Origin of the sequence: Mesorhizobium comanense, assembly GCF_005503535.1 — a bacterium.
GTDB lineage: Bacteria > Pseudomonadota > Alphaproteobacteria > Rhizobiales > Rhizobiaceae > Mesorhizobium > Mesorhizobium comanense.
Window position 1 is genome coordinate 1 of the sequence record NZ_SCNN01000003.1, and the last position, 110006, is coordinate 110006.

Below are 110006 nucleotides of genomic sequence, written 5' to 3' on the forward strand. Positions count from 1 at the left end.
GTCACAAACGGCAAAAAGCCAATGGTGGCCATCGCTGCCGTCATGCGAAAGATCGTCGTCACCCTAAACGCTAGGCTCAGAGACGCCACCATTCCTCAGAGTTGATGACGAAGGATGGGTCGCGCTCCAAACACAAAACCCGGCGCGAGGCCGGGCTTTTCAGAAATCCTTTTGGGGTGGGCGCTCTCGGACAGCCATTTCCTGTTCGGTCATCCGGCGATGACGGCGCTTGCAGCCGCCCTATGCGCCCGGTTGCTCCGCCGCCGACAGCTATTTTCCAACAAACCCGGATTCCTTGGAAGGATTTAACTCTACAAGAACGATAGAATTAGCGGACTATCATGAAGCAATCCGGTTTCTCTGTTTCATGGAGCCCTTAATGTCCACCATTTCACGCCGCATTCTCCTCTTGTCGTCGGCTGCCCTTGCCGGCGCCGCCTTCCTCAGCCCGGCCCTGGCCGAAGACCTCAAGATCACCATCGGCTACCAGACGGTGGTCGAGCCCTCCAAGGTGCCGCAGGCCGATGGCGCCTATGAGAAGGCGACCAAGGCCGCCATCGACTGGCGCAAATTCGATTCCGGCGCCGATGTCATCGCCGCCGTCGCGTCCGGCTCGGTCGATATCGGCTATGTCGGGTCGAGCCCGCTGGCCGCGGCGGCAAGCCGTGAACTGCCGATCCAGACCATTTTCGTCGTCGGCCTCATCGGGCCGTCCGAGGCGCTGGTTGCCCGCAACGGCGCCGGCATCGAGAAAGTCGCCGACCTTGCCGGCAAGAAGGTCGCCGTGCCTTTCGTCTCGACCACGCATTACAGCCTTCTCGCCGCGCTCAAGCACGAGAATGTCGATCCGAAGTCGGTTGAGATTCTCAATCTCAGGCCACCGGAAATCGCCGCCGCCTTCGCCCGCGGCGATATCGACGCGGCTTACGTCTGGGATCCGGCGCTCGGCCAGATCAAAACATCAGGCAAGGTGGTGCTGGACTCCTCGCAGGTCGCGGCCTGGGGCGCGCCCACCTTCGACGCCTGGATCGTGCGCACCGACTTCGCCGAGAAGAACCCGGAAGCCGTGCGCGACTTCGTCAAGGTCACCGGCGCCGCCTATGCCGAGTATCTCGCCAAGCCGGAGGCCTGGTCCGTGTCCTCGTCGGAGGCCCAGAAGATCGCGAAGCTCACCGGCGCCAAGGTCGAAGAGGTTCCCGAGCTGCTGAAAGGCTATGTCTTCCCGACCTTGGAAGAGCAGGCCTCCGACAAATTCCTCGGCGGCGGCACGGTCAAGGCGGTCGCGGCGGCATCCGCCTTCCTCAAGGAACAGGGCAAGGTAGACGCCGTGCTGCCAGACTACTCGAAATACGTGACATCGAAATACGTCACCGAGGCGCTGGCCTCGAACTGAGCGCCTGACGCCACCTGAACGCGCGCGGATCTCCTTCCCTGACGCCGCGCGTGCTGCCTGCCCTGGAACCGCTGACGAGGAGCCGTTCCGGGGCAGTCGGATTTCCCCAGATCCGCGAGGACCCATGCCGCATCTCGTGCTCGACAAGGTCTCGATCCATTATGACGGCCAGCCCGCGCCGGCCGTCGAGCGCGTCTCGATCGACGTCGCCAAGGGCGACTTCGTCGTGCTGGTCGGCCGCTCCGGCTGCGGCAAGACCTCGCTGCTCAACGTTGCCGCCGGCCTCGTCACGCCGTCGCGCGGCCAGGCCTCGATCAACGGGCGGGGGATCACCGGACCGGGCTCGGACCGGGCGGTGGTGTTCCAGAACGACGCCCTGTTCCCGTGGCTGACGGCCCGCGAGAATGTCGCCTTCGCCCTTCGCTTGCGCGGGGTCAGGCCGGCCGAGCGGGCGCGGCGCGCCGATGAACTGCTGGCGCTGGTCAAGCTCGGCGATGCCGGCGACAAGCACATCTGGGAACTGTCCGGCGGCATGCGCCAGCGCGTTGGCCTCGCCCGCGCGCTCGCCGCCGAGCCGCAGTTCCTGTTGCTCGACGAGCCGCTTGGCGCACTCGACGCGCTGACGCGCGAGCGCATGCAGACGACGCTGCTCGATCTCTGGACGGCAAGCCATGTCGGCGTGCTGATGGTGACCCACGGCATCGAGGAGGCGCTGGTGCTCGCCACTCGCATCGTCGTGCTGGCGCCTGGCCCGGGGCGTGTGGTGCGCGGCTTCGAGCCGGGCTTCTCCCGGCGCTATGCCGCCGGCGAGCCCGTTCGCTCGATCAAGAGCGATCCGGCCTTCGCCGCGGCGCGCGGCGAACTGACCGACGCCATTTTCGAGGGAGAAGCGGCATGACCATTTCCTCCTACAGCGAGCGGCCCGCCGCCCGGACGGAAACGGCCGACGGATTGTCGGTGCCGTGGTCGCGCCCGAGCGCCAGGCGCAAGGGCGTCTCGGCCCGCATGGTCAGCGCCGTCACCATCCTCCTGTTGCTGGCGGCATGGGCATTGTCGGCCCGCCTGCAACTGGTATCGCCGGTCTTCCTCCCCTCGCCGGTCGCGGTGTGGAACAAGTTCATTGTCGTCATCAAGGACGGCTTCGTCGACGCGACGCTGCTCCAGCATGTCGTCGCCAGCCTGGGCCGGGTGTTCGCGGCCTTGGTCGCCGCCATTCTCGTCGGGGTGCCGGTGGGTCTTGCCATCGGCATCAGCACCGTCGGGCGCGGCATCTTCGATCCGCTGCTCGAATTCCTGCGGCCGATCCCGCCGCTGGCCTACCTGCCGCTGGTCATCATCTGGTTCGGCATCGGCGAACCGTCGAAGATACTGGTGATCGCCATCGCCATGCTGGCGCCGGTCGCGCTCTCGACCGCGTCCGGCGTGCGCGGCGTCTCGCGTGAGCGTGTAAACGCCGCGCGCTCGCTCGGCGCGACGCGGGCTCAAGTGGTCCGCCACGTCGTCCTGCCCAGCGCGCTGCCCTCGATCCTGACCGGCCTGCGCATCGCGCTCGGCGCCGGCTGGTCGACGCTGGTCGCGGCCGAACTGGTCGCGGCGACGCGCGGGCTTGGCTTCATGATCCAGTCGGCCGCCCAGTTCCTGGTCACCGACGTGGTGATCATGGGCATACTGGTGATCGCGGCCATCGCCTTCGTGCTCGAATTCGCCATCCGCAGGATCGAGCGTGCGCTCGTGCCCTGGGCCGGGCGGGAGTAACCGGACAAGGAGAACGATGATGACCCATTCCACCGCCGTGCTGTTCGTCAATCTCGGCAACTGGGTCGGCAACTGGCTGCTTGGGCTCGCGTCCGACAATGAAGAGACAGGCAAGGACGATGCGCGGTCGCCGGCGCCGGTCCGTTTCCAGGCCGGCCGCGAGCGCCTGCCGCCCCGCGACGAAAGTTTCTACTGGGCCTGGCAGTACTGGTCGCATTGAGGGCGTGATTGGGCCTGCCTCCCGAGCCTGCCGTCATTCGTCTGCCGCGCCAGCATATTTTGCTTGGTTGGCCCGATTTACCGCAGCGAAGGGTTTGCCCAGGTGGTTCCCCCACTCCGTCTCGGCTTCGCCGAGCCACCTCTCCCCCCTCCGGAGGGAGAGGAAGGGTGCCTCCCGCGAAAAAGCCTGGTGCCTTTCCTCTCCCCCGTCGATCGGGGGAGAGGTGTCGAGCGAAGCTCGACGGAGTGGGGGTCGACGCCTCACCCTACCCGGCCGATTGGTCCGAAGGCTCACCCGCGCGAACGGTTCGCCCATACCAGCCCGGCCAGGCCGACCAGCATGGTGACCAGGCCGATATGGAGCCATTGCGACTGGCCGGTCATGAAGCTGCCGCCGACCACGCCGACCCCTTGCAACGCCCACAATGCGCCGATGGCCAGGACGATCAGGGCCAGCAGATTTTTCATCAGTCTCATTGACGCGCCTCGCTTTTGAAGTCGATCGCATGCTGCGCCGCGATCCCGGCGAAAGAGCCAAAGGATGTGGCTCGGTTACATCGGATTCTACTTGGATATTAATCCGGTATCTTGTCAAAGCGATCTCGGATATCGGCCGGAAGATCATCGGGAATTGATCATTTTCAGCCGGAAAATCCCTGACAGACTGTTACCCGGTGACTCCAAACGTGTGATCTTGCCTCGGAACGGACAGATGCTTGCCGCATTTCCTGCCTTATTCGCCACCAAACGGCGGGGCCTGTCTGAAAACGGAGCCACCCCTTAAAGATGAAGAACCTGAAACAGACCGCGCTTGTCGCGGTAACGATCGCTGCTGGCCTGATGGTTGGCGCTTCCGCCACCTCGGCAAACGCTGCCGCCGCGCAATGCGGTCGTGCTTCCTGGTATGCGCTGCATTCCAAGACCGCATCCGGCGAGCGCATGAACCCCTCGGCGATGACCGCTGCCCACCGCACGCTGCCTTTCGGCACCAAGCTGCGGGTCACCAACAAGAACAATGGCCGCAGCGTCGTCGTGCGCATCAACGATCGTGGTCCCTTCATCAAGGGTCGCGTGCTCGACCTCTCCAAGGGCGCCGCAGGCCAGCTCGGCTTCATCGGCTCCGGCCAGACCTCCGTCTGTATGGCGCGCATCTGATCTGATCGTCTCTCGGCCATGATCCCTTGCGGATCGCTTTTCGGATCATGGTCGGGCGTGTGGCGCGAAGTCCGTACACATTTCCTACACATTTCGGCACTGCACATTGAGCCGGCTCCGCCGTTCCAGCCGGATTTGCAGGCCTTTGGACGAAAGAACCATTGGTCACGCAAGGTGACGTATTGCATCGCAGCAATTAGTTGTTAACTTCGCCGCGAGACATTAAAGGCTCGGCGCTGCTCGTCGTCCCTTCGGTCGAGGCAGCAGCGGGGTTGTCGATGCTCTACCAGCTCTACGAACTGAACCAGGCTGCCCTGCAGCCGGCCCGGCTTGTCGCCGACGCGGTTCGACTATTCTATTCCAATCCGCTCAACCCGATCTCGCACACGCCCTGGGGCCGCTCGGTCGCGGCCACCGCCGAGCTGTTCGAGCGCACCACGCGCCGCTACGGCAAGCCGGCCTTCGGCCTCGCCAAGACCGTCGTCGACTGGAAAAGCGTCGAGGTCGCCGAGAAGACCGTGTGGTCGAAGCCGTTCTGCAATCTCGTCCGCTTCGAGCGCGCCGTGCCTGCCGGGCGCAAGGCCGATCCCAAGCTTCTGATCGTGGCGCCGATGTCTGGTCATTATGCGACGCTGCTGCGCGGCACGGTGGAAGCCATGCTTCCCTATGCCGACGTCCACATCACCGATTGGGTCGATGCCCGCATGGTGCCGCTGGCCGAGGGCAGCTTCGACCTCGACGACTATATCGATTACGTCATCGACATGCTGCGCACACTGGGGCCCGACACCCATGTCATGGCCGTGTGCCAGCCTTCCGTGCCGGTGCTGGCGGCGGTGGCGCTGATGGAGAGCAGGGGCGATCCCTTCGTTCCTTCGACGATGACGCTGATGGGCGGCCCGATCGATACCCGCCGCAACCCGACCGCGGTCAACCTGCTGGCCGAGGAGAAGGGCATCGACTGGTTCCGCGACAATGTCGTGATGCGCGCGCCCTGGCCGGTGCCGGGCTTCGGCCGCGAGGTCTATCCGGGCTTCCTGCAGCTCTCCGGCTTCATGAGCATGAACCTCGACCGCCACATCATCGCCCACAAGGACTTCTTCATGAACCTTGTGAAGCATGACGGCGACAATGCCGAGAAGCACCGCGACTTCTACGACGAGTATCTGGCCGTCATGGACCTGACGGCGGAGTTCTACCTGCAGACCGTCGACACCGTCTTCGTGCGCCATGCCTTGCCCAAGGGCGAGATGACGCATCGCGGCACCAGGATCGACCCGTCCGCCATCCGCAACGTCGCCTTGTTCACGGTCGAGGGCGAGAACGACGACATTTCCGGTATCGGCCAGACCAGGGCCGCGCAGGATCTGTGCGTCAATATCCCGGCCGACAAGAAGGCCCACTACATGCAGCCGGCGGTCGGCCATTACGGCGTCTTCAATGGCTCGCGCTTCCGCTCCGAGATCGTGCCGCGTATCGTCGACTTCATCACCAGCTATGGCCGCCAGAACCGCGTCGCCGTGAAGCCGAAACTGGTGCGCGCCGCCAGGCGGTAGCCAGATCCCGGCCGGATTGGCGGAGGAAGCCGCCAGCCCCGGCTCTGTTGCGCCGGGGACGCTACGCCTCGCCCGCGGGTAACCATGCCGCAAATCAGACCGTCGTTGTAATTGACACGGGCTGTAGATCACCCTTAACGTTTCGTTAACAACAGGGTGAGCGGGGACAATGAATTCCTCAACAATGGCGAGAAGGCTGCGTCTTTGCGTGGCTGCTGCCTGTCTGGCGGCGACGGGCGGCTGGGTGGCGCCGGCAATGGCCGCCGGCGCGATGGCGACCGGAGGCCCGACCTCGCAGCCGATCGGACACTATGATTTCTGCAAGCTCCACCCCGGGGAATGCTCGATCCGTCCGGGCAATCTGGCGCCGGCCAGGATGACCAGCGGGCTGATGCGCAAGCTTTCCAGCGTCACTGCCAGGGTCAACGCGGCCGTCAAGCCGATGAGCGACATGGATATCTACGGCAAGGACGAGGTCTGGGCCTATCCCGACAGGGGTGTCGGCGACTGCGAGGACTACGTTCTGGAGAAGCGCCGCCGGCTGTCCCATATGGGCATATCGCTGTCCGACCTGCTCATCACCGTGGTGCGCAAGCCCGACGGCGAAGGCCACTCCGTGCTGACGGTGCGCACCGACAAGGGCGACTACGTGCTCGACAATCTCAACGACAAGGTCAAGGCCTGGGACCAGACCGGCTACCGCTTCCTGAAGCGGCAGGCGATCGACAACACCGGCCGCTGGGTCTCGATCCGGGGCGGCCAGCAGGTGCTGGTCGGATCGGTGCAGTAGGCGGCGAGTGCGCTCGCGGTCCCGCGACGTGCTTTCAGCAAATAGCAGAGGCTAGCGCCGCCCCTCATTGCCCTGCCGGGCATTTCTCCCGGTATAGGGACGGGGAGAAAGACGCCGTCATCGCCGTTTTCGCAATCGTCAAGGTCATGAAACAAGCGCGGCTGCGCGGCTGTTCCCCTCTCCCCGTCACTGTACGGGGAGAAGGTGCCGGCAGGCGGATGAGGGGCAGCGCTGACATGGGCCGCCGCGCACCTCGCACCATCCCTCCGAAAAATTTCCGCGTCTCTCCGTGAACCATTTCCGTCTGCCCGGCGACACACAGCCGTGAACGACGAAACCCAACCATGGAGACTTCAAATGACTGCTTTCCTGCGCAACACCTTCCTCGCCGCCGTCGCCGTATCGGCCTTCGCCGGATCGGCCCTGGCCGACCAGACCGTCAGCTGCTCCCACACCAATCTCAACGACCTGTGGGCCGGCCGCTGTTGCGGCACCGCCGGCGCATCGGACTGCCTGGGCGGCGGCAACGGCGGCCGTGGCGATCACAACGACAATGGCGGCCGCGGCTCGAATGGCGGCAGCACCAATGGCGGAGCCGGCAAGCCCTGACCTTGCCGCGGTCAGCCCGCGATTTCGTGAAACAAGGAACCTGGCCTGATCTGACGCGACCCGTCAGGTCAGGCCCGCCTGCCGAGAGCCGCCCGCACCGACGTGGTGATGGCCCGAAGTGCGGCCTCGTCCAGCTTCTCGATGTTCTCGGCCAGAAGGTTGGCGAGTTCGGTGGCGGCCGGCGAAAGCCCCGACGTGTCGAGCCTGACGCGCGGATGCGACGCCTCTGCCAGTCGCGCCAGTTCCTCGGCATCGTCCCAGATGATGTTGAAATAGCCGATGATCTTCTGGATCAGCGTCCAGGTCGGCGCGCCGCGCCGGCCATGCTCGAGCGCCGACAGATAGGCGGCACTGACGCCGATGGCCGCCGCCATGTCCTTCTGGCTGACGCCGCGCTCGGCGCGCAGCGCCCGCAGCCTCTCGCCGAACGGGGTCATGCCCCTGTCCTCCGCGCCCTCATGCGCGCACCCGCCGCAGCCTGACATAGAGCGCGCCCGAACCGCCATGGTTGCGGGCGGCGTGGTCGTGGCTGGAAACAAGCGGCCGGAAGGCGGGCGTCGCCAGCCAGGCCGGCACCGCGCGCCGCAGCACGCCGTCGCCGCCGGAGGAAGAACCCTTGCCGGTGATGATCAGCACATAGCGGATGCCGCCGGCATGCGCCCGGTGCAGGAACGAGAACAGCAGCGAATAGGCCTCGTCCTGCGTCATGCCGTGCAGGTCGACGCGGCCCTCGATCGGCAGCCGGCCCTTCGACAGTTTGTCCAGCGTCGGTTCGTCGAGACGCTGCGTGACATGCTGCGCCTTCGGTTTTGCCGCACCCGTCGCATTGGCGATGGGCTGGGCCGGCTGCGCCGTCGCCGGCCTGGCGTCGACGGCCAGGTCGGGAATGTCCACGGACATCCTGCCCTTGAGCGGCTTGGCGGTGCGCGCCACCAGGTTCCACAGTACCCGGTCGTCCTCGCTCAACCTGTCCGGGCGCTTGCTCATCATGCGCCTCCGGCGAGCGTGCGCGGCACCAGCGCGTAGAACTCGGCCGCATTGCGCACCACGCCGGCGATCTCGCCGGCGGCATCGCCGGAGCCGGCGAACAGGTCGCCCCGCGCCGGCCCCGTGATGGCCGAGCCGGTGTCCTGCGCGATCATCAGCCGTCGGAACGGCTTTCCGTCGAAGGCGGTCAGCGTCGGCGCGTCGATATGGAAGGGCGTGCCGAATGTGTGCAGCAGCCGGTCGACCGCCATCGAGCGACCCGGCGTCAGCGGCACCTTGGCGGCGGCGATCGGGCCGAGGCTGGCCTGCGCCACCTCAGCCTCGCGGAAGAAGATGTAGGAGCGGTTCTGCCACAGGATCTCGTCGACGCGCTCCGGATGCGCCTTGAACCAGGCGCGGATCGACTGCATCGTCACCGCGGCGAGCGGGATTTCGCCTGCTTCACTCAGCACCTTGCCCGGTCCGGTGAAGCGCTGGCCCGATTTGGCGGCGTAGGTGACGCGGCAAAGCCGGCCGTCGGTCATGACGAGCCGCGCCGCGCCCTGCACATGGATGAAGAAGGCGTCGACCTTGTCGGCCAGCCAGGCGATCTCGAGGCCCTTACCGGCCAAAGCGCCGCGCTCGATCGCGCCGCGGTCGAAATATTCGGCGAGCCCGTCGCGCGTCCGGCGCGCGAAGGCGAGATAGGCGTCCATGCCCGCGGGCCGGTTCGCATCGTCGACATCGACGAGATCGGCGGGCCGCGACAGAAGCGGCACGGTGAAACGCGCCGTGCGCACCGGCGAGGCCTCGACCTGCGGTTCGTAGAAGCCGGTGACGAGGCCCGTGCCGGTCTCGGAGCGCACCAGCATCGGCGCGAAATGCCGTTCGAAGAAGGCCCGTGCCTGTGCTCCATCTTGCGGCGGCGCTTCACGCGCCTGCGCATAGGCGTCGGCGAAGGCGCCGAAGGCGACGCCGAGCGCGCCGCTGCGATAAGGCTTGGTCAGGATGTGGAAGGCCGAGCGACGGAACGCCTCGAAGGCGGGCAGATGGTCGTCGCCGGCCCAGCCGGGCAGATCGGCGAAGGTCTTCGCCGCCAGCAGCGGCGAGAGCGACACTCCGGCATCCCCGCTGCTATGCATGTCGTTATCCCGGAACCGTTGCCCGCTTCCGGGCGACATGCATCGACCTCAGTCTTCTTCTTCGGTGGCGACGAGCTTCCAGTTCGGATCGCGCGAGCGCGTGTCGCGGGCGAAGGTCCAGACATCCTTGACCTCGGCCACTGTTTCGGGGTCGCCGTCGATGACCGTCCCGGCCTTGTCGCGCGTCGCCGAGATCAGCTCGCTGATGATGCGCAGCGTGACATGGGCCTCGCCATTCTTCATCTCGGCCGAGACGATGTCGGCCTTGTCGATGCCGACGAAGGAGGACTGGATCTTTTCCGACTTGGCCTCGCGTTCGCCGATCGCGGCGACGAAGCCGTCATAGACCTCGCGCGACAACAGGTTCTTCAGCGTCTTGCGGTCGCCGTCGGCGTAGGCCATGACGATCATCTCGTAGGCCATCTTGGCGCCGTCGACGAAACCCTTCGGCTCGAAGGACGCATCGCTGTCCTTGATCGCGCGCAGCCCCTTGTTGAGGTCGGTGTCGGGCGCGGCGAAGGCGTCGATCGCCGCATAGGTGTCCGCCGCCGGCTCTCCCGGCAGCCGCTTGCGCGGCAGGGAAACGACATTCTCGGCCTTCTGGGCGGCGTCCTTGTCGGCCGTACGCGACGCGGAATAGGGGTCGAAAGGCGGCCTTTCGCTACCGGTCCGACGGCCCAGCACATTGCGCAGTTGGAAAAAGATCACCACCGCCGCGATCAGGAAGAAAATCGTGCCGAAGTCGAAGAATCCCATATCTTCCGCCAATCAATCCCTGCCTCTTGGCCGGACCGCCAGGCCGGAGGCCCACGGTCGCATAGCGTTCAACATTCAAAGCATATAGAACGCAAGGCGCAATCATTCAAATCAAAGGCAGGCATACCTATCTAACAGGCCCAGTGCCAGCGGCGATTGGTCGCCGCCGGGCAAAACATCGAACCGATCGGTCCAGATTTGCGCATTTCGCTGCTTCCCTTCTTTCTCCTCGCGCTTCCGCTGCTGGAAATCGCCGGTTTCGTCATCGTCGGCCGCGAGGTCGGCGCGCTGGCGACGGTCGGCCTGGTGCTGGCCTCCAGCATCGCCGGCGTGCTTCTGCTCCGCTACCAGGGTTTCGGCGTCATGGCCCGCATCCGCGCCGAGATGGCCGCCGGCCATAACCCCAGCCGCCACCTGGCGCACGGCGCCATGATCGTGGTGGCCGCGATCCTGCTGATCATCCCCGGCTTCATCACCGACATTATCGGCCTGCTGCTGTTTGTGCCGCCGGTGCGCGACTTTGCCTGGAGCCGGTTCAAGGGCCGCATCGTGGTGGCCACCAATTTCTCGGCCGGCGGCTTTCGCGGCCGCGGCCGCGACAAGGTCATCGACCTCGAAGACGGCGACTATTCGCGCGAGGACGATTTCAAGCGCGGGCCGGACCACAATTCGCCCTGGCGGCGCCTGAAGGACGACTAGGTCGCGCTTCCGGCCTGCTTCCGAGCTTTGGCGCAGTCCCAGCCGGGCTCCTTTCCTCTCCCTCCGGAGGGGGGAGAGGTGGCTCGGCGAAGCCGAGACGGAGTGGGGGAATTGCCTGGCAACCGCCGCGAACGGATATTGAAAAGCGACTAAGACGCAGGCCTTGCTTCGCCTTACGGTCAACGGGTTCGACCCCCACTCCGTCGAGCTTCGCTCGACACCTCTCCCCCGATCGACGGGGGGAGAGGAAGGGCGCTCTTCCGCAACGGCTATGGAGGACGGGCAGCCAGGTGAGGGGCAGCGCTGACTTTGGCGATTGACCCCACCCACAAAAGGTCGGCGCCGTCGCCTCGGATCACAAGGCGGCAAACCTTGTCTTGTCATGTCGGCCATGCTAGCCAACCCCCGATTTCAATTCGGTCAGCAAAGCTGCCCAGGGGAAAAGGAAAAGGCTCATGGCCAGCAATGACGACGCGCCGACCGGCGCGGCCAACGGAAACGGCAACGCGGGCGCGCAGCCGTCGCTCAACGTTCTGGCCCAGTATGTGAAGGACCTGTCCTTCGAAAGCCCCGGCGCGCCGAACTCGCTGCGCGGCCGCGACAAGGCCCCCGGCATCGCCATCAACGTCAACGTCAACGCCAACCCGCTTTCCGACAAGCAGTTCGACGTCAACCTGACGCTGAACGCCAAGGCCTCCTTCGACCAGGAAGTGCTGTTCAACGTCGAGCTGGTCTATGGCGGCGTCTTCGCCATTTCGGGCTTCCCGCAGGAGCACATGCTGCCGATCCTGTTCATCGAATGCCCGCGCCTGCTGTTCCCCTTCGCGCGCCAGATCATCGCCGAGGCCACCCGCAATGGCGGCTTCCCGCCGCTGATGCTCGACCCGATCGACTTCGCGCAGATGTTCCAGCAGAAGATCGCCGAGGACCAGGCCGCCGCGTCGAAGGTCCAGGTCAGCTGATTTCAGCCTGAACGGATTGCTTGAAAAACCCGGCCTTGCGCCGGGTTTTTTGTTGCCGCGGCGCACTGTCCTCGGCAAGGGCTGGCGGGACAGCACCCCTCTCTGGCCTGCCGGCCATCTCCCCCGCAAGGGGGGAGATTGGATGTCACGCCGGGTTTCGCCAATCGCCGATGATGAGACGCTGTCCGCGAAGCTGCCGATCTCCGCCCTTGCGGGGGAGATGCCCGGCAGGGCAGAGGGGGGTGTGACGGAGCTCGGCGTGGACAGAGCTCTTCTGGACCGCCCGCTCGTGAGCGGCACCCTACGGAACACCGCACAACTCCTGCGGATTCCAGAACACTTCCCAGTGTAACCCAGCCCTATCATCGCCGCCTCAGGCAATGGCTCCCCGGCGGTCGCGGCCGCCCTCGCGTAGGCGATCCGCCGGGGCGCGCCTGCTTCCGTGCGTGCCGGCTTCCCGCGCTTCGGGCGGCGCGCGCCAACAAACAGGGGAACGACGATGAAATTCATGCTGACCGACAGGAAACTGCATCCGCGCGCCAGGCCATTGGCCGACGATTTCAGGAAGGGCGGCGTCAGCCGCCGCGAATACCTGGCGCTCATGGCCGGCCTCGGCGTCAGCGCCGCCGGCGCCTTGGCGCTGGGCGGGCTCGCCGCGCCGCCCGCCCGCGCCGCCGAGCCGAAGAAGGGCGGCACGCTGCGCGTCGCCATGAACGTCAAGGGTTTCAAGGACCCGCGCACCTTCGACGGCGTCGAGATGTCCAACGTCGCGCGCCACTGCAATGAATATCTGGTGCGCTGGAACACGGATTTCTCCTTCGAGCCCTGGCTCCTGGAAAAGTGGGAGATGAGCGACGACGCCAAAACGCTCACGCTGCATGTGCGCAAGGGCATCACCTGGTCGAATGGCGACACCTTCAACGCCGAGGACGTCGTCCACAACCTCACCCGCTGGTGCGAGGCCGGCGTCGCCGGCAATTCGGTCGCCGCGCGCATGGGCGCGCTGGTCAATGCCGACACCAAGAAGGTGGTCGACGGCGGCATCGAGAAGGTCGACGACCACACCATCAAGCTCAATTTGCCGAAACCCGACATCTCGCTGATCGCCGGCATGGCCGATTATCCCGCGCTCGTCATGCACCGCTCCTATGATGGCGGCGGCGACCCGATGAAGGCACTCGCCATCACCACGGGCCCCTGTGAACTGGTGAAATGGGACGCCGAGACGGGCGCGGAGGTGAAGCGCAAGGACAAGCCCTGGTGGAAGGGCGAGTTCTGGCTCGATGGCATCCAGTGGATCGACTACGGCTCCGACCCCAACGCCATGCTGTCGGCCTTCGAATCCGGCGAGATCGACACCGACCACGAAACCACGGCCGACGCCGTCTCGCAGACCGAGAAGATGGGGTTGAAGAATTCCGAGATCGCCACCGGCTCCACCATCGTCGCCCGCTTCAATGTCGGCAACGCGCCCTATGACGACGTCAAGGTGCGCCGCGCCGCCCAGCTTGCCGTCGACAATTCCGCGGTGCTGAAGCTCGGCCTCGACGGCCGCGGCAAACCCGCCGACAACCATCATGTCGGCCCCATGCACCCCGAATATGCCGATATCGGCCCGGCCAGGCGCGACGTCGAGGCGGCGAAGACGCTGCTGAAGGAAGCCGGCAAATCAGACCACGAGTACGAGCTGATCTCGGTCGACATCGAATGGCAGAAAAGCACGGCCGATGCGATTGCCGCGCAGATCCGCGAGGCCGGCCTCAAGATCAAGCGCACCGTGCTGCCCGCCGCCACCTTCTGGAACGACTGGAGCAAGTTCCCCTACTCCTGCACCGAATGGCTCGGCCGCCCGCTTGGCGTCCAGGTGCTGGCGCTCGCCTACAAGTCCGGCGCCGCGTGGAACGAAAGCGCCTATGCCAACAAGGAGTTCGACGAGCTGCTCGACAAGGCGCTCGCCATGCCCGACGCCAAGGCCCGCAAGGAGATCATGGCCGGCATCGAGAAGAATCTGCGCGATTCCGGCATCATCATCCAGCCCTACTGGCGCTCCGTCTACCGGACGTATCGCAAGGGGGTGGAGGGATGCGAACAGCACCAGGCGCTGGAGCAGCATTTCGAGAAGGTCTGGATCGAGGGGTGAGGCGCCGACGCTTCTTGCCTTCTCCCCTTGTGGGAGAAGGTGGATTGCCGCGAAGCGGCAAGACGGATGAGGGGTGCGCCACGGAGTGGGGCGTTGGTATCCAAGGCTGAGATTTTCCGACGGTTGACCGCAGCGCCAGGCTGGAACACCCCTCATCCGTCTCGGCGCTGACGCGCCGATCCACCTTCTCCCGCAAGGGGAGAAGGAAGAGGCGTCAGCGCCCGCCCCTACCGCCCCAACTTAACCCCAGGCGCCAGCCGCCGGATCGCCGCCATCATCTCGGCTTCCGAAATATCCAGCGACGACATCTCCATATGCACGGTGTGCCCGCCGCCCGGCAGCATCAGGCCCACCGCATTGGCGCTGGAATATTTGATCGCCTCCGGCAGCGGCCCGGTCAGCTCGAAATTCACCAGCGTCGGCCCGCCATGGTTGCCATGCACCAGCCCGGCGCTGCGCACCGTCTCCCACGGCACCAGCACATCACCGGCGCGCTTGTCGCGAAATCCCTTGGCATCCAGCGTGACCTGAACCCCGCTGTCGAACCCGCTGCCCGCCTTGTACAGCCCCCAGCCAAGGCAGCCGAGGGCGAAGAGGATGAGCAGAAACACCGGCCCGCGCGTCATGTCGGACGAAATCGCGCGAAACGCCAGAACGCCGGCAACCGCCGCGCCGATGAACGGCGCGATGATTTGAAATGTGTTGCTGGAGGCGCTGTTGCGGATCTCGACGGGGGCGGACATGGCTGGAGTGAAGCGCAACGACACCAAACTGTCGAGAGCAGCCGGCGAACCGCGTCCTTCCCTTCCCCCCTTGTGGGGGAAGGTGGCCTCGCGAAGCGAGGTCGGATGAGGGGTGCTCCAGCTTGGCGCCACGTCAGCCACAAGCAGATTCACTACGCCTTACTCCGCTGGAACACCCCTCAACCGTCTCGGCGCTGACGCGCCGATCCACCTTCTCCCACAAGGGGAGAAGGTCAGCAGCGTCCAAGCCTTGGACGCCCGCTAGCTCTCGACCGCTTCTTGCGAGGAGGCCCGCTCCCGGCAGAAATACAGGATCGCCAGCATCACCACGGCGACCAGAATGCTGTAGTAGATCGATATGCGCGCGTAGGCCTCGGCCTTTTCCAGGGGAAACTCGCGACCGGCCGCGTTCGCGCGGGCCATCATCGAGGCGATCAGCGCATCATGCGAAAACAACTGATTTATCGCGGCCAGCGGCACGCTCGATGCCGCCATCACGGCGTTGTAGAGTTTTGCCCTGGGCTCGAACCGCAGCAGCATCGCGCCGCACCAGCAGCAAAGACAGCCGTAAAGCGTAACCGCCGCAATTTTCAGCGGCGTCTGCTCCACCATGAACAGGAAAGGCATGCCGTGGTCGGGAACGGTCTGGTTGAGAAGCGTCAACAGACCGGAAATGAGGCTCACCGTGCCCAACACAAGGTTCGGCCACTGACGCTGGCCTGCAGGCTTCTCGTCAAGCGCGTAGGCCAGCAGCCATTCGCCCAAGGAAGCGTTGGTCAGCCGAGCCACGGTGAGTAGAAGCGTCACGACCAACGCGCAGCCCGCCCCGGACAGCGGCTGGCCGAGAACCATCTCGGCGACGCCGAGCCGGTTGGCCAGTGCAACGGCCACGCCGATCCAGGCGGCATCGATGCAAAGGCTGAAGAATGCCACGACATATTTGCGCAATTTGAAATCCCCCAAAGGAGCTAAATGTATTGCGCTTGTCAGTTGCTCATCAATCGCATTTCAGCAGCGTCCAGATCCAGCCGTTGAAGGTCAGCACCAGGAACGGATAGCCGGCCGCCGGCAGGGGCGAGGATGTGGGCAGAAGCGGCGCGCCCCAGAGGATCATCAAGGACGAGACGACGAAGAGCGCGGCGGCGACGAAGGCGGTGAGCCGCATCCACAGCGCGAAGGTGGCTTGCGCGCTGACCATGACGAGCCCCGCCGCCCATAGCGCGATGCTGTCACCATAGGAAGGCACGCCGGCCGGCAAGCCCGCCGCATTGCCGGCCAGAAGCAGCGCCTCGCCGGCAAGGAAGGTGAGGAAGCCCGCTGCGACGCAGTCATTGCCCAGCCGCTGGTATTTCATGGTGAACAGCGCGGTGGCAACACGAGCGTCGCGCCGTCAATCGTCCAAAAAGGGTTTCACGGAGCGAGGCGCTGGCGACGAATGTGCCGGCGAGGCCGAAGGCGCCATCGTGTGCCACCGACGATGGGGCGACGCCTTTGGCTCGGTAGGTGTGGGACTCGCCGCGCAGAAATTTTCTGCTGCGAGCGCTCTCACGGCGGCGCAATTTTGCGTTGGCTAGATTGGCTCCTCCAACTCGTGAGTCGCGAACTCGATGTTCGCCATATTGCCAGTGCTCTTTCTTAAAAACTCCCCAATCTGTATATTTCGATTCGAGTAATACTCATGATAACCCGTAGCAATCATATTATCTATGTCATCAATTTGAGCGCGGAGAAGATTTGTTAAATCGTTCCATTTGCAGTAATCTAACGTTTCTTTCGCCGACATCCTGTTTATCGCTGCGACATGCGCTCTTGGAACCAAGACGGCGTTCAATAGACTCCTATAGTAATCGATGAACTGGTTTTCATCTATACCGAAGTCCATGACAGAAGGTACCTCTTGACGGGCGTATACGAAAGCCACCTCTAACTCATCGACCATAAAATCATCAATAGCCATCGCGCCAGATTTCAGTATACCCGCAGCAAGGATACAAGATACACCGGCCCAAAGAGCTTTTGCATTTCGCTTGTTCGCCGCGTATAGATCAACGTGCGCAATGTCTCGGAATAACCTTTCCTGCTCTCCAGATTTTAACGCTCGGTAGTGCGACACCAGCCTAGTATTGGATGCGACATCAAACGACCTGTCGAAGGTAGATTGCCAAAACCAATTCCCAATCTCGGACTCAGACGGTTGCATAAGACCATCCATATCAAGAGCTGTTAGCAATGCTATTGATGCCTGATAAGGAACGAACTCCTCCTTTACGGCCGCGCATCTTGATTGAAGAAACTCGATCGCATTATTCGCCGATTGGCCGGCCTTCGCCCACGAATTGTGAACTGCTGACCGCTCAAGCGCGAGCACCGACGACTTTCGAATATCAGCGTTTTCACGAAGAGCAATGGCCTGCAAAAGAGGCATCCCATCATCACCCAGAAAGGCGCTAACCTTTGGATATTGTTCGCGTAACTCTATCCAACGATCTCTTAGATTCCAGTCTGGCCTGAAGGTCTTCGCAACCATCAGATCAAACGCGCTTAGTTTCAAACCCGTGCGATTAACTCGCTCAAAAATGCGCGCAATAGCCTCGGGCTCCAGCGAGCTTTCCAAAATCACCGCGGGAAACTCATACTCATGAACTGCACTGAGATTTCGCGTGTAAAATTCGGTCAATCTCTTCTTGATGTCGGCGCGCAAGACCAGCGGGGAATACTCAACGACCTCGTCTCGCCACTCAAAAAAATCTGAAGCTGTCTTCAGCACGGAAATGGGCAGGATGTGCTCCTTGGCCTGGCTCTCAATAGTCGAGAGCCGCTTCTTTTCCCAAGTGTTTCGAGAAAAGGAAACGATCCTATCATCAAGCTCATTTCGCTCGTCGAGCGTCCAATCAACGGCGTATAATACATCGCCCTTTTCAAAGAAGGCGTGGTAGAGGGACGTAAGCCGCTGCTGGCCGTCTAAAATGGCGTAAGATGGCTCCAGAGCGACGTCTGGACCGCCCTCCAGCGAGCGAAGATGAAATATCTCTTTTCGCGCATCGAGCAGCAAAAGGCTACCTGCCGGCCATCCTGAGAATACTGTGACCAGAAGCTCCTTTACGTCCGATTCAGACCAGTCGAAGTCGCGTTGGAAGTCCGGAATCGCGATTTCTCCGGCATTGATCGCATCCATCAAACGACGAATATGCATCATCTGCACATTTGAGCCAGACTGACGCATCACTGCACCTCATTCTCAAAATGAGTTCCGCTGACAAGGCAGGTATCAAACTGCTCTAAGAACCAATTGCTCGGGTATGATTGCATGTTTCCTGAAAAAATAGTGTAGAAGCTTTTTTCTTTAGGAATGTGTCCAACTGCAGTATTCAGGACCACCACGATAGTCCCGTCAATAATGCAAATCATGTACTTTGGGATCTCGTCGAGGTACTTTATCGAAACTTTTGATCCGGCCTTTAACTCATTCTTCTTTCGGGAAATGTTCCACTTTGCTTCTATGTCAGTAGCTGCCTGAGTAATGGACTTTCGTAACAATTCCACGTCTCGAGCAACGGCCAGAGAAAGCTGATTGATATAATCCTTATCAGGGTCGGGTATTAGAATTTCAATATTGACTATCTTACTCTTACCTGCTTGAGCTATTATATGCCAGTTGTCTGAGATCCAATTTTCAGGGTCAAGCATCATGAGCCGATAGCTTCCCTTCTCTGTCAACAACTCCTTCCAAGAGAGATCCGCATTTGGGCCAACATCTATGACTTGATTTGCGGAGATAGAGCTCTCGATGCCGACGAGCTTTAGCAACTCCCTCTGAAGTTGGCGGCGTAATATCAGATCGAATACAATGGAAATGATTCCAATTGAAATTACTGCGGACGCCAGGGCAGCCCCGATCGGCAACCAAAATGGATCAAAATATCGAACAGAGATATAGTTGAGAGCAAATCCTAAAAGCGTAGCAATTGTTGCTGAAACAAGCGTCTTTAAATTTGATGCTTCTCGAGCCAAATCTAAACCGTTGTGTTTAGAATTCCCCATTGTCCCCGCCCACAAAACCAGTGACCCACGTCACCATGAACACAGTGTAATCATGTGTTGACTGTGACCTCAATGGCTAAGCTGTAGATCTGGTCGAGCGCCCCCTCAATCCCCCATCTTCAGCGCCTGGATAAACGCCTCCTGCGGGATATCCACCTTGCCGAACTGCCGCATCCGCTTCTTGCCTTCTTTCTGCTTGTCCAGCAGCTTGCGCTTGCGCGAGACGTCGCCGCCGTAGCACTTGGCCGTCACGTCCTTGCGGAGCGCCGAGATGGTTTCGCGGGCGATCACCTTGCCGCCGATGGCGGCCTGGATCGGGATCTTGAAGAGGTGGTGCGGGATCAGTTCCTTGAGCTTCTCGCACATCTGGCGGCCGCGCTTTTCCGCCGCCGTGCGGTGGACCAGCATGGAGAGCGCATCGACCGGCTCTTCATTGACCAGGATCGACATCTTCACCAGATCGCCCTCGCGGTAGTCGGTGAGGTGATAGTCGAAGGAGGCGTAGCCCTTGGAGATCGACTTCAGCCGGTCATAGAAGTCGAAGACGACTTCGTTGAGCGGCAGATCGTAGGTCAGCATGGCGCGTTTGCCGACATAGGAGAGGTCGGCCTGGATGCCGCGCCGGTCCTGGCAGAGCTTCAGGATGCCGCCGAGATAGTCGTCGGGCGTCAGGATCGTGGCGCGGATCCATGGCTCCTCGATGGCTGATATCTTCACCACGTCGGGCATGTCGGCCGGGTTGTGCAGTTCCTTCACCGAGCCGTCATTGAGCAGCAGCCGGTAGACGACGGAAGGTGCTGTGGCGATCAGGTCGAGGTTGAATTCGCGCTCCAGCCGCTCCTGGATGATTTCCAGATGCAGCAGGCCGAGGAAGCCGCAGCGATAGCCGAAGCCGAGCGCGGCGGATGTTTCCATCTCATAAGAGAAAGAAGCGTCGTTGAGGCGCAGCTTGCCGACGGCGGCGCGCAGATCCTCGAAATCGGCGGCATCGACCGGGAACAGGCCGCAGAACACGACAGGCTGCGCCGGCTTGAAGCCGGGCAGCGCCGTTTGCGTCGGGCGCTTGTCCTCGGTGATGGTGTCGCCGACGCGGGTGTCGGCCACTTCCTTGATCGAGCCGGTGAAGAAGCCGAACTCGCCGGGGCCGAGCTCGTCGACATTGATACGGGCAGGCGTGAACACGCCGGTGCGCTCGACCAGGTACTTGGCGCCGGTGCCCATCATGCGGATGGTCTGGCCCTTCTTCAGCACGCCGTCGATGATGCGCACCAGCACGATGACGCCGAGATAGGCATCGTACCAGCTGTCGACCAGCATCGCCTTCAGGGGCGCGGTCGCGTCGCCCTCGCGCGGCGGCGGCAGCTGGTTGACGATGGCCTCCAGCACGTCGGGAATGCCAAGGCCCGTCTTGGCCGAGATCAGCACGGCGTTGGAAGCGTCGATGCCGATCACCTCCTCGACCTGCTCGCGGATGCGCTCGGGCTCGGCGGCCGGCAGGTCGACCTTGTTCAGCACCACGACGATCTCGTGGTTGTTGTCGATGGCCTGGTAGACATTGGCCAGCGTCTGCGCCTCGACGCCTTGCGAGGCGTCGACCACCAGCAGCGAGCCCTCGCAGGCGGCGAGCGAACGCGAGACCTCGTAGCCGAAGTCGACATGTCCGGGCGTGTCGATCAGGTTGAGGATATAGTCCTCGCCATTGTTGGCGCGGTACTTCAGCCGCACCGTCTGCGCCTTGATGGTGATGCCGCGCTCGCGCTCGATGTCCATCGAGTCCAGCACCTGCTCCTTCATGTCGCGCGCCTCGAGCCCGCCGGTCAGCTGGATCAGGCGGTCGGCGAGCGTGGATTTGCCATGGTCGATATGGGCGACGATGGAAAAATTGCGGATGTGGTCGAGCGGCGTGGTCATGTCGCGCGCTTTAGCAGGGGCGGCCTGTTGCGGCAAGGCTTGGCGCCCAAGGGCCGCCTTGGCGATCACAAAGCGGTGAGAAGGGGCGAAAAGCCCGAAATACCGCGCCAGGGCGCAAGAATGCTTAAACTTTGAGCAATCACGTTAGACCTTGGTTTGCCGGCTGCGTGCTATCTGCGCAGTCGCTAATGTTTCCTGGGGGTAAAAAATGCTGAGAGTTGCACGCGGGTTTGCCCGTTCGCGCAGCGGCTCGATGATGCCGCTGTTCTTCCTGAGCCTGGTTCCGCTGATCACGGTGGTCGGCTTCTCGGTCGATTATACCAATGCGGTCGAGACGCGCTCCAACATGCAGGAGGCGCTGGACGCCGCCACGCTGGCGATCACCACGCTGCCGACCACGACGACGACGGTCGCGCGCCAGCAGGCGCTGCAGGACAATTTCGTCGCCAACAACGGCCAGGGCACCGCGACGCTGGTGAGCTTCTCCATCGCCGCCGACGGCACCTCCACCGCGCAGACCTCGGCGAGCTTCGCCATGCCGACCAATTTCATGCAGATCGCCCGCGTCAGCACCGTGCCGGTCGCCGTCAATTCGGGCGTCACCAAGGCGCCGGCCCTGGTGCAGGCCACCTTCAAGATCGACCAGGCCTCGGGCTGGTGGAACAAGACCATCTATCTCTACGGCACGCCGTTCACCACCTCCACGCCGCAGAAGCTGATGGAGATCGACTATGTCTATAACGGCTACGGCGATCCCAAGGGCTATGGCACCACCACAGCCTACACGGTCAGCGGCACCAGGCTGACGCAGGTGCAGCAGCAGGTGTGCTCGACCAGCACGGTGAGCAGCTTCGCCAACGCGCCGGCCGGATCGATCCAGCAGACCAGCGGCAACAGGAAATACCTGACCACCTGCGTCACCACGCCCGCCAACGGCACCGGCGCCGTCATCGACGTCAGCCAGATGGGCGGCCTGGCGCTGGAGATGGACGTTCCCTCGGGTTCGCCAACCGTCCTGAGGACCGACAATACGGCGACGTCGGACCGGCTATACTACGGACAATCCGTCTCGAGCGCCACCGAAGTCCCTGCCAACCAGCTCGTCGACATCTTCTCCATCGTGCCTTGCGGCCAGACCAGCTGGCAGGCCTGGGAAGACGGCGGCTCGCCCACCCCCGGCACCGCCGCCAACGCCGACTTCTCCTATTACGTCAGCGGCAAATGCGACTTCGACCAGCGTCCCTCGCTGACGGCGCTGACGCAGTGAAACAGCCGATCTCCCCCCTTGTGGGGGAGATGGCCGGCAGGCCAGAGGGGGGCGCTGTCCCGCCGGCTTTGCCGAAGTTCACCACAACAGCCCCTCATTGCTGGCTTGTTTTTCGCCGCCATCAAGGACGATGCGTGTCGAGAAGCATCTAGGAAGGCGCTTTATGGCGCCCCCCTCTGTCCTGCCGGACATCTCCCCCACTTGGGGGGAGATCGGACGTCAAGGCGACCTTCGCCAATCTCCGGCGTAGCAAGACGACCAGCCTCCAATCACAAACCGGTGAGCGCTGTAACGAAGCCCGTCGCGGCGGCGAAGTGGGGACATGACCGGCGCATCGCTGCGCCGTCCCTCACGGAGCAAGCCGATGCCGAGAGCCAGCAGATTCATCGCATTGTCGAGCCTGGGTGCCCTTGCGCTCGCCGCATCGCTCGGTGCGGCAGCCGCCCGGCCGCTTACCGTGGTCGAGCTGTTCACCAGCCAGGGCTGCTCGTCCTGCCCGCCGGCCAATGCCAATCTGATCAAGGTCAAGGACCAGCCCGGCGTGCTGGCGCTGTCCTTCAACGTCACCTACTGGGATTATCTCGGCTGGAAGGACACGTTCGGAAAGCCCGAATTCACCCAGCGCCAGGTCAGCTACGAGCCGCCGCTCGGCCATGACGGGCCGTTCACGCCGCAGGTGGTGGTCAATGGCCATGCCGATGTGGTCGGCGCCGCGCCTGGCGAGATCGAGCACCTGATCGCGGCGACGGCCAAGGCTACTGGCCCGTCGCTGTCGCTCGACGTGGGCAAGGTTTCGGTCGGCGCCGGCAGCGCGCCCGGCGGCAAGGCCGATGTCTGGCTGGTCCGCTATGCCAGGGGCGTCGTCCAGGTGCCGGTGGCGCGTGGCGAAAACACCGGCCGCACCTTGCCGCACGCCAATGTCGTGCATGCGCTGCAAAGGCTCGGCAGCTGGAACGGCGACGCCGCGGTCTACGCCTTGCCCGCCGCGTCCGGCGGCCTCAGCACCGCCATCCTCGTCCAGTCACCGGGCGGCGGCCCGATCCTCGCCGCGGCGACCGACTGATTTTTCTCTCTTCGCGCGGGGTCGCATGCAGCGGCAACGCATCACCCGGCCCGCTACCGCGCGCCAAACCCAAGGAGACTCTCATGACCAGATATCTGACCCTGCCGGCGCTCGCCTTCGGGCTTTCGGCCGCCATATTCGTCGCCGGCGCCCGCGCCGACGACACGGCCAATGCCATGAAGCCCGCCAACGCGATGGCGACCGACGCCATGAAGCCCGCGACGGATGCGATGAAGCCGGCGGATGCCATGAAGCCCGCGACCGACGCCATGAAGCCGGCGGATCCGATGGCCACCAATGCCATGAAGCCGGCAACGGACGCGATGAAACCGGCCAATTAGGTCTTCTGCGCCCAGCCCGTCCGCAATGGCCGCCCTCGGCGCTGCCCCTCACCTGCCTGCCGGCATCCTCTCCCCGTATGGTGACGGGGAGAGGGGTGCTCTCGCCGCTGGTTTCGCCAATCCTCGGCGTTGCAGGAAGAGCGCCGGCGTTGCAGCCAGCCCCTCTCGCCCCGGGGAGAGATGTCCGGCAGGACAGTGAGGGGCAGCGCCAACGGGAAGATTTCTGCCGGAGATGGAGAGCGATGCCTTCGCAAGAAAACCATGCTCAATGCCAAAACCTGGCCACGCGAATGTGAGGCGGCGGCGCAACTCCCGCGTCGCGCCGCCGTAACTGATCCAATAGACTGACCCCCGATTGCTGATCAAAGGGGCAAGCCACGAGGAGTGCAACCATGACCGATACCAGCATTGCCAGGCGTTCGACCGGCTTCATCAGGGGCGCGCTCGCCGCATTGGCCCTTGCCGCCGCCGGCGCCGCCTTCTGGATGACGCCGGCCGTTTCGGCCGAGGACGCGGTAAAGATCCCGCCGCCGGCGGTGGACGAAAAGGCGGCCGGCGGCAGCGAGAAGGCGATTTTCGCCGGCGGCTGCTTCTGGGGCGTGCAGGGCGTGTTCCAGCACGTCAAGGGCGTCACCAGGGCCGTTTCCGGCTATACCGGCGGCGCCAAGGACGATGCCGTCTACGAGACCGTCGGCACCGGCCGCACCGGCCACGCCGAATCCGTCGAGATCACCTATGATCCGTCGAAAGTGACCTACGGCCAGCTGCTGCAGGTGTATTTCTCGGTCGCCCACAATCCGACCCAGCTGAACTATCAGGGGCCGGACTCCGGCACCCAGTACCGTTCGACGGTCTTCGCCGAGAACGACGCCCAGAAGAAGATCGCGCAGGACTACATCGCCCAGCTCGACAAGGCCAAGCTGTTCGGCGCGCCGATCGTCACCACGATCGAGACCGGCAAGACCTTCTACCCGGCCGAGAACTATCATCAGGACTTCCTGACGCTGAACCCGACCTATCCCTACATCGTCTACAACGACCTGCCCAAGGTGGCGAACCTGAAGCAGCTGTTCCCGGCGCTGTACAGCGACAAGCCGGTGCTGGTACTGTCGGCGAGCAACTGATCAAGGGTTATCTCCCCCCTCAAGGGGGAGATGTCGCCAAAGGCGACAGAGGGGGTCGGTTCGACCGGACGCGATCCCCTTCAGCGGATGAAGGTCGGCGCTCCACGCGCGGCGACCCCTCTGGCCTGCCGGCCATCTCCCCCTCGAGGGGCGAGATCGCAGCACCGATGTCACTTGTAGAAATACGGGTCGAGGACGCGCACCTCGGTGATCTTGTCGACCGGCAGCGAATTCTTTTGCGCCGTGCTGCGGATCGCCTCGGGCGAGGGCGCGTCATAGATGCAGAAAGTCTGCTTCTTGTCGGGCGACACGAAGGACTGCACCCAGGTGACGCCTTTTTCGGCATTGCGCATGATGACGCCGCCGAGCGCGTCGGCGCCGGCATCGTTCATGGGAATGTGGAGGCCGTCCGGAAAAGTGCGTTCGACGAGATAACGGGGCATGGAGGATTTCCTTCTTTGCGTTGCGTCACGCTCTGTGCGAGCGCCGCCGCAATGGAAACCACGCCGGCCGGGACGCCGCATCGGAACCATTCCCCATATTTCCCGGCTTGTTTCCCCATATTGGCGCCGGAGCCACACTGCGGATACCGAAGCCGCCTAGGCTGACAGATGAACCGGGGGCTGGGCGGGTGGCGCACCGGATCATATCGGCCGGACAGTTCGGGCGGATGGGATGCTTCTGGAACGGCGGACGCAGCTGGAACAGCTGGACGGTCTCCTGGCGCAGGCCGCGCGCGGCCAAGGCCATGTCGCGGCGTTGCTCGGCGAGGCGGGCTCGGGCAAGACCGCGCTTGTCGAGGCCTTCATCGGCGCCGCCGGCGGGGGCGCGCGCGTGTTGCGCAGCGCCTGCGAGGATCTGTCGATCCCTGATCCGCTCGGGCCGCTCTACGACCTGGCAAGGGGCGCGCAGTGGCCGATGCCGCGCGCGCCCGAAGCGCGCCAGGGTCAGCGGCTGCCGCTGTTTTCCGACGCACTCGACGTCTTCGATGCGCGCGCGGGCGCGACGCTGCTGGTGATCGAGGACCTGCACTGGGCCGACGACGCGACGCTCGACTTCGTCCGCTTCCTCGGCCGGCGCATCGCCAACACCCATATCCTGCTGCTGCTGAGCGCCCGCACCGACGGCTCCGAAGGGCAGATGCGCGTGCGCCGGGCGCTCGGCGAAATCCCCTCGGCCAGTGTTGCCCGCATCGATGTGCCGCTGTTGAGCGAAACGGCGGTGCTGTCGCTCGCCCGCGCCGTGGGCCGCGATGGCGACGCCATCTACCGGGCGAGCGCCGGCAACGCCTTCTTCGTCGCCGAACTGCTCAGTGCTGAAGACGAAACCGCGCTGCCGGCCAGTGTGCGCGATGCCGTGGTCGCGCGGGCCGAACGGCTGTCGCCCGGCGCCCGCGCGATGCTCGACGCCGTCTCGGTGTTCCCAAGGCGCGCCGACGCCTGGGCCCTGACCGGGCTGTGCGGCATCGCCGCCGCCGGCCAGCTCGCGGAATGCGTCTCGAACGGGCTGCTCGACGATCTCGGCGATGCCTACGCCTTCCGCCACGAGATCGCGCGGCGCGCCATCGAGGAGATGCTGACCAGCAGCCACAGGCGGGAATTCAACCAGCGCGCGCTGTCGGCGCTCATCGAACGGGGCGACGTCGCCACGGCGCGGCTGGTGCACCACGCCGTCGAAGCGCACAACTGGCAAGCGGTGCGCGCGTTCGCGCCGGTCGCGGCGCGCGAGGCCTCCCGGGTCGGCGCCCATCGCGACGCCGCCGGCTATTGCGAGGTCGCGCTGCGCCGGGCCGACACCTTGCCGGTCGAGGAGCGGGCCGGGCTTTACGAACAATATGCGTTCGAATGCCACCTGATTGGCCGCGTCGAGGAGGCCATCGGCGCGCAGGAGCAGGCGCGCCTTCTCCATCATGCCATGGGAGACGTGCTGAAGGAGGGCGACAGCCTCAGGTGCCTGTCGCGCTTTTCCTATCTGATGGGCGACCGCCAGGCCGCCGACCTCTATGGCGCGCGGGCGGTGACGCTGCTCGAAACCGTCCCCGCCGGGCCCGAACTGGCCATGGCCTATTCCAATCTGTCGCAACTGGCGATGCTGGCGGAAAGGCTGGACGAGACCCTGGCGCTGGGCGCCAAGGCCATCAGGCTGGCCGAAGGGCTGGACCGGCAGGACATCGTCTGCCATGCGCTCAACAATGTCGGTGCCGCCGAGCAATCGCTCGACCTGGAAGGCGGCCGGACGCACCTGGCCCGCAGCCTGGAGATCGCGCTCGCGTGCAATTTTCAGGAGCACGCCGCGCGCGCCTTCACCAACAGTGCCTGCGGCGGCATGAACCGGCTGGATTATCGCCTGGCCCAGTCCTTCCTCGACCGCGGCATCGATTATTGCATCGAAAACGACCTGGCGACCTGGCGCGACTACATGCGCGGCGTGCGCGCGCAACTGCTGGTGCGGCACGGCCAATGGGAGGAGGCCGCGGCCGAGGCGGTCGAGGTTCTCGCCGGCAATCAGGCGACCGCGCTCGTGCGCTATCCGGCGCTGGTGGCGCTGTCGCGGCTGCGGGTGCGCCGCGGCGACCCGTCGGCCGAGCCGCTTCTGGCCGAGATGAAGCGTTTCCTTGAAAGGGGGACCGAACTGCAACGGCTGCTGCCCTATGCGGCGGTGATCGCCGAACAGGCCTGGCTCGGCGAAGCCGACAGGAACGAGGCGCTGCGGCTGATCGGTCTTGTCGAAGGCCTTTCGCCGACGCGGGCGGCCTTCGCCGAACTGGCCGGCTGGCGCCATCTGCTGTCGCCGGGCGCCGACCCCGGCGATACGTCGGGCATGGCCGACCCCTACCGGCTGCTGCTTGCCGGTGACTGGCGTGGCGCGGCGGCCGCCTGGGCGGATCTCGATTCGCCCTATGAACGCGCGCTGGCGCTCGCCCGGGGCGACGAGGCGGCGCAGCGCGAGGCGCTCGAAGTGCTCGAGGCGCTCGGCGCCCGGCCGGTCGCCAGCCATGTGCGCGACATCATGCGGCGAAACGGCGTCATCCGCATCGCGCGCGGCCCGCGCAGCACGACGCGCGCCAACAGTGCCGGCCTGACCCGGCGCCAGATGGAAGTGCTGCAGCTGATCGAGCGCGGCCTGTCCAACAAGCGCATCGCCGAGCACCTGGCCATTTCGCCCAAGACCGTCGACCATCACGTCTCGGCGGTGCTGGGCAAGCTCGACGCCGTTTCGCGCGGCGAGGCCACGGCGGCCGCGCGCGACAGCGGGCTGCTTTGAACTGGCCGCGGCCGGTCAATCGTAGGTGAGATCCGTCGCCTTGCCGCCGAACACGCGGTAGGCATAGAAGGAATAGAAGATGATGATCGGCAGCACCACCACCGTGCCGGCCAGGATGATGGCCAGGCTTTCGGTCGCCGATGCCGCCTGCCAGATCGTCAGCTTGTCGGGCACCACGAACGGATAGAACGACCAGGCGAGACCGGCGAAGCCGAGCACGAAAATGCCGGCCAGCGTCAGGAACGGCGTCAGTGCATGGCTGTCGTCGGGCCTGGGCAGATGGAAGGTTTGCCGCCACAGCCACAGGAACAAAAGCGCCGACAGCACCGGCAGCGGCGAGAGGTACAGCATCTCGGGCCAGACGAACCATTTGTCGAAGATGCGCGGGCTGGCGAAGGGCGTCGCCAGCGACACGGCGGCCATGCCGAGCGCGGTGAGCACCAGCGCGGTGCGCAGCCAGCGCACCGCCTTCTTCTGCAACTCGCCCTCGGTCTTGTAGATCACCCAGGCCGCGCCCATCGCTGCATAGGCCGCCGCCAGGCAGAGCGCGACCAGCGCGCCGAACGCCATGCCGCCGAGGCCGACATCGAGGCCGAGCACATAGACGCCCAGCATGTAGCCCTGCGCCAGCGACGCGATCAGCGAGCCGAGGAAGAAGATGCGGTTCCAGCGATGCTTCTTGCCCGCCGGCACCTTGGCGCGGAAATCGAAGGCGACGCCGCGCAGGATCAGCCCGACCAGCAGCACGAAGACCGGCAGGTAGAGCGCGGTGAGGATGACCCCGTGCGCCATCGGAAAGGCGACGAGCAGCAGCCCGACCGCCAGCACCAGCCAGGTCTCGTTGGCGTCCCAGAACGGGCCGATCGCCGCGATCATGGTGTCCTGCTCGGCGTCTTCGGCGGCCGCGAACAGGATGCCGATGCCGAGATCGAACCCGTCGAGGACGACATAGATCAGGATGGCCAGCCCCATCAGGCCGGCGAAGATGAGGGGGAGCGCGGTTGGCCAGTCGAAGGTCATCTTTCTTCCCCTGTTCGCCGGAGCCATTCTGGTCGCGATGTGCTCGGGTGGCATTCCATCGATGAGGCATTTGCCTCGGGCCTGCTGTCGAAGTCGGCGCTGGCGGTTGTCATTTCACGCCCCAGCCGCCGGCTGCGACATGGCTGTCTTCATGACCCCCGGCAGCGGCGAGGAATCGCCGTCCTTCGCCGCCTTCAGCGCCAGATGCACCAGCACGCCGAGATAGGCGATCAGCAAAAGCACGTAGAGGATGAGGTAGATGGCGAGCGTCAGCGCGACATGGCTGCCGGCCACCGGACCGACGGCGTCGGCGGTCTTCAGCACGCCGGTCACCAGCCAGGGCTGGCGGCCGATCTCGGTCGTGTACCAGCCGGCCAGCGTCGCCAGCCAGCCCGACAGCGCCATCGGCACCATCAGCATGGCGAGCGGCCTCGGCAACGCGTTGCGGCGCTTGAGGAAGAAGGCCGCCGACCACGAAACCGCCAGCATCAGCAGGCCGGTGCCGACCATGATGCGGAAACCCCAGAACACCGGGAAGACAGGCGGGTGGTTGCCGGGATAGTCGTTCAGTCCCGGCACGACGCCGCTCGCCGAATGGCGCAGGATGAGGCTGGCGCCGTCGGGAATGGCGATCTCGAACCTGTTTTCCTTGGCCGTCTCGTCGGGCAGCGCGAACAGCACCAGCGGCACGTTGGGCCCGGTGTTCCAGTTCGCCTCCATCGCCGCCACCTTCTGCGGCTGGTGTTCCAGCGTGTTCAGCCCGTGCTGGTCGCCGGCAAAGATCTGCACCGGAATGAGGATCGCTGCGGTGAAGACGCCGGTGCGTAGTGCTTTCCACATCGATTCCGACCGATCGCCGGCGAGATAACGCAGCGCCGACAGGCCCGCGATCAGGAAGGACACGGTGAGGCCGGAGGCCAGCAGCATGTGGACGAGGCGGTAGGGCATGGACGGGTTGAAGACGATAGCCCACCAGTCGACGGCATGCGCGACGCCGTCGCGCATCTCGAATCCGTCTGGCGTCTGCATCCAGGAATTGAGCGCGATGATCCAGAACGCCGACAGCGTGGTGCCGCCCGCCACCAGCACCGTCGCCAGCGTGTGGACGCGGTTGGAGACGCGGCGGAAACCGAACAGCATGATGCCGAGGAAGGCAGCCTCGAGGAAGAAGGCGGTCAGCACTTCATAGGCCAGCAACGGCCCGGCGATGTTGCCGACCTTTTCCATGTAGCCCGGCCAGTTGGTGCCGAACTGGAAGCTCATGGTGACGCCCGAGACAACGCCCATGGCAAAGGACAGCGCGAAGACCTTCACCCAGGTGAAGTAGGCGCGCATCCAGGCGGAATCGTTGGTCGCGTTGTAGCGCAGCTTGAAGAACAGCAGCACCCAGCCAAGTGCGATGGTGATGGTTGGAAACAGGATATGAAACGAGATATTCGCGCCGAACTGGATGCGAGACAATATCAGCGTGTCCATGGCGGGCTCCGGCTGCTGCCAATACTGCTGAACGATAGGCCCGAAGCCGGTTGAGGTCAAAGCGGCGTCCTGCCGCGAGGCCGAACGCCACAGGACAATTTTACCGCTGCATGCCGGGTTTAGGCGCTGGTCTCCGGCACATCGCCGAGCGCATCCGCGAACTTGCGCATCAGGCGCACCAGCTCCTCGATGTCGTGCGCCTCCCAGGTCTCGAAAATGGCGCGGCCGATTTTCTCGCGCGCTGCATCGACCAGGTCGGTCATCGCCTTGCCCTTCGGGCTGATCACGGCCTCGCGCACGCGGCGGTCGGCGGCGCTCGCCTCGCGTCGCACCAGGCCCAGGCTCTCCAGCTTGGCAACCTGACGGCTCACGGTCGTGTAGTCGCGCCCGACGCGGTCGGCCATCTCGACGACGCCGATCGGCCCGAAGCGCTCGATGCCGACGAGCAGGGGGAACAATGCCCGGTCGAGCGGAATGCCAGCCGCCTTGATCAGCAGCTCGTCGCGCTGTGGCCTGTTCATCTGCCCGACAATATCCAGAACGGCCGCGTGTATCTGGCGCAGTTGGTCCGAGATATGTGTAGTTTGCATATTTTTTGTTGACGGCATGCCGGGACTCCTTATATGTGCATTATACACATAGTCTGGAAACCGGAAAGGCAAACCAGCATGAAAGCAGCAATTGTCCCGGAGGCGGGCAGAACGCCCGTCTATGGCGATGTCCCCGAGCCGGCGGTCGGGCCGGGCGAGCAGCTCGTCCATGTCAGCGCGGCGGCGGTCAGCCATGTCGTGAAGAGCCGCGCCTCGGGCACGCACTACAGCTCGTCAGGCCGATTTCCGTTCGTCGTCGGGGTCGATGGCGTGGGCCGGCTTGAAAACGGCAGGCGGGTCTATTTCGTCGCGCCCGGAGGCAGCATGGCGGAGCGGGCGGCCGTGCCGTCGGCCTATTGCCTGCCATTACCAGATGAGCTGGATGACGTGACCGCGGCGGCGATCGCCAATCCAGGCATGTCGTCCTGGGCGGCCTATGTCGAACGGGCAAAACTCAAGGCCGGCGAGACCGTGCTGGTCAATGGCGCCGCCGGCTCGTCAGGTCGGCTTGCCGTGCAGATCGCCAGGCATCTCGGTGCCAGGAAGGTGATCGCGACCGCCCGCAATGTCGACGCGCTCAAAGAGGTCGCTGCGCTCGGCGCGGACATGACGGTGCCGCTTGTCGAGGACCAGGCGGCCCTCGAGGCCAGTTTGAAGAAGGAATTCGCGCAAGGCATCGATGTCGTCATCGACTATCTCTGGGGAAAAAGCGCCGAACGCCTGCTGGTCGCCGCGGCCAAGGCCGGGCCCGAGGCGGTGCCGATCCGCTTCGTCCAGATCGGCTCGATGAGCGGTTCCGACATCATGCTGTCCAGCGCCGTGCTGCGCTCGTCGGCCATCACTCTGATGGGCAGCGGCATCGGCAGCATCCCGATGGAACGCCTCGTCGCCTGCGTCGGCGCGCTGCTTGAGGCGGCGGTCCCGGCCGGATTTAAAATCGCGGCGAAGCCGGTTCCGCTCGCCGATGTCGAACGGGCATGGGCCGAGGACGACAGCGCCAGGCGCACCGTGTTCACGCTAGAGCCGGATGATTTCAGGTCAAGTCGACCTGAAATCTGAATCCGCCTCTAAATCAAAGAGGTAGAGCATGATGTCTGGACAAACTGTACTCATTTGTCCGGACATCATGCTCTACGCTGAGTGCGGATGCAGCCGGCCGCCGCTCGCCGCCCCCTGGCCGGGCGTATCGGTCGGGGCCCGAACGGCTGTCCAGAACTGTCAGCAGCACCGGCGCCTTGCGGTTGCATGAACCGCCATTCGGCCTATATGAGGTGACCTCTTTCAGGCAGCCGTTCAGTCCATGCCCTCCATCCTGTCCATTTCAGGGGTCTCCAAGACCTACGCCACCGGCTTCAAGGCGCTCAAGGAAGTCAATCTCGACATCCAGCGCGGCGAAATCTTCGCGCTGCTGGGGCCTAACGGCGCCGGCAAGACGACGCTGATCTCGATCATCTGCGGCATCGTCAACCGTTCGTCGGGCACCGTCACCGTCGACGGCCACGACATCAACAGGGACTACCGCGCCGCGCGCAGCCTGATCGGCCTGGTGCCGCAGGAACTGACCATCGACGCCTTCGAAACGGTCTGGGCGACCGTCAATTACAGCCGGGGCCTGTTCGGCAAGCCGGCCAACCCGGCCTTCGTCGAGAAGGTGCTGCGCGACCTCTCGCTCTGGGACAAGAAGGACGCCAAGGCGATCACGCTGTCGGGCGGCATGAAGCGCAGGCTGATGATCGCCAAGGCGCTCTCGCACGAGCCGCGCATCCTGTTCCTCGACGAGCCGACCGCGGGTGTCGACGTCGAGCTGCGCCAGGACATGTGGGCCATGGTGCGCCGGCTGCGCGAAGACGGCGTCACCATCATCCTCACCACCCACTATATCGAGGAAGCCGAGGAAATGGCCGACCGCGTCGGCGTCATCAACCGGGGCGAGATCATCCTGGTCGAGGAAAAGGCCGAACTGATGCGCAAGCTCGGCCGCAAGCAGATAAGGATCGAGCTGCGCGCGCCGCTGGCGAGCATCCCCGACGAGCTGGCGCGCTACGCTCTCGAACTGTCGGGCGACGGCACCGAGCTCACCTATACCTACGACAACCAGAGCGACCGGCCCGGCGTCGCCTCCCTGATCCGTGACCTCGAGGCATCGGGCATCCAGTTCCGCGATCTCGACACCAAGAACAGTTCGCTCGAAGAGATCTTCGTCAATCTTCTGAGGCAAGAACCATGAACCTGCGCGCCGTCTGGGCGATCTACCGGGTGGAGATGGCGCGTGCGTTCCGCACCGTGCTGCAGAGCATCATCTCGCCGGTCATCTCGACGTCGCTCTACTTCGTCGTCTTCGGCTCGGCCATCGGCTCGCGCATCACCGAGATCGACGGCATCAGCTATGGCGCCTTCATCGTGCCCGGACTGATCATGCTGTCGCTTTTGACGCAGTCGATCTCCAACGCGTCCTTCGCCATCTATTTCCCGAAATTCGTCGGCTCGATCTACGAGCTCCTGTCGGCGCCGGTGTCCTATCTGGAGATCGTCATCGCCTATGTCGGCGGCGCGGCGACCAAGTCGATCATCCTCGGCCTGATCATCCTGGCCACCGCTTCGCTGTTCGTGCCACTCCACATCGAACACCCGTTCTGGATGCTCGCTTTCCTGATCCTGACGGCGGTGACCTTCAGCCTGTTCGGCTTCATCATCGGCATCTGGGCAAGGAGTTTCGAGCAGCTGCAGCTGGTGCCGCTCCTGATCGTCACCCCGCTGACCTTCCTCGGCGGCAGCTTCTATTCGATCCACATGCTGCCCGGCATCTGGAAGACGATCACCCTGTTCAACCCGGTGGTCTACCTGATCAGCGGCTTCCGCTGGAGCTTCTACGGCAAGGCCGACGTGTCGGTCGCCGTCAGCCTGGGCATGACGCTGGTGTTCCTGGCCACCTGCATCGCCATCGTCGCCTGGATCTTCCGGACGGGATACAGGCTGCGGAACTGACGCTGCGTCGCCAAACCTGGCTATGCATTGGCTTGTGCCGCGCTGGTCGACCCCCACTCCGTCGAGCTTCGCTCGACACCTCTCCCCCGATCGACGGGGGAGAGGAAAGGCGCCAGGCATTTTGCGCTCGACGCTTATCCAGCAAGGCTCCCTTCCTTTCCCTCCGGAGGGGGGAAAGGTGGCGCTGCGAAGCAGCGACGGATTGGGGGAACCACCTGGCAATCAAGCCTTCGGCTGACCGTCACGCCAATCACACAAGATGTGCATGGCGTAGAGGAAGGAGCCAAGAACCTCAAATCGCCTTGATCAGCCGCAGCAGGCCCAGCATCTCGATAAAGGTCCCCTTGCGAAAGGCGATATAGACCGGTTCTTCCTCGCCGTGGAAGCGGCGCTTGAAGGCTGCCTGGCCCTGCACGTTGAACCGGCGGCGGTTGACCCAGGGCGAGGAGTAGGCGCGCTGGAATGTGTTGCGCCAGAAATCGCTTTCGGCAAATCCGCTCGGGATCACGTCGACCAGCGGCGACAGGCCGAGCGTGACCACCGAAACGCCTTCCTCGCGGAAACGGTCCACCGCGTATTTCGTCAGGCCGATCTCCGCATGCGGCGATGCGTCGAGATGCTTGCGCTTGAAGGCGGTGGTGTAGCCTATCACCTTGCCGTCGCGGAACATCGGGTCGAAGTCGAGCAGCGCGATCAGCTCGCCGTCAGGGCCATGCAGCACGAACCGGCGCATGTCGGTGCCGAGCTGGTCGTTGAAGGGGCGGTTGAGGAAGCCCATCTCCCAGCGCTTGACGATGCGGTCGCCGCGCCAGTTTTCCGACAACCGCTTGATCTCGTCGAGGAAAATCGTGCGCCTGTCCTCGTCGAAGGAGAACCCTTTCTTGAGCAGCCAGCGTTCGGAATAGCGCACGGTCTCGTTGCGCTTTCCGGAGAAATCGTGCGCGGGCAGCGCCAGACGCGTGTCGATCCCCAGCCGGTTGACCTTGTAGCCGAGTTCGGCCAGCACGCGCGCCGTCTCTTCGCCGACCTGCACGAACCACGGATCGCCGGCGGCCTCGACGAAACGCCTGATGTAGTCCGGCCGCTCGGCATGAGCCGCCACCGGATCGCCGAGCGCGAAATGGTGCTTCATCTTGGTGCCGAAGGCGATGTAGCCGGCGGCGTCGCCGAAATAGGACAGCTTGCCCTGAACGGCGCTGGAATAGGCAAGCGAGAAGTCGCCATGGCGGCGCACCAGCGCCAGCCGCTCGACATGGGTCAGCGCCAGGCGCTCGACCTTGGGCGAGACACCCTCGAGGATTTTGTCGAAATAGATCCGCAGGGAGGGCATGGTCCGGATTCCGCGTGCATCTGCGGCGCTGCGTATCCATTGGCACGCTTACTCGCCGGGGCGCCTTGATTTCACGCGGGAGGCCCGAAAATCGATTCTGGGCTTCGGACCACCGCGCAACTGAGAAAAGACCCGCCAGCCCCCGGACCTCGAATCAATCACATTGCCGCGACCTATTATCGCCGATGCCGCGCATATGCCATATAGGGGTCGATGGTTTCGGACAGAAGCGGGGCAGCCGCTCCCTGTCGTTGTTTTGGCCGCATTTGCGCGATTTAAGCTGTCCGGCACGGCGATGAAGCGCTCCGGATTGAACCACGGCCAGGCGCGAGCCCTCGAAAACCGGCGCCGCTCCGCGCTATGAGGCTGCGTGCGATCAAACGGTTACGGCGCGCCGCGATGGTCGAATGGGATTTGAGAGTGAATGGCTGATACGACAATCCAACCGATGGCGGACCAGGCGGTGGCGGTCGAGCCGGCGATCGTCATCGGCGCCGGCGCCGCCGGACTGGCCGTGGCGCGGGCCTTGATGAAGGCCGGCGTACCGGTGGCGATCCTCGAAAAGGAGAGCCGGCTGGCCGAGCCCTGGCACCGCCGGCACCAGCAGTTGCATCTCAACACCCATCGCGACCTCTCGGCGCTGCCCGGCCTTGCCTATCCCCGGGACACACCGGCCTTTCCGCACCGCAACGTCGTCATCCGCCACATGAACGATTTCAGGGAGACCAACCGGCTGCCGGTCGAGTTCGGCGTTGCCGTCGAGACCATCGTCTTCAGGGGCGATCACTGGGCGGTGCGGACCAGCGCCGGCTCACGCCTGGCGCGCCATGTCATTGTCGCCACCGGCCGCGACAAGGAGCCCTTCGTGCCGCGCTGGAAGGGCATGCAGGCCTTTCCCGGCCAGATCATCCATTCGGCCGATTTCGGCGAGGCCGCGGCCTATGCCGGCAGGAAGGTGCTGGTCGTCGGCGCGGGCAATTCCGGCTTCGACGCTCTCAACCATCTGGCCGCGGTGGATACGGCGGCTCTCTGGCTGTCGGCGCGCAGCGGCCCCGCGATTCTGCCCAAGCGCATAGGCAAGATCGCGGTGCATCGGCTCTCTCCGCTCATGGCGCGCCTGCCGCTGCGCGTCGCGGATGCGGCGATCGCGATGACGCAACGCCTGGTTTTCGGCGACCTGACCAGGTTCGGCATGCCGCCGGCACCGGCCGGAGGCGCCAGCCGCCTGACCTCGGACTACACCGCGATCGCCGCCGACGACGGCGCCGTCGCGGCCATCAAATCCGGCAGGATCGGGATTGTTCCGGCCATACGGGAATTCACCCGCGACGGTGCGGTCCTTGCCGACGGCCGCCTGATCGGTCCCGATATCGTCATCGCCGCGACCGGCTACCGAACCGGGCTGGAGCACATGGTCGGCAATCTCGGCGTCCTCGACGAAAAGGGCGTCCCGCTCTTCAATGGCGGCGAGGGCGACCCGAAACTGCCCGGCCTCTGGTTCACCGGCATGCGGCCGAGCATCCGCGGTTGCTTCGCCAATGCCGGCATCCTGGCCAGTGCGATCGCCAGGCGTATTGCCGGGTCTTCCAGCCTGTCGGGACCATCAGGCTGACTTCGGCGTAAATGCCGGCGATCCTGGAAGCCAGCAGGCTTGACTATTTGCTGCCATGTTATATAACATGTTATGGTTTAAGCCTGATGGACTGGATATGGAAGACATCCTGCGATCCCTTGGTCACCTGTGCCTCGGCAGCCGCCTGAAGCGGCTTGGCGAGCAGTTGCAGGCTGACACGCAGCGCCTGCTCGATGGCCTGGAAACACGTGTCCTGTCGAGCCAGTACCCCCTGCTGGCCGCGCTCGACAGGCTGGGCCCCTTGCCGGTCGGTGAACTGGCGCAATCCCTCGGAGTCAGCCAACCGGGCGTCACGCGAAGCGTGTCGTTGCTGGGCGATCTTGGCCTTGTCGAGGTGAACCCGTCGCAGGACGACCAGCGCCGCCGGCTGGTCTCGCTGACCGGGAGCGGCCGGCAGCTGGTCGATGCCGCCAGCCGCGAGGTCTGGCCCCGCATCGAGAACGCCGTCGCGGAGCTGTGCTCCGGCCTTTCGGGACCGTTGCTCGGGCAGTTGGCCGCCATCGAGGACCGCCTGGCGCAGGCCCCGCTCGATCGCCGTGTCGAAAGGGGCGCCGTTCAATGAAGCATGTGCTCGACCGTCCCGTGTGGAGCGCGCTGGACACGCGGCACAGGGCTCTGGCGCGGGGCGGCGATCATGCCAGGCGCTATCCCGCCTCGATCGTCCCGTTCGCCTCCACCGCCGAGGACGACGCCGAAAGCCTGCGGGCGCTCGCCGAACTGGTCGCGCCGGGCGAAAGCGTGATCATGGCGCAGGCGGACACCATCGTCCTGCCGGCCGGCCTCACGGCGAGCTCGACCGCCGCCGCCGTCCAGATGATCGCCGAGGCGCCATTGCCGGTCGTATCGGACGGGCGCGTGGAACGCCTGACGCAGGATGATGCGGAAGCCATGCTGGCGCTCGCCCTGCTCACCAGGCCCGGCCCCTTTTCTCTCAAGGCGCAGAGCCTCGGCGACTTCTGGGGTGTGAAGATTGACGGCAGGCTGGCGGCGATGGCCGGTGAGCGCATGAAGCAGCCCGGCTACAGCGAGCTCAGTGGCGTGTGCTCGCATCCCGACTTCCGCGGGGCCGGTCTCGGTCGGCTTCTGTCGGTGTTCGTCGCCAACCGGATCTTCGAGCGCGGCGATATTCCCTACCTGCACGCCTATGCCGCGAACTCAACCGCGATCGGGCTGTACGAATCCATCGGATTCAGGCTGAGAAGCAGGATGAACATCGCCGTCGTTCAGCGAGGTTCATAGGCGGATCGCATTACGCCGACTTCGGCTCCAGCCGCCTGAAGCCGACGGCTTCCATCAGCATGTCCTCGTCGACCATGCCGGCATTGTGGAGCGCCAGAAGCGTCAGTGCGATCTCGCGCGCCTCGGCCGATTCCGGATGGGCCTCGCGCCGGCGGCAGGCCTCGTCGAACACGCGCTGCAAGGTGGCCACTTCGGCGGGCTTCAGCAGCCCACGGTCATAGATGGACTTCGGCATGGCGTTCTCCTGAAGGAGAAATTTAGGGCGCTATCCTGAATTGCCAATCTTTCCCGAGGCTTGAGTGGTTTCGAACGGAAGGCGGGGGTTCGGTTGGCCAAACCCCCGCCTTATCGTGACCATGCGTTGGCGTCAGACCGCGATCTTGCCGCCGCCCTGCCTGGTGATCGCCACTACCGCCGGCCGCACCGGCATGTCGGGCTTGAAATCGGGCCAGCGGGTCGACGGATCCTCGTAATAGGAAGGCCGGCCGAAACCGTCCCAGTCCTCGCCGCCATCACCCGGATGCTGGACGGCGACGAAGGCGGTCTGGTCGTCGGGCGCGAACAGCGGGCCGCACATCTCGGCGCCGATCGGCACGCGGAAGAACAGCTTTGACGTCGCCCGCGCCGCGCCTTCGGTGTCGACGGCCCACAGGCCGTCCGTGCGGCCGGTGGCCTTCGGGCCCTGGCCGTCGGTCGCGACCCACAGCCGGCCGGCCGAATCGACCGCGCAATTGTCGGGCATGCCGAACCAGCCATTGGCGGTCGTCGCGGTCGAGAAGGTGGCGCCGACATCGGCAACCGACGGGTCGCCGCATTTCAGCAGCACTTCCCACTTGCCCTTGGTGGCGGTGAAGTCGCCATCGTTCTCGGCGATCTCGATGATGTGGCCGAAGGCATTGTTGGCGCGCGGATTGGCGGCGTCGACCTGGTCGGCCTTGCGCTTGGAATTGTTGGTCAGCATCACATAGACCTTGCCGTTGACGCCGTTGGGCTGGATGTCCTCGGGGCGGTCCATCTTGGTGGCGCCGAGCAGGTCGGCGGCGCGGCGCGTCTCGATCAGCACGTCGGCCTGGTCGGCAAAGCCGTTTTCGGCCGTCAGCGGACCCTGGCCGAAGACGATCGGCAGCCATTCGACCGTGCCGTCCTCGGCGAATTTGGCGACATGAAGCGTGCCGTCGTCGAGCAGGTCCTTGTTGGCGGCGTGGTCGTTGGCGTTGAACGTGCCCTTGGTGACGAATTTGTAGACATAGTCGAAGCGCTCGTCGTCGCCGAGGTAGAAGACGACGCGGCCGTCCTTGGCGACGATCGATTCGGCGCCTTCATGCTTGAAGCGGCCCATGGCGGTGCGCTTCCTCGGCACCGAGTTCGGATCATTGACGTCGACCTCGACGATCCAGCCGAAACGGTTGGGCTCGTTCGGTTCCTTGGCCAGGTTGAAGCGGTCGTAATGCGCGCCCCATTCATAGGCGCCTTCCGGGATGCCGAGCCGCTTGTAGTTGGCGGCCTCCTTGTGGCCCTCCGGCAGTTCGCCCGAGAAGTAACCGTGGATGTTCTCCTCGGCCATGACATAGGTGCCCCAGGGCGTGACGCCGCCGGCGCAGTTGTTGACCGTGCCGAAGACCTTCGTGCCCGACGGATCGGCGTTGGTCTTGACGCGGTCATGGCCGGCGACCGGGCCCGACAGCGCCATTTCGGTGTTGGAGGTGATGCGGCGGTTCAGCTTGCCGTCGCGCACGACCTGCCATTTGCCGCCATCCTTGCGGATCTCGACGATGGTGCCGCCATGCGCGGACATCTCGACATCGACCTGCTCCTTGCTGAGCGGCGCGACTTCCGCCGCCTTCTTGCCGTCCTTCTCGACGATCTTGACGATGCCGGGGAACATCAGGTGCGGGTTGGTGTATTCGTGGTTGACGACGAGCAGGCCGTGCTCGGCCGAGCCGTCGATCGGGATATAGCCGACATAGTCGTTGTTGTAGCCGAACTGTTTGGCTTGCGCCTCGGCCGACTGCTTGGTCGGGTCGAATTCCGGCGAATCGGCGAACAGCGGATCGCCCCAGCGCAGCAGCACGTCGGCATCATAGCCCGGCGCGACATGATGCTTGTCGTCGATGCCGGCCTCGAGCTCGTCGAACTTGAAGGCCGAGCCTTCGGCGGCGCGGGCATCGCCGGCGGCGACCAGCGCCAGCGGGCTGACGGTGGCCGCGATCGCCGCGACGGCGAGCGAGCCGGTCAGGAAGCCCCGGCGCGAAAAGCGCGCGGCGATGATCTCGCCCATGGTCCGGTTGTCGGAGGGGTTGATGGCCGGTCCGTCGTTTTCCTCGAGCAGGCTTGTGCGGAATCGGGCGTCGGGGGAGCGGTGTTCGGTCATCGGGGCCTCTGGCTTTGGAGTGGCTGGAGCTTGGGTACCTGTTCGACCCCCTTACGTCAGGCCGATCACATTTTCGTGACATCGTAGCCGAACATGGCTCGCCGCGTGGCGTTGTTCACATGCCCATTGGGACTTTGGTCCAGTCTTCCGCCCGCAAAAGTCCTGGGCGATAAACGCAACGGTCGGAGGTCGCTTCCGGCCACAGCGTCTTTCGGCGATGCTGGTTGCACTGCAACGTTGAGGGTGGGCGCGCCGGCTCAATCGACGGAGATCAGCATGCACGGATCGATCACGACCCGCTGCCGCCGGCTGGCGCTCGGATCGGCGGTCGCCCTGGCGCTGGCCATCGCTCCCTATCGGATCGCCCTGCACGGTTTCGCCCCCGGGATCGACGCCGCCGGTGCCCATGCCGCCAAGGGCGGCAACGGCGGCGGCAACAACGGGAACGGAAATGGCAATGGCGGCGGCAATGGAAGCAACGGAAACGGCGGTGGCGGCAACGGCGGCAACGGAAATGATGGCAGCAGCGGCAACGGAAATGGCGGCAGCGATGGCGGCAATAACGGCGGTGGCAATTCGGGAGGCGGCAATTCCGGAGCGGGTGGCAGTGATGACGGCGGCACCGGATCCGGCAAGGACAAGGGCAACAGTCACGTCAACGCCAACACCGGCGACCGGGTTGAAGTGGACGGCAGCAAGATCACGGTTCAGCACCCGGACGGCATGACGGAGAAGATCGAGAGCGGTCGGTTCCGGATGCTGGACGCGCTCGGCCGCACGATCATCGACCGCCGGGCCACGCCGGCCGATATACGCCGTCTCAAGGCCTTGTGAGGCCGGTCCGCAGGCAACGACCGGCTTCACACGTCACCTCCGCCGCCCCCCGGCGGAGGTGACACCCATTTTTTCGCACGGAGCGGGTGCAAGCCAGACAGTGGCTGTCAGCGGTCCCAGTCGCGGTCGCGGAGTTCGCGCATCATGAGAGCGGCTTCGGTGCGATTTCGCACATTGAGTTTCGACAGCACCCCGGTCATATGGTGCTTGACCGTCTTTTCCTGCAGCGCCAGGCGCAGGGCCACTTCCTTGTTGCTGAGCCCCTCGGCCACCAGCCGCAGGATTTCCTTCTGCCTTCCGGTGAGTTGCCGCAGCCTGTCGGCCGCGGCGTCGGCGGGCCGCGCGGACTGGAGGTCGGACAAAAGCCGCGCCGACAGCGTCGGCGAAAGGTAACTCTCGCCGGCCGCCACGTCGCGCAGTATATCGGCGAGCGTGCGCGAGCCGACGCCCTTGAGGACATAGCCGCGCACGCCTGCATTCAGCGCCCCGGTCACATCGGCATTGGCCTCGGAGACCGTCAGCATGACGATCTTCTGGGCGGGATAGCTGGCAAGGATGGCTGCGACCGCGGCGAGCCCCCCGCCCGGCATGGAAATGTCGAGCAGCAATATGTCGGGCTGCGCGGCTGCCGCGATGCGTTCGGCGTCCTGCGCGGTCGCGCCTTCGCCCACCACCTCGAAGCCGCCGATCTCGGACAGGCTGCGCGTCACGCCTTCGCGAAACAGCGGGTGATCATCGACAATGGCGATGCGGATGGCGCCGGTCATGCTTGCTCCTCGACGGACAGGCTGATCACCAGTCGGGTGCCTTGCGCTCCGGTCAAGGTCTCGAACTGGCCGCCAATGCTTTCGACCCGTTCCCTGAGGCCGGCGAGGCCCAGCCCTTCGGCCCTTGCCGGATCGAAGCCCGGGCCGCCATCCGACACTTCGACGAAAAGCCTGCCGCTGCGCATGCCGGCGCGCACCGCCTGATCCTGGCCGCGTCCGTGGCGGTAGGCATTGTTCAGGCCCTCCTGCACGAAACGGTAGATGCTGATCTTTTCGGAGGGGCCGAGTTCGGGCAGATGTTCGGGCAGCGTCAGCGTCACCGAGGTTCGCGTACGATGCTCGTGCTCCTCGACGGCCAGCCGCAAGATGTCGGTCGCGGCTGCCGTCTCTATCTGCGGCAGCACCAGGCCGGTGCAGATGCCGCGTATCTCGCGCATCGCGTCCTGCAGCGTCTTGCGGATCATCTCCACTTCGGCGGGGCGGCTTTCGCCGTCGCCGGAAAAGACCGGACTGTCCAGGCGCAGCGCCGCGAGCGCCACCAGCTGGGCCGGGCCGTCATGAAGGTCGGCGCCGATCCGGCGCAGATATCGCTCGTTGAGCGCGGTGGCGCGGCGCGACGCCCGCTGCACACGGTGCCGCAGCGCGCTGTTTTGCGTCACCAGGCCCTGCAGTTCCGACACCTGCCGGCGCAGCGCCCCGCGCTGGTCGTCGATCGTGCGGCTGCCGCGCAGCACGATGCCCGACAGAAGCAGAAACGCCGTCAGCGTGGTGCCGGCCACGATCAGCCAGCTCGACTGCAGGGTGGAAGCCAGCGTTGCCTTGAAATCGTCGGCCACCTCGTAGAATTCGGTCACGGCCACCACCTCGCCTGACCACGGTTCGCGCACCGGATTGTAGATTTCAAGCAAGGGCACGCCGATGGCCTTCTCCTTGCTCTCATCGCCGTCGAACGTATCGAACTGGGCCACGACGCTGCCTTTGAACGCCGCTTGCAGATTGTCGCTCAGCGCGAAGCGGCGGCCGGTCAGGCTGGCGTCCTTGGCGTAGAGCACGGTGCCGTCGCGACGCCAGAGCCTGAACGATACCAGGCGTTTGCCAAGCGCGCCCTGGCCGAGCGTCTCGTCGAGCGCCTGTTTGGCGGACGCGCTCAGCTGCTCGCTCTTGCGCAGGTCGGGCAGCAGCGGGGCGATCACGCTGTCGACATAGAGGGCGGTCGTGGCGGCCGAATTGCGGATGACGCCGTCGCGGATCTGCATCGTCACCCACGACCCGACCACCAGCATGACGGCGAGCAGGCAAAAGCCGCCCGCGACGAGGAATTGCAGGGCAAGGGAAAGCTCGCTCCAGCGCCGCACCAAGTTCTGAAGAACACGAATCATGGGCCCCTGACCACCCTTTGTCGACCGGCTGGGCGGTATCGGCACATTGAGCTTCGGTCCGCCGGTTGCCAAGACCTCCCTTAGAACGACGTCGCTTGACGTCTCGCCGCGCTTCGGAAACAAGGTCCGCTGCCATATGCGGCGCCAGCCGCTTCGAGGGGGAGGGAAATTTGAGTTTTTCGGGATTGCTGCAGCTCGGCTTTTCGACCGTCATCTTCCTTCTGGCGGCGACCGCCGCCAAGCAATGGGGGCTGGCGCCGAGCCTGGGCAAGATCCTTCTGACGCTGGCGCTCTATTCGCTGGGCAATCTGATCATGCTGCGGCTGATCCGAGAATTCGGCATGTCGGTATCGTTCAGCCTCTCGGCGGTCATCCAGCTCGTCTCCGTCAATGTCGTGGCCCTGGTGTTCTTCGGCGAGCGCGTCAACGCGCTACAGGCGACCGGCATCGTGCTGGCGATCGCCGCCGTGGCGCTGATCACGCTCGGGCCCTATCTGCAGGGACGATGACAAGAGATGAAGATACCGGTCCTATGAAAGGCACTGCCGAGACCCTGCTCAACCGGATCGAGTTCCCGGTCCTGCTGGCCGGTCTGATCATTGCCGGCGGCCTGTGGGGTTTTGTCGAGCTGATGGAGAGGGCGCGCGAGACCCTGCCGCATGGATTCGACACCGAGATCCTGCTCGCCTTCCGCCAGGCGGGCCAGCCCGGCATTCCCATCGGTCCGCCCTGGCTCGAAGGCGCGGTGCGCGACATCACCAGCCTCGGCAGCGCCAGCGTGCTGGTGCTGATCACGACGGCGGCGATCCTGTATCTCCTGCTGATCCGCAGGCCCGGCACCGCGCTGCTCGTCTTCGTCGCCGTGGCCGGTGGCCAGGTCCTGTCGAGCCTGCTGAAATTCGGCATCGACCGGCCCCGGCCGGAGCTCGTTTCGCATCTGGTCAACGAGACATCGCTCTCCTTCCCGAGCGGTCACGCCATGCTGTCGGCGGTGACCTATCTCACGCTCGGTTCGCTCGCCGCTCGCTTCCTGCATGGCCGGGCGACGAAGATCTATGTCCTGTCACTTGCCGTGCTGGTCACGGTGCTGGTCGGCGTCAGCCGCATCTATCTCGGCGTCCACTGGCCATCCGACGTGCTGGCGGGCTGGTGCGCGGGCTTCGCCTGGGCGATGCTGTGCTGGCTGGCCGCAAGGGGCCTGCAGCGGCGCAAGATGGTCGGGGAAGGCGAATGATCTCATATGTTTCGTACATGCAGAATGATGCTTGAAACATCATGATAAAAGCATTAAACATTAATCCCGCAGGCTCAGACTTGGGTTTCGCCCGATGATCACTGCCGCGCAGATGCGCGCCGCGCGGGCGTTGGCCGGTATCGACCAGAAGACGCTCGCCGAGCGTGCCGGTGTTTCGCTCCCGACCATCCAGCGCATGGAGGCGAGCGACGGCGTGGTCAGGGGCGTGGTCGATACGCTGATGAAGGTCATCCAGGCTCTCGACGACGCCGGGGTGGAACTGATCGGCGAGAACCAGGCCAGCGAGCGTGGCGGCAGGGGCGTGCGCCTCAAGCCCGCCGTGCCGCCGGATCCCAGGACTGAGCCGGCATAAGTCGCGACGGCGACCGCCGACAGCCTTGCCGACGATCCCGCCGCCTTCGAAGGTGCGGGTGGCAGTCCATGGATCAAGCGCGTCAGGCAACGTACAGACCGGCCCATAAGCCGGCCCACCATCCGGCGAAGCCGACATTTTCCGAACTGTTCACCCCCAAGCTGGTGACGGTGCTGCGCGAGGGTTACACCCCGGCGCATTTCAAGGCCGATGCCATAGCTGGCCTCACCGTCGCCATCGTCGCGCTGCCGCTGTCGATGGCCATCGCCATCGCATCCGGCGTTACGCCGGAGCGCGGCCTCTACACCTCGATCGTCGGCGGCTTCATCATCTCGGCGTTCGGCGGCAGCCGCTTCCAGATCGGCGGGCCGGCCGGCGCCTTCATCGTGCTGGTGGCGGCGACGGTCGCGCGCGTCGGTGTCGATGGCCTGCTGCTGGCAACGATGATGGCTGGCTTCTTCCTGCTTGCCATCGGCACTCTCAGGCTCGGCACCTACATCAAGTTCATCCCCTATCCGGTCACGGTCGGCTTCACCGCCGGCATCGCCGTCATCATCTTCTCCGGCCAGATCGTCGAACTGTTCGGTCTGACCTTGCCGGGCAAGGAGCCCGGGCCGTTCGTGCCCAAGCTGGTCGCGCTTGGCGAGGCGGCCGGCACCATCAATCCCGCCGCGACGTTCGTGGCGGGACTGACCATCGCGACCATCGTGCTTCTGAAGCGCTGGCGACCGAAATGGCCGGCCATGCTGATCGCCATCGGCCTCGCCTCGCTCGTCGTGGCGCTTCTCGCGCTGCCGGCGCAAACCATCGGCACGCGCTATGGCGGCATCCCGCGCAGCCTGCAATGGCCGGCATTGCCGCCGCTCAGTCTCGACAGGATGATCGAGGTGCTGCCGGACGCCATCGCCTTCGCGCTGCTCGGCGCCATCGAATCGCTGCTGTCGGCGGTCGTCGCCGACGGCATGACGGGCCGGCGGCACCGGTCCAATTGCGAACTGGTGGCACAGGGTTTCGCCAACATCGCATCCGCCTTGTTCGGCGGCATCTGCGCCACCGGCACCATCGCCCGCACCGCCACCAACGTGCGCGCCGGCGCGCACGGGCCAGTCTCGGGCATGGTCCATTCCGCGATCCTGCTGGTGCTGATGCTGCTGGCCGCGCCGCTCGCCAGCTACATCCCGCTCGCCGCCCTTGCCGGGGTGCTGGCGGTGGTCTGCTGGAACATGTTCGAGAAACAGGCCTTCGCCACCTTGCTGCGCGCCTCGCGCGGCGATGCGCTGGTGCTGATGGCCACCTTCCTGATCGTCGTCTTCCGCGACCTGACGGAAGGCATTGTCGTCGGCTTCGCGCTGGGCGCCATCCTGTTCATCGACCGCATGGCCAAATCCGTCGCGGTCGAGGCCGATCTGGCGCAGGACGACGTCGCCGACGCCGTCGACGGTGGCTACGATTCCAGCCAGGCAAGCGACGCCGACACCGTCGTCTACCGCATTTCGGGCGCCTTCTTCTTCGGCGCGGCGTCGACCGTCGGCAGCGTGCTCGACCGCATCGCCGACCAGCGCCGCAACTTCATCCTCGACTGTTCGGCCGTGCCGCTTTTCGATTCGACGGCCGCCAATGTCATCGAAAGCGCGGCCCGCAAGGCCAACCGCGCCGGCGTCCGCTTCGTCATCTCGGGCGCCTCGCCACGGATACGGCGCATGCTGATCAACCACGGCGTCAAGCGGCCGCTCGTGACCTACGCCGCCTCGGTCCGCGACGCGCGGGCGCAACTGGCGCAAAAACAGGCGGCGGACCAGCCCGCTGTCACCGGTTGAGCGCTGCCGGGCCGCTGACGAAGGGGCTTCCCCTGACATAGAACCGCAGCGGCCGGTCGGCATCCTTCGAGATCCCGATCCTGACGCTCTGTGTGATCCTGCCGGCGGCGTGGCCATCGTCCGCCAGCCAGATCGGGCCTTCGCGGCACAGATCCAGCCCGTCGAGCGATCGGTCGATCCGCAACGCCGCCGCCAACCGTCCCGGCCCGCGCGCCAGGTCGCGCAGGCGCTCGACGCCGCGATTCGATCGCATGATCGCGGTACCGTCGAGCGGCTCCAGTGCCCGGATCAGGACGCCGGTGCCTTGTCCCGCCGCGCCGCTCGAAACATTGAGCATGAAGGAGGTGCCATAGGCGAGATAGATGTAGGCATGCCCCGGCCCGAGGAACAGCGAGCGGTTGCGCGCCGTCATGCCCCTGAAGCCATGCCCGGCGGCGTCGCCCGCGACATAGGCCTCGGTCTCGACGATGCGGCCGCTGACGATGCCCTCCGGCAGTTCGCGCACCACCAGCCTGCCGATGAGGAAGCGGGCAAGCGCCGCCGTATCGTCGGGCAGTTCCGAGCGGGCGAGGGGACGGGGAGGCACGTTCACGAGGGCGGACGCTCACGCCATGCGCTCGGCCCATTGCGCCCGCGACGGTCCGGGCTCGAACGGGTCGGCGAAATACTGGGTCTCGTGGGCCACCTTGCCATCGCGGAACTCCATGATGCTGACCGTGAAGGACGGGCGCCCGTCATAGGCCAGGATATATTCCGTCACCCAGAGGGCGCCGGCGCCGGTAATGCAGCGCACCGTGAAGCGCTTGCGGTTCGGTTGCGCGGCGCGCGACGACTGGATGTTGCGGCGTCCGCGGATGCGCTCGCCCGATTGCGGATAGTCGAGCACCGCGTCTTCAGCATAGATTTGGTGCTCCGCGTCGAAATCGCCGGCCTCGGAGGCGGCCCAGTGGCGATCGAGGGCCGCCCGGATCTCGTGGTCGTCCATGTCGAAGCTCCCTCGTCGTCGGTGCCGAGCTGTTGCACCGTACGCTAAGGTGGAGTGGGCGTTCCAGTGCAGTAGCCTTTCAGCCTTATGAGGGACGCTGCAATCGATCGCCGCCCCATTACCTAAATTTGTGGGCAAAGTGATCGTTGGCGTTGGCGGCGGCGGGTGGGTACAAGATTTTCTGGCGAAAGGGCGCATTGCGCTGATTCACAAAGATACGATTCGCAATACCTCCGGCCACTCTCATTTCTGAAAGACCTTGCTCTTGCCCCTCCTTGTCGCTGCCTCATTATTCGTTGGCGCCTGGATAAGCCTGGTCCTGCATGAGTCTTCTCATGCTCTCGCCGGACATCTGGCAAAATTGCAAATAAGAGAAATTCGTCTCGGCTTGGGACCAACACTCCACACCCGCTTGCTGAGAATGAAGGTACATGTAGGGGCTGTCCCGCTAGGAGGCTGGACAAGAACTTTTCCTCAATTATCCGTTTCGAAGCCCGCTAATCTGTTTTTGTGGCCGCAGGTCCGATTATGGACATTGTTTGGCTGGGTGTTCTGAGCGGCGCAATGCCCATCTATCGCGGCACAGAATTTGTAGACACCATCTTGGCGCCGGCCGCTATAGTTAAGATGATGTTCGTCATCGGCAACTTTCTTCCGCTTCGTGCCAAGGTCTACGGCCAGCGCCTGCCCAACGATATGCTGGCCTTGTGGAAAATTGCCCGGGGTCGCGATCCGTCCGAGGAGCTCCGGCAACTCTATCTCAACCGCTTGCGGCCGTATATGAGTGCGGACGATCCGCCGTGGCACCCCACGGGTCAGTCGGATCGTGTCGCTTTCTTTGTGTTCAAACCTGATCTGACGAACGAGGACATTCCAGCGCTCGAAGATGAGCTGACCCATACGGCGTCCGCAAGCGAGCGACTTCTCCTCATTGACGCCGCCGCCACGAGAATCCTCGCTCAACCCACCCAGCCGGGCTCTCGTCTCGATGCTTTACTCGACCGCTTGACGGAAAGTGCCGTGGCCATGTCACCGGAACTCCCTACGCTGAAAGGCACACGCGGCGCGGCGCTCGCACGATTGGGGCGCCATGAGGAGGCGCTGAATGTTCTTGCGCAGGCCGATGACTCCAACGACTTCAATCGCTGCTTGAATGCAGCCTTCCGGGCATTGGCCCATTCCCACGCCGGTCGAAAAAAACTGGCCGCCACCGAGCTTGAGACATCCATCGCCATCTTGCGATCTCACAACTTGGCGGGCGGGCTCACCCTTGAAATAGTAAGCGCTGTCTGCATCGAAACCGGATACCCCGCTCCCAAAGAGTTCGAGACGCCGGAACCCTCTGCGCAAGACGGCCCATCTCCAACCTAGCTAAGGCGCCAGCAACGAGGCATGGCGACCCTGCAAGACTGCTCGCCCACCACGACCGGCACACCACGCCGGAGGAAGGATCACGGGTTACAAATTCACGTTTGCGTTGGGACGATGCCGTCTCCAACGATCATGCCGACCGGCCTGCACTCGCGCTACGCTAGCGCGCCGGCGAAGCACCAGCCAAAAAGAGCCACGGCTGCTGCCGGCGTAATGGTCAGTAGTTGGCACCGCCGCCGCAATCGCATTCCGCCTCGCTCGCCCGATCGTTCCAGGCGCTGCCGACATAGGAATAGCTTCTGTTGGAACGAAAATGATGGCCGCCACGATCCACATGCTCCCAAAGCGTGATGGTGCAGCCTGGCGCGACCTTGAATGACGACACCTGGTCGTTCCATGACCGATCGTAGATGAAGCGATGAATGCCATCGGATACGCCGACATCGGGCGGATTGATCATTTTCATGTCGTCGCCGCTCCCCAGCGTCCAATGAGAGCCGCCGAAGTCTCGGTTTTGGTAGATCGTGCACGTCCGGCTTGCGGCGTGGGCCGCGCCCGCCGGTATGCCGGCGGCGAGAGCCGCCGCGAGAATGCACAGACTCATCCGTTTCATATTCCCCTCCAGCCCGGTTTCGACAATTCGGAAAATATAAGAAGCGCGACATCAAGCAGATGCGGTCGGCAGGAAGCTCAGCCACGGCATGTCGATCCAGTATAGGATGCATCATGACAAGGAATGCCGTCAGATGACGGTGCCAACCGGCAGGAGCAACTTGCTTGCCAAAGAGATTAGCGCATTTCAAACGAAGCAACAAACGGCAATTTCGAAGCGCAGCTGGCCGGTGATCTTGTTGGCTGCCGCGCCTTGCACGATCATCGGACTGAAGCCGGGCGGTACCAGGTGCCGCGCAAGGTGCCGATTGTGCGGGCGATCATCGTCGCCGCGAAGAAGCCCGAGATAATTGTGCTGCCCAGGATGAAGGTTGGGGCCTGCGCCAGGGTGGGATTCACCCCTGTGGCGATCCCCTTGGCGTAGCGCATGACGATGATGGCGACGATCAGCGCCAGCGGCAACCAGTCGCCCTGCAGCGCCAGCCTGCCGTCGGGAAGCAGCGTGGCCGGCCTCCGCCGCGCCATGGCCGCGCCGGCAAAGGCGCCTGCCGCCGCCCCGCAGGCAGCACCGGCCAGTCCGGCCATGGCGATGCCGGAGACGACGAAATTATGGAAGGCAAGGCCGGTGATGAGCACCGGCAGGACCAGCAGGCGCCAGGGCGAGACGACGCGGTCGCGGGTGCGGCTCCAGCCGACGAAAAGGCCATAGGCGATCAAGGGCCAGACCCACAGCGGCGTGTGCGAAAGGATATCGCCCACGCCGGGCATGTGGGTGCCGGCATCGGCGGTGGTGTCGTCAGCCCGCGCGATGCCGCTCAGCGCCGGCAGCAGGCCGGCGGCAAGAAGGAGCGGGATCGTCTTGCCCGCGAGGGCCGGGCGGATCGTCTGGATGCGGCGGCGAAGAGACATGGCTTGGCTCCGTCTGTGGTTGAAGGCGTTCCGCAAGCGCGCTATCGCTGCGGTTGGCAATACAGATGCGGGGCCGGCGGCGGCGCATCAAACGCATCTTCGGCAAGGGACGAATGGCTACGTGAACGGCGCGCTGTTGCATTCCACGCTTCGCGAAATGCAGGCCTTGCTGTTCTCGCCACGCTTCTGGGGCGCGCTTCTGGCGGTATCGGCGATCCTTGGCCTCACCGGGCCCTTCGGCACGTTGCAGCAGCTCGACGCCTTGCCTCGCTTCGCCTACTGGCTGGCATTGGCCTTCGCCACCTTCACGGCCGGTTATCTCACGATGCGGCTGACGCTCGCCGTCGTGTTCGGCTCCACGGGCTCACGCCCGCTGCGCAGCGTCGTCGCCGGCATCGTCGCGGGAGCGCCGGTTACGGCGATCGTCGTGCTGTTCAATCACCTGCTGTTCGGCGGTCCGTTTCCGTCGGCCGCCGCCTTCGGGGCGCTGTTCGTCAATTGCGGCCTGATCGCGGTCGCTATCTCGTTCCTGGTCGCCATCGGCAGGGGGTCTCCAGGCATGGCCGCGACACCGGTCGAGCCGGCCACCGCTGCTCTGCCGCCTGTCCCCACCGCACAGTCATCACCGCCACCTGAGTCGGCGCGGCCGCCTCTCATCGATCGCCTGCCCCACGCGGCGCGCGGAAAACTGCGCTATCTCTCCATGCAGGATCACTATGTCGACGTGCACACCGACAAGGGGTCGGCGCTGGTGCTGATGCGGTTCGCCGATGCGCTGCGCGAGGTCGGCGACACGCCCGGCGTGCAGATCCATCGTTCGCACTGGGTGGCGCTCGACGCGGTCACCGGCAATCGGCGTAAAGAGGGCAAGCTGCTCCTGAAACTCGGCGACGACGTCTGGCTCCCGGTCAGCCGGTCCTATGCCGGCGCGGTGCGCAAGGCCGGCCTCGCCTGATCAGCCGGCCACGGGCACGCCGGCATCGTCACCGGGGCCGGCGAGATCGTCGCGTGCCTTGCGCGCAAGGCGCTTCGTCGAGCGCTTGGGGCTGTCGCCGAACAGTTCGGCGGCCTCGGCAAGACAGGCTTTCCTCAGGCTCTTTTCCGAACGCCTCAGCAGCTTGCCCAGAAGCTTTGTGTCCTCGTGCGGTCCGAGCGGCTCGTCCGCGGCCTCGAGCAATGCGCGCATGACGAACAGATCATGCAGTTCGCCGAGCCGTTCGCCCAGCGCATCGACGGCCTTGCGCCGCGCCTTGATCGGCGTCGGCCAGAGCCGGCCGAGCAGCGACAGGTGCATGCCGTGCGTCTTGGCCGCCTTGCGCAGGTCGTGGAAATCATCGGCCTCGCCGCGCGAGCCGGCCTTGTCGAGCGCCTTCCTGGCGCGGCGCAAGGTGGCGCGGGCGCCGTCCGCCAGCACGTCGGCGGCCTGTTCCGGCTGGTCGGGCAGGGCAAGGCTTTCGATGCGCTTCATGCCGTCCTCGCAGGCCGTCGTCGCCGCGCCGATCGCGGCCTGCAGCCCGGCACCTTCGTGCAGATCGTGCTGGCGCGCGACCAGCCGGTCGCGGACCGCGTCGAGCCCGCCATCGGCGCTGTCCTTGGGAAAAGCCGCCGCGAGCCGGTCGACCGTTTCGATCAGCGCGGTCGCTTCACGCGGGCCTGCAAGCAGCGCCGCCACATTGCGATAACATTGATTTTCGGTGGCGCAGAACGTTTCGTCGCCGGAATGAACCAGTCTCAGCAAGGCACGCGCGCTCTTCAGCCGCTTGCGGCATTTGTGCAGGCCCTGGTCCGGCCGGGTGCGCGCGGCATCCAGGTGCTGCAACGCCTTGCCGATTTCCTCGGCGAGGATACGCCTGACCTCGCCGGTCAGCGGCAGGCGCGGATCGATGCGAAAGCTCATGCGGCGATCTCCGGAATCCCCCCGAGGGCGAGCGACGCGTTGTAGAATTTCTGCTCGCCGGTGACTTCCCGTCCAAGCCAGTCAGGCAGCATGTCGTCCGGAACGTCTTCCGGAGTCTCGAGTTCTGCCACCACAAGTCCCGCCAGCGCGCCGCCAAAGACGTCGACTTCGTAGAGATGGCCGCGATGCCTAACATGATGACGTGTCTTCTCGATGACACGGCCGATGGCGAAATCCAGCATCTCCACGGCCTCGGCCAGCGGGATCGGATATTCGAATTCGTCGCGTTCGCGCGCGCTGCTGCCGAATTTGAGCGTCAGCTTGGCGGAGGCGCCGTCGCTGATGCGGATGCGGACGGTTCGCCCAGGCGCGGCGGCGAGATAGAACTGGAGCATGCGGATATCCGCCTCGACCAGATCCCGCCATGCGGTGCTGGAAACCAGGAACTTGCGCTCGACTTCCTTAGCCATGGCCGCGCACTAAAGCGGTTGCCGCACGCGAAGGCAAGATGACCTCGAACACAAGTTGACTTTAATCAATCGATTGATTAAAGCCTTGATATGATCAAGCCGCCTGATGCCAGAGCCCCTCGCCGCGAGCAGTCGCCAGCCGATCTGACACGCGCCGCGCTGGTGCGGGCGGCGCTGAAACTGTTCGGGCGGCAGGGTTTCGACGGCACCTCAACCCGCGAGATCGCGGCCGAGGCGCAGGCCAATATAGGCTCGATCGCCTATCATTTCGGCGGCAAGGAAGGTCTGCGCGCGGCCGCGGCCGACTACATCGTCGAAACGATCCAGACGGTTGCCGGAGAAGCCTTGGGCGCCGGCCAGGCGCTGGGCAATGGACCGGCCGCGCCAGGTGACGGCGATCCTGAGATCGCCCGCGCGCAGCTCTTCGCCGCGCTGGAGCGGATGGTCGGCTTCATCGTGGCGCAGCCGCAGGCCGGCGAGATCGTGCAGTTCGTGCTGCGCGAGCTGTCGCATCCCACCGCCGCGCTCGACCGCATCTATGACGGCGTCTTCGAGCCGACGCACCGCCGGCTGTGCCGGATCTGGGAGCAGGCGACCGGCGAGCCGGCCGAGAGCGAACGGACCCGGCTCACGATGTTCACGCTGATCGGCCAGGTCATCTATTTCCGCATCGGCCGCGAGGCGGTGATGCGCCGCATGGGCTGGCACGACATCGGCCCCGCCGAGGCCGCCAAGGTGGTGGCGGTAACGACCGACAATCTCAGCGCCATACTGGCCGCCCGAATGGGATCAAAACCCAAAATGGGATCAGAACAATGAGTTTCCTCTGCGCCTTGCCGCTTGCCGCCCAGCTTTTCGGCGCCTGTGCCCCAACGGCTCCGCTCGCCGTCGGCTATGTCGAAGGCGACTATGTGCTCTTGGCGCCGATCGAAGTGGCGCAGGTCGACACGGTCACGGTCAGGCGCGGCGACCGCGTCACCCCGGGCACGACCATAGTGACGCTGGAGAGCGCCGATGCCAGGATCGCCGTGGCGCAGGCGCAGGCGAGCCTCGCCCAGGCGCAGGCGCAACTCGCCGACCTTCAGGTCGGCAAGCGGCCCGAGGAAATCGCCGCTCTGAAGGCGCAGGTCGACATGGCCAAGGCGCAGGCCGACGACGCCAAGCGCAAATACGACCGCGCCGCCGACCTGTTCAAGCGCGGCACCGGCACCCAGGCCGACTACGACACCGCGTCGGCAACACTGGAGACGGCGAATGCCCAGGTCGGACAGGCCGAGGCCAATCTCGCCGTTGGCGGCCTGCCGGCGCGCCCCGAGACGATCAAGGCGGCCGACAACCAGGTCAAGCAGGCGCAAGCCGCGCTGGAGCAGGCTGAGTGGCGGCTGTCCAAGCGCACGCTGGCGGCGCCGTCGCCCGGCCGCGTCAACGACGTCATCCGCAATCCCGGCGACACCGCCGGCCCGACCGCGCCGGTCATTTCCATGCTGCCCGACGGCGCGGTCAAGCTCAGCGTCTATATACCGGAGGCGTCCTTCTCCTCGGTCAAGGTCGGCAGCCTGCTCAGCGTCCGCTGCGACGGCTGCGGCGAGGGCGTGAAGGCACGCGTCAGCTATGTCTCGCCCGATCCCGAATTCACCCCGCCGGTCATCTACTCGCTGGAGAACCGCCAGAAGCTGGTCTATCTCGTCGAGGCGCGGCCGGAGGGCGATGCCGGCCTGCTCCAGCCCGGCCAGATCGTCGACGTCGATCTCGCGGCGTCGAAATGAACGCCATCGACGTCCATGGCCTGGTCAAGCGCTTCGGCGACAAGACCGTCGTCGACCATGTGACGATGTCGGTCGCCGAAGGCGAGATCGTCGGCTTCCTCGGCCCCAACGGCTCGGGCAAGACCACCACCATCCGCATCATGTGCGGCCTGCTGACGCCGGATGAGGGCGAAGGCACGGTGCTCGGCTTCGACATCCGCAAGGACAGTCTGCGGATCAAGCGCGAAGTCGGCTACATGACGCAGAAATTCTCGTTCTACGAGGATCTGACCATCGGCGAGAACCTTCAGTTCGTCGCGCGCCTCTACCGCCTCAAGCCGGTCGAGGAATATGTCGCGCGCACCCTGGAGGAGCTTGGGCTCACCTCGCGCCGAGACCAGCTGGCCGGCACGTTGTCGGGCGGCTGGAAGCAGCGGCTGGCGCTCGCCGCCTGCATCATGCACAAGCCGAAGCTGCTGCTGCTCGACGAGCCGACCGCCGGCGTCGACCCGAAGGCGCGGCGCGAATTCTGGGACGAGATCCACCGGCTGGCCAGCGGCGGGCTGACCGTGCTGGTCTCCACACACTACATGGACGAGGCCGAGCGCTGCCACCGCATCAGCTACATCTCCTACGGCAAGATGCTGGCCACCGGCACCGTGGCCGAGGTGGTGAAAAATGCCGGGCTGACGACGTTCGTGGTGCAGGGCCCGAGACTGGCCAAGGTGGCGGAAGAACTGGAGGGTCGCGCCGGCGTCGATCAGGTGGCGCCGTTCGGCGCCACGCTGCATGTCGTCGGTTCCGACAGGAAGAAACTCGAAGCCGCGCTCGCCGATGTCGAGAAGACGCATGAGGGCGTGACGGTGACGCCGGGCGAAACCAGCCTCGAGGACGTCTTCATCCAGTTCATGTCCGGCTCGAAGGACAACATGGCATGAACAGCGTCTTTTCCTTCGCCAGGCTCGGCGCGCTTCTCATCAAGGAGTTCATCCAGATGCGGCGCGACCGCATCACCTTCGCCATGATGCTGGGTGTGCCGCTGCTGCAGCTGGTTCTGTTCGGCTTTGCCATCAACAACGATCCCAAGGGCCTGCCGACCGCGCTGGTGGCGATGAGCAACGACCAGTACACGCGCGCCATGGTTTCGGCGCTGCAGGTGACCGGCTACTATCGTTTCGATTATGTGGCGGCGAGCGCCGAGGAGGCGGAATTCCTGATGGCGCGGGGCGATGTCTCCTTCGTCGTCACCATCCCGGCCGACTTCGCCAAACGTGTCGAGCGCGGCGACAATCCGCAGATCCTGATCGAGGCCGACGCGACCGATCCCTCGGCGGCGAGCGGCGCCATTTCGACGCTGAGCACGGTGGCCAGCCAGGCGCTGTTGCGCGCCCAGGGCATGCAGGCGGCGGCCGCCGAGAATGCCAGGCAACAGCTGCAGGTGGTCGTGCACCAGCGCTACAATCCCGAAGGCATTTCGCAATACAACATCGTGCCGGGCCTGCTCGGCGTCATCCTGCAGATGACCATGGTGATGATGACGGCCATGGCGCTGACCCGCGAGACCGAGCGCGGCACGATGGAAAACCTGCTCGCCATGCCGTCCAGCCCCGCCGAGATCATGCTGGGCAAGGTGCTGCCTTTCCTGGTGGTCGGCGCCGTGCAGGTCGCCGTGGTGCTGGTGGCGGCGAAACTGCTGTTCGACATCCCGTTTGTCGGCAGCCTGACGCTGCTCTTGTCGTCGGTGCTTGTCTTCGTGCTGTCGCTGGTGCTGCTCGGCTACACCATCTCGACCATGGCCCGCTCGCAGATGCAGGCGATGCAGCTGACCTTCTTCTTCTTTCTGCCGTCGCTGCTCCTGTCGGGCTTCATGTTCCCCTATCGCGGCATGCCGGGCTGGGCGCAGGTGCTGGGCGAAATCTTTCCGCTGACGCATTTCCTGCGCATCACCCGCTCGGTCATGCTCAAGGGCGCGGACTTCCATGCCGTCGCCACCGAGATCGGCTGGCTGGTCGTGTTCGTGCTGGTGTTCGCGGGCACTGCTCTCTTGCGGTTCAGGCGCACACTCGACTGATCCGGGCCTGGGCAAGGCCCGCTGAAATGTCATCCTGGCTATCCGCCGGGGCTGTTAGCAGGCAGCTTCTACGGGCAGGGATGGGAGATCGTGCACGTCACCGCGGCGACATCGGAGAGCCTTTCGCGCTTGACCAGCCGCGGTCTCACATAAGTCTTCTTCATACTTGCCTCCAGCTCCGGGGACGCCCATCCCTCATGGCGACGCACTGATCATACAGGAATCCACGGCAATCCGCATCAGGCCGCATCAAGCGTGCCGGAATCAAGAAAACCGTGGAGCGGCCAACCGATCAGGGACAGGGATTGGAGGGGGTGCACAGGATCGCGGTTACCCTGGAAAGCTTTTGGCGCCTGACCAGCAGCGGTCTCTCGTAGGTCTTCTTCATGCTGTCTCCTGTTCAGGCAAGATGATTCCATGCCTGCTATCAGCATATGATTGCCTGCAAGGGCCCGCATATCCCGCGCGGGGGATGATCCGGCGTCACGCGGGCAAAGACACGCGGCCCTACGCCGCCATGATCTCAGCATAGGTGCCGAAGTCGACATTGCCGCCGGAGAGCACAACGGCGACGCATTTGCCGGCCAGGTCTATCTCGCCCGTCGACAGCGCCGCCAGCGCCACGCAGCCGCCGGGCTCGACCACCAGCTTCAGATGGGCCATGGCGTCGCGCATCGCCTGCCGGACGGCATCCTCGGAGACGGCGACGGCGCCGGCGAGATTGCGGCGGTTGATCTCGAAGGTGATTTCTCCGGGCTCGGCGGTCAGGATGGCATCGCAGATCGAATTGTGGCCCGGTTCGTTCGAAACCCGGGCGCCGGCGGCGAGCGACCGGCGGGTGTCGTCGAAATGCTCGGGCTCCACGGCCCACACCGCTGTCCCGGGCGATGCATCCTTGACCGCCACGGAGATGCCGCTGGTCAGGCCACCGCCACCGCAGGGTATGACGACCGCATCCAGCGACACGCCCAGCGTTTTCGCCTGTCTCACCAGTTCCAGCCCGATCGTGCCCTGGCCGGCAATGATGGCGGGGTCGTCGAAAGGCGGCACCAGCGCCATACCCCTGTCCAGGTAGGGGCGAACGATGGCCATGCGGTCGTCGCGAAACCGGTCGAACGGCACCACCTCCGCGCCCATCTTGCGGACATTGGCGATCTTCATGGCCGGCGCGTCCGCCGGCATGGCGATGACCGCCTTGACGCCGAACATCGCGGCGGAAGCGGCGACACCTTGCGCATGATTGCCCGAGGAGAAAGCCACGACGCCGCGGCCGCGCTCCTCGGCGCTCAGCAGCGACAGCTTGTTGTGGGCGCCGCGGAACTTGAAAGAGCCGGTGCGCTGCAGCGTCTCGGGCTTGAACAGGATGCGGCCGCCGAAGCGGCTGTTGAGCTCGGCGGATTCGATCAGCGGGGTTTCGATCGTCAGTCCGGAAAGCCGGGCCGCTGCGGCGTGGACGTCGGCGATGCCGGGAAGGGTGGTCATGGCGGATCCTGTGCAGATTGGCTGCGCCATGGTGCACGCAAAGGGCCGCGCGATGCCAACGAAAAGATGTGACCGATACAAGGTTGGCGATTGTGAGTGAGAGCCAAGTGTCGCTGGAGCAGCCGGTCCTTGGCGATAGCGTGCATGGCGGCTTGGCGTATGTACCGTCTTACGCCGCGCAGGTCGACCCCCACTCCGTCTCGGCTTCGCCGGGACACCTCTCCCCCGATCGACGGGGGAGAGGAAGGCGCCAGGCCTTTTACCGTCTACGCTCTTCCAGAAAAGCTCCCCACCTTTCCCTCCGGAGGGGGGAAAGGTGGCGCTGCGAAGCAGCGACGGATTGGGGGAACCACCTGGCAATCAAGCCTCCGGCGGACCAGTCACGCTCATCACGCAAGATGGGTGCATAGCCGGCAGGCCAGGGAGCTGTCCAGCCAACCCGCAGCCGACCTAGCCAAGCAACGTTCGCTGCCGCTTCGTCCCGCCAAGCTTGCGCCAGTTGTTGAAGCGGTGGGTGGCGGCGGCGAAGGAGATTTTCATCTGCTGGGCGACCGAATAGCGCGACTTCCCCTCGTCGAACATGCGGTAGCAGCACTCCACGCCTTCCTCGGTCAGCTTGCCGTCCGGCGCCTTGTTGTGCGGATTGGCCGGGTCGAATTTCTCGATCTGCTGCTCGACCAGGCCTTTCAGGCGCTGCAGATCCGCCTCGATGCTGGCGATGAGATCGAGGACTGGTTTCGCATCATAGGCATGGGCTGGCTTCTTCGCCGTCATCTGCTCGTTCCTCATTCTGGCTGGCCCAGATATATAGGTGAACATTTGCTGATAATGAAGGGTGGTGCCGGTCCGGGGTTTCAACAATTGTTGACCCGCAGCGCCTGCGCGATTGACCCGCGAGAGCTCAAGCCCTAGTTTAGAACTATTCTAAACTAGGGTGCTTTCCTCATGCTTTCCCGTGTCTTCGGCTTTGGCCGTCGCCCCTTCGATTCGCTCTCCGAACAGGAGATCCTGGCGCTCGCGATTTCCTCGGAGGAGGATGACGGGCGCATCTACCGCGCCTATGCCGACGGGTTGGCGGAAGATTTTCCGCAATCGGCAAAGGTGTTCGAAGCGATGGCCGAAGAGGAAGACGGCCACCGCGACGCGCTGATCGAACTGTTCCGCAAGCGCTTCGGCGAGCGCATCCCCCTGATCCGCCGCGAACATGTGAAGGGCTATTACGAGCGCAAGCCCGACTGGCTGGTGCGGCCGCTGGGCATCGAGGCGGTACGCCGCCAGGCCGAGGCGATGGAACGGCAGGCCTATCTCTTCTATGTCGAGGCGGCCAAGCGCACCACCGATGCCTCGACCCGCAAGCTGCTCGACGATCTGGCCGCGGCCGAGCAGGGCCATCAGAGCTCGGCCCACGAACTCGAACAGAAGCACGTGACGGGCGAGGTGAAGGACGAAGAGGCTACCGCCGAGCAGCGCCAGTTCATCCTCACCTATGTGCAGCCTGGGCTGGCGGGCCTCATGGACGGCTCGGTGTCGACGCTGGCGCCGATCTTCGCCGCCGCCTTCGCCACGCACGACACCTGGCAGACCTTGCTGGTCGGCCTCGCCGCCTCGATCGGCGCCGGCATCTCGATGGGTTTCACCGAGGTCGCGTCGGATGACGGCAAACTGTCGGGGCGCGGCTCGCCGATCAAGCGCGGCCTCACCGTCGGCATCATGACGACGCTGGGCGGCCTCGGCCATGCCCTGCCCTATCTCATCCCGCATTTCTGGACGGCGACCGCCGTTGCCGCCGTGGTCGTGTTCTTCGAACTGTGGGCCATCGCCTTCGTCCAGAACCGCTACATGCAGACGCCCTTCCTGCGCGCGGCCTTCCAGGTCGTGCTGGGCGGCGCGCTGGTCTTCGCGGCGGGCGTGCTGATCGGCAATGCTTGAGAGCGGCTCTTTTCCTTCTCCCCCTGTGGGAGAAGGTGGATCGGCGCGCAGCGCCGAGACGGACGAGGGGTGTTCCAGCGCACTGAGACGCCCGTGTTTCCTGGAGCACCCCTCATCCGTCGCCTTCGGCGACACCTTCTCCCACAGGGGGGAGAAGGAAGAACCGCGCTACCCATTCACCGCCCGGCTGTCGGCCGGCGCCTCGTCCCGGTCCGTCAGCCCGTAATCCCTGACCACATGCGCGATGCGAAGTCGGTAGCCGGCAAATATTCCGCCGCGGCCCGCCTTCTGCGCCTGCCGGTGCTCTTCGGTGTTGCGCCAGGCTTTGACCGCCTCCTCGTCGCGCCAGAACGACAAGGACAGGATGCGGTTGGGGTCGGCGAGGCTCTGAAAGCGTTCGATGGAGATGAAACCGTCGATGCCGTCGAGCAGCGGCCGCAGCCCGGCGGCGATGCCGAGATAGGCATCGCGCCGGCCCTCGGCAGGCTGCACCTCGAAGATGACCGCGATCATGTCTTCACCAGAGGCGCGTGCGGGCCGGATGCCAGTTTCAGGAACATGCGGTCCTCCTTGAGGATGAATCGTTCACGGCGGGCGAGCTCGTAGTTTGCCTTGCCCGCGGGATCGGCGGCAAGCCGTGCGCGATAGGCCTCGTAAGCCGCCAGGCTCTCGATGTTGTAGGCGGCGTAGGCCGTGGTGGCCGAGCCCTCATGCGGCGCGAAATAGCCGATCAGGTCGGCGCCGCAGCGCGGAATGGCCTGGCCCCAATTGCGCGCATACTCCTCGAAGGCCGCCTTGCCGAACGGGTCGATCTCGTAACGGATGAAGCAGGTGATGGTCATTTTCGTCTCCCTGGATTTGCATCGACGGTTCGAGCACGGTCGAAACGTCATGTGTGTGGATGTGCTAGTCCGTTGCATGTCAGGAGCCGTCATGCGGGCTCCTTGAGCTGATCCGAGAATAATGCTTGTCTCGCCAGAATACTTCGATAGGGATCAAACCATGCGTGAAGGACCCGACATTGCCCGCATCGCCAGCCTGGTCGGCGACCCCGCCCGCGCCAACATGCTCTCAGCCCTGATGGGCGGCACCGCGCTGACGGCCAGCGAACTGGCGCTGGAGGCCGGCGTTTCGCTGCCCACCGCCTCCTCGCATCTGTCGAAGCTGATGGAAGGCGGATTGCTGACCCTGGCCAGCCAGGGCCGCCATCGCTACTACGGCCTGGCCGGACCGCAGGTGGCGGGCATGATCGAAGCCATCACCGGCGTGGCCGAAGCCGTCGGCCCCAAGCGCGTGCGGCCTGGCCCACGCGACGCCGCCATGCGTGTGGCGCGCGTCTGCTACGACCATCTCGCCGGCGAACAGGCGGTGGCGATGCTCGACCGGCTGGTCGAGAAGGACATCCTGTTGCGCAACGATAACGAGATCAGGCTCGGGCCGTCGGCGGCCTCGCATTTCGCGGCGATCGGCGTCGATATCGATGCCAGGCCGCGCCGCCCGGTCTGCCGCGCCTGTCTCGACTGGAGCGTGCGTCGCTCGCACCTCGCCGGCACGCTTGGCGCGGCAATTCTGGACAAGATACTGGCCGAGAAATGGGCGAGGCGGGAGAAGGACAGCCGCGCGGTGATTTTCTCGCCGCCGGGAAAGCAGGCGTTCGAGAGGGTGTTTTTGGCTTGATGGTCTGCTGAGACGTCGGCGGGACAGCGCCCCCCTCTGTCCTGCCGGACATCTCCCCCACATGGGGGAGATCGGACGTCACGCCGGCTTTCGCCAATCTCCTACGGTGCAAGGGGTGCGAAGCGCCGACGCTGCCAATCTCCCCACTCGTGGGGGAGATGGCCGGCAGGCCAGAGGGGGGCGCGAAGGATCACTGCGCTGACAAATTGCGCGAACTACCCCCGTTTCAACACCTTCCCCTGCCCGAAAAACCCCTTCCATGGATCGGCTTCCGCCAGTTTCGCCAGCGTCGTCTTGTCGCCGATTGGAAAGGCGTTCGGCGCCAGGCCGGCCTCGATCGCGGCCCAAGTCACCGGCATCGACACGGTGGCGCCCTTCTTGGCGCGCGACGAATAGGGCGCGACCGTGGTCGAGCCTCTGCCGTTGCGCAGATAGTCGACAAAGATTTTCCCCGTGCGCGCCTTCTTCGACAGCGTTGCGGTGTAACGGTCGGGAGAAGCCTGTTCGAGTGCCTTGGCGAAATCATGGGCGAAGGTCTTCACGGCTTCCCAGTCCGCCGAGGGCTTCAGCGGCACCAGTACGTGATACCCTTTGCCGCCCGAGGTCTTGACGAAATTGGGCAGCGACAACTCGTCTAGCTTGCCCCTTATGTCGAGCGCCGCCTCGCGCACCATGTCCACATCGACGCCTTCGTCGGGATCGAGGTCGAAGATGATCTGGTCGGGCTGCTCGAGCTTGTCGATCGTGCAGCCCCAGATATGAATCTCGACCACGCCGTACTGGACGAGCGCCGCGACGCCGTCGAAATCCCGGACGAACAGGATCTCCTCGCCGTCCGTCGGATCCTTCATCCGGGCTATCTTGTCGCTCATGCCGGCCGAGGCATGCTTCTGGAAGAAGCGCGGCCCGCCGACGCCATCTGGCGCCCGCACAAGGCTGAGCGGCCTGTTGACGACGAACTGCTCCATGCGCGGCCATGTCAGCGCGTAATGGTCGAGCAGCCCCTGCTTGGAGATTTTTTCCTCGGGCCACAGCAGCTTGTCGGGATGGGAGAGCTTCACGCTGGTCACGGCGTTGCCGGCGGACTCGCCGCCGGCGGAAGAGGGTTTGGCCTTGGCCGGGCTCTTACCTGACGCTGCCTTGGGCTTTTCCTGCACGACATCCTCCGCCGGCTTGTCCTCGCGCAATCCCTGGAACGAAGCATGGCGTATTATACGGTCGGAGGTCCAGCTGCGGAACTCCACTTCGCCGACCAGCTCCGGCTTGACCCAGACCAGGCCCTTGCCCCTGGGCACAGCCTTGTCGAAGGGCGATCCCTTCGCCTTGAGCGCATCGAGCTTCTTCTTCAGCGCGGTGGCGCCCTTGGCCGAAAAGCCGGTGCCGACACGACCGGCATAGCGCAGCTTGCCACCCTCATGGTAGCCGACCAGCAGCGAGCGCAATCCGCGGCCCGTCTTTTCAGACGGCAGATAGCCGCCGATGACGAACTCCTGCCGCGCCGTGCATTTCGATTTCACCCAGGATGGGCCGCGTCCGCTGCGATAGGGCGCATCGGTGCGCTTGGAGACGACACCCTCCAGACCCATCCGGCAGGCATGCTCCAGCATGACCTTGCCGGGTTCGGAAAAATGATCGCTGAAGCGGACCGCAGGGTTGTCGGCTTGCTTGCCGAGCAGATCCTGCAATGCCTGCTTGCGCTCGACCAGCGCCTCGCCGCGCAGGTCCTGCCCGTCGAGCCGCATCAGGTCGAAGACGTAGTAGAGGAAACGGTCGCTTCTGTTGGCGGACAGGTCCTGCTGCAGCAGCGAGAACGAGGAAACGCCGCTGTCGGCCAGCACGACGATCTCGCCGTCGACGATGGCATCGCGGCATTTCAACCCGGCCAGCTCGGCGGCGATCTCCTTGCCGAACTTCCCGGTCCAGTCGAGGCCGGTGCGGGTCAACAGCCTGATATCGGCGCCCGCGATCTGCGCCTGCATGCGATAGCCGTCGAATTTCACTTCGTGAAGCCAGTCCTTGCCCGGCGGCGCTTCCCGTTCCAGTGTCGCCAGTTGCGGCTCGATGAAGTCGAGTTTCCGGCTTCCAGCCTTCGCCTGGGCGGCGGGCTTGTTGGAATGCCAGACTTGAGGCGTCTCGCCCTTGGCTGCTTTGCCCTCGCCGACCTCTTCGATCGTCAGGCCGGACTTCACCGATTGCGGCGCCTCCTTCAGTATATCCTCGCCCGGGCGCGCGGCGGCATCATCCGACTTGATCAGCAGCCAGTTGTCGCGCTTTTCGCCGGCCCGGGGCTTGAGCCGCACCAGATGCCACAGCCCGTGCAGCTTGTGGCCCTTGAGCTCGAAGCTGATATGGCCCTTCTTCATCGCCTTGGCGGGATCGATCTCGGGCACCCATGTCCCCTCGTCCCAGACGATGACCGAGCCGCCGCCATACTCGCCCTTTGGGATGGTGCCTTCGAAGGAGGCATAGTCGATCGGATGATCCTCGACATGTACGGCGAGCCGCTTTTCATGCGGATCGAGGCTGGGACCGCGCGTTACCGCCCAGCTCCACAGCACGCCATCATGCTCGAGGCGGAAATCGTAGTGCAGTCTTGTCGCCGCATGTTTCTGGATGACGAAGATGCCGCCGGCTTTCGTGCCGCGAACAACCTTGCCGGCCGGCTCCGACGTCTTCTTGAAGTCGCGCTTGGCGTTGTATTGTTCCAGGGCGGCCATTTGTTTCTCGCTCTCAGGCCGATTTGCGCTTGGGCGCTTTCGGCTTGGCGCGCTTGGCCGCCGGCTTGGCTTTCGTGGGAGCTTTTGCCGAGCCGGCATCCGACGACAGGCTCTTCTTCAGCGCGTCGAACAGGTTGACCACATTGGAAGGCTTGGGCGCCGCCTTCGCCTTCGGCGCCTTGTGGCCGGCCTTCTTGGCCCGGACCAGCTCGAGCAGCGCGTCCTCGTACTTGTCTTCGAATTTAGACGGATCGAATTTGGCTTTCTTCTTGTCGATGATCAGCTCGGCCAGGTCGGTCATCTCCTGGTCCGTCTTCACGGCCTTGATGTCGCCGAACACCGTGTCTGGCTGGCGCACCGTGTTGTCGTAGCGCAGCGTCGTCAGCACCATGCCCTTGCCGAGCGGCTCGATGACCACGGGCCGTTCCCGGTTGTAAAGCACGATGCGCGCCAGCCCGGCCATCTTCTTGCCCGCCATGGCATCGCGAATGACCGCGAAGGCTTCTTCCGAGACCTTGTCGGCCGGCGAGACGTAATAGGGGGTGTCGAGGTAGATCTGCTCGATCGAGACTTTCTCGACGAAGCCGTCGAGGCTCATCGTATGCGAGGATTCGATCTCCACCGCCTCGATCTCGTCTTCCTCGATGTGGACGAAATCGCCGCCATCGAGCTCGTAGCCCTTTATCTCGTCGCCGTCGCCAAGCGGCTTGCCGGTCTCGGCGTCGACATAGATGCGCTTCACCGTGTTGCCGGTCTTGCGGTTGAGGATGCGGAACGAGACCTTCTCGGCGTGGGTGACCACATTGGTCAACTCGATGGCGCAGGTGACCAGCGAAAGCTTCAGATAGCCTTTCCAGGCCGGGCGCGGCGCCATGACAAACTCCTGTGGTGACAGGGCGAGAACGGGCCAGTTCCATTCCAGTTCCAGGCGGACGCGCGAGCCGGGAGATGGTTCATCGGCGGCGGAGCAAGGAAATTCTGTCCGCTGCCTGGAAGTTGAAACAGAAACGCGTGAAGGCGACATTCAAACGAAACATATGTGATGCAAAAGTCACACGGGCTGGAATGGCGACAAAAGGCATGGAAACACCCCGAATCAGCCGCATTCCGGCCACGATCCGACGGGTTTTCGACCAGAAATTAACATCACGTTCACCGACTATTCACGCCTAAATGCTATCGTTCTCGCAATTCGGAAGGGACATCCGAAAATCGGGACAGGGACCAGGTAAAATGAACTTCCTCGCACACCTCATCGGCTACGCCGCCGCCATCCGCGAATTCGTCGCGCCGACCTACCGCCCGGAGCGCTATTACATGCGCGGCCCCGGCCCGGCTTGCGCCCGTCGCGGCACCTCGCTCGGCGCGCACTGACCATGACTTTCGAGCTCAGGCACAACAGCCGCATCTGCAGGCCGGATACCGAATCCCGCGCCACCACTTACCGCGCCGAGCGTCCGGTCCTGATCGACCGTCGGCGTGCGACATTGCCGCGTCTTTGACGTCGCCATCGGCTGGCTTAATGTCCCGGGGACATAAGCAGCCGAGGCCAGCGTGACCGACCTTTCCCAGTCAAGTCCGCCCGTACCGACCCGTCCTGTTTCGCCCGATCCCAACCACTTGGATGTCGACCAACCGCTGATCGTCTTCGATGGGGTCTGCGTGTTCTGCTCGGGTTTCGTGCACATGGTGCTGAGGCTCGACCGCAAGGCCCGCTTCCGCTTCACCACCGTGCAGTCGCCGCTCGGCGAGGCCTTGTTTCGCAGATACGATCTGCCGACCGACAGCTACGAAACCAATCTCGTCCTTGTCGGCGGCGTCCCCTTCATCCGCCTCGACAGTTTTGTTGCAGTCATGTCGGAGCTCGGCTGGCCGTGGCGCGCGGCAGGAACCCTGTTGCTGCTGCCGCGCCCGCTGCGCGACTGGATATACAACCGCATCGCCCGGAATCGTTACGCGCTGTTCGGCAGGAAGGACAGTTGCGATGTTCCGCCGGCCAAGCTGCGGGGACGGTTCATCGGCTGAGAGCGGATTTCGGCAGGCACAGCCTGGGGGCAGGGCATGAAGCTTCTCATCGTCGGCGGCTATGGCACTTTCGGCGGACGCATCGTCCAGTTGCTGGAGAGCGAGCCGCGCCTGACCCTGATCGTCGCCGGCCGCTCGCGGGCCAGGGCGGAGGCCTGGTGCGGGAGCCGGGGTCCGACCGCTGCTCACCTGATCCCGGCCGCGTTCGACCGCGACGGCGATGTCGCCGCCCAACTCGCTCTGCTGCGCCCCAACACGCTGGTCGACGCCAGCGGCCCGTTCCAGGCCTATGGCGAAGGACGCTATCGGCTGGTCGAGGCCTGCATCGCCAGGCGCGTCAACTATCTCGATCTCGCCGATGGTTCGGATTTCGTTGCCGGCGTGCCGGCCTTCGACGATGCCGCGAAGCGTGCCGGGCTGTTCGTGTTGTCCGGCGTCTCCTCCTTTCCCGTGCTGACCGCGGCGGTGGTGCGCCGGCTGTCGTCCGGCATGACGCGGGTCGACAGCATCACAGGCGGCATCGCGCCCTCGCCCTATGCGGGCGTCGGCGAGAACGTCATCCGCGCGATCGCCGGCTACGCCGGCCGGCCGGTCACGCTGATGCGCGACGGCGCCAGGGCGCAGGGCCACCCGCTGACCCAGCAGATGCGCTACACCATCGCGCCGCCGGGCCGGGTCCCGGTCAAGAACACGCTGTTCTCGCTGGTCGACGTGCCGGACCTGCGCGCGCTGGGTGAACTGTGGCCGCAAGCCAGGACCATCTGGATGGGCGCGGGACCGGTTCCTGAAATCCTGCACCGCGCCCTGATCGGCCTTGCCTGGCTGGTGCGCATCGGGCTGGTCCGCTCACTGTCGCCGCTCGCCCCGCTGATGCACTGGGCAACCAACCGGCTACGCTGGGGTGAACATCGCGGCGGCATGTTCGTCGAGGTCGAGGGTGCGGATGGGACCGGCGCTCCCGTCAGGCGTTCCTGGCATTTGCTGGCGGAAGGCAATGACGGGCCGCTGATCCCGTCGATGGCGGTCGAGGCACTGGTCCGCAAGGCACTCGACGGCAGAGCGCCAGCACCGGGTGCCCGTGCCGCCGTGAACGATCTCGATCTCGCCGACTACGAAATGCTGTTCGCCAACAAAACCATCTATCCGGGTTTTCGTGACGACAGCGCCGCTGGCCCGGGAAAACCGCTCTACGCCGCCCTGCTCGGACACGCCTGGCAGGCCCTGCCCGACGAGATCCGCGCCATGCATGATCGGACCGAAACGGCTGAGGGCCGCGCCAGCGTCGAGCGTGGCAGCAATATATTTAGCCGGCTGATTGCATGGGCGGTCGGGTTTCCCGGGGCGGCCGCCGATATTCCGGTCCATGTCCATTTCGGCACCGATGGGGACGGAGAAACCTGGACACGCGCATTCGGCACGCACAGCTTCTCCAGCCGCCAGCTCTTAGGGAGAGGGCGCTCGCAGCGCTTGCTATGCGAGCGGTTCGGCCCGTTGACCTTCGCCATGGCGCTGGTCACCCGGGAGGAAAAGCTGGCGCTCGTCCTGCGCGGCTGGAGCCTGCTGGGTCTGCCGTTGCCGATGTGGCTCTGCCCGCGTTCCACGTCGTACGAAACCGTCGAGGACGGCCGCTTCCGCTTCCATGTCGAGATTTCGCACCCGTTCACCGGCCTCATCGTGCGCTATCGCGGCTGGCTGGAGCCGATCGGCCGGCGGGGTTAATGTGGAGGCCGGGCGATCGGCCGATTTTTTCGGCGGCGCTGTCGAAATCGGCCGATGCCGCGCGACATACGTCTGGCCTTGCAGATACGCGGCCTTCGAAAACACGGGAGAACACCCATGCGATACATGATCATGATCAACAGCGACGAAGCCGCATTGGCGGCCTTGCCGATCGAGAAGACCCGGCAGATGAGCGCGGCCTACAGCGCCTATACCGAAGCGCTCAAGAAGTCCGGCGTGTGGCTGGCCGGGGAAAGGCTGCGCCCGACCCAGGCGACCACCTCGGTGCGGATCGCCGACGGCAAGACCAACGTCATCGACGGCCCCTACGCCGACACCAAGGAGCAGCTTGCCGGCTTCTATATGATCGAGGCGGCCGACATCGACACCGCCATCGAATGGGCAGCCCGCTGTCCGGCGGCCAGCACCGGCACGGTCGAATTGCGGCCGATCTGGGAAATGGCCGACTACCTGCCCAAGGATTGACCGCGCAATGGACAGTCGCCCGGAGATCGCCCGGGCGGCCGCCGAGGCCGCCGCCCGGCAGAGCTACGGCAAGCTTGTCGCGTGGCTCGCGGCGCGCACGCGCGACGTTGCGGCCGCCGAGGACGCGCTGGCCGACGCCTTTGCCGCCGCGCTGGAACGCTGGCCGAAGTCGGGCGTGCCCGACAAGCCGGAAGCCTGGCTGCTGGCGGTGGCCCGGCGGCGCCGCGTCGATGTGGTACGCCGGCGGCTTACCCGGGAGGCCGCCCGCGATCATCTCCAGCTGATCGCCGAAGAGACGGAGGCGCGCATGACCGACGAGGACCTTCCAGACGAAAGGCTGCGGCTGATGTTTGCCTGCGCCCATCCGGCGATCGAGCCAGGCGTGCGCGCGCCGCTGATCCTGCAGGCCGTGCTGGGCTTCGATGCCGCAACGATCGCTTCCGCTTTCCTGGTCCCGCCGGCGACGATGGGCCAGCGCCTGGTGCGCGCCAAGACCCGCATCCGCGAAACCGGCATTCCGTTCCGCGTGCCGGAGCAGGCCGAACTCGGCGAGCGGCTGGATGCAGTGCTGGCGGCGATCTACGCCACCTTTGCTGAAGGCTGGCTGGACCCGGCCGGCACCGAGACGCGGCGCCGCAACCTCGCCACCGAGGGGATCTGGCTCGGCCGCCTCGTGGCGTCGCTGCTGCCGGACGAGCCGGAGGCGCTGGGCCTGCTGTCGCTGATGCTGTTCGCCGAGGCGCGCCGTGCCGCCCGCCGCGATGCCTCCGGAGACTACGTGCCGCTCGCCGATCAGGACCACGCGCTTTGGGATCACGCTCTGGTCGAGGAGGCGGAAGCCTTGCTGCGCCGCGCCGCCAGCCTGGGCGCCATCGGCCGCTACCAGCTCGAGGCGGCGGTGCAGTCCGCTCACGCGGCGCGACGGCTGAGCGGCCGCACCGACTGGGAGGCGGTTCGCGAACTCTATGACGCGCTGCTTGCGGTCGCGGCATCGCCGGTCGTGGCGATCAATCGCGCCGTGGCGATCGCCGAGGTCGAGGGCGCGGTGGCGGGACTGGCGGCGCTCTATGTGCTGGGCGACGACAAGCGGCTTGACGACTACCAGCCCTACTGGGCGGCCCGCGCCGGCTTGCTCGCCAGGCTTGGCCAGGTGCCGCAGGCGACCGAAGCCTATGACCGGGCGATCGGCCTCGAGCGCGATCCCGCCGTGCGCCGCTTCCTTCAGGGAAAACAGGCAGCGCTCCGGCACTGATGTCCGGCCGCGCCAGCTTCTTCAGGCGGGCCACATCTCGTGCGACGTGTTGAGCGTTTTCAGGAGCGGATGATCCCGCAGCCTCGACCATACCCGCTCGATCTCCGGCCAGGCCGTCCGCGCCTTGGCGGCGTCGGGATGCCAGGCCACCAGCATGGCCAGATAGACGTCGGCGAGCGACATCGTCTCGCCGGCCAGCCAGTCGCGGCCGCGCAGGGCGCTGTCGATCACGGCAAAGCCACGATCCATCTCGGCCACGGCGGCCTGCTTCACGGCCTTCGTCCCATCGGCATCGGCCGTGTAGCGCGGCGCGTAGTAGAACCGCAGCACCGCCGGATAGAGCACCGACGACATGAAGGCCATCCAGCGCAGGAAGTCGGCACGGGCCGGCGCGTCGGCGGAGGGCGCCAGGCCGGCTTCGGGATGCCGTTCGGCGAGCAGGATGCAGATCGCCGCCGATTCGGTGAGCGAATTCCCGTCCGGCAAAGTCAGCACCGGCACCTGGTTCAGCGGGCTGATATCGAGAAAGGCCTGTTCCGGCCGGTCGGTCTTCGGCACGTCGATCTGTTCGAAAGGCGCGTTCGCTAGGGCCAGTGCCGCCTCGACGACGAAGCCGCCGCTGCCTGGACGGGTGTAAAGCTTGTACATCAAATCCTCCCCTGCCCGATCGGGCGCGGGCCAGGAAGGATATGAACCGGAAGCCGGGTTCTGCTCAAGCCGGCCGGCGACGGCCACGCACGGTTTTTCAGCGGGCCAGCAAACCGTTGTCGCGGTGCCCCGATCGGAGGAAAGAGCGGCCGTCGCCGTCATTCCCGGCATGGCGCCAAACGATCGCCCCGGCGGCCCGCGTGTCACAAAACTTCAGCATAGCCCCCCTATGGGGGGTCTGCTTCCCCGTGGGCGATCGGGAAGCGTTTTTTGACACTGGGGCAATATTTCATGACCTGTTTGTTTGTGTCGGGGCTGCGTGCCTCGGTCAGCCGCGCCGCGCTTGCGGCTACCGTTATGATGCCTGCCGCGGCATGGTCCGCCGACTTCACCATACCGGGCGCTCCGGCGAACACGGTCAAGACCGTGACCGGAGCCGATCACGGCACGATCAACAGCGGCGCGTCGCTCAATGTCAGCGGCGCCAACGCCATTGTATGGAACGGTGCGGCGAACGGCCTCGTCATCGACAATTACGGCCTGGTCCAGGCCAACACCCGCGCCATCGACACGTCGGGAACGCTGTCCGGCAGCTTTACCCTGAACAATTACCTCGGCGCGACGGTCACTTCCGGCAACGACGCGTTTCGCATCAACAACAACCTGTCCTCGGGCACGGTGACCATCAACAATGACGGCACGATCCTGTCACAGACCGGCCAGGCGCTCGACTTCGCGCTCATCACCTCGGGCAATGCGGTCGTCAACATCAACAACACCGGCACCATCGAATCCAAGGGCGACGATACCATTCGCCCCGGAGCGGGCGTGATAACCATCGTCAATGACGGCAAGATCCTGGCGACCGAATCCGCCGGCCGCGGCATCAACATCAACAATGCCGGCACGCTGACACGCTTCGACCTGACCAACTCGGAAGGAGCCGTCATCTCGGCGGTCAACGACGCCATACGCATAAGCGAGGTCCCCACCGTCGGCGAAATCCTGATCGACAATGCCGGCACCATCCGCTCGATCGGCCTCGGCGCCGATTCAGGCCAGGCGATCGATCTCAACGGCGTCGCCACGCCTGGCGCCACCATCAGGATCATCAACCGCGCCACCGGCCTGATCGAAACGGCCGATGCCGATGCGATCCGGCCCGGCGCCAACGGCGTCGTCGACAATTACGGGCAGATCATCGCGAAATCGCCCGATCCCAACGCCAGCAGCGACGGAATAGACTTCCAGGATACCAATGCAGGCACCGTGAACAACTATGGTGACGGCCTCATCTCCGGCGCGCGCCACGGCATTACGGGCAAACAGACGCTCACCGTCTTCAACGACGTCAACGCCACGATCATCGGCAACAACGGATCGGGCATCAATTACGATACCGTCGTGGGACAGGAACCGGTGAAGGTGACGAACTACGGCACCATCATCGGCACGTTCAACCCTGACGCCAGCTATGGCGACGGTGACGGCGTCGATATCGACGCGATCGGCCATATCTATAATTACGGCTCGATCCTTGGCCTGGGCTCCAACGGCACCAAGGCGGGCGATCCGGGTCCGGCGACCAGCGAAGGCATCGCCATCGGCGGCGGCATCATCGTCAATGGCGACGCAACCCACCGCAATGCCCTGATCAGCGGCGTCGACAACGGCATCCTGGTCGACGACAGCGAGACCGGCCCCGCCTTCGACAAGATCGCCATCACCAATTACGGGACGATCGAGGGCAAGGCCGGCTTCGGCATCCGCATCATAGGCACGCAGCAAAACACCATCGTCAATTATGGCTCGATCACCGGCGCCGACGGCATCGCCGTGGAGATGAGCGACGGCGACGAGACCTTTGTCTATCAGGCCGGAAGCAGCGTGACCGGCACCGTCGATGCCGGCGCAGGCAGCGACACGCTGCGCCTGGGCGAAATATCGGGAAGCTTCGATGCCGCGCTGCTGGGCAACGGCGCGACCTACCGAAACTTCGATACGCTCGACCTCGCGGCCGGTTCGGCCTGGGCGCTTACCGGCAGCAGCGATTTCTCAGGCGCCACCCATGTGACGGATGCGCTGCTCATGCTTTCGGACGCATCGCTGGCCGCCTCGCAGGTCACGGTGAAAAACGGACGGCTCCAGGGCCGGGGCACCGTCGGCGGCCTCATCGTTGAAAACGGCGGCACGGTCGCCCTGGGAGCGGGCATCGGTGGCGTGGCAACGTTGAACGTCGAGGGCGATGTGACCTTCGAGTCTGGTTCGGTCTACGAGGTGAGCCTCAATGCGGCAGGCGCCAGCGACCATATCGCCGCGACCGGGTCGGCGACCCTGTCGGATGGCGCGATCGCCCTGGCAAAGCCCGCCGCGGGAAGCTATTCGCTCGGCACCACCTATACGATCCTGTCGGCCAATGGCGGGTTGAACGGCACTGCCTTCGGCGGCGAAAACGGTCAGCTGGCCGACGCCTTCGCCTTCCTGGATGCCTCGCTCAGCTATGACACCAGGAATGTCTATCTCACTCTCAGCCGCAACGACGTCTCCTTCGCCAGTGTCGGGCAGACGCTGAACCAGCGCAGCGTTGCCGCCGCCATCGAGGGCGACGGCGCGGGCAGCGCCATCTACGATCAACTGCTCGTCGAAAGGCTCGATGTCCTGCCTGGCGCCCTCGATGCGCTGTCTGGCGAAATCCATGCGAGCGCCACGGGCGTGCTGATGGAAAGCAGCCATCTGCTGCGCGACACGCTCATCGGCCGTGCAAGAGACGCCTCGCCCGGAACCGTCGATGAAAAGGCGCCGGGGATTTCGGATCTGACCTTCTGGACCAGCGCGCTGGGCTCCTGGGGCAACACCGACGGCGACGGCAATGCCGTGCGGCTCGATCACGACACGGCGGGCTTCCTCGTCGGCGCCGATGGCCTCGTCGTCCAGAACTGGCGGTTCGGCCTTGCCGCTGGATATACGCATTCCGCCTTCGATGCCAACGACCGCGCCTCGTCCGGCTCGAGCGACAACTACCACGTCGCGCTCTATGGCGGCAGCGAGTGGGGCGCCCTGGGTGTTCGTCTCGGTACCGCCTATACTTGGCACGATATCGAGACCAGCCGCTCCATCGCCTTCTCGGATTTCCTCGATACGGCGCGGGGCGACATGAAAGCGGGCACCGCCCAGGCCTTCGGCGAGATCGCCTATACGATGAAAGCCGCCGGCCTTGCCTTCGAACCCTTCGCCGGCCTCGCCTATGTCAATCTCCATACGGACGGCTTTAGCGAAAGTGGCGGAGCGGCGGCGCTGACCGCGAAGGGCGGCGGCATGGAAACCGGCTACACCACACTGGGAATGCGCGCGGAGAAGGTTCTCGTCCTGCGCGGCGAATCGAGCCTGGCGGCGCGCGCCTCGCTCGGCTGGCGGCACGCCGTCGGCGACGTCACGCCGACATCCACGCTCGCCTTCGGCGCGGGAACCGCCTTCAGCGTGGCGGGCGTACCGATCGACCGCGATGTCGCCGTGCTGGACTTCGGCCTGAACGCCAGGCTGGCGCGCAACGTCTCCCTCAATGCCTCCTATGCCGGCCAGCTCGGCAAGTTCGGGCAAAGCCACGGCCTGAAAGCGGGCTTCGCGGTCAAGTTCTGAGGGCGCGGCGTCACGCGTCGCCGGCCCGGTCGGGCCGGCGGCTTCAGCCTATGCCGGCCGCCGGCTCTGGAACTGCTCCTAAGCCCCCAGCCCTTCGAACAGGATGGTCGACAGGTAGCGTTCGGCGAAGGACGGGATGACCACGACCAGGGTCTTGCCCTTGTTCTCAGGGCGCGAGCCGACGACGACCGCCGCCTGGAGCGCGGCACCCGACGAGATGCCGACCGGCACGCCTTCGAGGCGGGCGATGAGCCGCGCATTGGCGACTGAATCCTCGTTCGAGACCTTGACGATCTCGTCATAGATCGTGGTGTCGAGGATCTTCGGCGCGAAGCCGGCGCCGATGCCCTGGATCTTGTGAGGACCGGGCTGGCCGCCCGACAGCACCGGCGAGGCGTCTGGCTCCACCGCGACGATCTGCACCGAGGGCTTGCGCTTCTTCAGCACCTGGCCCACGCCGGTGATGGTGCCGCCGGTGCCGATGCCGGCAACGAAGATGTCGACCTCGCCATGCGTGTCGTTCCAGATTTCCTCGGCTGTCGTCTTGCGGTGGATTTCAGGATTGGCCGGGTTCTCGAACTGCTGCGGGATGATGGCGTTGGGGATGGTCGCCGCCAGTTCGTCGGCCTTGGCGATGGCGCCCTTCATGCCTTTCGGCCCTTCGGTCAGCACCAGTTCGGCGCCCAGCAGCGCCAGCATCTTGCGGCGCTCGATCGACATCGTCTCCGGCATGGTCAGGATCAGCTTGTAGCCCTTGGCGGCGGCGGCGAAGGCGAGCGCGATGCCGGTATTGCCCGAGGTCGGCTCGATCAGCGTGGTCTTGCCGGGCGCGATCTTGCCGGACGCTTCCAGCGACTCGATCATCGCCACGCCGATGCGGTCCTTGACCGACGCGATCGGATTGAAGAATTCGAGCTTGGCGACCAGATTGGCGACGATGCCCTTCTCCTTGGCGAACTTGTCCAGCCGCACCAGCGGCGTGTCGCCGATCGTATCGGTGATCGAATCGTAGATGCGGCCGCGGCCGGGCACGCGGGCGGAGGTAACGGGCTTGTTCATTGGTTTCGCTCCCAGGATTCAGGCAAGTGAGTATTCAGGCAAGTGACGGGTTCAGCCGATTGGCGTCTCAGCCGGCAAGATAGGACCTTCGAGCGCGCAAGATAGACCGTCGGCGGAAAATATCCGAGTGGAGCGCATGTCTAAAGAAGCGATGTCCCGGAAAAGCGTTTTCCGAAAGGGTCCCGATCTGGAATCTTTTGGCGCGAGCGGCGCTATTGCCGGGCAGCGATCGCCGCCGCCGCGCCGACCATGAAGCCGGCCGCCGTGCGGTTCAGCATCTTCAGTGCGCGTGGCGACTTCAGGAACCAGCGGGCCTTGGCGGCGAGCGCCAGATAGGGCACCAGCACGACGAACAGCACGACGACCGTCAGCGCGGCGAGAATGCCGTAGTCGGCGAGCGTGATCGTCCTGAGGTCGACGATTGTCGGCGTGATGGCGAGATAGAAGATCATCGTCTTGGGGTTGCCGAGCGTCACCGTGAGGCCGGCGAGGAAGCTCGACACCAGACCGCCCTTGCCTTTGCGGGCTTCCACCGTCTCGGGGGTGATGCCGGCGGTCCAGAAGCGCCAGCCGAGGAAGGCCAGATAGGCGACGCCGGCCCATTTTATGGCCAGGAACACCATGCCGAAGGTCTGCGCGACGAAGGCGAGGCCGAGCACGACGGCGGTCAGGTAGGTGAGGTCGCCGAGCATCAGCCCGAAGGACATGGCGAGCGAGGAACGGAAGCCGGAGCCGAGCGCGCGCGCCACAAGTGCGGTAACGCCGGGGCCGGGAATGGCGGCGGCGATGCCGAGTGCGGCGCTGTAGGCGAGGAAGCCGGTGAGGGTCATCAATGCGTTCTCAGGTCAGACCGCTTTATCGCATGGAACAGGCCAGGATTGAATTTCCTGGGGGCGGAATCCATTGCACCAGATATCCCGACGTTCGCCTTACGAAGCCCCCTCATCCGGCCGCTTCGCGGCCACCTTCTCCCCGAGGGGAGAAGAGGTCTGCGCCGGCGCCGACAATCTCCTCTCCCCACCGGGGAGAGGTCGGATTGCCCCGAATTGCCGTGCAATTCGGTCTTGGCAATCCGGGTGAGGGGGCCTAAGCCACCCAACCAGGTCTGATCAGGACCGGCTGCCGCTGTAGGTGACGCGCCAGATCGTGCCGTTGCCGTCCTCGGTGACGATCAGAGCCCCGTCCTTCGCCACCGCCACGCCCACCGGCCGGCCCCAGACCTCGCCGCTGGAAACGACGAAGCCGGTCATGAAGTCCTCGTATTCGCCGGTCGGCTTGCCGTCCTCGAACTTGAGCCGGACAACCTTGTAGCCCGTCCGGTTGGCACGGTTCCAAGATCCGTGCAGGGCCACGAACGCGTCGCCCCGGTACGCCTTGGGAAAACCGCTGTCGGCGGGAAGATCCTTGCCGTCGTAGAAGGCGATGTTGAGCGGCGCGGAATGGGCCTGCATCAGCACGTCCGGAATGGTCGCCTTGCCGGCGAGATCGGGTCGAGCGCCCTTGTGGCGCGGGTCCTCGTGGTTGCCGATATAATACCACGGCCAGCCGTAGAAGGCGCCCTCCTTGACCGATGTCGCATATTCGAACGGTACATTGTCGCCGAGCGCGTCCCGCTCGTTGACCACGCACCACAGCGCACCGGTCGCCGGCTGGACGGTCATGCCCGAGCAATTGCGCAGGCCCGTGGCGACGATGCGGCCGTTCTTGCCGTCCGGGTCGAAAGCCTTAACGTCGGCGCGGCCCTCCTCGGAACCCCAGCTGGCGCCGAGCGGCTTCGACTTGACCCACGCTTCCAGCCCGCCATCGGGCGCCTTGCCCATGTCCTCGGCGACGTTCGAGCCCGAGCCGACGGAGAGATAGAGCGTCTTGCCGTCCGGCGAGAAGGCGATGTCGCGGGTCCAGTGGTGGTTGGCGGGGATATTCCCGACGATTGTTTGGGGATCGCCGGAGGCCTTGAGATCACCGCTCTTGTAGGCAAAGCGCACGATGCTGTCGCTGTTGGCGACATAGACCCATTTCGGGTCATTGCCCGGCGGATAGAAGGCAATGCCGTAGGGCTGGTTGAGATCGCGGGCGAAAATGCTTTTCTCCGACGGTTTCGCGCTGTCCTGGGCAAGTCTGTAGACGCGAAGCTGGTTGGCCTCGCTGTCGGCCACGAACAGGTCGCCATTGGGCGCCACGCGAACCACGCGCGGATTGTCGATGCCGGATGCGATCATCTCGGCCGAAAAGCCCGGCGGCAACTGCGGCTTGGCATCCGCCGGCATGTCGGCAAGCCCGGCGCTGTTGGAAGCCGATTTGGTGACATAGGGCTTGGGCAGGTCCTGCGGTGTGATCAGGCGCCGCACGCCCGGCCTGTCGGCGCGCCAGTCGCCAAAGGCTTCGGAACCCTTGAGCAAGGGCTGGTCGGCCGCCAGGGCCGCGCCGGCCATCAAGAGACAGGCCGGAAGGGCCGCGAAAGAAGCGTATCTGATCATGGGGTCCTCCAGGCGTGGCCGCCGAACCGCCTGGCCAAGGCCAGGGGCAACGGCCGGCATCGCCGATTGTTCCGCGTTCCTCGCGCCGAATTGAAGCGTGGACGCTCAGGCCTCGGCGTCGAGATCGCTGTCGAGGCGCTTTTCCAGTTCGACGAGATCGGCCGGCAGCGGCAGGCCCATGGCCCGCATTTCCCGCAGTTTTTCGCGCAGCTGTTCCTGAACTTCACGCGCGTCCTCCGGCTGGTTGACCATCTCTTCCAGCAGCAGGCCGATCTGGGCCTTGAGTTCTTCGAACGCCATCGTCGTCTCCTCGATTATTGACGGAGCCTCAACGCAGCATGCGCGATATCAGTTGCGCGGTATAGTCGACCATCGGCACGATGCGGGCATAGTTGAGACGGGTGGGGCCGATGACGCCGAGCGCGCCGACGACGCGCGCATCCTTGTCGCGATAGGGCGCGACGACCAGCGACGAGCCCGACAGCGAGAACAGCTTGTTCTCCGAGCCGATGAAGATGCGCACGCCCGATCCCTGCTCGGCGAGGTCGAGCAGCTGGATCAGCCCGTCCTGCGTCTCCATGTCCTCGAACAGATGGCGCAGCAGTTCGATATCGGCCTGCGCGGTGACGTTTTCGAGCAGGTTGGCGCGGCCGCGCACGATGAGCCGCGCCGGCAGGCCGCTTTCGGCGCCCGCCCACACTGCCAGGCCCTTCTCGACGAGGTCCTGCGACAGCGTGTCGAGGGCCGCCCGCGTCTCTTCCTTGATGCGGGCGATCTCTGTGCGCGCCTCGGCGAGCGTGCGGCCCCGGATATGGGCGTTGAGAAAGTTGGAGGCCTCGTGCAGCTGCGAGACGGTGATGCCCGCCGGCAGGTCGACGACGCGGTTTTCGACATCGCCGTTCTGCGACACCAGCACGGCCAGCGCCTTCGTCGGCTCGAGCTGGATGAACTCGATATGCTTCAGCGCGACCTCGTTCTTGGCCGCCAGCACCAGGCCGGCGCCGCGCGACATGCCCGACAACATCTGGCTGGCCTCGGTCAGCATGTGCTCCAGCGTCGCGCCCGAACCCGATGCGCGGACCTGAGCCTCGATGGCGCGGCGCTCCTCGTCTGACAGATCGCCAAGCTCCATGAAGGCATCGACGAAGAAGCGCAGCCCGGCCTGCGTCGGCAGCCGTCCCGCCGAAATATGCGGCGCGTAGATCAGCCCGAGATGTTCGAGGTCGCTCATCACGTTGCGGATGGTGGCGGGCGACAGCGAGGAGGGCAGGATGCGCGACAGGCTGCGCGAGCCCACCGGCTCGCCGTCCCTGAGATAGGAATCGACGATGCGCCGGAAAATATCGCGCGAACGCATGTCCAGCGATTGAAGCGCCGGCTGCTGCGTAGCGTGATCGATTGCCTTGGTCATCGCGGCCAAAAACCTCCAAGCTACAAGATATAGACTCCCCGACTGCCCGCGCAACCCGCCGCCGCTCTTGCGGTCACTCGGCGCCGCCCCGTGCTGTCGTCCGGCCGTTTTCCTTTGCGCCATGCGCCCGCTGGGTCTACAAGCCGCCCACGATTCAAAAGCCGGTCTGAATACATAACGGGAAAGAGCCTGAATGCGCCCCTCCAAACGCCAATTCGACGAAATGCGCGCCATATCCTTCGAGCGCGGCGTGTCCAAGCACGCCGAGGGCTCATGCCTGGTGAAGTTCGGCGACACCCATGTGCTGTGTACCGCCAGCCTCGAGGAAAAGGTGCCGGGCTGGATGCGCAATTCGGGCAAGGGCTGGGTCACGGCCGAATACGGCATGCTGCCGCGTTCGACCGGCGAGCGCATGCGCCGCGAGGCTTCCGCCGGCAAGCAGGGCGGCCGCACGCTGGAAATCCAGCGCCTGATCGGCCGCTCGCTGCGCGCCGTCGTTGACCTGCAGGCGCTGGGCGAACAGCAGATCACCGTCGATTGCGACGTCATCCAGGCCGATGGCGGCACCCGCACCGCCTCGATCACCGGCGGCTGGGTCGCGCTCTATGACTGCCTGCGCTGGATGGAAGCGCGCCAGATGGCGAGCGTCTCGAAGGTGCTCAAGGACCACGTCGCCGCGATTTCCTGCGGCATCCATGACGGCCAGCCGGTCATCGACCTCGACTATCTCGAGGACTCCTCGGCCGGCACCGACGCCAATTTCGTCATGACCGGCAAGGGCGGCATCGTCGAGATCCAGGGCACCGCCGAGGGCGAACCCTTCTCCGAGGAACAGTTCGCGGAGCTTATGGGCCTGGCCAAGAAGGGCATCTCGCGGCTGGTGAGTTTGCAGCAAATGGCGGTGGCTTAGGTTTAAATGCCGCGCTTGATCACCCCTCTCTGCCCTGCCGGGCATCTCGCCCGCAAGGGGGGAGATCGGCTGTGGTCGCGGGTTTCGCCAATCACCAACGTTGCAAGCCACGAGCCAGCCTTGACGCTGCCGATCTCCCTCCTTGCGGGGGAGATGGCCGGCAGGCCAGAGGGGGGTGCCTCGTGACTCCCTCTGCAATCCTCGAATCCGCTCTGTACGTCACCAACCTGCCAGTCGCCGAGGCCTTCTACCGCGACATCCTCGGCCTCACCCTCCTCGGCAGGGTCGAAGGCCGCCACCTCTTCTTCCGCTGCGGCCAAGGCGTGCTGCTCGTCTTCAACGCCGAGGCGACCAGGATCCCGCCCGCACCGGATGCCCGGCTGCCGGTGCCGCCGCATGGCGCGGTGGGCGAGGGACATCTCTGCTTCGCGGCGACCGCCGACGAGCTCGCCGGCTGGAAAGCCCACCTCGAGGCAAAAAGAATCGCCATCGAAAGCGAGTTCGAGTGGCCGCAAGGCGGCCGCTCGCTCTATATACGTGACCCCTCGGGCAATTCGATCGAATTCGCCGAGCCGAGAATCTGGGGCCTCTGATGCATTCACCAACTCTTCATTCGCTTGATGGCAAGAAGATCGTCGTCGCCAGCCACAATGCCGGCAAGCTGCGCGAATTCGCCGATCTGATGGGGCCATTCGGCTTCGAGGCGAGATCGGCCAGGGATTATGGCCTGCCAGAGCCCGACGAGACCGGCACCACCTTCGAGGAGAATGCCTATATCAAGGCCTTCGCGGCCGCCCAGGCCACCGGCCTGCCGGCGCTTTCCGACGATTCGGGTCTCTGCGTCGACGCGCTCGACGGCGCGCCCGGCGTCTATACCGCCAACTGGGCCGAAAAGCCGGATGGCTCACGCGATTTCGCCATGGCCATGCAGCGCACCGAAGTGGCGATGCAGGAAGTCGGCGCGTCGACGCCCAAGCAGCGCACGGGCCGCTTCGTCGCCGTCATCTGCCTGGCCTTTCCCGATGGCGAGGCCGAATATTATCGCGGAGAGGCCGAAGGCACGCTGGTCTGGCCGCCGCGCGGCGAACTCGGTTTCGGCTACGATCCGGTGTTCTTGCCCGACGGCTTCGAAAAGACCTTCGGCGAGATGAGCGCCGAGGAAAAGCACGGCTGGAAGCCCGGCCAGGCGACGGCGCTGTCGCATCGCGCCCGCGCCTTCCAGAAATTCGCCCGCGCCCGCCTCGGATCGGCATGATCGGGGCCAGCACGACGATGCCGCTCGACCGCAGCCCCGGCTTCGGCGTCTACGTGCATTGGCCGTTCTGCGCGGCCAAATGCCCGTATTGCGACTTCAACAGCCATGTCCGTCACCAGCCGGTCGACCAGGAGCGCTTTGCCGCCGCCTTCGAGGCCGAACTGGCGACGATGCGCCAGCGCACCGGGCCGCGCGACGTCACCAGCATCTTTCTCGGCGGCGGGACGCCCTCGCTGATGAAGCCGGAGACGGTGGCCAGGGTGCTGGACGCCGTGGCGAAGAACTGGACGGTGCCCGGCGGCATCGAGGTGACGCTGGAGGCCAACCCGTCCTCGGTCGAGGCCGAACGGTTTCGCGGCTACCGTACGGCGGGCGTCAACCGTGTATCGCTCGGCGTGCAGGCCCTGAACGACAAGGATTTGCGCTTCCTTGGCCGGCTGCACAATGTCGAGGAAGCGCTGCACGCCATCAGCCTGGCGCGCGAGATCTTTCCGCGGCTGTCCTTCGACCTGATCTACGCGCGCCCCGGCCAGACGCCGTGGGACTGGCAGGCAGAGCTCGAGCAGGCGATCGGCCACGCCGCCGACCATCTATCGCTCTACCAGCTGACCATCGAGGAAGGCACGCCCTTCCACGCTCTACACGCGGCCAAGAAGTTCGCCATTCCCGACAACGACCACGCTGCCGACCTCTATGCGTTGACGCAGGAGGTCACGGCGGCGCAAGGCCTGCCGGCCTATGAAATTTCCAACCACGCCCGGCCCGGCGCGGAAAGCCGTCACAACCTGACCTATTGGCGCTACGGCGAATATGTCGGCGTCGGCCCCGGCGCGCATGGCCGCTTCGTCGAGAACGGCCACCGCGTGGTCACCATCGCCGAGCGGATGCCGGAAACCTGGGCCAATCTGGTCGAGGCCAAGGGTCACGGCGTTACCGGCGGCGAGATCCTGACCCGCTCGGAAGAGGCCGACGAGTTCCTGCTGATGGGGCTGAGGCTCGCCGAAGGCATCGACCTCGCCCGCTACGAGGCGTTTTCCGGGCGCGGCCTGTCCACGGCGCGGCTGTCGGTGCTGCAGGGCGAGGGGCTGGTGGCGCCGATCGGCAATGCGCGGCTGCGCGCCACGCCGGCCGGCATGATCGTGCTGGACGCCGTGGTGGCCGATCTGGCGCGGTAAACAACACCTTCGTCATCCTCGGGCTTGACCCGACGATCCATGCCGCCCGCTCTGGAGAGTGCGGTGGAAACAGAATTTCTGAACCGTAGTGACGCTTTGATGTCGCGGCATGGATCCCGGGGTCTGCGCCGCGTCGCTTCGCTCCTTGCTGCGCCCCAGGATGACGAAACGAGAGAAGTTATCGCCAATCGCAAGTCAGGCGTCGTGCTTGAAACGCCGCTTGCCGCGGTCCTTTTCGGCATGCGCCTCTCCGGTCCGCGCCGGCTTGGCGTCGGCCTTTTCGCGGCGCGCGCTGGGCGGGGCGGTCAGCGGATGCGGTGGGACGCCATCGCGGGCGTTCTTGGTTTCAAGACGGGTGATGAAGATATCGAAGCGATTGGGCATCGTCCGGTCAGTGCTCCGTCGTGCTTTCGGGTTCGTTGTCGGAAAGCCTGACATTGCTGGGCAGGGCTCTCGCGGCCCGCTTGGTCAGGCTGGCTTTGTCTTCGGCAGGCAGATGCTTGTCCCTGGTCAGGGAGGCGTTGTTGCGGCCGGCATAATAGGGCGCGAAAGCGTCCTGTATCTTCAGGCTGTCCATCCTGTCCTCCCTTGGGAATCAGGGGCTAAATCTGCCAGACCCGGTTTCGTTCCCCACTGTGGCGAAGGAATGGCGGCTACCTTACATCGCCGTGAGTTTTGCAACCCCACGCCAGCCGTGCCAAACAGGATTTGGCGGGCCAGACAGGCCGAACGGAGACGACATCAAGTGACGGAAGAGACGGGCAAGCGCAGCTATGTGATCGGGCAGACCGAGATCGCGGCCCGCCCGCTCGAGCCGGCACTCTATCTTGTGGCGACGCCGATCGGGAATCTCGCCGACATCACGCTGCGCGCACTGGAGACGCTGGCCGGCGCCGATATCGTGGCCTGCGAGGATACGCGTGTGTCGCGCGTCCTTCTCGACCGCTACGGCATCCGCCGCCGCACCACCGCCTATCACGAGCACAATGCCGGCGAGGCAGGGCCGAAACTGATATCGGCCCTCCAGGCCGGCCAGAGCGTGGCGCTGATTTCCGACGCCGGCACGCCGCTGGTCTCCGATCCCGGCTACCGGCTGGTCGGCGAGGCGATCGACCACGGCATTCGCGTCGTGCCGATCCCGGGCCCCTCTGCGCCGCTCGCGGCGCTCACCGCGTCGGGCCTGCCCTCCGACGCTTTCCTGTTCGCCGGCTTCCTGCCGGTGAAATCGGGTCAGCGGCTGGCCAGGCTGGAGGCCTTGAGAGCCGTTCCGGCGACGCTGATCTTCTTCGAATCGCCGCGCCGGCTTGCCGAGTCTCTTGGCGCCATGGCGCAGGCTCTCGGCGGCGAGCGCAAGGCCGCGATCGGGCGGGAACTGACCAAGGCCTTCGAGGAAATGCGCATCGGCACGCTGGGTGCGCTGGCCGACCACTATGCCGCGGCCGATACGCCGAAGGGCGAGATCGTCGTCTGCGTCGGTCCGGCCGAGGCCAGGGCGGATCAGCCCGAAGACATCGACCGCTTGCTGTTGTCGCTCGCCGCTGAAATGCCCGCCTCCAAGGCGGCGGCGGAGGCCGCGAAAATGACCGGCGGCCAGAAGCAGGCGCTTTACCGGCGGCTGCTGGAACTTAAAGAGGCTTCGGAGGAAGGCGACGGTGGCTGAGCGTCCGAGCGCCAGCCGCCGGAAAGCCTATCGGCGCGGCCATCGGGGCGAATGGCTGGCGGCTGCCGCGCTGATGCTGAAGGGCTACCGGATTCTCGCGCGCCGCCACCGAACCCGCTTCGGCGAGATCGACCTGATCGCCCGGCGCGGCGATCTCGTGCTGTTCGTCGAGGTCAAGGCGCGGCGCACGCTGATGGAAGCCATGGAGGCGATCGGCCATGAATCGGAGCGCCGCATCGAGGCGGCCGCCGACATCTGGCTGTCGCGGCAGGCGGACTATGGCAGGCTGTCGATGCGCTTCGACATGGTCGCCGTGCTGCCTTGGCGCTGGCCTGTGCATGTCGAAAACGCATTCTATGGAAGGAACTAGTGAGGGCACCCTCCCCACAGGGGTAAGCTCACCCCCAGATCATCAGCGCCACCAGGCCGACAATCCCCACCACCAGCCGCCACCAGCCGAACAGCGCGTAGCCCTTGCGTGAGACGTAGTCGAGCAGGAAACGCACCACGAACAGCGCCGAGACGAAGGCGGCGATGAAGCCGACGGCGATGATCGGGACGTCGGCCGAGGTCAGCACGTTGCGGTTCTTGAACAGGTCGAAGGCGAAGGCGCCGACCATGGTCGGCATGGCGAGGAAGAAGGAGAACTCGGCGGCCGCCCGCTTGTCGACGCCCAAAAGCAGCGCGCCGACGATGGTCGAACCCGAGCGCGAGGTGCCGGGAATGAGCGACAGGCACTGGAACAGCCCGATCTGCAGGTAAAGCCTGGTCGGGAAGCGCTCGACGTCGCGATAGACCGGCTTCAGGTTCATGCGGTCGACTGCCAGCAGCACCACGCCGCCGATGATCAGCATGATGCAGATCAGCCTCGGCGATTCAAACAGCACCGTCTTGATGAAATCATGCGCCAGCGCGCCGATGATCGCCGCCGGCAGGAAGGCGATCAGGATGCCGAGGACGAAATGCCGCGTCAGCCGGTCATGCGGCAATTCCAGGAGCATCTGCCACAGGCGGCGGAAATAGACGGTCAGGATCGCCAGGATGGCGCCGAGCTGGATCAGGATTTCGAAGGCCTTGCCGGTCGACTGGAAGCCGAGGAAATGGCCGGCGAGCAGGATATGGCCCGTCGAAGAGACCGGGATGAACTCGGTCAATCCCTCCAGCAGGCCGAGCAGCAGCGCTTCGACGATGGTCTGGCTTTCCATTTCTACCTCGGCATTTGCATGACGGCTAACGGAACGGCTTGCTTGTCATGGCGTTGAAGTGCCCCTATAGGTCGCAACATCCCTGATGGCCCGCTAACCGGGCGGCCAAGACTTACCGGTGCGTCCGGCGATTCGCCAGTCGCTTTATAATCGCGGAACCATGCTGACGCTTTTCCACCATCCCATGTTCGCAACCTGCCGTTTCGTCCGCCTCGCCTTCGGCGAATATGGCGAGGAACTGGCGCTCATCGAGGAAAAGCCGTGGACGCGGCGCAAGGAGTTCCTGGCGCTGAACCCGGCTGGTACGCTGCCGATCCTGCTCGCCGAGGGCGACGTGCCGATCGTCGGCGCGACGGTGATATCGGAATATCTCGATGAAACGCGTGGCGTGCTGAAGCGCGACAGGCGGTTGTTCGCGGAAGATCCGATGCAGCGCGCCGAAATCCGCCGGCTGATCGACTGGTACCTGAACAAGGCCGAAAGCGAGGTCACCCGGCATCTGGTGCGCGAACGCGTGCTGAAGCCGGTCATGCCGGAAACGGCGGGCGGCGGTTCGCCGGATTCGGGCGCCATCCGCGCGGCCCGCGCCAACATCCGCCAGCACATGAAATACACCAACTGGCTGGCCGGCACCCGTCACTGGCTGGCCGGCGGCAGGGTCACCTATGCCGATCTGGCGGCCGCCGCGACGCTGTCGGTGCTCGACTATCTCGGCGAAATCGACTGGCGCGAACACACCGCGGCGCGCGAATGGTATACGCGGGTGAAGTCGCGGCCCTCGTTCCGGCCGCTGCTGACCGACCGCGTGCGCGGTATATCGCCGGTTTCGCACTATGCGGACCTCGACTTCTGACGCGGCAAGACTGCGCGCGCTGATCGACGCGGAGGCGCAACGCGCCGGCTTCGACGCCATCGCCGTCACCACCCCCGACGCGATCCCGCTGGCGCCGGTCCGGCTCGCCGAATTCGTCGCCGACGGCTTTCACGGTTCCATGGACTGGATCGCGGAGACGATTGCGCGGCGCAGCGAGCCTTCGACGCTTTGGCCCGAAGTCCGCTCCATCATCGTGCTGGCCATGAATTATGGGCCGGACCACGATCCGCGCGACCTGGTGTCGAAGCGTGACCGGGGCGCGATCTCGGTCTACGCGAAAAACCGCGACTACCACGAAGTGATGAAGGGCCGGCTGAAGGAAATCGCCGGCAAGATCGTCGCGCGCGCCGGCGGCGACGTGAAGGTCTTCGTCGATACGGCGCCCGTGATGGAAAAGCCGCTGGCCGAGGCCGCCGGGCTTGGCTGGCAGGGCAAGCACACCAATCTGGTCAGCCGCGCCCACGGCTCCTGGCTGTTTCTCGGCACCATCTTCACCACGGCCGAACTCGCGCCGGACCGCAAGGAGATCGATCATTGCGGCTCCTGCCGCGCCTGTCTCGATGCTTGCCCGACCGATGCGTTTCCCGCGCCCTACCGGCTCGATGCAAGACGCTGCATCTCCTATCTCACCATCGAGAACAAAGGGCCGATCCCGGATGAATTCCGGGAGAAAATCGGCAACCGCATCTATGGCTGCGACGATTGTCTCGCGGCTTGCCCCTGGAACAAGTTCGCCAGCGCGGCCTCCGAGGCAAAACTCGCCGCGCGCGCGGACCTGCGCGAGCCGCCGCTCGCCGACCTGCTGCGGCTGGACGATGCGGCCTTCCGCGCCTTCTTCTCCGGTTCGCCGGTCAAGCGCATCGGCCGCGACCGTTTCGTCCGCAACGTGCTGATCGCCGCCGGCAATTCCGGCGATGCCGCGCTGGCCGCCATCGTGAAGCAACTGCTCGCCGATCCGTCGCCGCTGGTGCGGGGCGCGGCAATATGGGCGCTGGCCAGGCTGGTGCCGGAAACCGAATATCGCGACCGGGCCGCCGACGGCCTGAAGAGCGAAAGTGACAAGGCCGTGCGTGAGGAATGGGCGCGGCCGGTCCCAGCCAGGGCGCATGCATGAGTGAAAAACAGGTTCTTGTCTTCGGCGCGGGTTATTCGGGGCAGGCATTCGCGCGCGCCAATCCGAATCACGCCGCGATCCTCGGAACGACACGCTCCGAGGAGAAATTCGCCGGCCTGCGCCAGGCCGGCGTTACGCCGCTGCTGTTCGACGGCGCGCTGACCGGCGACATCGGCGACGCCTTGGAGAAAACCACCCATCTGGTGATCTCGATCGCGCCCGACGAGGCCGGCGATCCGGTGCTGAATGCCGCGCGCGAGGCGATTGCCGGTATGCCGGCGCTGGAGTGGATCGGCTATCTCTCCACGGTCGGCGTCTATGGCGATCATGATGGCGCCTGGGTCGACGAGACCGCGGAATGCCGGCCGGTGTCGAAGCGTTCGGTGATGCGGGTCGCGGCCGAGCGGGGCTGGTTGGAACTGGGCCGCGAGATCGGCCAGCCGGTGGCGATCTTGCGGCTGTCCGGCATTTACGGCCCGGGCCGCAATGCGCTGGTCAATCTGCAGAACGGCACGGCAAGGCGGCTGGTCAAGCCCGGCCAGGTCTTCAACCGCATCCATTGCGACGACATTGCCGGGGCGCTGTGGCAGCTCATCGAGGCCAACAAAGGCGGCATTTTCAATGTCACCGACGACGAGCCGGCGCCGCCGCAGGATGTCGTCGCCTACGCCGCATCGCTGATGGGTGTCACACCGCCGCCGGAAATTCCCTTCGAGACCGCCCAACTTTCGCCCATGGCGCGGTCCTTCTATGGCGAGAACAAGCGGGTCGCCAATGCGGCGATCAAGGCGGCGGGCTATCGTTTCCGCTTTCCGGACTACCGCGCCGCCCTCGGCCATCTGTGGGCAAGCGGCGACTGGAAGGACGGCGCGGCGCGCAGCCCGATGAAGCGCTGACGATCGAAGCCGCTGGCGCGGCGTGCTATGATTCGGCTTCGGAATTGCGGTGGGGATCCGATTTCATGAAGACAGCGACGTGGCCATATCTCGGGAAATCGTCACGGCTGGCGGCTGCTCTCGGCTTGCTCGTCTTGACCGGTTTAGGCGCGCAGCCAGCATTGGCCGAGGAACGCGCCAAGGACCTGTTCGGTGCCGAGAAACTGCCGACCGCGACCGCGCCGCAATCCTTCGGCTTCTACTCCAAGGGTTGCTTTGCCGGCGGTGTCGCCATTCCCATGGATGGACCGACCTGGCAGGTGATGCGCCCGTCGCGCAACCGCCGCTGGGGTCATCCGGCGATGATCGCGACGATCGAGAAACTGTCGCGCGATGCCGTCGCCGACGGCTGGCCGGGCCTCCTGATCGGCGATATCTCGCAGCCGCGCGGCGGCCCGATGCTGACCGGGCATGCCTCGCACCAGATCGGGCTCGATGCCGATATCTGGCTGACGCCGATGCCCGACCGCACCCTGACGCGGGCGCAGCGCGAGAGCATGAGCGCCACGCTGATGGTCGACGAGAAGACGCATCTGGTGAAGGACGCGCTGTGGACGCCGGCGCACACGCGCCTGCTGAAGCGGGCGGCGAGCTACCCGCAGGTCGAACGCATCCTGGTCAACCCCGGCATCAAGAAGAAGCTCTGCGACACGGTCACGGGCGACCGGGACTGGCTGCGCAAGATCAGGCCGTTCTGGGGCCATGACTACCATTTCCACATGCGCATCGGCTGCCAGCCGGGTTCGCCCGGCTGCAAGGGGCAGGAGGCGACGCCGGCCGACGACGGCTGCGGCAAGCCGCTCGCCTGGTGGTTCACGCAGGAGCCGTGGCGGCCCAACAAGAACCCCGATGCGCCCAAGGCGCGCGACGTCATGACGATGGCGAACCTGCCCAGGGAATGCCGCGACGTGCTCGACGCGCCCGGACCGGTCTCGGCCGAGGCCGCGACCTATCATGGCGGCGCCATGCCGGTCGCGGTTGCCGCGCCCGAACCGGAAGCGCCATCTCCGCCGGCGGCCAAGGCCAGCGGCACGGATGGCCTGTCCGGCGCGGTCAACGCCTTCACCGCAACCCCTGAAGTCGGCGTGCCGGTGCCGAGGCCACGGCCGCCGGGAAATTGACTGGCGGCGGCCCTATCGGTCGGCTCAATCGGTTTAGCCGCCGGTTTTTCGCGAAATAGTGGCCGTTTGGCCGCAGAACCAGCTCGTGCGCGCCGCCGGTCTCGAAAACCGTTTCCCTTTTCAAACTCATGCGCTAGTCAACGGATGAACGGCGATGGGCCGTCGGGGACGGACGACAGGCATGCCAGGCATGGGTGACGAAGAGACTTTGCTGCGGTTTCCGATCCTGATCGGCGACATCGGCGGCACCAATGCACGCTTTTCGATCGTGCTCGACGCCAATTCCGAGGCCGGAGAGCCGGCGATCGTCCAGACCGCCAACTACAACACCATCGACGAGGCGATCCAGGCGGCGGTGCTCGACCGTTCGTCCGTGCGCCCCAATTCGGCTGTGCTGGCGGTGGCCGGTCCGGTCGACGGCGACGAGATCGAGCTCACCAATTGTCCCTGGGTGGTCAAGCCAAGGCAGATGTTCGCCAATCTGGGCCTGAGCGACATCGTCGTGCTCAATGATTTCGAGGCGCAGGCGCTGGCCGTCGTGGCGCTCGGCGAGGAGCATATGGAAAAGATCGGCGGCGGCACGCCCGAGCCCAATGCCGGCAGGGTGGTGCTTGGTCCCGGCACCGGCCTCGGCGTCGCCGGACTGGTCCATGCGCTGCGCCACTGGATACCGGTGCCCGGCGAGGGTGGCCATATGGATATCGGCCCGCGCACGCCGCGCGATTTCGAGGTTTTCCCGCATATCGAGAAGCTCGAGGGCCGCATTTCCGGCGAGCAGATCCTGTGCGGGCGCGGCCTGGTCAACGTCTATCGCGCCGTGGCCAGGGCGGATGGCAAGCCGGCGCCCTTCACCACGCCGGCCGAGGTTACTGGCGCGGCACTGGCCAAGACCGATCGGGTCGCCGAGGAAGCGCTGGAGCTCTTCGTCACCTGCCTCGGCCGCACCGCCGGGGACCTCGCTCTTGTGTTCATGAGCCGTGGCGGCGTCTTCCTCACCGGCGGCATCGCGCAGAAAATCGTGCCGGCGCTGAAGGCGGGCAATTTCCGCGCCGCGTTCGAGGACAAGGCGCCGCACAGCGCGCTGATGCGCACCATGCCCGTCTACGTCATCACTCACCCGCTGGCAGCACTTCTCGGTCTTGCCGCCTATGCCCGCAACCCCTCGCTGTTCGGCGTCCAGACCTCGGGCCGGCGCTGGCAGGCATAGCTTTCCATGACCGGTGCAACGCGAAGGCCTCGAATGCGTTTGAACCCGCGACGAAGTTAATCAGCCTCCGGCATAGGCAAGCCGGCCGCATGGCGCTAAGAGAAGTGCCGAATTGCAGCCGGTCGCCAGGCGGAAAACCACGAAGTTCCCGATTTGACACTACAAGCTCCAAACAAGCAGAAGGCCACGCCCGGCGAGGTCACGGCGGTGCTGCGCCGCATCCTTTCCGAAAACGGCGATGAGTATCGCTGGACCTATGTGGTCGCCATCTCCTGCCTGGTGATCGTTTCCGGCACCACCGCCTTCACGGCATGGATCATGGGCCCGATGATCGACCAGATATTCGTCGAACGGCGCGGCGATATGATCGTCTGGATCTGCGCCGGTTTCATGGCGGCCTCCCTGCTGCGCGGGTTCGCCGGCTATGGCCAGGCCGTGGCTTTGGCCAAGATCGGCAACAATCTGGTCGCGCGCTACCAGAAGCGCAGCTTCGACCATCTGATGAAGCTCGGCGTCAATTTCTTCAACGACACACGCTCGGGTCGGCTGGCGGCACAGGTCAATGAGAATGTCGGCGGCGTTCGCGACCTGCTGTCGCTGACGCTGACCTCCATCAGCCGCGACGCGGTCTCGCTGGTCGGTCTCGTCGGCGTCATGATCTATCAGGATCCGGTTTTGTCGCTCAGCTCGCTGCTGATCGGACCGCCGCTGATCTGGGCCGTGGTCTACATCACGCGTCGATTGCGCAAGATCAACCGGGAATCCGTGCTGATCAATGCGAGGTTGAACGGCTCTGTGCAGGAGGCCACGCAAGGCATCGCCATCGTCAAGGCCTTCACCCTGGAAGACGAACTGGCGCGCCGCATCGGCGTCATGGCCGATACGGCTGAGCAACGCAACAACAAGATCGCCCGGGTCTCGGAGCGGCTGTCGCCTATTTCCGAGATTCTGGGAGGCCTCGCAATAACCGCCGTCATCGCCTATTCCGGTTACAGGGCGCTCATCCTTGGCCAACCGCCAGGAGCGGTCTTCTCGTTCATAACCGCGCTGATCCTGGCCTATGATCCGGCAAGACGTCTGGCGCGCACGCAGGTCGGCATGGAGCGCGCGCTGGTCAACGCGCGCATGATCTATGAGCTGCTCGACATCGAGCCGAAACAGGGGGATGCGCCTGACGCGGTCGAGGCACGGATCACCGCCGGCGAGGTGCGCTTCGAACATGTGACATTCGGCTACAGCGCCGACATGCCGGTGCTGCGAGATCTGAGCTTTACCGCCGCCGCCGGCAAGGTTACGGCCATCGTCGGCGCTTCGGGCGCCGGCAAGTCAACGCTGGTGGCGCTGCTGCAGCGCTTCTACGATGTAGATGGCGGCAGCATCGAGATCGATGGCCAGCCGATCTCGAAAGTGACGAAACAGTCGCTGCGCGGCTCCATCGCCTATGTCTCGCAGTCACCCTACCTGTTCGAAGGCTCCATCCGCGACAACATCCGCTACGGCCGGCTCTCGGCCACCGACGCCGAGATCGAGGATGCGGCGCGGCAGGCGGCGGCCGACGAGTTCATCCGCGCGCAGCCGCAGGGCTACGACACGCCGGTCGGCGAAAACGGCGCGACGCTGTCGGGCGGTCAGCGCCAGCGCGTGTCGATCGCGCGCGCCATCGTGCGCAAGGCGCCGATCCTGCTGCTCGACGAGGCGACCTCGGCGCTCGATAACGAGGCCGAAGCCCGGGTGCAGGAGGCGCTGACCCATGTCATGGCGGGGCGCACCACCATCGTCATCGCCCACCGGCTGTCGACGGTGGTCAACGCCGACCACATCATCGTTCTCGAGGACGGAAGGCTGGTCGAGGAAGGCACGCATGCCTCGCTGATGGCCGATCCGCACAGCGTCTACTCCCGCTTTCACCGCATACAGGGTGTGAAGGGCCTGGGGCTTGTCGACGACAGCCCGCCGATCCAGACTTCGGACCTTGAGACGCAGACCATTGCCCGGAGCACGATATGAGCGCTGCAGACGCAAAGCCGGCGGGTGACATGGGCCTGGTCGTGGTCGGCGCGGCCGGCCGTATGGGCCAGACGCTGATCCGCGCCATCCATTCCATTCCCGGTGCCCGGGTCATCGGCGCCGTCGAGCGCGCCGACTCGCCCCACCTCGGCAAGGACGCCGGGGAACTCGCCGGTGTCGGGCGCCTCGATGTGGCGATCGGCAGCGATCCGCTGCCGGTTTTCGCCAAGGCCGACGGCGTGCTCGACTTCACCACCCCGGCCTCCTCGGTCGAATTCGCCGGCTATGCCGCGCAGGCGCGCATCGTCCATGTCATCGGCACGACGGGATGTTCGGCCGAGGACAATGCCAGGATCGCCGCTGCCGCGCGCCATGCCACCATCGTCAAGTCGGGCAATATGAGCCTCGGCGTCAATCTGCTGGCGGTGCTGGTCGAACAGGCGGCGCGCGCGCTGGATCCGGAGGATTTCGACATCGAGATCCTCGAAATGCATCACCGGCACAAGGTCGACGCGCCCTCGGGCACCGCGCTCCTTCTGGGCGAGGCCGCCGCCGACGGGCGCGGCATCGCCCTTTCGGGCAATGATGTGCGTTCACGCGACGGCCACACAGGTGTGCGAAAAACCGGCACGATCGGCTTTGCCACGCTGCGCGGCGGCTCGGTGGTCGGCGACCACAGCGTGATCCTGGCCGGCACCGGCGAGCGCATCACCCTGTCGCACCATGCCGAGGACCGTGCCATCTTCGCGCGCGGCGCCGTCAAGGCGGCGCTGTGGGCGCATGGCAGGAAGCCGGGACTGTATTCGATGCGCGACGTACTCGGCTTGAGCTGAGACCTGCCGAAACCCAACCACTTTGTTTTAACGCAATTCCCGCGGAAAACCGCTTCACACTTTTCCTGGAATTGCTCTTGAAGGGAGCAAAAATGTCGAGAACCCTCGTGCTCGTCCGTCACGGCCAGAGCGAATGGAACCTGAAAAACCTTTTCACCGGCTGGCGTGACGTCGACCTGACCGAGCAGGGCCACGCCGAAGCCAAGGCCGCCGGCCAGAAGCTTAAGGCGCGCGGGCTGAAGTTCGACATCGCCTTCACCTCGGCGCTGACCCGGGCGCAGAAGACCTGCCAGCACATTCTCGACGCGGTCGGCCAGAGAGATCTGAAGACCATCCGCGACCAGGCGCTCAACGAGCGCGACTATGGCGACCTCTCCGGCCTCAACAAGGATGACGCGCGCCAGAAATGGGGCGAGGAGCAGGTGCATGTCTGGCGCCGGTCCTACGACGTGCCGCCGCCCGGCGGCGAAAGCCTGAAGGACACCGGCGCGCGCGTCTGGCCCTACTACCTGCACGACCTGCAGCCGCATGTGCTGCGCGGCGGCACGGTGCTGGTCGCCGCGCACGGCAATTCGCTCCGCGCGCTGATCATGGCGCTGGACGGCAAGTCCGGCGAGGAGATCGTCAAGCTGGAACTCGGCACCGGCGTCCCGGTCATCTACCAGCTCAACGCCGATTCGACCGTCGCGTCGAAGGAAGTGCTGGAGGGCTGAGCGGCCGTAAGCCGGCAAGCGGAGCTTGTGGCCGCCCTTGGCGCGACAGCCGGCCAGGGTCGGGATGCCGACTTTAGGCACGATGGTCCAAAAAGCGCGTTGACAGCAACCGCTTGCCCGCTTATTGAGCCCGCACCAGCCCAGATGGCGGAATTGGTAGACGCGCACGGTTCAGGTCCGTGTTCCGCAAGGAGTGGAGGTTCGAGTCCTCTTCTGGGCACCAAATTCCCGTTTCGGACCGTCAGCGGTTCAGAGACTTGAGCAAAAAGCCCGGTTCGTCCGGGCTTTTTGCTTATGTGCCGCAGCGATAGTTCAGGCAGCCAGTTTGCGCGCCGCCTCGATTGAGGTCTCCGCGATGATCTCGATCGCGCCGAACTGCTTGTAGAAATCGAGTCCGAACTGCTCCTGGATGCCGCGCCCGGCTTTCCCGCACAGCATCCAGCTGTCGCCGACGGGATTGATCTCGATGAGGAACAATTCGCCCGTCGCGGCATCGCGCAGGATATCGACGCCGAGCGACGGAATGTCGGGAAACACCGCATGGGTGCGCACGGCCAGGTCGAGCACGTCCTGCTCGCCGCTGAGCGCGATCGTGCATCCCTTGGCCGATGCGACGATCGAGGCCCCGGGTGTCGACCGGAACCCGCCGGCGCCGCTCAGTGCGACAAGGTCGCGCCGGCCTTCGTACCGGATCGCGGCCAGCGGCCGGCCGAGATAGGTCAGCACCCGGTAGGCCGTCGGCCACGGGCCGGTATGTATGTACCTCTGGGCGAGCATCGCCGCGAGCCGGCCGGGATGATCGGCGGGATAGTCCTGCGGCTCGATATAGCGCACGCGCCCGGTCTTGTTGATGCGCACGAATGCGCCCTGTTTGCCCCGTGACGGCTTCACCACCACATACGGCCCCCAGACCGCCGGATCGAGTTGGGTGCCGGGCACGATTTCAATCCATTTCGGCACGGGAAGACCGGCTGCATCGAGGGCCGCCAGCTCTTTGATCTTGCCCATCCGCTGATGGACGAGGCGCGTCCCGCGAAGAAGCTTGAGCGACTTCAGCCGGTCCATTTCGATGGCAAGGGTCGGCCTGGTGGCCAGCATCGATGTCCGCCATGAGGTCAGCACGGACGCGGTGGACAGCACGCTCACCTTGATATCAGGCGCGCGGGCCTCGATCAGCGCCCCGGCGGCGCGGAAATCCTCGATCGCTTCCTTCTTGGGGTAGCAATAGAAAGCCAGATTGAGCTTGGATATGCCGTGGTTCACTTTGCTGGACCGGCCACGTGAAATTCAGATCATGGCTGCTTGGTATCGCGGAACGGTCTTGCAGCGCCAACACAAATTTGTCCCCGCCGCGAGTCTCCGACCTCCCCTTGCGGCCAGTCCCCTCACAAACCGCTTCAAACCGGCCGGCCACTTCGCTACGCTCGCGCCATGGCCCCTTCCGTCAGCCCGACCCTTGCCGCACGGCGCGACCAGATGTTTCCCATCCTCACCGATGTGGACATCGAGCGCATGCGCCGGTTCGGCGAGGCGAGGACCTATGCGGCCGGCGAGCCCATCGTCACCGCCGGCACGGTCTCACCCGGGCTGATCCTCATCCTGTCGGGCAAGGTCGACGTCACGCAGGCCGCGATCGGCTCGCGCGAGCCGATCATCAGCCATGGCCCCGGCAATTTCGTCGGCGAGCTGGCACAGCTCTCGAGCCGGCCGTCGCTGGTCGATGCCGAGGCCGCGGCACCTGTCGAGGCTGTCGTCATCCCCTCGCAGCGGCTGCGCGACCTGATGGTGCAGGAGGCCAATCTCGGCGAGCGCATCATGCGCGCGCTGATCCTGCGCCGCGTCGGCCTGCTCGAAAGCGGCGTCAGCGGGCCCATCGTCATCGGCCCGCCCGGCAATGGCGACGTCCTGCGGCTGCAGGGGTTCCTGGCCCGCAGCGGCCAGCCGCACCGCGCGCTCGATTCCGACACCGATCCGTGTGCGAAAACGCTGATCGAGCGCTTCCATGTCGACCCGCACCATCTGCCGATCGTGCTCTGCCCCAATGGCAAGCTGCTGCACAATCCCGGCGAAAAGGACCTTGCCCGCTGCGTCGGCCTGCTGCGTCCGGTCGACGCCGGCAAGGTCTACGATGTCGCCATCGTCGGCGCCGGGCCGGCCGGGCTGGCGGCGGCCGTCTACGCCGCTTCCGAGGGCTTGTCGACCATCGTGCTCGATTGCCGCGCCTTCGGCGGGCAGGCCGGCGCGTCCTCGCGCATCGAGAACTATCTCGGCTTTCCCACCGGCATCACCGGCATGGCGCTGATGGCGCGCGCCTACAACCAGGCGCAGAAATTCGGCGTCGAAATGGTGATACCGGATGAGGCGAAGCTCCTGACCGCCGCGCCCGACATGTCGGGCGCCCGCTACCTGCTCGATGTCGGCGACGGCGAGACCGTGCACACACGCACCGTGGTGATCGCCAGCGGCGCGCGCTATCGCCGCCTCGACCTCGCCAATCTGGCCGGGTTCGAGGGAACATCGGTGCATTACTGGGCCTCGCCCATCGAGGCGCGGCTCTGCGCCGGCCAGGAGGTGGCTCTTGTCGGCGCCGGCAATTCGGCGGGCCAGGCCGCCGTCTACCTCGCCAGCCATGTGCGCAAGGTCACGCTGCTCGCGCGCCGCGGCAGCCTCGGTGCCACAATGTCGCGCTATCTGGTCGAGCGCATCGAGGCGCAGCCCAACATCGAGGTGCTGGCCGACTGCGAAATCGAGGCGCTGGAGGGCGAGGAGGGCAATCTTGCCGCCGTCCGATGGCGCAACAGCGTCAGTGGAGAACGCACGACGCGCCCGATCAATCACCTCTTCCTGTTCATCGGCGCCGACCCGAACACCGACTGGCTCGCGCAATGCGGCGTGGCGCTGGACGCCAAGGGCTTCATCCGCACCGGAGCGGAGCTGGGGCCGGCACAGGGCACGATGCAGACCAGCCGCGACGGCGTCTTCGCCATCGGCGACGTGCGCTGCGGCTCGGTCAAGCGCGTCGCGGCCGCCGTCGGCGAGGGCGCCCAGGTTGTCGCGGCCCTGCACGCCTATCTGTCGCGAAACGGCGGCCAGGCGGGGGGAAGCAGTTCGAAGGAAAGCGCGTAGCGAATTGCGCGGGGAAGATAACCGGACCTCAACGGACCAGGAGAGTGTGATGGCGGACGAATGCAGACATGCGGCTGGGATCAAGGACGTGACGCCGAGCGCGCTCGGCTGCGAGGAATGTCTCAAGAGCGGATCGTGGTGGGTGCATTTGCGGCTCTGCCGCACCTGCGGCCATGTCGGTTGCTGCGACGACTCGCCCAACCGCCATGCAACAAAGCACTTTCATGCCACCAGCCATCCAATCATCGAGGGCTACGACCCGCCCGAAGGCTGGGGCTGGTGCTACGTCGATGAGGTTTTCCTCGACCTCGGCGACCGCACGACGCCGCAGAACGGCCCGATACCAAGGTTTTATTGAAGCGGCGCACTCCGGCCGGAACACGCTGCGGGACTGCTGGCTGTGATGGGCCGCAGTCCCGGCCGCCAAACTACCCGATCCTGCTCAAACAATCCTAGGGCGAAGCAAGGAGCGAAGCGACGCGGCGCAGACCCTAGGATCCATGCCGGGACGTCAACGCGGCCACCACGGTTCAGGTTCTGCTCCGCTGCACCCTTCGACCCCGATCCCGGCATGGATCCTCGGGTCTTCGCGACGGAGCTTCGCTCCTGCTTCGCCCGTGGATGACGAGGTTGGGGAGGTTCAGGCAACCCCAACAACCGTCAACCATATCCACCTGCGACACGGGAATTCCGACTTTTGCCAACGCCACGCAAACCCGTGCCTCGAACCGCGATGGAATTGACAAGCCGTTCCGGGTGTTCGAGGGTAAGTATAGTATCCTTATCGACATGAGGGAATTGGGGACGACAATGAGCGGGCACTCCATCACCATGATCGCTCGCGGCATGCATCGGCTCCCGGCGCTGCGGAAGCCGGCGCGAGGCAAAGCTGTCCTGCGGGAACCACTTGTCGCCTTCTTGCCGTTGCGGCGCATTTCTGTGCTCTTAATGGCACAAAGGCCTGATAAAATGGCTACAGCGGCTTGAAAACGAAGCAAATTCAACGGTTCTCGGCTTGTACATCATGTCACTAGAATTTATGTGTCATGGATGCTTGGACGCGGCGGGGAGGCACGCCAGGCGTTTCGCAACGGATGGCCTTGCGCCGTCGGACAGGCTGGAAACGTTCGGTTCATGCTCACCAAAAAAGGCAAATACGGCCTCAAGGCGCTGGTCCACCTGGCGGGGATGCCGGCCGGACAGCTTGCCTTCGTCAACGATATCGCGACCGCCAACACCATTCCGAAGAAATTCCTCGACGCCATCCTGGGCGAGCTGCGCAATGCGGGTTTCGTCCAGAGCCGCAAGGGCAAGGATGGCGGCTACCGCCTGGCGCGGCCGGCCGACGAGATCAGGGTCGGCCACGTCGTGCGCGTGCTCGACGGGCCCCTGGCCCCTATCCCGTGCGCCAGCCGCACCCAGTATCAGCGCTGCGAAGACTGCAACGAGGCGACATGCCAAGTCCGACATCTGATGCTGGAGGTCCGGCAGGCGATCGCCGAGGTGCTCGACCAGCGCAGCCTCGCCGAGATGCGCGACATCGGGCTAGACGAATTGCCCGTCGCCACGAAGATCCAGGCCTGACGTCTCACGTCGGGCGGGCACGCGCATGAGCGGGCGCGGCAGTTCCAACTCGATCATCATTGTCGGCGGCGGCGCCAGCGGCGTCGTGCTGGCCGCGCATCTCCTGAAATCGGCCAATCCGGACCTGCGCGTCACGCTGATCGAGAAGCGCCCGCATTTCGGCCAGGGCATCGCCTATTCGACGCTTTTGTCCGCGCATGTGCTCAACGTCAGCGCCGCCGGCATGAGCGCCTATGCCGACGATCCCGGCAATTTCTGGCGATGGCTGCAGGCGGGCGGCCTGCTTGGCCAGGATCAGACGCCGCTCACGCCATTCTACGCGCCGCGCAGCGTCTATGCGCGCTATCTCAAGGAATTGCTTGACGATCTGGAAACGCGTGAGCGTGAAACGGGCCGGCTGCGCCTGATCCGCGAGGAGAGCCTGTCGATCTCGCCAACCGCTTCGGGGGTCGAGGTGACGCTCGCCAACGGCACCAGCGTGGTTGCCCATCTCGCCGTGCTGGCCACCGGCCATGACGAGCAGCCGGCGCAAGGCCATGCTGTCCGGATGGGCTCTGAAGCCGACACAGCGCTCGATCCGGACAGCCGTGTGATGGTGCTGGGCACCGGTCTCAGTATGGTCGATGCGTTCCTGGCGCTGGAACAACGCGGCCACAAGGGCGAAATCATTGCCGTGTCGCGACGCGGCCTGCTGCCGTCGCCGCACCGGAAGGGCAACCCGATCAAGCTCGACGTCGCCGACATTCCTCTCGGCACCCAGCTTTCCTATTTCGTCGGCTGGTTCCGCGACCTGATCCGCGAGAACCAGAAGGCCGGCGTCGACTGGCGCGACGTGGTCGACGGCCTCAGGCCCTTCAACCAGAAGATCTGGCAGAACTGGCCGGCCTCGGCCAAGCGCCGCTTTGTCGAACACACCAAGGCCTGGTGGGACATCCACCGCCACCGCATGGCGCCGGAAGTCCATGCCGAGGTGAGCGAAGCGGTCCGGTCCGGACGCATCCGCCTCGTCGCTGGCCGCGTCGTCGGCATCGATGCCGGCGAGCGCGTCAGCGTCGATATCCAGGCGCGCCACAGCCAGGCCATCGAAACCGTCGAGGTGGCTCGTATCTACGATTGCTCGGGCATCGTGCGGGACATCTCCACCTCGTCCAACAGCGTCGTGCGCTCGCTGGTCGACCGCGGGCTGGCAAGGCCCGACCCGCTGCGCATCGGCCTCGACGTGTCGGCCAATTGCGAGATCATCGCGGCTGACGGCGCGGTGTCGCGAAAGATCCTCGCGGTCGGGCCGCTGACGCGCGGCACCTTCTTCGAGATCGACGCCATTCCCGACATCCGGGTGCAGTGTGCGCGGCTTACCCGGCAATTGCTGGGGTGAGTTATCGGTGGGGTTGCGCTTTATGGCACCCCTTCTGGCCTGCCGGCCATCTCCTCCATCGACTGGCGAGATCGATCAGGGCGAGGCTTGATCGTGATGTGGTTCCCCCAATGTGATGTGGTTCCCCCAATCCGTCGCTGCTTCGCAGCGCCACCTTTCCCCCCTCCGGAGGGAAAGGAAGGGAGCCTTGCTGGACGAGCGCTGGCGGCAAACGGCTTGGCGCCTTTCCTCTCCCCCGTCGATCGGGGGAGAGGTGGCTCGGCAAAGCCGAGACGGAGTGGGGGGTCGACCAGCGCGGCACACGACAAATGCATGCTCCAAGCCGCAGGGAGGTGCCCCGCCAACCGGGCCGCTAACTGGAATTTCATTCCCCGGCTGGCCGGTTGATTGGCACGTTCTATCTTCTTTCCCGAAGCAAACGGCTGGAAAAGACGACAGGTCCGCGAAGCCGGAATGGATTCCTGTCGGCCCTTGCGCAGAATCGGGATAGGCTGGCCGCGCGCCGGAGCTTCCATGGAGCATCTGAGATGAGCAACCCAGAGACCGCGGCACCGGACGCACAATCCTCCCGCCTGCGCCCGCCCTACGGGTCGGTCCTCGACCTGATCGGCCAGACGCCGATTGTCGAGCTGACCAAGTTCGACACCGGCAAGTGCCGGCTGTTCATCAAGCTCGAAAGCCAGAATCCGGGGGGCTCGATCAAGGACCGCATCGCGCTGTCGATGATCGCGGCGGCCGAAAAGGAGGGCAGGCTGAAGCCCGGCGGCACCATCGTCGAGGCGACCGCCGGCAATACCGGGCTTGGCCTTGCCCAGGTCGGCATCCCCAAGGGCTACCGCATCATCCTGGTCGTGCCCGACAAGATGTCGCGCGAGAAGATCCAGCATCTGCGCGCGCTGGGCGCCGAGGTGCGCATGACACGCTCCGATGTCGGCAAGGGCCATCCCGAATATTATCAGGACATGGCGGAAAAGATCGCGGCGGAGGTTCCCGGCGCTTTCTACGCCAACCAGTTCGCCAACCCGGCCAACCCGCTGGCGCATGAGACCACGACCGGCCCGGAAATCCTCTCGCAGCTCGACGGCGATGTCGACGCCATCGTGGTCGGCGTCGGCTCCGGCGGCACGCTGACCGGGCTTGGCCGCTATTTCGCGAAGCATTCGCCGAAGACCGAGATGGTGCTGGCCGACCCGGTCGGCTCGGTGCTGGCGCCGCTGATCAAGACCGGCAAGATGGAAGAGGCCGGAAGCTGGACGGTAGAGGGAATAGGCGAGGATTTCGTGCCGCCCAATGCCGATCTGGCGCTGGTCAAGAAGGCCTATTCGATCACCGACAAGCAAAGCATGCTGGCGGTGCGCGATCTGCTGTCGCGCGAAGGCATACTGGCCGGTTCGTCGTCGGGCACGCTGCTGTCGGCGGCACTGCGCTACTGCCGCGAGCAGACATCGGCCAAGCGTGTCGTCACCTTCGTCTGCGACAGCGGCAACAAGTACCTGTCGAAGGTGTTCGACGATTTCTGGCTGGCCGAACAGGGCCTGGCCGAACACGAGCAGCATGGCGATCTGCGCGATCTCGTCATGCGCTCGCATCGCACCGGCGACACAGTGTGGGTCGGCCCGGACGAAAGCCTGCTCAACGCCTATGGCCGCATGCGCCGCTCCGACGTCTCGCAGCTGCCGGTGCTGGACGAAGGCAAGCTTGTCGGTATCGTCGACGAAAGCGACATACTGGCCAAGGTCGACGGCCCCTATGACGGGCGCTGGGACCGCTTCAACGGCCCGGTGCGCTCGGCCATGACGTCCAGCCTGCACACGCTGCAGGCCAGCCAGACGCTGGACGCGCTGCTGCCGGTGTTCGACCGCAACGAGGTGGCCATCATCTTCGACGGCGACGAGTTCGTCGGCCTGATAACCCGCATCGACCTGATCAACCATCTGAGGCGCCGCGCAAAATGACGACAGCAGCATCCGGCAAGAATCGCCTGGCCTTCTCCACCCGCACCATCCATGGCGGCCAGAGCCATGATCCGCTGACCGGCGCGGTCATGGTGCCGATCTACGCCACCTCGACCTACGGCCAGCAATCACCCGGCGTGCACAAGGGTTTCGAATACGCCCGCAGCCAGAACCCGACGCGCTTCGCCTTCGAACGCGCCGTGGCAGACCTTGAGAGCGGCTCGGCGGCCTTTGCCTTCGCCTCGGGGCTGGCGGCGATCTCGACCGTGCTGGAGCTGCTCGACAGCGGCGCCCATATCGTGGCCACCGACGACATCTATGGCGGCTCGTTCCGGCTGATGGAGCGGGTGCGCAAACGCTCGGCCAATCTGCAGGTCTCGTTCGTCGACTTCACCGATCTCGCGGCGGTGGAGGCGGCGTTCCGGCCGGAGACGAAGCTGCTCTGGGTCGAGACGCCGACCAATCCGCTGCTTCGCATCGTCGACCTCGAAGGCGTGGCGGCGCTCGCCAGACGCAAGGGCATCCTGTCGGTCGCCGACAACACCTTCTGCAGCCCCTACATCCAGCGGCCGCTGGAACTCGGCATCGACATCGTGGTGCATTCGACGACGAAGTATCTCAACGGCCATTCCGACATGGTCGGCGGCGTGGCGGTGGTCGGCGACAACAAGGATCTCGTCGCCCAGCTGAAATTCCTGCAGAACGCCATCGGCGCCATATCGGGCCCGTTCGACAGTTTTCTGGCCCTGCGCGGCCTGAAGACGCTGGCGCTCAGGATGGAGCGCCATTCCGACAACGGGCTGAAGATCGCGCAATGGCTGGAAGCGCGAAAAGATGTGCGCCGCGTCCTCTATCCCGGCCTCGCCAGTCATCCGCAGCACTCGATCGCGGTGCAGCAGATGCACGCTTTCGGCGGCATGATCACCGTAGTGCTCGACCGCGACCTCGCCGGAACGAAGCGCTTCCTGGAACGCACGCAACTGTTCACGCTGGCTGAGAGCCTGGGCGGGGTGGAAAGCCTGATCGAGCACCCCGCGCTGATGACGCACGGCTCCATTCCCGCGGAGAAGCGGGAGGAGATCGGCATTTCGGATTCGCTGGTGCGGCTGTCGGCGGGAATCGAGGACGGAGACGACCTGATCGCGGATCTGGAGCAGGCGCTGGCGGGGTAGAAGCTCCCGCTTAGACGAGCCAATCGCCGAAGCTGGCGCCGCCCCTCATTGCCCTGCCGGGCATTTCTCCCCGTAAACGGGGCGAAAGGGGCTAACCAGTGCCGCCGGTGATTGGCGAAAGCGGCGATGAGAGCCTCCCTCTTCCCGTCACTATACGGGGAGAGGATGCCGGCAGGCAGGTGAGGGGCGGCGCTGACATCTGGTAATATAGATCGTCCCCACGCCCGATTGACCTAGCTCATCATTCGCCCGAACTATTGCGCCCATGGCCGCGCGCGATCCCCAAAAACCCACCGAGCCCGTTACCTTCGCGGTGCTGGTCTTTCCCGGCTTTCCGATGATGGCGTTCAGTTCCGTCATCGAACCGCTGCGCGCCGCAAACATCCTGGCGAAGAAGGAGTGCTACCGCTGGATCATCGTCGGCGCCACGAATGGCGCGGTCGAGGCCTCCAACGGCGTCGTCATCCAGCCCGGTTTCCATGCCAAGGCAGCGCCCAAGGCTGACCGGATCGTCGTCTGCTCGGGCGGCGACGCCGATCATCTCGTCGCCGAGGACGCGGCAAGCTGGATCCGCCGCAGCCTGCGCGGCGGCGCGCATATCGGTGCCGTGGCCGACGCGGCCTTCTTCCTGGCGCGGGCCGGCCTGCTCGACGGCCATGCCTGCACCTTGCACTGGACCAGCCAGGCCGCCTTCACCGAGGCCTTTCCGGCGATCGAGCTCAGGCGCGACCTCTTCGTCATCGACCGCAAGCGCTTCACCTCGGCGGGCGGCGTCGGCAGCCTCGACATGATGCTGGAGATCATCACCCGCGACTATGGCGCCGAACTCGCCGCCGGTGTCGCCGAATGGTTCGTGCACAGCCAGCTGCGCTCCAGCGTCGACCGCAAGCTGATGCCGCTCAGGCTGCGCACCGGGGTTCGCAACGAGCTGGTGCTGTCGGCCATCGCCATCATGGAGGATGCCGTGGAGGAGAGGCTGGGAATGGCCGAACTCACCGCGCGGCTCGGCGTCTCCCCCGACAAGCTCGAACGCTCCTTCCGCTCCGAACTCGCCATCTCGCCCAACGGCTACTACCGGCGGCTCAGATTGAAGCGCGCCGCCGACCTGCTGGCGCATTCGACGCTGGCCGTGCGCGACGTCGCGCTGGCCTGCGGTTTTGCTTCGATGTCGAGTTTTGCCCGGGCGTTTCGCGAGGAGCATGGGCACCCGCCGAAACTTGCGCGGCGGCATTAGGAAGCTTGCCCTCGAAGACCGGGACCAATGAAGCCTGGCTACTTCAGGTGGCCGACGACGCGCAAACCTTGGTCGGTAACTTCGATAGGGAAGCGTTTGCCGGTCGCATCTAGCACCGCGTGAATAGCGTCTACGTCTTGTGAGAGAAGCGCCGGGGGCACATTGTCTGGTCTTGCTACCACCACAACCCGCCGGAATTCAATCCACTCTATCTCGACCAATGGGTAGACATTCAAAGGCCATAAATCCACGTAGGAACGAGGCGGGTATAAGTCGGGAAACACTGGCGACCATTCTTTATCATCGCCGACAAACTTGACTGCGATTCCCTTGACATCAACGCCAGAGGACTCCAATGCCTCGAACAGAGTTCGCCATTTTGTATTTGACATGAGCGAAGCCGCATAATTCTGCGTCGCTTCCTTTTTGGCGCCGAGCCGTCGCGCATTCATGTCTATCGCCGATTCTCTTCTTATTGGCACGATTTAAGCTCCGACAGACATCGATGTATTCACCGGCTTGAGATGCCTCCACAATACCGACGAATGGCCCGACCCTGAGGAAGTGGAAAGCGGTCGGTGCGATCAATACAGTGCCTTTGGATCAGCATGCATCAGGAGATGGAGTTGGACAACCATTTCGGCGATGAAGCATTTGCCTTTCAACCTTGGGAAACGCCTTTTGAGAACTCTGACATCGAACTGATTGATGTCGATTATTCCGAAGGCGGAGCACTGATCTTCCGTGTACGGGTGCAAGATTCAGGCTCGATCTATCGCATTTGCTTTGAGCATGTCTCGGCATTTCGCGTCCTTGACGAGCATGGCCTTCTTGAGCTTTGGGAGAAGACGAAGGAACATGGGGGACGACCTGCCCGCACAACATTCAAGGTCAGAAATCATCTTTGGACGAAAGAGTGTCCAATCTCGTTTGCCGCGTCGTGGAGGCGGTCGATGGGGGCTCAAAGCTATGAGTAGTTCTAAGATGAAGAAATATATCTGGGCGTCGATCTTATACTATGGCGTAGTTTTTCTCGGATTTTTGATACTCCTTCTCCCCGCCACCCTGCTTGGCTTTTGGTGGGGCGTTCTTGCAGGAACCGGGTACCTCGCGCTTTTCATATTTCTCAACGCGTGGCGGCGCAGACGACATCCGCGAAGCGCCTATCAGGTCGAATTGGCTAAACGGAGATTGGACGTCTAGTCGCTTGCTTGCAACGCTGGAGATTGGCGAAAGCCGGGATGATAACTGATCTCCCCCCTTGCGGGGGAGATGGCCGGCAGGCCAGAGAGGGGTGATGTCCCGCCAGCGTTTCGCGCTTAGATCAGCGGTATCCCGCACAACGCATGCGGTTTTCCGCACAATGCCTCCACATCACCTGCGCCATGGTCTTGCCTTGCAACCCAGCCAAGGCCAGGCACCCATGAGCATCGTCGTATTCGACCCCGACAGCACCGAGGACGTCAACTTCAAGGATCGCATGCGCCACCCCGTGGCTTCCGATCCCGCCGGCGGCATGTGGCTGTCCGACACCGAGCCGTCCTTCATCGACGCCGATGCGCTGCGCAAGGGCCGGCTGGCCAAATTGCGCGGCTGGATGCGCGAGGCCGGTTATGGCGGCGTCGTCCTGTTCGACCCCTACAACCAGCGCTACGCCACCGGCTCGCGCAACATGTTCGGCTATTTCCTGCGCAACTCGACGCGGTACTTCTTCATCCCGACGGACGGGCCGATCGTGCTGTTCGAATATCCGCAGAGCTACCATGTCTCCATGGTGCTCGACACGATCGACGAGGCACGTCCTTCCAAGCTCGTCTGGTCGTCGGTCTCGGGGCGCGACGACGAGACCGCCGGTCCGTTCGCCGACGAGATCGCCGAACTCCTGAAGAAGCATGGCGGCGGCTCGATGAAGCTCGGGCTCGACCGCTGCAGCCATCTGCAGGCGCTGGCGCTGGAAAAGCGCGGCTGCGAGGTTCGCGACTGCCAGGGCGAGATTCTCGCGGTGCGCGCGGTGAAGACGCCGGAAGAGGTCAAATGCCTGCTGGCGTCGATGGCCGGCGCGGAAGCAGCGGTGGCGGCGGTGCGCGAGGCGATCAGGCCCGGCGTCTCCGAAAACGAGCTGTTCGCCATCATGTATGGCGAGGTGATCCGCCAGGGCGGCGAATTCATCGAGACGCGGCTTTTGACCTCGGGGCAGCGCACCAACCCCTGGTTCAACGAGGCCAGCGGCCGCAAGATCCGGCCGGGCGAGCTTTTGGCGCTCGATACCGACACGATCGGCTGCTACGGCTATTACTCGGATTTTTCCCGAACCTTCCGCTGCGGTCCGGGAAAACCCACCGCTTACCAGAAGTCCCTTTATCGCATGGCGCATGACCAGGTTCAGCACAACATCTCGATCGTCAAACCCGGCATGGCTTTCCGCGAAATCGCCGAGAAGGCGTGGAAAATCCCGGACCGGTTCGTCGACCAGCGCTATACTTCGGTGATGCATGGCGTGGGCATGCATGGCGAGACGCCGTTCATCGCGCATGCCATGGATTACGAGACCTATGGCCGCGACGGCCATGTCGTGCCCGGCATGGTGGTGAGCGTGGAAAGCTATATCGGCGAGAAGGGCGGCCGCGAGGGCGTCAAGCTGGAGGACGAGATCCTGATCACCGAGACCGGCACCGAACTGCTGTCGCGCTTCCCCTATGAGGATGAGTTTCTGGAGGGGCGAGGTTGATGGGCGCTGTGCATCCTCTGTCGGGCAGCGCAGCCTCCTTTCGCTTTCGTCATCCTAGGGCGGAGCAAGGAGCGCAGCGACGCAGCGCAGACCCTAGGATCCATGCCGTGATGCCGAGGCCCCGCAACGGCTATGGAATTCTGCTCCGCCGCGCCATTCGATCGAAGTTACGGCATGGATCCCTTGGGCTGCGGAGCAGCTCCAGGGGTCTCCGCGACGGAGCTTCGCTCCTGCTCCGCCCGTGGATGACGACGGTTCGGAGCCTTCGAGGTTATGCCAGCGCGGGGGAGATGGTGACGTTGGCATGGGGTCCGGGCGCAGCATGAAAACCCCCATCACCATCAAACGCGGCACCGTCGCCGCCGTCTTCATCGACCTTCAGGAAGAGCACCGGCAGGACCCGCGCTATCTGGTCGAGGGCTTCGCCGGAATCCTCGCCAACGTCCAGCGCCTGCAGGAAGCGGCGCGGCGGAACAAGGTACCGCTGCATCACTGGGCCTATATTGTCGACCTCGACAGCCAGGACCGTCCGTTTCACCCGATCGGCGAGGACGGCAAGTCGGCCTTCTCCGACAAGAGCGATCCGCTGACCGAGATCTGCCATGAAGTGGCGCCTGCCGACGGCGAGGCGTTGCTGATCAAGGCCGAGGCCAGCGCCTTTCGCGGCGGGCCGGTGGCCGGCCGGCTCAAGGCCTCCGGCATAGAATGGCTTGTGGTGGCGGGCGTGTGGACCGAGGCCTGCATCGACGCCACCGTGAAGGATGCGGTGGCGAAGGGCTTTCGCGTGCTTTTGGTCAAGGATGCCTGCGGCAGCGGTAGTGCTGCCATGCACCAGACCGCGATCCTGAACCTCGCCAACCGGCTCTATGGCGGCGCGGTGACCGACACCGACGGCGCCTGCCGGCTGCTGGCGGGCGAGACGGTTACCGTCTGGCAGGTCGAGGGCTCGGTGCCGCTGCGCTTCACCTTCGACAACGCAGCCGATCTCTACGCCGGGCTTTGAGCGCGATGGCGGGCGAGCCTCCAGCCGGACGCGGCAAATACGCCGCCATGCTCGATCAGAAGTTCTGGGATTACATCGATCGGGTCAACGCCTGGTATCCGCCTGAGACCGTCGGCCTGCCGATAGACAAGCAAAGGGACATCTATGACCGGATGTGCCGGGCCTTCCATCAGGCCTATCCACCAAAAGTCACCGCCGGCGACCGGTTGATCAGCCATGGCGACCTGGCTGTTCCGGTCAGGCGCTACCAACTCTCCGGCAAGGCCCCGCGGGCGGCGATCGTCTACTATCACGGCGGTGGCTTCATCCTCGGCGGGCTCGACAGCCATGACGACATCTGCGCCGAACTCTGCGCCGGCACCGGTTTCGAGGTGCTGTCCGTCGATTACCGGCTGGCGCCGGAGCATCCGCACCCCGCCGCCTTCGACGACGCGCTGGCCGCCTTCACCTGGGCGGCAGGGACGAGCAGCCTGCCGATCGTGCTCTGCGGCGAAAGCGCCGGCGGCAATCTGGCGGCGGCGGTGGCGCAAGCGACGCGCCATCATGCCCAGGCGGCGATCGGCCAGGTGCTGATCTATCCCGGGCTCGGCGGCGACGAGAGCCGGGGCTCCTATGTCGAGCATGCGGCCGCGCCGCTTTTGTCGAGCAGGGATATCGCCTTCTACCGCGACATCAGGTCATCACCGGGGCAGTCCGCTGACGATCCGACGTTTTCGCCCTTGCGCGATACCGATTTCTCCGGCCTGCCGCCGACGGTCGTCTTCACGGCCCAGTGCGATCCGTTGTCGTCGGACGGCGAAAGCTATCGCGACCATATCCTTGCCGCCGGGGGCAAGGCGTGGTGGCATGAAGAGCCCCGGCTCGTGCACAGCTTCCTGCGCGCCCGACCGACGGTTCCGGCAGCCGCGCAGGCCTTCGCGCGCATCATCGCGGCGGTTGCCGCGCTTGGCCGACATGAGTGGCCTTACTGACGATCAGCTCTGCGCGGCCGTCGCGTCGGCGGGTTCCTGCGGGTTGAGCTTCAGCCAGAGCGCCTTTTCGCCAAGCGTGGCAACCATGGCTGCATGGGCGGCGCGCTCCGCTTCGGAGAGGCGCGGCAAAAGTGGCGCCGGGCGCTCGGGAATGACGATTTCGATCTGGCGGACGTTCTCGCCGCCCTGCGCAGCGCCACCGGCATTGTCGAGAATGAGCGCGGCCTGCTTGCCGCCGATCAGCTCGATATAGACTTCGGCCAGCAATTCGGAATCGAGCAGCGCCCCGTGCTTGGTGCGCCTGGTGTTGTCGATGCCGTAGCGCCG

At 65.1% G+C, this 110006-nt stretch carries 110 protein-coding genes and 1 tRNA gene (1 of these 111 running past the window's edge); 67 read left to right on the top strand and 44 right to left on the bottom strand.

Translation table 11 applies throughout. The features are described from left to right. Positions 1 to 379: 379 nt before the first annotated feature. The 4 genes from tauA (at position 380) to FFS37_RS06580 (ending at position 3368) form a co-directional block, all read left to right on the top strand. The gene (gene tauA, locus FFS37_RS06565) at positions 380 to 1393 is read left to right on the top strand and encodes a taurine ABC transporter substrate-binding protein (protein ID WP_137930142.1); all 1014 of its coding nucleotides are present in this window, start codon (positions 380 to 382) and stop codon (positions 1391 to 1393) included. Between the two features lie 124 nt (positions 1394 to 1517). Continuing rightward, complete coding sequence (locus tag FFS37_RS06570; RefSeq protein WP_137930143.1) at positions 1518 to 2291, top strand: taurine ABC transporter ATP-binding protein; 774 nt, start codon at positions 1518 to 1520, stop codon at positions 2289 to 2291. Continuing rightward, entirely contained in the window at positions 2288 to 3148 is an 861-nt protein-coding gene (locus FFS37_RS06575; RefSeq protein ID WP_137930144.1) for an ABC transporter permease subunit, read from the top strand. Before FFS37_RS06570 ends, FFS37_RS06575 begins: the two co-directional genes overlap by 4 nt. 19 nt (positions 3149 to 3167) lie before the next feature. Continuing rightward, positions 3168 to 3368 (top strand): hypothetical protein, encoded by a 201-nt coding sequence (locus FFS37_RS06580; protein ID WP_137930145.1) that lies wholly within the window; start codon positions 3168 to 3170, stop codon positions 3366 to 3368. 290 nt (positions 3369 to 3658) lie between these two features. Here FFS37_RS06580 and FFS37_RS35705 read toward each other — a convergent pair whose 3' ends face one another. Further along, the gene (locus FFS37_RS35705; RefSeq protein WP_171026197.1) at positions 3659 to 3844 is read right to left on the bottom strand and encodes a hypothetical protein; all 186 of its coding nucleotides are present in this window, start codon (positions 3842 to 3844) and stop codon (positions 3659 to 3661) included. Positions 3845 to 4153: 309 nt separating this feature from the next. Here FFS37_RS35705 and FFS37_RS06590 point away from each other — a divergent pair, with 309 nt between their 5' ends. The 4 genes from FFS37_RS06590 to FFS37_RS06610 all read left to right on the top strand — a co-directional run bounded on the left by FFS37_RS06590 (position 4154) and on the right by FFS37_RS06610 (position 7477). After that, positions 4154 to 4522: a septal ring lytic transglycosylase RlpA family protein gene (locus tag FFS37_RS06590; RefSeq protein WP_137930146.1), complete on the top strand. Its 369-nt coding sequence runs from the start codon at positions 4154 to 4156 to the stop codon at positions 4520 to 4522. A 278-nt stretch (positions 4523 to 4800) separates the two neighbouring features. Then, on the top strand, positions 4801 to 6078 hold the full coding sequence (locus tag FFS37_RS06595; protein ID WP_137930527.1) for a polyhydroxyalkanoate depolymerase: 1278 nt from the start codon (positions 4801 to 4803) through the stop codon (positions 6076 to 6078). Positions 6079 to 6247: 169 nt separating this feature from the next. Further along, positions 6248 to 6868, top strand: a complete 621-nt coding sequence (locus FFS37_RS06600) for a transglutaminase-like cysteine peptidase (RefSeq protein WP_137930147.1) — start codon at positions 6248 to 6250, stop codon at positions 6866 to 6868. 357 nt (positions 6869 to 7225) lie between these two features. Then, positions 7226 to 7477, top strand: a complete 252-nt coding sequence (locus FFS37_RS06610; RefSeq protein ID WP_137930148.1) for a hypothetical protein — start codon at positions 7226 to 7228, stop codon at positions 7475 to 7477. Positions 7478 to 7545: 68 nt separating this feature from the next. Here the strand turns inward: FFS37_RS06610 and FFS37_RS06615 are convergent, their stop codons facing one another. The 4 genes from FFS37_RS06615 to FFS37_RS06630 form a co-directional block, all read right to left on the bottom strand. Then, a complete protein-coding gene (locus FFS37_RS06615) occupies positions 7546 to 7914 on the bottom strand; it encodes a helix-turn-helix domain-containing protein (protein ID WP_137930149.1) in 369 nt (122 codons plus the stop codon). A 19-nt stretch (positions 7915 to 7933) separates the two neighbouring features. Continuing rightward, positions 7934 to 8464, bottom strand: a complete 531-nt coding sequence (locus FFS37_RS06620) for a Smr/MutS family protein (protein ID WP_137930150.1) — start codon at positions 8462 to 8464, stop codon at positions 7934 to 7936. Beyond that, positions 8464 to 9561 carry a murein transglycosylase A gene (gene mltA / locus FFS37_RS06625; protein WP_137930528.1) on the bottom strand — a complete coding sequence of 366 codons (1098 nt, stop codon included), beginning with the start codon at positions 9559 to 9561 and terminating at the stop codon, positions 8464 to 8466. The genes FFS37_RS06620 and mltA overlap by 1 nt, the downstream gene beginning before the upstream one ends. 72 nt (positions 9562 to 9633) lie before the next feature. Next, positions 9634 to 10341, bottom strand: a complete 708-nt coding sequence (locus tag FFS37_RS06630; protein WP_137930151.1) for a Tim44/TimA family putative adaptor protein — start codon at positions 10339 to 10341, stop codon at positions 9634 to 9636. 198 nt (positions 10342 to 10539) lie between these two features. Between FFS37_RS06630 and FFS37_RS06635 the strand changes: the two genes are divergently transcribed. From FFS37_RS06635 to FFS37_RS06650, 3 genes are all read left to right on the top strand, one after another. After that, positions 10540 to 11040, top strand: a complete 501-nt coding sequence (locus FFS37_RS06635) for an FxsA family protein (RefSeq protein ID WP_137930152.1) — start codon at positions 10540 to 10542, stop codon at positions 11038 to 11040. Between the two features lie 455 nt (positions 11041 to 11495). Next, positions 11496 to 12002, top strand: a complete 507-nt coding sequence (secB, locus tag FFS37_RS06640) for a protein-export chaperone SecB (RefSeq protein ID WP_137930153.1) — start codon at positions 11496 to 11498, stop codon at positions 12000 to 12002. A gap of 499 nt (positions 12003 to 12501) precedes the next feature. Beyond that, positions 12502 to 14142: an ABC transporter substrate-binding protein gene (locus FFS37_RS06650; protein WP_137930154.1), complete on the top strand. Its 1641-nt coding sequence runs from the start codon at positions 12502 to 12504 to the stop codon at positions 14140 to 14142. A gap of 227 nt (positions 14143 to 14369) precedes the next feature. Here the strand turns inward: FFS37_RS06650 and FFS37_RS06655 are convergent, their stop codons facing one another. The 6 genes from FFS37_RS06655 to lepA all read right to left on the bottom strand — a co-directional run bounded on the left by FFS37_RS06655 (position 14370) and on the right by lepA (position 20837). Next, positions 14370 to 15038, bottom strand: a complete 669-nt coding sequence (locus FFS37_RS06655) for a hypothetical protein (protein WP_137930155.1) — start codon at positions 15036 to 15038, stop codon at positions 14370 to 14372. Between the two features lie 108 nt (positions 15039 to 15146). Then, positions 15147 to 15833 (bottom strand): hypothetical protein, encoded by a 687-nt coding sequence (locus FFS37_RS06660; protein WP_137930156.1) that lies wholly within the window; start codon positions 15831 to 15833, stop codon positions 15147 to 15149. Positions 15834 to 15882: 49 nt separating this feature from the next. Continuing rightward, positions 15883 to 16239, bottom strand: coding sequence for a hypothetical protein (locus FFS37_RS35710; RefSeq protein ID WP_232375590.1), 357 nt, complete (start codon positions 16237 to 16239; stop codon positions 15883 to 15885). A gap of 216 nt (positions 16240 to 16455) precedes the next feature. Beyond that, on the bottom strand, positions 16456 to 18108 hold the full coding sequence (locus FFS37_RS06670; protein WP_137930157.1) for a DUF262 domain-containing protein: 1653 nt from the start codon (positions 18106 to 18108) through the stop codon (positions 16456 to 16458). Further along, complete coding sequence (locus tag FFS37_RS06675; RefSeq protein ID WP_137930158.1) at positions 18108 to 18926, bottom strand: hypothetical protein; 819 nt, start codon at positions 18924 to 18926, stop codon at positions 18108 to 18110. The genes FFS37_RS06670 and FFS37_RS06675 overlap by 1 nt, the downstream gene beginning before the upstream one ends. 105 nt (positions 18927 to 19031) lie before the next feature. Continuing rightward, the gene (gene lepA / locus FFS37_RS06680; RefSeq protein ID WP_137930159.1) at positions 19032 to 20837 is read right to left on the bottom strand and encodes a translation elongation factor 4; all 1806 of its coding nucleotides are present in this window, start codon (positions 20835 to 20837) and stop codon (positions 19032 to 19034) included. A 208-nt stretch (positions 20838 to 21045) separates the two neighbouring features. On the opposite strand from lepA, the gene FFS37_RS06685 reads away from it, so the two are divergent. From FFS37_RS06685 to msrA, 4 genes are all read left to right on the top strand, one after another. Then, a complete protein-coding gene (locus tag FFS37_RS06685; protein WP_137930160.1) occupies positions 21046 to 22104 on the top strand; it encodes a TadE/TadG family type IV pilus assembly protein in 1059 nt (352 codons plus the stop codon). 364 nt (positions 22105 to 22468) lie between these two features. Next, positions 22469 to 23167, top strand: coding sequence for a DUF1223 domain-containing protein (locus FFS37_RS06690; RefSeq protein ID WP_137930161.1), 699 nt, complete (start codon positions 22469 to 22471; stop codon positions 23165 to 23167). An 83-nt stretch (positions 23168 to 23250) separates the two neighbouring features. After that, complete coding sequence (locus FFS37_RS06695; protein ID WP_137930162.1) at positions 23251 to 23508, top strand: hypothetical protein; 258 nt, start codon at positions 23251 to 23253, stop codon at positions 23506 to 23508. A gap of 392 nt (positions 23509 to 23900) precedes the next feature. Further along, entirely contained in the window at positions 23901 to 24632 is a 732-nt protein-coding gene (gene msrA, locus FFS37_RS06705) for a peptide-methionine (S)-S-oxide reductase MsrA (RefSeq protein WP_137930163.1), read from the top strand. Between the two features lie 170 nt (positions 24633 to 24802). Here the strand turns inward: msrA and FFS37_RS06710 are convergent, their stop codons facing one another. Beyond that, complete coding sequence (locus FFS37_RS06710) at positions 24803 to 25075, bottom strand: DUF4242 domain-containing protein (RefSeq protein WP_137930164.1); 273 nt, start codon at positions 25073 to 25075, stop codon at positions 24803 to 24805. A 232-nt stretch (positions 25076 to 25307) separates the two neighbouring features. Between FFS37_RS06710 and FFS37_RS06715 the strand changes: the two genes are divergently transcribed. Then, positions 25308 to 27896: an ATP-binding protein gene (locus tag FFS37_RS06715; RefSeq protein WP_137930165.1), complete on the top strand. Its 2589-nt coding sequence runs from the start codon at positions 25308 to 25310 to the stop codon at positions 27894 to 27896. A gap of 15 nt (positions 27897 to 27911) precedes the next feature. Here the strand turns inward: FFS37_RS06715 and FFS37_RS06720 are convergent, their stop codons facing one another. From FFS37_RS06720 to FFS37_RS06730, 3 genes are all read right to left on the bottom strand, one after another. Continuing rightward, positions 27912 to 28916: a cytochrome d ubiquinol oxidase subunit II gene (locus tag FFS37_RS06720; RefSeq protein ID WP_137930166.1), complete on the bottom strand. Its 1005-nt coding sequence runs from the start codon at positions 28914 to 28916 to the stop codon at positions 27912 to 27914. A gap of 114 nt (positions 28917 to 29030) precedes the next feature. Further along, positions 29031 to 30392 carry a cytochrome ubiquinol oxidase subunit I gene (locus FFS37_RS06725; RefSeq protein WP_137930167.1) on the bottom strand — a complete coding sequence of 454 codons (1362 nt, stop codon included), beginning with the start codon at positions 30390 to 30392 and terminating at the stop codon, positions 29031 to 29033. Positions 30393 to 30511: 119 nt separating this feature from the next. Further along, the gene (locus FFS37_RS06730; protein WP_137930168.1) at positions 30512 to 31000 is read right to left on the bottom strand and encodes a MarR family winged helix-turn-helix transcriptional regulator; all 489 of its coding nucleotides are present in this window, start codon (positions 30998 to 31000) and stop codon (positions 30512 to 30514) included. Positions 31001 to 31060: 60 nt separating this feature from the next. Between FFS37_RS06730 and FFS37_RS06735 the strand changes: the two genes are divergently transcribed. The 3 genes from FFS37_RS06735 to FFS37_RS06745 all read left to right on the top strand — a co-directional run bounded on the left by FFS37_RS06735 (position 31061) and on the right by FFS37_RS06745 (position 33967). Then, a complete protein-coding gene (locus FFS37_RS06735; protein ID WP_137930169.1) occupies positions 31061 to 32041 on the top strand; it encodes a quinone oxidoreductase family protein in 981 nt (326 codons plus the stop codon). A gap of 241 nt (positions 32042 to 32282) precedes the next feature. Further along, positions 32283 to 33209 (top strand): ABC transporter ATP-binding protein, encoded by a 927-nt coding sequence (locus FFS37_RS06740; protein WP_137930170.1) that lies wholly within the window; start codon positions 32283 to 32285, stop codon positions 33207 to 33209. Beyond that, the gene (locus tag FFS37_RS06745; RefSeq protein WP_137930171.1) at positions 33206 to 33967 is read left to right on the top strand and encodes an ABC transporter permease; all 762 of its coding nucleotides are present in this window, start codon (positions 33206 to 33208) and stop codon (positions 33965 to 33967) included. The genes FFS37_RS06740 and FFS37_RS06745 overlap by 4 nt, the downstream gene beginning before the upstream one ends. 292 nt (positions 33968 to 34259) lie before the next feature. Here the strand turns inward: FFS37_RS06745 and FFS37_RS06750 are convergent, their stop codons facing one another. Then, positions 34260 to 35297 carry a phosphatidylglycerol lysyltransferase domain-containing protein gene (locus tag FFS37_RS06750; RefSeq protein WP_137930172.1) on the bottom strand — a complete coding sequence of 346 codons (1038 nt, stop codon included), beginning with the start codon at positions 35295 to 35297 and terminating at the stop codon, positions 34260 to 34262. A gap of 424 nt (positions 35298 to 35721) precedes the next feature. Between FFS37_RS06750 and FFS37_RS06755 the strand changes: the two genes are divergently transcribed. The 3 genes from FFS37_RS06755 (at position 35722) to FFS37_RS06765 (ending at position 38169) form a co-directional block, all read left to right on the top strand. Then, positions 35722 to 36909 (top strand): flavin-containing monooxygenase, encoded by a 1188-nt coding sequence (locus FFS37_RS06755; protein ID WP_137930173.1) that lies wholly within the window; start codon positions 35722 to 35724, stop codon positions 36907 to 36909. Positions 36910 to 37006: 97 nt separating this feature from the next. Next, positions 37007 to 37492 carry a MarR family winged helix-turn-helix transcriptional regulator gene (locus tag FFS37_RS06760; RefSeq protein ID WP_137930174.1) on the top strand — a complete coding sequence of 162 codons (486 nt, stop codon included), beginning with the start codon at positions 37007 to 37009 and terminating at the stop codon, positions 37490 to 37492. Continuing rightward, the gene (locus tag FFS37_RS06765; RefSeq protein WP_137930175.1) at positions 37489 to 38169 is read left to right on the top strand and encodes a GNAT family N-acetyltransferase; all 681 of its coding nucleotides are present in this window, start codon (positions 37489 to 37491) and stop codon (positions 38167 to 38169) included. The genes FFS37_RS06760 and FFS37_RS06765 overlap by 4 nt, the downstream gene beginning before the upstream one ends. A 10-nt stretch (positions 38170 to 38179) precedes the next feature. Here FFS37_RS06765 and FFS37_RS06770 read toward each other — a convergent pair whose 3' ends face one another. Both FFS37_RS06770 and FFS37_RS06775 read right to left on the bottom strand, forming a co-directional pair. After that, positions 38180 to 38404: a hypothetical protein gene (locus FFS37_RS06770; RefSeq protein WP_137930176.1), complete on the bottom strand. Its 225-nt coding sequence runs from the start codon at positions 38402 to 38404 to the stop codon at positions 38180 to 38182. Between the two features lie 132 nt (positions 38405 to 38536). After that, positions 38537 to 40540: a PhoX family protein gene (locus FFS37_RS06775; protein WP_137930177.1), complete on the bottom strand. Its 2004-nt coding sequence runs from the start codon at positions 40538 to 40540 to the stop codon at positions 38537 to 38539. Between the two features lie 276 nt (positions 40541 to 40816). On the opposite strand from FFS37_RS06775, the gene FFS37_RS06780 reads away from it, so the two are divergent. Then, positions 40817 to 41374 carry a hypothetical protein gene (locus tag FFS37_RS06780; RefSeq protein ID WP_137930178.1) on the top strand — a complete coding sequence of 186 codons (558 nt, stop codon included), beginning with the start codon at positions 40817 to 40819 and terminating at the stop codon, positions 41372 to 41374. Between the two features lie 107 nt (positions 41375 to 41481). On the opposite strand, the gene FFS37_RS06785 is transcribed toward FFS37_RS06780, so the two are convergent. Together FFS37_RS06785 and FFS37_RS06790 are read right to left on the bottom strand one after the other, a co-directional pair. Beyond that, positions 41482 to 42141 (bottom strand): response regulator, encoded by a 660-nt coding sequence (locus FFS37_RS06785; RefSeq protein WP_137930179.1) that lies wholly within the window; start codon positions 42139 to 42141, stop codon positions 41482 to 41484. Beyond that, positions 42138 to 43520 (bottom strand): sensor histidine kinase, encoded by a 1383-nt coding sequence (locus FFS37_RS06790; RefSeq protein ID WP_137930180.1) that lies wholly within the window; start codon positions 43518 to 43520, stop codon positions 42138 to 42140. Before FFS37_RS06790 ends, FFS37_RS06785 begins: the two co-directional genes overlap by 4 nt. A 170-nt stretch (positions 43521 to 43690) precedes the next feature. Here FFS37_RS06790 and FFS37_RS06795 point away from each other — a divergent pair, with 170 nt between their 5' ends. From FFS37_RS06795 to FFS37_RS06810, 4 genes are all read left to right on the top strand, one after another. Then, complete coding sequence (locus FFS37_RS06795; RefSeq protein ID WP_019862242.1) at positions 43691 to 44029, top strand: hypothetical protein; 339 nt, start codon at positions 43691 to 43693, stop codon at positions 44027 to 44029. A gap of 23 nt (positions 44030 to 44052) precedes the next feature. Then, positions 44053 to 44754, top strand: a complete 702-nt coding sequence (locus FFS37_RS06800) for a phosphatase PAP2 family protein (RefSeq protein ID WP_137930181.1) — start codon at positions 44053 to 44055, stop codon at positions 44752 to 44754. Positions 44755 to 44848: 94 nt separating this feature from the next. Continuing rightward, positions 44849 to 45127 carry a helix-turn-helix domain-containing protein gene (locus tag FFS37_RS06805; RefSeq protein ID WP_137930182.1) on the top strand — a complete coding sequence of 93 codons (279 nt, stop codon included), beginning with the start codon at positions 44849 to 44851 and terminating at the stop codon, positions 45125 to 45127. A 68-nt stretch (positions 45128 to 45195) separates the two neighbouring features. Beyond that, complete coding sequence (locus FFS37_RS06810) at positions 45196 to 46944, top strand: SulP family inorganic anion transporter (RefSeq protein WP_137930183.1); 1749 nt, start codon at positions 45196 to 45198, stop codon at positions 46942 to 46944. Here the strand turns inward: FFS37_RS06810 and FFS37_RS06815 are convergent. Continuing rightward, a complete protein-coding gene (locus FFS37_RS06815; RefSeq protein WP_210240444.1) occupies positions 46934 to 47536 on the bottom strand; it encodes a DNA-3-methyladenine glycosylase in 603 nt (200 codons plus the stop codon). The two genes, FFS37_RS06810 and FFS37_RS06815, sit on opposite strands and share 11 nt — an antisense overlap. Positions 47537 to 47548: 12 nt before the next feature. Further along, complete coding sequence (locus tag FFS37_RS06820; protein WP_137930184.1) at positions 47549 to 47929, bottom strand: nuclear transport factor 2 family protein; 381 nt, start codon at positions 47927 to 47929, stop codon at positions 47549 to 47551. A 528-nt stretch (positions 47930 to 48457) separates the two neighbouring features. Between FFS37_RS06820 and FFS37_RS06825 the strand changes: the two genes are divergently transcribed. Continuing rightward, positions 48458 to 49300 (top strand): hypothetical protein, encoded by an 843-nt coding sequence (locus tag FFS37_RS06825; RefSeq protein ID WP_137930185.1) that lies wholly within the window; start codon positions 48458 to 48460, stop codon positions 49298 to 49300. A gap of 217 nt (positions 49301 to 49517) precedes the next feature. Here FFS37_RS06825 and FFS37_RS06830 read toward each other — a convergent pair whose 3' ends face one another. Continuing rightward, positions 49518 to 49913, bottom strand: coding sequence for a peptidase inhibitor family I36 protein (locus tag FFS37_RS06830; protein WP_232375591.1), 396 nt, complete (start codon positions 49911 to 49913; stop codon positions 49518 to 49520). A 260-nt stretch (positions 49914 to 50173) separates the two neighbouring features. Beyond that, positions 50174 to 50821, bottom strand: coding sequence for a DUF6622 family protein (locus tag FFS37_RS35715; protein WP_171026199.1), 648 nt, complete (start codon positions 50819 to 50821; stop codon positions 50174 to 50176). Here FFS37_RS35715 and FFS37_RS06845 point away from each other — a divergent pair. Continuing rightward, on the top strand, positions 50820 to 51776 hold the full coding sequence (locus FFS37_RS06845; RefSeq protein WP_171026200.1) for a LytTR family DNA-binding domain-containing protein: 957 nt from the start codon (positions 50820 to 50822) through the stop codon (positions 51774 to 51776). The two genes, FFS37_RS35715 and FFS37_RS06845, sit on opposite strands and share 2 nt — an antisense overlap. On the opposite strand, the gene FFS37_RS06850 is transcribed toward FFS37_RS06845, so the two are convergent. After that, the gene (locus FFS37_RS06850; protein ID WP_137930189.1) at positions 51777 to 52718 is read right to left on the bottom strand and encodes a CHAD domain-containing protein; all 942 of its coding nucleotides are present in this window, start codon (positions 52716 to 52718) and stop codon (positions 51777 to 51779) included. Next, on the bottom strand, positions 52715 to 53188 hold the full coding sequence (locus FFS37_RS06855; RefSeq protein WP_137930190.1) for a CYTH domain-containing protein: 474 nt from the start codon (positions 53186 to 53188) through the stop codon (positions 52715 to 52717). The genes FFS37_RS06850 and FFS37_RS06855 overlap by 4 nt, the downstream gene beginning before the upstream one ends. Positions 53189 to 53278: 90 nt before the next feature. On the opposite strand from FFS37_RS06855, the gene FFS37_RS06860 reads away from it, so the two are divergent. Genes FFS37_RS06860 through FFS37_RS06875 form a run of 4 tightly spaced genes read left to right on the top strand, consistent with a single transcriptional unit; the run spans position 53279 to position 57004 of the window. Next, entirely contained in the window at positions 53279 to 54007 is a 729-nt protein-coding gene (locus FFS37_RS06860) for a CerR family C-terminal domain-containing protein (protein ID WP_137930191.1), read from the top strand. Further along, on the top strand, positions 54004 to 54954 hold the full coding sequence (locus tag FFS37_RS06865) for an HlyD family secretion protein (RefSeq protein WP_137930192.1): 951 nt from the start codon (positions 54004 to 54006) through the stop codon (positions 54952 to 54954). Before FFS37_RS06860 ends, FFS37_RS06865 begins: the two co-directional genes overlap by 4 nt. Beyond that, positions 54951 to 55871 carry an ABC transporter ATP-binding protein gene (locus tag FFS37_RS06870; RefSeq protein WP_137930193.1) on the top strand — a complete coding sequence of 307 codons (921 nt, stop codon included), beginning with the start codon at positions 54951 to 54953 and terminating at the stop codon, positions 55869 to 55871. The genes FFS37_RS06865 and FFS37_RS06870 overlap by 4 nt, the downstream gene beginning before the upstream one ends. Next, entirely contained in the window at positions 55868 to 57004 is a 1137-nt protein-coding gene (locus tag FFS37_RS06875) for an ABC transporter permease (RefSeq protein ID WP_137930194.1), read from the top strand. The genes FFS37_RS06870 and FFS37_RS06875 overlap by 4 nt, the downstream gene beginning before the upstream one ends. 507 nt (positions 57005 to 57511) lie before the next feature. On the opposite strand, the gene FFS37_RS06880 is transcribed toward FFS37_RS06875, so the two are convergent. Both FFS37_RS06880 and FFS37_RS06885 read right to left on the bottom strand, forming a co-directional pair. Further along, positions 57512 to 58486 carry a threonine/serine dehydratase gene (locus FFS37_RS06880; protein ID WP_137930195.1) on the bottom strand — a complete coding sequence of 325 codons (975 nt, stop codon included), beginning with the start codon at positions 58484 to 58486 and terminating at the stop codon, positions 57512 to 57514. A gap of 450 nt (positions 58487 to 58936) precedes the next feature. After that, positions 58937 to 59260: a hypothetical protein gene (locus tag FFS37_RS06885; RefSeq protein WP_137930196.1), complete on the bottom strand. Its 324-nt coding sequence runs from the start codon at positions 59258 to 59260 to the stop codon at positions 58937 to 58939. A 171-nt stretch (positions 59261 to 59431) separates the two neighbouring features. On the opposite strand from FFS37_RS06885, the gene mbfA reads away from it, so the two are divergent. After that, positions 59432 to 60415, top strand: coding sequence for an iron exporter MbfA (mbfA, locus tag FFS37_RS06890; RefSeq protein WP_137930197.1), 984 nt, complete (start codon positions 59432 to 59434; stop codon positions 60413 to 60415). A gap of 168 nt (positions 60416 to 60583) precedes the next feature. Here mbfA and FFS37_RS06895 read toward each other — a convergent pair whose 3' ends face one another. Further along, a complete protein-coding gene (locus FFS37_RS06895; protein ID WP_137930198.1) occupies positions 60584 to 60928 on the bottom strand; it encodes an antibiotic biosynthesis monooxygenase family protein in 345 nt (114 codons plus the stop codon). Then, a complete protein-coding gene (locus FFS37_RS06900; RefSeq protein WP_137930199.1) occupies positions 60925 to 61257 on the bottom strand; it encodes an NIPSNAP family protein in 333 nt (110 codons plus the stop codon). The genes FFS37_RS06895 and FFS37_RS06900 overlap by 4 nt, the downstream gene beginning before the upstream one ends. A 160-nt stretch (positions 61258 to 61417) precedes the next feature. Between FFS37_RS06900 and FFS37_RS06905 the strand changes: the two genes are divergently transcribed. After that, positions 61418 to 62092 (top strand): ArsR/SmtB family transcription factor, encoded by a 675-nt coding sequence (locus FFS37_RS06905; RefSeq protein WP_137930200.1) that lies wholly within the window; start codon positions 61418 to 61420, stop codon positions 62090 to 62092. Between the two features lie 215 nt (positions 62093 to 62307). Here the strand turns inward: FFS37_RS06905 and ligD are convergent, their stop codons facing one another. Further along, positions 62308 to 64809 (bottom strand): DNA ligase D, encoded by a 2502-nt coding sequence (gene ligD, locus FFS37_RS06910; protein WP_137930201.1) that lies wholly within the window; start codon positions 64807 to 64809, stop codon positions 62308 to 62310. A 13-nt stretch (positions 64810 to 64822) separates the two neighbouring features. Then, the gene (gene ku, locus FFS37_RS06915) at positions 64823 to 65683 is read right to left on the bottom strand and encodes a non-homologous end joining protein Ku (protein WP_137930202.1); all 861 of its coding nucleotides are present in this window, start codon (positions 65681 to 65683) and stop codon (positions 64823 to 64825) included. A gap of 359 nt (positions 65684 to 66042) precedes the next feature. Here ku and FFS37_RS06920 point away from each other — a divergent pair, with 359 nt between their 5' ends. The 5 genes from FFS37_RS06920 to FFS37_RS06940 all read left to right on the top strand — a co-directional run bounded on the left by FFS37_RS06920 (position 66043) and on the right by FFS37_RS06940 (position 70291). Further along, entirely contained in the window at positions 66043 to 66183 is a 141-nt protein-coding gene (locus FFS37_RS06920; RefSeq protein WP_137930203.1) for a hypothetical protein, read from the top strand. Positions 66184 to 66363: 180 nt separating this feature from the next. Continuing rightward, positions 66364 to 66834, top strand: a complete 471-nt coding sequence (locus tag FFS37_RS06925; protein ID WP_137930204.1) for a thiol-disulfide oxidoreductase DCC family protein — start codon at positions 66364 to 66366, stop codon at positions 66832 to 66834. 36 nt (positions 66835 to 66870) lie between these two features. Beyond that, a complete protein-coding gene (locus FFS37_RS06930; RefSeq protein ID WP_137930205.1) occupies positions 66871 to 68553 on the top strand; it encodes an SDR family oxidoreductase in 1683 nt (560 codons plus the stop codon). Positions 68554 to 68670: 117 nt separating this feature from the next. Then, positions 68671 to 69039 (top strand): YciI family protein, encoded by a 369-nt coding sequence (locus tag FFS37_RS06935; protein WP_137930206.1) that lies wholly within the window; start codon positions 68671 to 68673, stop codon positions 69037 to 69039. Positions 69040 to 69046: 7 nt separating this feature from the next. Next, positions 69047 to 70291 carry an RNA polymerase sigma factor gene (locus FFS37_RS06940; RefSeq protein ID WP_137930207.1) on the top strand — a complete coding sequence of 415 codons (1245 nt, stop codon included), beginning with the start codon at positions 69047 to 69049 and terminating at the stop codon, positions 70289 to 70291. A 21-nt stretch (positions 70292 to 70312) separates the two neighbouring features. On the opposite strand, the gene FFS37_RS06945 is transcribed toward FFS37_RS06940, so the two are convergent. Next, on the bottom strand, positions 70313 to 70939 hold the full coding sequence (locus tag FFS37_RS06945) for a glutathione S-transferase family protein (RefSeq protein ID WP_137930208.1): 627 nt from the start codon (positions 70937 to 70939) through the stop codon (positions 70313 to 70315). Between the two features lie 291 nt (positions 70940 to 71230). On the opposite strand from FFS37_RS06945, the gene FFS37_RS06950 reads away from it, so the two are divergent. After that, entirely contained in the window at positions 71231 to 74575 is a 3345-nt protein-coding gene (locus FFS37_RS06950; protein WP_137930209.1) for an autotransporter outer membrane beta-barrel domain-containing protein, read from the top strand. Positions 74576 to 74653: 78 nt separating this feature from the next. Here FFS37_RS06950 and cysK read toward each other — a convergent pair whose 3' ends face one another. The 5 genes from cysK to hrcA form a co-directional block, all read right to left on the bottom strand. Then, on the bottom strand, positions 74654 to 75634 hold the full coding sequence (cysK, locus tag FFS37_RS06955) for a cysteine synthase A (protein WP_137930210.1): 981 nt from the start codon (positions 75632 to 75634) through the stop codon (positions 74654 to 74656). 212 nt (positions 75635 to 75846) lie between these two features. Then, positions 75847 to 76464, bottom strand: coding sequence for a LysE family translocator (locus FFS37_RS06960; protein WP_137930211.1), 618 nt, complete (start codon positions 76462 to 76464; stop codon positions 75847 to 75849). A gap of 279 nt (positions 76465 to 76743) precedes the next feature. Then, positions 76744 to 78111: a PQQ-dependent sugar dehydrogenase gene (locus FFS37_RS06965; protein ID WP_137930212.1), complete on the bottom strand. Its 1368-nt coding sequence runs from the start codon at positions 78109 to 78111 to the stop codon at positions 76744 to 76746. 105 nt (positions 78112 to 78216) lie between these two features. Further along, positions 78217 to 78411, bottom strand: coding sequence for a hypothetical protein (locus FFS37_RS06970; protein WP_137930213.1), 195 nt, complete (start codon positions 78409 to 78411; stop codon positions 78217 to 78219). A 28-nt stretch (positions 78412 to 78439) separates the two neighbouring features. Further along, positions 78440 to 79522 (bottom strand): heat-inducible transcriptional repressor HrcA, encoded by a 1083-nt coding sequence (gene hrcA / locus FFS37_RS06975; RefSeq protein ID WP_137930214.1) that lies wholly within the window; start codon positions 79520 to 79522, stop codon positions 78440 to 78442. Between the two features lie 193 nt (positions 79523 to 79715). Between hrcA and rph the strand changes: the two genes are divergently transcribed. From rph to hemW, 4 genes are all read left to right on the top strand, one after another. After that, positions 79716 to 80432: a ribonuclease PH gene (gene rph / locus FFS37_RS06980; protein WP_137930215.1), complete on the top strand. Its 717-nt coding sequence runs from the start codon at positions 79716 to 79718 to the stop codon at positions 80430 to 80432. Between the two features lie 182 nt (positions 80433 to 80614). Continuing rightward, positions 80615 to 81025 (top strand): VOC family protein, encoded by a 411-nt coding sequence (locus tag FFS37_RS06985; RefSeq protein WP_137930216.1) that lies wholly within the window; start codon positions 80615 to 80617, stop codon positions 81023 to 81025. After that, a complete protein-coding gene (rdgB, locus tag FFS37_RS06990; RefSeq protein ID WP_137930217.1) occupies positions 81025 to 81687 on the top strand; it encodes an RdgB/HAM1 family non-canonical purine NTP pyrophosphatase in 663 nt (220 codons plus the stop codon). Before FFS37_RS06985 ends, rdgB begins: the two co-directional genes overlap by 1 nt. Further along, on the top strand, positions 81684 to 82862 hold the full coding sequence (gene hemW / locus FFS37_RS06995; RefSeq protein ID WP_137930218.1) for a radical SAM family heme chaperone HemW: 1179 nt from the start codon (positions 81684 to 81686) through the stop codon (positions 82860 to 82862). Before rdgB ends, hemW begins: the two co-directional genes overlap by 4 nt. 195 nt (positions 82863 to 83057) lie before the next feature. On the opposite strand, the gene FFS37_RS07000 is transcribed toward hemW, so the two are convergent. After that, complete coding sequence (locus tag FFS37_RS07000; protein ID WP_137930219.1) at positions 83058 to 83246, bottom strand: hypothetical protein; 189 nt, start codon at positions 83244 to 83246, stop codon at positions 83058 to 83060. A gap of 7 nt (positions 83247 to 83253) precedes the next feature. Beyond that, positions 83254 to 83439, bottom strand: a complete 186-nt coding sequence (locus tag FFS37_RS07005) for a hypothetical protein (RefSeq protein WP_137930220.1) — start codon at positions 83437 to 83439, stop codon at positions 83254 to 83256. Positions 83440 to 83607: 168 nt separating this feature from the next. Here FFS37_RS07005 and rsmI point away from each other — a divergent pair, with 168 nt between their 5' ends. Next, entirely contained in the window at positions 83608 to 84522 is a 915-nt protein-coding gene (gene rsmI, locus FFS37_RS07010) for a 16S rRNA (cytidine(1402)-2'-O)-methyltransferase (RefSeq protein WP_137930221.1), read from the top strand. After that, positions 84515 to 84892 carry a YraN family protein gene (locus tag FFS37_RS07015; RefSeq protein ID WP_137930222.1) on the top strand — a complete coding sequence of 126 codons (378 nt, stop codon included), beginning with the start codon at positions 84515 to 84517 and terminating at the stop codon, positions 84890 to 84892. Before rsmI ends, FFS37_RS07015 begins: the two co-directional genes overlap by 8 nt. Positions 84893 to 84920: 28 nt before the next feature. Here FFS37_RS07015 and FFS37_RS07020 read toward each other — a convergent pair whose 3' ends face one another. After that, on the bottom strand, positions 84921 to 85727 hold the full coding sequence (locus FFS37_RS07020) for an undecaprenyl-diphosphate phosphatase (protein ID WP_137930223.1): 807 nt from the start codon (positions 85725 to 85727) through the stop codon (positions 84921 to 84923). Positions 85728 to 85887: 160 nt separating this feature from the next. Between FFS37_RS07020 and FFS37_RS07025 the strand changes: the two genes are divergently transcribed. From FFS37_RS07025 to FFS37_RS07065, 9 genes are all read left to right on the top strand, one after another. Continuing rightward, the gene (locus FFS37_RS07025; RefSeq protein ID WP_137930224.1) at positions 85888 to 86580 is read left to right on the top strand and encodes a glutathione S-transferase family protein; all 693 of its coding nucleotides are present in this window, start codon (positions 85888 to 85890) and stop codon (positions 86578 to 86580) included. Continuing rightward, positions 86561 to 87715, top strand: coding sequence for a tRNA epoxyqueuosine(34) reductase QueG (gene queG / locus FFS37_RS07030; RefSeq protein WP_137930225.1), 1155 nt, complete (start codon positions 86561 to 86563; stop codon positions 87713 to 87715). The genes FFS37_RS07025 and queG overlap by 20 nt, the downstream gene beginning before the upstream one ends. Continuing rightward, on the top strand, positions 87712 to 88611 hold the full coding sequence (locus tag FFS37_RS07035) for an SDR family oxidoreductase (RefSeq protein ID WP_137930226.1): 900 nt from the start codon (positions 87712 to 87714) through the stop codon (positions 88609 to 88611). Before queG ends, FFS37_RS07035 begins: the two co-directional genes overlap by 4 nt. A gap of 65 nt (positions 88612 to 88676) precedes the next feature. Beyond that, entirely contained in the window at positions 88677 to 89771 is a 1095-nt protein-coding gene (gene mepA / locus FFS37_RS07040) for a penicillin-insensitive murein endopeptidase (RefSeq protein ID WP_137930227.1), read from the top strand. 181 nt (positions 89772 to 89952) lie between these two features. Next, on the top strand, positions 89953 to 90978 hold the full coding sequence (locus tag FFS37_RS07045) for a glucokinase (RefSeq protein ID WP_137930228.1): 1026 nt from the start codon (positions 89953 to 89955) through the stop codon (positions 90976 to 90978). A gap of 153 nt (positions 90979 to 91131) precedes the next feature. Beyond that, positions 91132 to 92985, top strand: a complete 1854-nt coding sequence (locus FFS37_RS07050; RefSeq protein WP_137930229.1) for an ABC transporter ATP-binding protein — start codon at positions 91132 to 91134, stop codon at positions 92983 to 92985. After that, positions 92982 to 93818 (top strand): 4-hydroxy-tetrahydrodipicolinate reductase, encoded by an 837-nt coding sequence (gene dapB / locus FFS37_RS07055; protein WP_137930230.1) that lies wholly within the window; start codon positions 92982 to 92984, stop codon positions 93816 to 93818. The genes FFS37_RS07050 and dapB overlap by 4 nt, the downstream gene beginning before the upstream one ends. A gap of 92 nt (positions 93819 to 93910) precedes the next feature. Further along, on the top strand, positions 93911 to 94531 hold the full coding sequence (locus FFS37_RS07060) for a 2,3-bisphosphoglycerate-dependent phosphoglycerate mutase (RefSeq protein WP_137930231.1): 621 nt from the start codon (positions 93911 to 93913) through the stop codon (positions 94529 to 94531). Between the two features lie 138 nt (positions 94532 to 94669). Then, positions 94670 to 94754 (top strand) — tRNA-Leu (locus FFS37_RS07065). Positions 94755 to 94843: 89 nt separating this feature from the next. On the opposite strand, the gene FFS37_RS07070 is transcribed toward FFS37_RS07065, so the two are convergent. Further along, positions 94844 to 95794, bottom strand: coding sequence for an ATP-grasp domain-containing protein (locus tag FFS37_RS07070; RefSeq protein ID WP_137930232.1), 951 nt, complete (start codon positions 95792 to 95794; stop codon positions 94844 to 94846). A 168-nt stretch (positions 95795 to 95962) separates the two neighbouring features. On the opposite strand from FFS37_RS07070, the gene FFS37_RS07075 reads away from it, so the two are divergent. From FFS37_RS07075 to FFS37_RS07105, 7 genes are all read left to right on the top strand, one after another. Next, a complete protein-coding gene (locus FFS37_RS07075) occupies positions 95963 to 97657 on the top strand; it encodes an FAD-dependent oxidoreductase (protein WP_137930233.1) in 1695 nt (564 codons plus the stop codon). A gap of 49 nt (positions 97658 to 97706) precedes the next feature. After that, positions 97707 to 98015, top strand: coding sequence for a UBP-type zinc finger domain-containing protein (locus FFS37_RS07080; protein ID WP_137930234.1), 309 nt, complete (start codon positions 97707 to 97709; stop codon positions 98013 to 98015). 776 nt (positions 98016 to 98791) lie between these two features. Further along, complete coding sequence (locus FFS37_RS07085; RefSeq protein ID WP_137930235.1) at positions 98792 to 99241, top strand: RrF2 family transcriptional regulator; 450 nt, start codon at positions 98792 to 98794, stop codon at positions 99239 to 99241. 25 nt (positions 99242 to 99266) lie between these two features. Continuing rightward, on the top strand, positions 99267 to 100616 hold the full coding sequence (locus tag FFS37_RS07090) for an FAD/NAD(P)-binding protein (protein ID WP_137930236.1): 1350 nt from the start codon (positions 99267 to 99269) through the stop codon (positions 100614 to 100616). 527 nt (positions 100617 to 101143) lie between these two features. After that, positions 101144 to 102571 carry a pyridoxal-phosphate dependent enzyme gene (locus FFS37_RS07095; RefSeq protein ID WP_137930237.1) on the top strand — a complete coding sequence of 476 codons (1428 nt, stop codon included), beginning with the start codon at positions 101144 to 101146 and terminating at the stop codon, positions 102569 to 102571. After that, positions 102568 to 103743 (top strand): trans-sulfuration enzyme family protein, encoded by a 1176-nt coding sequence (locus FFS37_RS07100; RefSeq protein WP_137930238.1) that lies wholly within the window; start codon positions 102568 to 102570, stop codon positions 103741 to 103743. The genes FFS37_RS07095 and FFS37_RS07100 overlap by 4 nt, the downstream gene beginning before the upstream one ends. A gap of 265 nt (positions 103744 to 104008) precedes the next feature. Further along, positions 104009 to 104977, top strand: coding sequence for a GlxA family transcriptional regulator (locus FFS37_RS07105; protein ID WP_137930239.1), 969 nt, complete (start codon positions 104009 to 104011; stop codon positions 104975 to 104977). 38 nt (positions 104978 to 105015) lie between these two features. Here FFS37_RS07105 and FFS37_RS07110 read toward each other — a convergent pair whose 3' ends face one another. Continuing rightward, positions 105016 to 105429 (bottom strand): DUF6678 family protein, encoded by a 414-nt coding sequence (locus tag FFS37_RS07110; protein ID WP_137930240.1) that lies wholly within the window; start codon positions 105427 to 105429, stop codon positions 105016 to 105018. A gap of 174 nt (positions 105430 to 105603) precedes the next feature. Here FFS37_RS07110 and FFS37_RS07115 point away from each other — a divergent pair, with 174 nt between their 5' ends. The 4 genes from FFS37_RS07115 (at position 105604) to FFS37_RS07140 (ending at position 109679) form a co-directional block, all read left to right on the top strand. Then, positions 105604 to 105954 carry a hypothetical protein gene (locus FFS37_RS07115; protein WP_137930241.1) on the top strand — a complete coding sequence of 117 codons (351 nt, stop codon included), beginning with the start codon at positions 105604 to 105606 and terminating at the stop codon, positions 105952 to 105954. 446 nt (positions 105955 to 106400) lie between these two features. After that, positions 106401 to 107705, top strand: coding sequence for a M24 family metallopeptidase (locus tag FFS37_RS07130; RefSeq protein ID WP_137930242.1), 1305 nt, complete (start codon positions 106401 to 106403; stop codon positions 107703 to 107705). A gap of 322 nt (positions 107706 to 108027) precedes the next feature. Then, on the top strand, positions 108028 to 108708 hold the full coding sequence (locus FFS37_RS07135; protein ID WP_137930243.1) for an isochorismatase family protein: 681 nt from the start codon (positions 108028 to 108030) through the stop codon (positions 108706 to 108708). 5 nt (positions 108709 to 108713) lie between these two features. Next, positions 108714 to 109679, top strand: coding sequence for an alpha/beta hydrolase (locus tag FFS37_RS07140; RefSeq protein ID WP_171026201.1), 966 nt, complete (start codon positions 108714 to 108716; stop codon positions 109677 to 109679). 3 nt (positions 109680 to 109682) lie between these two features. On the opposite strand, the gene dnaQ is transcribed toward FFS37_RS07140, so the two are convergent. Then, positions 109683 to 110006: the end of a DNA polymerase III subunit epsilon gene (gene dnaQ / locus FFS37_RS07145; RefSeq protein WP_137930244.1), read on the bottom strand. Its footprint extends 411 nt past the window's final position; the window shows 324 of its 735 coding nt (coding positions 412-735); its start codon lies beyond the right edge, outside the window; it ends in the stop codon at positions 109683 to 109685.

What these genes read in the sequence shown, in the direction of transcription:
- FFS37_RS06940 (WP_137930207.1), top strand. Translation starts at nt 69,047, where the DNA reads ATGGACAGTCGCCCGGAGATCGCCCGGGCGGCCGCCGAGGCCGCCGCC.
- FFS37_RS06615 (WP_137930149.1), bottom strand. Translation starts at nt 7,914, where the DNA reads ATGACCCCGTTCGGCGAGAGGCTGCGGGCGCTGCGCGCCGAGCGCGGC.
- mbfA (WP_137930197.1), top strand. Translation starts at nt 59,432, where the DNA reads ATGCTTTCCCGTGTCTTCGGCTTTGGCCGTCGCCCCTTCGATTCGCTC.
- hemW (WP_137930218.1), top strand. Translation starts at nt 81,684, where the DNA reads ATGATCGGGGCCAGCACGACGATGCCGCTCGACCGCAGCCCCGGCTTC.
- FFS37_RS06855 (WP_137930190.1), bottom strand. Translation starts at nt 53,188, where the DNA reads ATGGCTAAGGAAGTCGAGCGCAAGTTCCTGGTTTCCAGCACCGCATGG.
- FFS37_RS06935 (WP_137930206.1), top strand. Translation starts at nt 68,671, where the DNA reads ATGCGATACATGATCATGATCAACAGCGACGAAGCCGCATTGGCGGCC.
- FFS37_RS06800 (WP_137930181.1), top strand. Translation starts at nt 44,053, where the DNA reads ATGAAAGGCACTGCCGAGACCCTGCTCAACCGGATCGAGTTCCCGGTC.
- FFS37_RS06765 (WP_137930175.1), top strand. Translation starts at nt 37,489, where the DNA reads ATGAAGCATGTGCTCGACCGTCCCGTGTGGAGCGCGCTGGACACGCGG.
- tauA (WP_137930142.1), top strand. Translation starts at nt 380, where the DNA reads ATGTCCACCATTTCACGCCGCATTCTCCTCTTGTCGTCGGCTGCCCTT.
- FFS37_RS06685 (WP_137930160.1), top strand. Translation starts at nt 21,046, where the DNA reads ATGCTGAGAGTTGCACGCGGGTTTGCCCGTTCGCGCAGCGGCTCGATG.
- FFS37_RS06740 (WP_137930170.1), top strand. Translation starts at nt 32,283, where the DNA reads ATGCCCTCCATCCTGTCCATTTCAGGGGTCTCCAAGACCTACGCCACC.
- FFS37_RS06810 (WP_137930183.1), top strand. Translation starts at nt 45,196, where the DNA reads ATGGATCAAGCGCGTCAGGCAACGTACAGACCGGCCCATAAGCCGGCC.
- FFS37_RS06860 (WP_137930191.1), top strand. Translation starts at nt 53,279, where the DNA reads ATGATCAAGCCGCCTGATGCCAGAGCCCCTCGCCGCGAGCAGTCGCCA.
- FFS37_RS07110 (WP_137930240.1), bottom strand. Translation starts at nt 105,429, where the DNA reads ATGAATGCGCGACGGCTCGGCGCCAAAAAGGAAGCGACGCAGAATTAT.
- FFS37_RS35715 (WP_171026199.1), bottom strand. Translation starts at nt 50,821, where the DNA reads ATGTCTCTTCGCCGCCGCATCCAGACGATCCGCCCGGCCCTCGCGGGC.
- FFS37_RS06880 (WP_137930195.1), bottom strand. Translation starts at nt 58,486, where the DNA reads ATGACCACCCTTCCCGGCATCGCCGACGTCCACGCCGCAGCGGCCCGG.
- FFS37_RS06720 (WP_137930166.1), bottom strand. Translation starts at nt 28,916, where the DNA reads ATGACCTTCGACTGGCCAACCGCGCTCCCCCTCATCTTCGCCGGCCTG.
- FFS37_RS06865 (WP_137930192.1), top strand. Translation starts at nt 54,004, where the DNA reads ATGAGTTTCCTCTGCGCCTTGCCGCTTGCCGCCCAGCTTTTCGGCGCC.
- FFS37_RS07140 (WP_171026201.1), top strand. Translation starts at nt 108,714, where the DNA reads ATGGCGGGCGAGCCTCCAGCCGGACGCGGCAAATACGCCGCCATGCTC.
- FFS37_RS06725 (WP_137930167.1), bottom strand. Translation starts at nt 30,392, where the DNA reads ATGGACACGCTGATATTGTCTCGCATCCAGTTCGGCGCGAATATCTCG.
- FFS37_RS06785 (WP_137930179.1), bottom strand. Translation starts at nt 42,141, where the DNA reads ATGACCGGCGCCATCCGCATCGCCATTGTCGATGATCACCCGCTGTTT.
- FFS37_RS06875 (WP_137930194.1), top strand. Translation starts at nt 55,868, where the DNA reads ATGAACAGCGTCTTTTCCTTCGCCAGGCTCGGCGCGCTTCTCATCAAG.
- FFS37_RS07130 (WP_137930242.1), top strand. Translation starts at nt 106,401, where the DNA reads ATGAGCATCGTCGTATTCGACCCCGACAGCACCGAGGACGTCAACTTC.
- FFS37_RS06965 (WP_137930212.1), bottom strand. Translation starts at nt 78,111, where the DNA reads ATGATCAGATACGCTTCTTTCGCGGCCCTTCCGGCCTGTCTCTTGATG.
- msrA (WP_137930163.1), top strand. Translation starts at nt 23,901, where the DNA reads ATGACCGATACCAGCATTGCCAGGCGTTCGACCGGCTTCATCAGGGGC.
- FFS37_RS06830 (WP_232375591.1), bottom strand. Translation starts at nt 49,913, where the DNA reads ATGAAACGGATGAGTCTGTGCATTCTCGCGGCGGCTCTCGCCGCCGGC.
- FFS37_RS06805 (WP_137930182.1), top strand. Translation starts at nt 44,849, where the DNA reads ATGATCACTGCCGCGCAGATGCGCGCCGCGCGGGCGTTGGCCGGTATC.
- FFS37_RS06850 (WP_137930189.1), bottom strand. Translation starts at nt 52,718, where the DNA reads ATGAGCTTTCGCATCGATCCGCGCCTGCCGCTGACCGGCGAGGTCAGG.
- FFS37_RS06790 (WP_137930180.1), bottom strand. Translation starts at nt 43,520, where the DNA reads ATGATTCGTGTTCTTCAGAACTTGGTGCGGCGCTGGAGCGAGCTTTCC.
- FFS37_RS07025 (WP_137930224.1), top strand. Translation starts at nt 85,888, where the DNA reads ATGCTGACGCTTTTCCACCATCCCATGTTCGCAACCTGCCGTTTCGTC.
- FFS37_RS06920 (WP_137930203.1), top strand. Translation starts at nt 66,043, where the DNA reads ATGAACTTCCTCGCACACCTCATCGGCTACGCCGCCGCCATCCGCGAA.
- FFS37_RS06730 (WP_137930168.1), bottom strand. Translation starts at nt 31,000, where the DNA reads ATGCCGTCAACAAAAAATATGCAAACTACACATATCTCGGACCAACTG.
- FFS37_RS07085 (WP_137930235.1), top strand. Translation starts at nt 98,792, where the DNA reads ATGCTCACCAAAAAAGGCAAATACGGCCTCAAGGCGCTGGTCCACCTG.
- FFS37_RS06675 (WP_137930158.1), bottom strand. Translation starts at nt 18,926, where the DNA reads ATGGGGAATTCTAAACACAACGGTTTAGATTTGGCTCGAGAAGCATCA.
- FFS37_RS06590 (WP_137930146.1), top strand. Translation starts at nt 4,154, where the DNA reads ATGAAGAACCTGAAACAGACCGCGCTTGTCGCGGTAACGATCGCTGCT.
- secB (WP_137930153.1), top strand. Translation starts at nt 11,496, where the DNA reads ATGGCCAGCAATGACGACGCGCCGACCGGCGCGGCCAACGGAAACGGC.
- FFS37_RS06570 (WP_137930143.1), top strand. Translation starts at nt 1,518, where the DNA reads ATGCCGCATCTCGTGCTCGACAAGGTCTCGATCCATTATGACGGCCAG.
- FFS37_RS06630 (WP_137930151.1), bottom strand. Translation starts at nt 10,341, where the DNA reads ATGGGATTCTTCGACTTCGGCACGATTTTCTTCCTGATCGCGGCGGTG.
- FFS37_RS06690 (WP_137930161.1), top strand. Translation starts at nt 22,469, where the DNA reads ATGCCGAGAGCCAGCAGATTCATCGCATTGTCGAGCCTGGGTGCCCTT.
- FFS37_RS07080 (WP_137930234.1), top strand. Translation starts at nt 97,707, where the DNA reads ATGGCGGACGAATGCAGACATGCGGCTGGGATCAAGGACGTGACGCCG.
- mepA (WP_137930227.1), top strand. Translation starts at nt 88,677, where the DNA reads ATGAAGACAGCGACGTGGCCATATCTCGGGAAATCGTCACGGCTGGCG.
- FFS37_RS06745 (WP_137930171.1), top strand. Translation starts at nt 33,206, where the DNA reads ATGAACCTGCGCGCCGTCTGGGCGATCTACCGGGTGGAGATGGCGCGT.
- cysK (WP_137930210.1), bottom strand. Translation starts at nt 75,634, where the DNA reads ATGAACAAGCCCGTTACCTCCGCCCGCGTGCCCGGCCGCGGCCGCATC.
- ligD (WP_137930201.1), bottom strand. Translation starts at nt 64,809, where the DNA reads ATGGCCGCCCTGGAACAATACAACGCCAAGCGCGACTTCAAGAAGACG.
- FFS37_RS06735 (WP_137930169.1), top strand. Translation starts at nt 31,061, where the DNA reads ATGAAAGCAGCAATTGTCCCGGAGGCGGGCAGAACGCCCGTCTATGGC.
- FFS37_RS06670 (WP_137930157.1), bottom strand. Translation starts at nt 18,108, where the DNA reads ATGCGTCAGTCTGGCTCAAATGTGCAGATGATGCATATTCGTCGTTTG.
- FFS37_RS06780 (WP_137930178.1), top strand. Translation starts at nt 40,817, where the DNA reads ATGCACGGATCGATCACGACCCGCTGCCGCCGGCTGGCGCTCGGATCG.
- FFS37_RS06895 (WP_137930198.1), bottom strand. Translation starts at nt 60,928, where the DNA reads ATGATCGCGGTCATCTTCGAGGTGCAGCCTGCCGAGGGCCGGCGCGAT.
- dapB (WP_137930230.1), top strand. Translation starts at nt 92,982, where the DNA reads ATGAGCGCTGCAGACGCAAAGCCGGCGGGTGACATGGGCCTGGTCGTG.
- FFS37_RS06870 (WP_137930193.1), top strand. Translation starts at nt 54,951, where the DNA reads ATGAACGCCATCGACGTCCATGGCCTGGTCAAGCGCTTCGGCGACAAG.
- FFS37_RS06620 (WP_137930150.1), bottom strand. Translation starts at nt 8,464, where the DNA reads ATGAGCAAGCGCCCGGACAGGTTGAGCGAGGACGACCGGGTACTGTGG.
- FFS37_RS07105 (WP_137930239.1), top strand. Translation starts at nt 104,009, where the DNA reads ATGGCCGCGCGCGATCCCCAAAAACCCACCGAGCCCGTTACCTTCGCG.
- FFS37_RS06970 (WP_137930213.1), bottom strand. Translation starts at nt 78,411, where the DNA reads ATGGCGTTCGAAGAACTCAAGGCCCAGATCGGCCTGCTGCTGGAAGAG.
- FFS37_RS06575 (WP_137930144.1), top strand. Translation starts at nt 2,288, where the DNA reads ATGACCATTTCCTCCTACAGCGAGCGGCCCGCCGCCCGGACGGAAACG.
- FFS37_RS06595 (WP_137930527.1), top strand. Translation starts at nt 4,801, where the DNA reads ATGCTCTACCAGCTCTACGAACTGAACCAGGCTGCCCTGCAGCCGGCC.
- FFS37_RS07075 (WP_137930233.1), top strand. Translation starts at nt 95,963, where the DNA reads ATGGCCCCTTCCGTCAGCCCGACCCTTGCCGCACGGCGCGACCAGATG.
- FFS37_RS06600 (WP_137930147.1), top strand. Translation starts at nt 6,248, where the DNA reads ATGAATTCCTCAACAATGGCGAGAAGGCTGCGTCTTTGCGTGGCTGCT.
- FFS37_RS07045 (WP_137930228.1), top strand. Translation starts at nt 89,953, where the DNA reads ATGCCAGGCATGGGTGACGAAGAGACTTTGCTGCGGTTTCCGATCCTG.
- FFS37_RS06820 (WP_137930184.1), bottom strand. Translation starts at nt 47,929, where the DNA reads ATGGACGACCACGAGATCCGGGCGGCCCTCGATCGCCACTGGGCCGCC.
- FFS37_RS06750 (WP_137930172.1), bottom strand. Translation starts at nt 35,297, where the DNA reads ATGCCCTCCCTGCGGATCTATTTCGACAAAATCCTCGAGGGTGTCTCG.
- FFS37_RS06960 (WP_137930211.1), bottom strand. Translation starts at nt 76,464, where the DNA reads ATGACCCTCACCGGCTTCCTCGCCTACAGCGCCGCACTCGGCATCGCC.
- FFS37_RS06710 (WP_137930164.1), bottom strand. Translation starts at nt 25,075, where the DNA reads ATGCCCCGTTATCTCGTCGAACGCACTTTTCCGGACGGCCTCCACATT.
- FFS37_RS06770 (WP_137930176.1), bottom strand. Translation starts at nt 38,404, where the DNA reads ATGCCGAAGTCCATCTATGACCGTGGGCTGCTGAAGCCCGCCGAAGTG.
- FFS37_RS06950 (WP_137930209.1), top strand. Translation starts at nt 71,231, where the DNA reads ATGACCTGTTTGTTTGTGTCGGGGCTGCGTGCCTCGGTCAGCCGCGCC.
- FFS37_RS07090 (WP_137930236.1), top strand. Translation starts at nt 99,267, where the DNA reads ATGAGCGGGCGCGGCAGTTCCAACTCGATCATCATTGTCGGCGGCGGC.
- FFS37_RS06885 (WP_137930196.1), bottom strand. Translation starts at nt 59,260, where the DNA reads ATGACGGCGAAGAAGCCAGCCCATGCCTATGATGCGAAACCAGTCCTC.
- FFS37_RS35710 (WP_232375590.1), bottom strand. Translation starts at nt 16,239, where the DNA reads ATGAAATACCAGCGGCTGGGCAATGACTGCGTCGCAGCGGGCTTCCTC.
- FFS37_RS06905 (WP_137930200.1), top strand. Translation starts at nt 61,418, where the DNA reads ATGCGTGAAGGACCCGACATTGCCCGCATCGCCAGCCTGGTCGGCGAC.
- FFS37_RS07005 (WP_137930220.1), bottom strand. Translation starts at nt 83,439, where the DNA reads ATGGACAGCCTGAAGATACAGGACGCTTTCGCGCCCTATTATGCCGGC.
- hrcA (WP_137930214.1), bottom strand. Translation starts at nt 79,522, where the DNA reads ATGACCAAGGCAATCGATCACGCTACGCAGCAGCCGGCGCTTCAATCG.
- queG (WP_137930225.1), top strand. Translation starts at nt 86,561, where the DNA reads ATGCGGACCTCGACTTCTGACGCGGCAAGACTGCGCGCGCTGATCGAC.
- lepA (WP_137930159.1), bottom strand. Translation starts at nt 20,837, where the DNA reads ATGACCACGCCGCTCGACCACATCCGCAATTTTTCCATCGTCGCCCAT.
- ku (WP_137930202.1), bottom strand. Translation starts at nt 65,683, where the DNA reads ATGGCGCCGCGCCCGGCCTGGAAAGGCTATCTGAAGCTTTCGCTGGTC.
- FFS37_RS06695 (WP_137930162.1), top strand. Translation starts at nt 23,251, where the DNA reads ATGACCAGATATCTGACCCTGCCGGCGCTCGCCTTCGGGCTTTCGGCC.
- FFS37_RS06825 (WP_137930185.1), top strand. Translation starts at nt 48,458, where the DNA reads ATGGACATTGTTTGGCTGGGTGTTCTGAGCGGCGCAATGCCCATCTAT.
- FFS37_RS07060 (WP_137930231.1), top strand. Translation starts at nt 93,911, where the DNA reads ATGTCGAGAACCCTCGTGCTCGTCCGTCACGGCCAGAGCGAATGGAAC.
- FFS37_RS07035 (WP_137930226.1), top strand. Translation starts at nt 87,712, where the DNA reads ATGAGTGAAAAACAGGTTCTTGTCTTCGGCGCGGGTTATTCGGGGCAG.
- FFS37_RS07100 (WP_137930238.1), top strand. Translation starts at nt 102,568, where the DNA reads ATGACGACAGCAGCATCCGGCAAGAATCGCCTGGCCTTCTCCACCCGC.
- FFS37_RS06930 (WP_137930205.1), top strand. Translation starts at nt 66,871, where the DNA reads ATGAAGCTTCTCATCGTCGGCGGCTATGGCACTTTCGGCGGACGCATC.
- FFS37_RS06845 (WP_171026200.1), top strand. Translation starts at nt 50,820, where the DNA reads ATGGCTTGGCTCCGTCTGTGGTTGAAGGCGTTCCGCAAGCGCGCTATC.
- FFS37_RS06755 (WP_137930173.1), top strand. Translation starts at nt 35,722, where the DNA reads ATGGCTGATACGACAATCCAACCGATGGCGGACCAGGCGGTGGCGGTC.
- FFS37_RS06900 (WP_137930199.1), bottom strand. Translation starts at nt 61,257, where the DNA reads ATGACCATCACCTGCTTCATCCGTTACGAGATCGACCCGTTCGGCAAG.
- FFS37_RS07135 (WP_137930243.1), top strand. Translation starts at nt 108,028, where the DNA reads ATGAAAACCCCCATCACCATCAAACGCGGCACCGTCGCCGCCGTCTTC.
- FFS37_RS06610 (WP_137930148.1), top strand. Translation starts at nt 7,226, where the DNA reads ATGACTGCTTTCCTGCGCAACACCTTCCTCGCCGCCGTCGCCGTATCG.
- rph (WP_137930215.1), top strand. Translation starts at nt 79,716, where the DNA reads ATGCGCCCCTCCAAACGCCAATTCGACGAAATGCGCGCCATATCCTTC.
- FFS37_RS07020 (WP_137930223.1), bottom strand. Translation starts at nt 85,727, where the DNA reads ATGGAAAGCCAGACCATCGTCGAAGCGCTGCTGCTCGGCCTGCTGGAG.
- FFS37_RS06580 (WP_137930145.1), top strand. Translation starts at nt 3,168, where the DNA reads ATGACCCATTCCACCGCCGTGCTGTTCGTCAATCTCGGCAACTGGGTC.
- FFS37_RS06760 (WP_137930174.1), top strand. Translation starts at nt 37,007, where the DNA reads ATGGAAGACATCCTGCGATCCCTTGGTCACCTGTGCCTCGGCAGCCGC.
- FFS37_RS06945 (WP_137930208.1), bottom strand. Translation starts at nt 70,939, where the DNA reads ATGTACAAGCTTTACACCCGTCCAGGCAGCGGCGGCTTCGTCGTCGAG.
- FFS37_RS07095 (WP_137930237.1), top strand. Translation starts at nt 101,144, where the DNA reads ATGAGCAACCCAGAGACCGCGGCACCGGACGCACAATCCTCCCGCCTG.
- FFS37_RS35705 (WP_171026197.1), bottom strand. Translation starts at nt 3,844, where the DNA reads ATGAGACTGATGAAAAATCTGCTGGCCCTGATCGTCCTGGCCATCGGC.
- FFS37_RS06775 (WP_137930177.1), bottom strand. Translation starts at nt 40,540, where the DNA reads ATGACCGAACACCGCTCCCCCGACGCCCGATTCCGCACAAGCCTGCTC.
- FFS37_RS07000 (WP_137930219.1), bottom strand. Translation starts at nt 83,246, where the DNA reads ATGCCCAATCGCTTCGATATCTTCATCACCCGTCTTGAAACCAAGAAC.
- FFS37_RS06715 (WP_137930165.1), top strand. Translation starts at nt 25,308, where the DNA reads ATGCTTCTGGAACGGCGGACGCAGCTGGAACAGCTGGACGGTCTCCTG.
- FFS37_RS06650 (WP_137930154.1), top strand. Translation starts at nt 12,502, where the DNA reads ATGAAATTCATGCTGACCGACAGGAAACTGCATCCGCGCGCCAGGCCA.
- rdgB (WP_137930217.1), top strand. Translation starts at nt 81,025, where the DNA reads ATGCATTCACCAACTCTTCATTCGCTTGATGGCAAGAAGATCGTCGTC.